Raw genomic sequence first — 100,000 nt, 5'->3', positions numbered from 1 at the left:
GTTACCAGAGAAGTCGTTCGCTTCTAGAGACTTAGAACCAGACCACATAGTTAGGTTAGAAGGCGCTAGGTCAGCAGAGCCGCCCATGAATTCTGGAAGCATTTGACCAAACGCTTCTAGTGCGTTTTGAGATGCTTTACGTGATGCGATGTTCGCTGGGTTTGCTTGAAGGTCAGCAATGATTTGGTTTGCTTTTTCTTCCCATTCCGCCGGTAGATCACCGTTTACGCGGCGTTTGAATTCAGCTGCCAGCTCAGGGTGCGCTGCTTCATAAGCTGCAAATTTCTCGTCCCACGCTGCTTCCTTAGCTGCGCCTGCTTCTTTCGCTGACCATTCTGCGTAGACTTCCTGCGGAATTTCAAAAGGACCGTGCTCCCAACCTAGTTCTTTACGTGTTGCTGCAATTTCTTCAGCACCTAGTGGCGCACCGTGACAGTCGTGTGAACCAGATTTGTTTGGAGAACCAAAACCGATGATAGTCTTAGTACAAATAAGAGTAGGGCGTGGGTCAGCTTTTGCAGCGATGATTGCTGCGTTGATTGCTTCAGCATCGTGACCGTCTACTGCTGGAATTACGTGCCAGCCGTAAGATTCAAAACGCTTAGGCGTGTCGTCAGAGAACCAGCCTTCAACGTGACCGTCGATTGAGATGCCGTTGTCATCCCAGAATGCGATCAGTTTGCCTAGACCTAGTGTACCAGCAAGAGAACATGCCTCGTGCGAAATACCTTCCATTAGACAGCCGTCGCCCATGAACACGTAAGTGAAGTGGTCTACGATGTCGTGGCCTTCTTTGTTGAACTGAGCTGCTAGTGCTTTCTCAGCCATTGCCATACCAACAGCGTTAGTAATACCTTGACCTAAAGGACCAGTCGTTGTTTCGATACCTGGTGCATAGCCGTACTCTGGGTGACCCGGAGTCTTAGAGTGAAGTTGACGGAAGTTCTTAAGATCGTCGATAGATAGCTCGTAGCCTGCTAGGTGCAGTAGAGAGTAGATCAGCATAGAGCCGTGACCGTTAGACAGTACGAAACGGTCGCGATCAGCCCACTCAGGGTTTGATGGGTTGTGGTTTAGGTGAGAACGCCAAAGAACTTCAGCGATGTCAGCCATACCCATAGGTGCACCTGGGTGACCAGAGTTAGCTTGTTGAACACCGTCCATGCTTAGTGCACGGATTGCATTAGCTAGATATTTACGATCCATAGTATTTACTTCTCGATATTTGATTTAAATAGAGGGAACTCGTCGAAACCAGTTCAAATAGAATTTTTTGAGTAAAACGCTGATGCTAAAAGCGAGTAGACTGGCTACTCGCTTTTGGTAAGCAATTAAAGCTTAGCTTCGATCATTGCTTCTAGTTTACCTTGGTCAACAGCGAAGTTACGGATACCTTCAGCTAGCTTCTCAACAGCCATTGCATCTTGGTTGTGTTCCCATAGGAACTCAGCGTGAGACATCGCTGTTGGACGCGCTTTAGCACCTTTAGAGTCAACCAGTTTCTCTACAACTTCGCCTTCCGCGGCTTCAAGCTCTGCAAGTAGAGCAGGAGCGATAGTCAGACGGTCACAACCTGCAAGTTCTAGGATCTCGCCGATGTTACGGAAGCTTGCGCCCATAACTACTGTGTTGTAGCCGTATTCTTTGTAGTAGTTGTAGATTGTTGTAACTGATACTACGCCTGGATCTTCTTGAGCTTCGAAGTCACGACCTTCTTTCGCTTTGTACCAGTCCATGATACGACCAACGAATGGAGAAATTAGGAATACGCCAGCTTCAGCACAAGCACGAGCCTGAGCGAATGAGAATAGAAGCGTTAGGTTACAGTTGATGCCTTCTTTTTCTAGGATCTCAGCTGCGCGGATACCTTCCCAAGTCGAAGCTAGTTTGATAAGGATGCGGTCGTTAGTGATGCCTGCATCGTTGTACATCTTCACTAGTTGGCGTGCTTTCGCTACGCTGCCTTCCATGTCGTAAGATAGACGAGCGTCTACTTCTGTAGAGATACGGCCTGGAATAGTTTTTAGGATTTCTTTACCGATATTCACTGCAAGCATGTCACAAGTGTCTTGAACTTGCTGTGCTTTATCTGAGCTTTGTGCTTTTGCGTATTCAATAGAAGCGTCGATTAGAGGTGCATACTCTTCGATTTGAGCTGCTTTAAGGATAAGAGATGGGTTCGTTGTTGCGTCTTCTGGTTGGTATTTCTTGATAGCATCAATTTCGCCAGTGTCTGCTACTACAGTTGTTAGTTTACGAAGTTGCTCTAACTTGTTGCTCATAATCGATCATCCTATATAAATGGGCTTAAGTGTGGTTTTTAGAACCACAACTTGTGCATTTGCAAGCGTGTCGGCTAATCGTCTCATCATAATTAACGAGACATCTTCCCAGCCAACTACGGAAAATTTCGGCACCGAACATTTGTCATGAACATTTGATCGGTAGCTGAGTAAATGATGTGTCCATATTTATCTTATCTAGGTGGAATGTCAATCGTAGAAACTGACTTTAAGTGAGCTCCATCAACGTTTTTTTACTGTTCGCTCAGTCTGCAATCCAAATAAACGTTTGCCCTTATTGCTCAAGGCTTGAGCGCTCACAAAAAACATCAAAACATAGTGTGAGAAAATGTCATTGCGCTGAGCAAATGTAGCAGTTAAATTGAAAAGGAACATATGCTAAGTCAATGAGCGGATGCTCACTAATGCATACAATGTCGATCCTCTAAAAGGGCGAGAAAAACCATGAGCAGTTCAAACCAAGATATTTCTATTGAAAGCACGGACTTATTAACGGAGATTTCCGTTGCCTACTATCAAGACGGTGCTACACAGGAAGAGATATCTAGAAAGTTTTCCATATCACGTGCCAAAGTTGGGCGAATGCTTAAACAAGCTCGTGATGAAGGCATTGTTGAAATTACCGTAAAATATCACCCGGTATTCAGTGCCAAGATCGAGCAACGTCTCATTGAGCGCTTTGGTGTGAAACGTGCGCTGGTGGCATTAGATCAACCCAACGAGGAAGCACAACGCTTACAAGTTTCTGGGTTGGTTTCTAACTACCTCACTAGCACCCTAAAAAACGGCATGGTGGTAACGGTTGGACAAGGGCGTAACGTATCTTCTGTGGCTCACCACATTGGTGTTATTACGCCGCGCGATTGTAAGTTTGTATGCGGTATCGGCGGGATTCACCCTCGTGGCGGTATGTTCAACGCGGATCACATTTGCCGACAATTCGCCAAGAAATACGGCGGCACATCAGAAACCCTATACGCGCCTGCCTATGCTGAAAACCGAGAGCAGAAGGTCGCCTTTATGCAAAACGCTACCGTTAAGCAAACTCTGGACTTGGCGCGCAAAGCGGATGTCGCTCTTGTTGGTATCGGTGATATGAGTGAAAACAGCTATATGGTCGACCTAGGGTGGTTCACGCCAGATGAAGTTGTGCAATCTAGATTGATGCAAGGTGTCGTAGGGGACTTTGCTGGCTATGACTTCTTCGATATTCACGGTAACGTAGCCAACACGGTGATGAGTGACCGAGTGATTGGCCTAGGTATTGAAGAGTTTCGTCCGATTGCCGAGGTGATTGCGATTGCAGCGGAAAATAGCAAACCGTTGGCGCTGCTTGGTGCATTAAGAACTGGTGCAATAGATGTGATCGCGACTAGCGTTAGTAATGCGCTTACGGTTCTTAACTTGGATGAACAGATGCACGGCAACAGTACATCAGAGCTTTAGCACAAATAATATGCAACTAATGTAATCTGGCTGCGCGGATTTATAAATGACTCGCAGCCTGATTTCGTTTCCAAGTTAAAAATATTCCTCAGGAGTAATTTGTAGTTAATTACTCTGGAGGAAATTATGAAAAAGACACTTCTCGCAGCTGCATTGTTTACGGGGTTAACGGGCATGGCACAAGCCGAGCAAAAAGTCGTAGCAGGCTATTTTGCTGATTGGCAGTACGCAAACGCAGACAATCCTTATACGGTAAAAGATATTCCCGCTGATAACCTGACTCATGTTATCTACGCGTTTTTGAGCATGTGTGGTCCTCATTCTGGCGCATCTGAGACGGTTCAAAAGTTAGTTGCTAAGCAATGTGAAGGTAAAGAACCGTATACCGCGATTCTGGTTGATACCGAGGCTGCACTTGAGAAAGACTTTGGTCCTGTTTCTGTTGATGTGCCATATAAAGGACACTTCGCTCAACTCGCCGAGCTTAAGAAGCAACATCCTGATCTAAAAATTCTCCCTTCTTTTGGTGGCTGGACCATGTCAGAGCCTTTCCACGCGATGGCTAAAAACCAGCAAGCAATGGATCAGTTCTCTAAAACGGCTGTCGAGTTGATTGCAAAGTACGATTTCTTTGATGGTATAGATTTGGATTGGGAATACCCAGGTGGCGGCGGCTTAACGACTTCGCCTTGGAATCCAGATACCAAGCTTACGGATGAGCAGAAAGCTATAGAGCGCGACGCTTTCACTTATCTCGTTAAAACCATGCGTGGTGATCTAGATGCTCTAGCGAAAAAGACCAAGCGCGAGTATGAGCTTTCAACAGCGGTGGGTGTCGGTCCAAAAGCCGCGGGCATTGACTGGAAAGCTGCCCAGCCTTACTTAACCAATATGTTTGCCATGACGTATGACTTCCTTGGCGGCTGGGGACAACAAACAGGGCACACAACAAACTTGCATGCCACTGACCGCAGTTGGTGGGGCATGGGCGCTGACGTGTTCATTAATCAAATGATTGAGCTGGGTATTCCGAGCGAAAAATTGGTGATTGGCGCTGCGTTTTATGGTCGCGGTTGGCAAGGAACTAAAGACTTCTCTGGCGACCTACCAACGCAAGACCTAGTTTCTGAACAAGGCGCGCAGTTTGGTACTGGTGAAAATGGCTACTTCATGTTCTGGGACCTTATGAAGAACTACAGCGAAAAACAAGGTTACCAATATAAGTACGATGAACAGTCTCAAGCCCCTTACTTATGGAACCCAGACAAGAAAGTGTTCATCTCATTTGAAGATAAACGTTCTATCAAAGCCAAAGCAGATTGGGCGAAGCAAACTAATCTTGGCGGTATCTTTACGTGGGAGTTATCAGGTGACCCGAAAGGCGAGCTTGTTGAAGTAATGTATAAGGAAATGCAAAACTAGAACAGTACTTCAAGCCGAGCAGAAGCTGCCTATATGGCGGCTTCTTTTGTTTTTTGGTTTTGCATTACATAGCTCTCTAACTCATCAATTGGTATTGGTTTTGAAAAAAGATACCCTTGATACAAATCGCACCCACATTGGGTTAGTTTTTCTTGCTGTTTTAAGGTTTCGACACCTTCGGCGAGTACTGTCATACCAAAGTTTTTGCCAATATCGATGATGTTTTTTGCCATGTTGAGCGCTTTCTCATCAGTTTCAATGTTGTCGATGAAGCTTTTGTCAATTTTCAGCTCATCAATTGGCAAGGCTTTAAGCATACTCAAAGAAGAGTAACCGGTACCAAAGTCGTCAAGCGATATTTGGAAACCCATCAAGTGTAATTGCTGACAGATGGGTGAAAACTTATCTAGATCTTCAATAAATAAGTTTTCTGTAATCTCAAGTGTTATAACGTGACTAGACACATTGTGAGTATTAAGTGTTGATACTAGGTGTTCAATGAAGTCTCTTTGTAGAAATTGTTTGACCGATATATTTACCGATATGCGAATTGGTTGCTCTACATTTGTGTATAAGCTGGCGATATCTTCGATGCTTTTTTCTAGAATCAGTCTGCCTAATCTAACCATTAACCCAGAGCTTTCTGCAACAGGAATAAATTCATTTGGTGGCACAAAACCAAGTTCATCATCAATCCAGCGTACCAATGCTTCTGCACCATATACTTTACCTTGCTTACACAGTTGAGGTTGATACACCATAAATATATCTCGATGCTCTACGGCAACCCGAAGTCGTTGCTCAATCCTCATTTTTCTTAGGTGTTGTGCCTGCATTTCTTCATTGAATAGGCAATAAGCATTTCTTTCTTGCTTTGCCTTGTACATCGCGATATCAGCAGACAGTAGTAGAGCATCTAAGTCTTGACCATGAGCTGGGTAGCGGGCAATCCCTATACTACTACTCAATAAGAATTGATTGTCTGCAACGGCATAGGGTTGCGACAAAGTCATAATCAATTCGCGAGCAAATCGTCTCAATTGCTCATCATCGATTGCTTTAGTCAGAATAATGAACTCATCACTGGCCTCCCGAACAATCAGGCGACCATGAGAACCGAAGTGTTTGAGTCGTATAGCAATTTGTTTCAAAATAAGATCACCAAACTCATGGCCATGAGTGTCATTGACTGATTTGAAATTATCCATATCAACAAAGAGGAGAGCGAAAGGCTCGGCTTTGTCATCGGTCCATTTATGAATATTATTTCTCAGGTATTCTCTATTAGGCAGCGCTGTCAGTGTGTCATGCGTTGCCTGGAAATATAGTTGTTGTCTAGTAGCTAACTCGTTGTTTGCAATTGATTTAACAAGAGCATAGAAGCCCGCTTGAATTAAGATGAAGACCAAAAAATATAGCGTAAACTGCTCTAAAAAAGTACTTTGAATATAGCTAAGGCTAGTGGAAGAAATCGCCCATAAAGAGTAGTCCGGTAGATATTTTAGAGTGATGAGCTTGTCTACTTTTGGATCGGAGCTAACGATATTGTATGTCTTATCTGATGTTCTTACTTGCTCCGGGGTTAAGCCTAGCTCTTTTTCAAATAAAGATTTTAGAATTTTTTGGTTCGAGGTCGTTACTGGTTGTTGATAATTTCTGTAAGAAGCTCCCGCTGAAGAAGTGAACATGAGGTAGCCGTCCTCACGTATTAAGCTTACTTGATTATGCTGATGGGCATGAACATCACTTCGAAAAACCAGTGTGGAGTTCATTTTTAATCCTGCCGTCATGACGGCAAGTGTATTACCTCTGCTATCTCGAATGGCTTTTCTTATTGGAATAACCAGAGAGTCAAGTGCAGGCATAAAATAGGTTCTGCCAAGAATCATTCTTTTTGAACTCACTGCTTCCATGAACGTACTTTGTGTGAGAGGGTCTTTTTTAAGGTTTTGGAGCTTTGATAAATTGAGGTTTGAGCTGACTGCTAAATAGTCGCCATTCGGGTTGGTTAATCCGAACGCTGCAATTACCGGGTGGATTTTAAGTAAGTTGTCTAATATTGGGCGAATTTGAAGCGCAGCGGTTCGAGTAAAATCATTTTGGTGAACAAGCTGATGACCTACGACCTCAAGTAATGATTCTTGCCCTTTTAAAAGCGACTCGACGGAGTTGGAGAACAGTTCCAGCTGGAGTAGCTGTTTGTCTTTGTACTTGTTTAAGTTTGATTGGTAATGATAATGGCCAAATAAGAGAAATAAGCCGACACTAGCCGCTAACAGTATTAGGTAAAGAGTCCAAATGTTTTTCTTTATTCCAGCCATACATTACTTCTTATTTATTTTATTCGCATTTTATTGGCAGAGAGGTATCTGCGCCCCATTCTGTCCAAGAGCCATCATATATGGAGAGTCTACCAAGCCCTATTTCATGAGCTGCAAGCAATAGAATGCATGCCGTTACGCCAGAACCACAACTGAACACCAATGGCTTGCTAGTATCTAAATCTAGCTCTACAAATGTTTCTCTCAGCTCTTCAAGCGGTTTAAAAGCTCCATTATTGAGAAGGCGACCAAACGGCAAATTTATTGAATGTGGTATGTGACCACTGCGTAAACCTTCTCTTGGTTCAGGCACTTCCCCATAAAAACGAGCTTGGGATCGCGCGTCTAGAATATTGGCAGATTGCTCTGTTGAAAATTTGAGTACTTCTGCCGCGGAGATAAATGCAGATGCGTTGTTTTTGGCCAGAAAACTGCCACCGCCTTGCGGTTCATTAAGTTGCTTAACTGTTTCAAATCCTGCTTCAATCCAAGCAGGTAATCCTCCATTTAACACTAATACATTTGTTGCCCCCATCGCGGACAACATCCACCATGCTCGAGGTGATGCGAGTGTTCCGGAGTTGTCATAAACAACGATACAATCGCTGTTATTTAGTCCTAGCGCTCGAGCTTTTTGTTGAAATAGCGTTGCGCTGGGCATCATATGAGGTAGGTCTGAATTGAGTGCACAAAAGTCATGGTCGTAATCAAATCGTATCGATCCTGCTATCCATTGTTCAGTTATTTTTGGTGCTTCTGAAGGTATCTGGAAAGTGATGCTAGCATCTAGGATTTTTACCGATCTGGTTTCTATTAACTCTTTAAGTTGGATTGCTGAAATCAGATTACTCATTTTGTAAACCTATCTTTTTAAAGGGGCAGTGAGATTATATGAATGTATTCGTAACTATTCGTATCGGCAGCTTAGAAACTTGAAATGCGTAGCAGAAAACAACCTAGACGTTACCTCGAAAGAGGCGTTTGTCCCTACCGGGCAATCTGAAGATGGTGGTACTGATATTCTTTGCTGACCATATTGCTCGGAATATACCACTAAGTATCGCCTATGGCCGTCCAGAGATTGCGTTAATGTGTTACTCACTACCTTCATCGCCACTGCCTTTTGCTGGTTTTCAGTTTCGCTAAATAGCAAAATCACTAGCAATGCGAAGGTTAACGCCAGAAACGAATAAATGTATATTTTTGCGTTATCCATTTATGCCCTTGCTTTTTACATCACCTCTTTGTTTTACAACAAAAAAAGCGCACTATCAAAGTGATAATGCGCTTTAGATCACCATTTGAGCAATTTAAAGCACCCAGTTGGTGTCTTCGTTAATAATGACTTTTTGCAGTGGTTGAGTCTGATCGAGCAACCAAATTTCTACTAATAACGGCCCTTGGCTATCTGATGTTGAATATCGAAGGTTGGCGGTGCCTTGCTCGAGTGAAACGGATGCTATAACACTGTTGTAGTCTGCTATATAGCGGTCAGTGCCGTCACTCTCAAAATTTGTATAGACAGTCAAGTGCGCTCTATTAGTTGAGTAGTTGCTTATATCTACGCTTAACGTCCCGTTAACCACAGGGTTATAATCAAACCCGTCCGGTACCTCAAGCGCTTGCATTGTTGGGGCTGTAACAGGAGTCGGTGCAGGTGGTGGTGTAGAACTACCGCCACTATCACCGCCGCCGCATGCAGAAAGTAATAGCATGGTGATTAGAGTAAAATAGTGTTTCATATCACGGTCTCCTATGGCGTATAACACTTATCGGCTAGAGGCGATTGATGCCAACTTGTTGATTGACTACCACCTGATTCTGCATAACCTGCAAATGAGGGGTAAGCTTCAACGAGATCGACGGTTTCTAGAGGCCATTGCCAGTTTTCGACAATGAGCAGTGCCCAGGGAAGGTTGTTTGCTGTTTTGAAGTAGGTGCCTGTTGAAGGGTTACTGGCATCTACGCCAACGCCGAACAAGTTGGCGCCATCAAACTTCTCTGTAGGGCTTTGATCTGCTAGGTGTACTTCCCACTTACGTCCCGGCTGAAAAGTAATTCCCTCACCGTGATAGGTGTTTGGAGTCGCGAATATAAACGGATCATATGGCATAGCCTGTAGGCTGCTTGTATCCACGCTGTCATGTAGGTAGATATCTAAAGTGAACGAGAATGTTGTGCTATCGTTACATCCTTCTTGAGTTCGGAAGAACTTACAGCTCGATGAAGCATATTCACTTAGGTTTTCATGAATAATAAAAATCGCATCACTAGCGTCATTCTCTAGTCCGTTACTGGTTTGCACAATGTCGTTGTACGATAAAGTGGTGATGGCCGAATTAATATCACTTCTCGATATCCCTGGTAGGCGAAATGCAAAGCCGTTGCTATAGCTCGCTCCATATGCAGCCAGATCCCCAACGATTTTAATGTTTTTTACCTCACCGCTTAAACTGGTCTCCTTGACATTAAACCTCATCACAAGATCGTTCATATCGTAGTCGGCGGTATAGGGCCAGTTATCTTCATAAGCAACGGTCGCGTAGCCACTTGCACTAGGAAAGTGCTGGATTGAGTAACCGTTATTGGTAATCGTAATGGGATGATCTTCTACCTCGCCAGATGTAGAACCTCCATCGTAGTTGAGCCCAGTTTGTTGACTAAAGCGGAAACGGCTCCAACTGTTACCAGCAGTGGCGGTCATGGATACAGTAAATGGCAAGACATTGTTGCCGGGTGCTAGAAGCTGGTCAGTGAATACATGCTCGTTTTCATCATCAAAATCACCATCACGATTCCAATCGAACCAAGCGTTCAAATAACCGGAAGTTGACGCGTTCACTGTCACAACAGATCCGACACCTGGATCAAGAGCGAAAACAAAACCCACACCATCTTCATCTGCAATCCCGACCTTGTTATCGCCTGATGGGGCAACCTGACCATCAGCGTCGCCGTCTGGCGCTAAAGGGCCCAACCAAGTTATGCCGTCTACTTCGTGGCGAGGGCCGTTAGATGCGAGTGTTGTATTGTAACTATCTGGAGCATCGCCAAAATCAATTGGATCGTCTTCATCAATAACTGGGGCATTAGCACAACGTGCACCATCGTTTTGGCTTGAGCTTGGACCGTTAGAGACAAACTCAACAGCGGGGACATTTCCCGCAGCGATGTTGGCTGCGTTGTCTGAAGATAAGTTGATACGGTAGATCTTACCGTCTTGGTTACGTGATACGTAATAGTTACCGTTGACATCGAAGTAGCCAGCGCCAAATGTACCGGTTTCACCAGTATCACCAATGGCGGTTGCACTACCATTACTAGGGTTGAATTGGTAAAGGACACCTGAATTATTATCGATACCGTAAAGCGAGCCATCGCCTGGATGGAAAGCAAAGTCCGTCAGGCTAATGCTAGCAGTTGAGGTAATTCTTACGATGCTTAATGTCGCGTAGGGATCCGAGTCTAGTGGAGATAGGTCGATAGAAAACAAGCCTTTCCCTTTGCGATACAAGTAGTAGACGTGATTGTGGACGTCACCTACGAAGAAGGTATGGTCAGTAGGTAAACCTGACACGCTCAGGGTCTCGGCTTGAAAGTCTTTACCTAGCCGAACAATTTTCTTATTTGTTGTGTCGTAGCCGTAAATATAACGGTCACTGAAATCAAAACCTACGGCGTTAATACCTGAAGCCAAACCCGTGTCGTCCTCTAAAAGAGTCGTTGAGCCAGTAACCAAATTGACGCCATAGATTTGAACCGGGGTTGATTGGAATAGATACGCTTTGCTTGGACAAGTATCGAATGGTGCTGCTTGAGCGTAAGCACTTGCCATTAGAGTCCCAAGTAACAGTGATGTCCTTTTCATGATTTACCCTCTCATTGGTTCGTAATATATGCAATGAAAGGAATGTGCCAGGTCTAACTGATTGTTTTTGCGGAAAGTGGGGGCTTTGAATGTGATGTTTTGAATTATGATTATCAAAATGAGAAAAAGCCCAACACGCGGCTGGGCTTTTTAGGAATGATTGGTTATAGCACTAACCACAAACCGGGCAGGTTGGCATTTTCATCAGATTCATTTCTCGCCAAGACATGCTGAGCGCATCAAGAATAAGAATTTTACCTTTCTTTGGTTCCCCGTAGTTAGCAATCACTTTAATCGCTTCCATCGCTTGGACTGCACCGACAATACCGACAACAGGTGCCATTACTCCGGCTTCAACACAGCTGAGCGCGCCGTTGCCAAATAGAGCGCTTAAGCACTGGTAGCATGGTTGTGCTGGGTCATCGTAAGTAAACACACTCACTTGGCCTTCCATACGAATGGCCGCACCTGAAATTAGCGGTGTTTTGGTCTCAAAACACAAGCGGTTAAGTTGATTACGTGTGTCTACATTATCTGATGCATCGACAACGATAGTGTGCAGTTCGATGAGCGCTTTGAGCTCTGCATCATCAAGACGCTTTGCGATGGTATGTACAATGATGTGCGGGTTAAGTTCGCGTAGTGCATCTGCCGCTGAGTCTATCTTCTTACGACCAATATCCGCATCGTGGTGCAGCACTTGGCGCTGAAGGTTAGACAACTCGACGATATCATCATCAATCAGTGTGATTTTACCGACACCAGCAGTCGCCAAATATTGGCTTGATGCGCAGCCTAAACCGCCAGCTCCAAGCATCAATACCGATGCTTGTTTGAGTGCTTCTTGCCCATCAAAGTCAAACTGACGAAGAATGATTTGGCGGTTGTAACGCAGCATTTCCTGATCGGAAAGAATATCCACAACGACTTCCTAGTAAAGGGTTGAGTTGAATAGTTGAATCTGAACCGTTTCGCCCACTTCAACTCGGCCGCGTTCGCGTTCCAATACAACAAAACAGTTCGCTAGGCTCATTGAGCGGAATGCGCCAGAGCTTTGGTTTCCGGTTGTTTCGACCACAAACTTGCCATCTTCTAATGTGTAGATACCACGTTGGTAATCGGTACGACCTGGCGCTTTCTTAAAAGCGGTTTTGGTTGTTGCTGGAATAGACTCAGGTGCTTTCCATTCTGTATGGCCTGCAAGTTTTGCCAGCATTGGTTGAACAAGCACGTACATGGTTAGCACGGCAGAAACCGGGTTACCCGGCAGCCCGCAGAACCAAGCAGTACTTAGCTTACCAAATGCGAAAGGTTTACCCGGCTTGATTGCGAGTTTCCAGAAGCCAATTTCACCAAGCTCTTCAAGAATGTCTTTGGTGTAATCCGCTTCGCCGACGCTGACGCCGCCAGAGGTAACAACGACATCAGCCAACGTTTGCGCTTGTTCAAAGGTCGCTTTCAGAGTCTCTGGGCAATCTGGAATGATGCCAAGATCAATCGCCTCACAACCGAAGTTCTCGATAAGCGGTTTAATGCCGTAACGGTTGCTGTCGTAGATTTGACCTTCTTCTAGCGGTTCGCCCAATGGTTTAAGTTCATCACCTGTAGAGAAGAAAGCAACTTTGGGTTTACGTACTACAGTCACATGGCTAACGCCAAGAGACGCAATCATCGGAATATCGCGAGGTGTTAAACGCGCACCTTTTGCCAGTACGATGTCGCCTTGCTTGATGTCGTCACCTGTTGGGCGGATGTTGTTTTGTGGCTTCACGTCAGTTTGGTTGAACTGAATGCCAGCATCCGTCACTTCTGTGTTTTCTTGCATGATAACGGCATCACAACCCTCAGGGATTTTTGCGCCAGTCATGATGCGAACACAGGTACTTTGAGGCCATTCACCTTCAAAAGGTTGTCCTGCAAATGATTTACCTGCCAGAGGCAAAACAGAAGATGACTCAAGATCTTGAATGCGAATAGCGTAGCCATCCATTGCTGAGTTATCGAATGGCGGTACGTGAATAGGAGACAGGATGTCTTCTGCCAGTACAAAACCGAGTGCTTCAGCAAGTGGAAGAGAAAGCGTAGTTTGGATAGGTTTGATTCGCGATAGCATTTTGTCCATCGCTTCTTCAATTGGCATCAAGCCAGGTGCGTCGCAGCAGCCCATTGAGAAAATCCTGTGTTCTTTTGTTTTGTGGCAACTTTACCATAAAAAGGGGACTGAGTAGGGTCTGTTAATCTTTCATAGTTAAATTTTGTTCGAGATAAAATCGTTTTAGGCGAGGCAAGGAGTGTGTAGCCTAGTCATTCTAAGTAAATACTCCTTAACAAAGCATAAAACGATTTTAGACGAACCCTTTGGGCAGCGTTTGTTGGTCATTTCTACTTCGTTATCGACTTCTCATGTAGGGTAACTACACATCAAAGTCTCTGCCTAGCATAAATGCCCAACAATTCGCTGCAAAAATCAACTCGAAAGATCAACAGACCCTAAGAATGTCCACCTATAAAATATGGGTGTAATTATTCAAAAATCCGAGTATCCTTGTCAGCCATCCGAAAGGGGTAAAAAACCTGCGGAGCTCAAGAAAATCAGCTCAGTACCTACATTTGATGTGACTTGGTGTAAAGACACAAACTGAGCAGCTCAAAGCGAAAAGTATGAATGCAATTTTGGTTGGATTTGTGCAATCGGCTGAAGTAACAAAAGAGGAAGTGGAATGTCAGGTCTTAGCGAGTCAGCGAAGTTAGTAAAAGAAGCGCTAGAGCAACGTGGTTTGGAAACGCCAATGCGCCCAAACAACGTAAGCCGTGAAGAGAAGAAAGAGAAGATCGAGCACCATATGCGTGAGATCTTAGGTCTGCTTCAACTTGACCTTACTGACGATAGTCTAGAGGAAACTCCGCACCGTATCGCTAAGATGTACGTGGATGAAATCTTCTCTGGTTTGGATTACTCCAATTTCCCGAAAATCACTGTGATTGAAAATAAGATGAATGTGAGTGAGATGGTTCGTGTGAAAGACATCACAGTGACCAGTACTTGTGAACACCACCTTGTTACGATCGATGGCAAAGCAGCGGTTGCTTACATCCCACGTGGCAAAATCATTGGTCTATCTAAGATCAACCGTATCGTTCGCTTCTTTGCCCAGCGTCCACAAGTTCAAGAGCGTATGACTCAGCAAATTCTTGTCGCACTTCAAACGCTGCTTGAATCCGATGATGTAGCGGTGACGATTGACGCAACCCACTACTGCGTGAAATCTCGCGGTGTGATGGATGCAACTAGTGAAACAACAACGACAGCATTGGGTGGTATTTTCAAAAGCAATCCCGCGACACGTGCTGAGTTTCTCCACGGTTTACGCTAAGTAACCAAACACCTTTCTAGAGGATGGCAAACGCCATCCTTTTTTACGGCTGTTTTGAAGGCGTTCTGATAAGTTCTGGCCAATACATCTTAAAGTAGCCAGCAGATACCCAAACGACTAGTACAGTCGCAATGCTCAATTCGAGAAAGCCAAAGTCATGTAACCAATGCCAGTTTGGATGAGATTCAGCAAAGAAGGTTGTGAGACGATGCATTGCAATCGCACTGATCACAGAAGGGAAGGTGACTGCAGCAATAGACGGCTGGAACTTTAAGCGCATTAACCGGAAGTAACACAGGTAAATTAATAAGGTCATGGTAATCGCAATACCCGCCAGTGCGCCGGTTAGAATCGGGTCGGGTTGCGCAAAGTTGACTAGGTAAGCTGCCAGAGAAAGGTTCACAGGAGCCGCCATGATCGCCAATGTTGGGCGAGCGCGACGCGGCAGGGAGCCGAAGAATACTAAGCGATATAACACTAATGGCAGCATGAAGAAGTAAATGCCGATGCACATCATCGCTAAGGTTTCTGAAAATACGTTGTGTCCAAATTGAGATCCTGCAAGAGAAGAGCTGATTAAACCCACAGGGTACAAAAACCAGCTTGGCACGATGTTCGACATCTTGAAGTTCATGATCTGAAACCCAAAGAACAACACCATCATAGTGAAGTGCAGTAACACCGCGATAAACCACAACGGGTATGCGATGATTGGTGTAACCACCGCAAGATAGTCACACAGCATGAGTAAAGCCATGCTCATTGGAGCCATTAAGCTACCGCTCAGTGGGTGTTTGATGTCCGCCAAAAACAAACGAGGACTGGTTGCGTATTTAAGTAGTACTGGAGTAAGAAGTAGCGCACCAAGGGCGGCAAGAAATGGTCTTATCGGTTCGCCAATCTCTGGAATGTATAAAGCCCAAGCTTGTCCAAGCCCAATCATGCCTAGTGCCAATGCCGCTTGCGATGGTGGCACACTATAAAACTGCACAAGTCTTTTCCAGTTCAAAATGACTCCAGAAATGGGTGAATTACTCTAATTTGAGGCGCGAATACTAACAAGTTTAACGTGTTGTTGCCCTTAATAATGATAGGTAAATTTCGGAGAGTGGGAATTTTGTGAGTTTGGTAGGAGATTTATGTAGAAAGTTGCAAAACTACAGAATTACTGGCTCCAAACATATCTTCAAGATGAAAGATAATTTGGAGCCGATATTAACTTAAGCTTGGTTTTCAGGTAGATCTTGCTGACGTAGCTTGTCATTTTTAAGCGTACGATGTAGCAACTGGCTGTAAATCGGTTGCCCACCAAGTAACTGAGCTACAATTACTGCTCCTAAGCTGGTGATAATGAGTGGCAGGATAAGGTAGTAGTTATTGGTCATCTCAATAACGAGCAAGATACCAGTGATTGGAGCCCGCACCGTTGCAGCAAATAGAGCGCCCATACCTGCTATCGCAAAAACACCCGGTTCGATAGTCAATGACGGCAACAGCATATCTGCGCTTGCTCCAAATGCATAACCAAATAATGTACCCAGAGCTAGCATTGGTGCGAAGATACCACCTGGGGCACCAGAGCCGAAACAAAGTAGGGTGGTGATCACACGACCAACAAACAGCATGACGAGAATTGAAACAGAGTAGTTACCGTTGGTAATGTCTGGAATAAGTCCAATACCACCACCGGTTAACTGAGGTACGTAAAGAAGAAGCAAGCCAAATACACCACCCAAAATTGTCCCTGTGATTAAGTAGCGTTTACGGTCGTTTTTATGTAACGCGACAAAGCTATCTTGGGCGATGGTGATTAGCTTATTGAAGAGCACGCCAAATACACCGAATAAAGAACCTAGTAGCAAGAACAACCATAGTGATTGTAATTCTGGCGATTGGTATTGCGGCATGGTGATAACAGCTTCTTGGCCATTGATGGCGCGAAATACAATGTTTGCCATGATAGCCGAGATGATTACCGCTCGAATGGAAATTAATGAGTAGCGAAATTGAGGGCGCATCTCCTCAACCACGAACATAATGCCTGCTAACGGTGCGTTAAACGCAGCAGCCAAACCACCAGCTGCACCGGATGCGAGTAGAGAGTGGCGAGTATCGTCGTCTTTAACTCGGAAGATATCGGTAACCATGCGACCAACCGCACCACCCATTTGTACTGTCGGACCTTCACGACCCAAAACCATACCCGAGCCAAGTGCACCCATACCGCCAAAGAACTTCACTGGAATAACTCGCCACCAACGAACTGGGCGAATGTTATCCATCGCCCCTTCGATCTCAGGAATGCCTGAACCCGATGCTTCTGGTGCGAAACGGTGAACTAGGTAGTAGCCAATGAATGCTAATGCAGCACTGATCAGAATAGCCGCGAGCCACAAAGGCAGTACACTGCCGATCTCACTTTTTAGCCATTCAGTACGGGTTTCAGAGACAAAGTGAACAGCAATCTCAAAGTAAGTGCCGACAAGACCTGCTAACGTACCAACAATTGCAGCCATAAAAAGGACAGAAAAAGAGGTTGGCGTTGACCCTCGAGAGACAAACTGGTTAATCGCATCTTTAGGCACGTGCGCTAACACAGATTTCACAATTCTCTCGCGTTTGGTCATTAACAGATTCTCCTGAAAGTATGATTTGAAGGAACGAAAGAAATTATACGCTGACGAGAGTCTAGACCTAATCAGTAAAGATGCAATTTAGCTTTCCACTATTGAGCTGTTCTAGTGTCTCTTATAAAAGTATTGGCAAATACTGTGCTATTGGTCCCATATATTTCGACATTAATTCATTGAGAAACTTGTTTTCTGAGAAAAATGAACCATGCTTTAAGTGTAAAGCAACATGACTGCTTAATAAGGAGGGATGTGAGGTTTTACACACAATTTGGATGGATTCAAACCCTACAGAAATTCCTCGTATAATGGTCGGGATGCATCAGTAGACTTCCCAACTCGCATACTCACGATTGAGTCACGAGGCAGAGGCGCACGCAGAAGTGCGCCTTTTTAATGTTATGTCGCAACAGCCTTAAAAAACTGAACGAAGTGTGAATGATTCAAAGCCCGTAATGTCCGCAGTTGTGTCGCGGTTCTTACGTGATAGATTACCAATTTACGGCTTGATACAAAAATAAGCGGGTTAGGCGGTCCGCTTTTTTGTTGTAAAAATCGACCTTTATCCTTGCATCTTGACTCTCTTACACTAACTATAAGACTTTCAAGTCTCGCTCAAGAACAATAATGCTACGTGTTTTGCTTTTTACACTTCTCTCTTTTAGTCCTCTTTCCAAAACCGCATACGCCCAAGAGCAGTGGTGGCATACCATCCTATCTGATGCCCCAATTTCTAAAGTTAAGCAAGCTATAGAGGATGGCGGTATCTGGTATGACTGTGAAGTGCACCAGCAAGATGTGGCGCTCTGTTTGGATGATTTTCACTATTACCACCAACGTCTCTATGGTGAGTCGATTTTAAAATTAGAAGAAATTCGCTTTTCCTTTTTGACTGACTATCAGGCACAGAATTTAAATGAATTGATTCTCAATTTAAGAAAAGATGGGCTGGTACTTACGCGAGTTGAAATTCAAGGCGAGCTATATGATGTCGAAGAGAGTTTGAAAGGCAATTTATCTCGCACGGTAGACAAAGAGCTTGTTCTCTTCATCAACAGTTATTCGCAGAAAGCGCCACGCAGCATGAGTTGGGTTTTAGCTGAAGATTTTGATGCGCCAAAGCCAAGATTAACAGTTACATTAAACAGCGATGGCGAGATGATTGAGCTAAAGGTTATTCGTTTCTAAACCGAAGAAACTTCAGCTTTGTTTTCGTGGTGTAGAGCGAGAAACGTAGCCATTGCAGATTCATCCAAAAAACCATCTGACTTTTTATGCGTGCGAAGATACTGATAACCCGCAACCAATTTGCGGTGTTGTGCTTCTTCTGCCTCAGAAATCATTCCATTCATCACATGTTGGTAGGCGAGTTTGTAAGCCTCCATATCTACGACTTCTGCTTGGCGATATAAGTAACCACAGCCAGTCGCTAGCCACTCTAGTGAACAGTTTGCTCGCATCGCGATTTGGTTAGCTTTGGTTAGGCTTGGTTCACTTCCTTTAAGGTATTTTCGGATTAAAGCTTCGGATACATCGACGCGTCGAGCGAAACCGCTGACACTTTCTTCACCAATCAAGGTGGCGAGTCGTTGGGCAAAAGACATATTTCGTACTCCAGTTCGAATTGCGAAAGTTTACCCGTTGAGCGAACGGTAAAACAAGACTAGGATGGAAGCAGATTAAGAAAAGGAGAGAAACCCATGGTTGCAAAAGTAGTGACTGCACCAAACGGTCCAGAGTTTTCTGAACTGGTTCAAGGATATTGGCGTGCAGTAGATTGGGGTATGACGGCGCAAGAACGTTTGTCATTCCTAAAGCAACACATTGAGTTAGGTATTACGACGGTCGATCATGCGGACATCTACGGTAACTATGAATGTGAAGCGCTGTTTGGTGAAGCATTAGCACTGGATAAAAGCGTTCGTGAGCAAATTCAGATCGTGACCAAATGCGACATCAACTTGTGTGGCGAGAAAACGCCAGAGCGTAAGATAAACCATTACGACACCAGTGCAGCGCACATCTACCAATCAATAAATAACTCGCTTGAGCGTTTGAATGTTGATGAAATTGATGTGCTCTTGATTCACCGCCCTGACGTTCTAATGGATGCGGATGAGGTCGCCGAAGCATTTTCAGAGTTACATAAAGTCGGTAAGGTGAAACACTTTGGTGTCTCTAACTTTACACCTCGTCAATTTGAACTTTTGCAATCACGTTTGGGTAAGCCACTTGTAACTAATCAAGTGGAAATCAACCCTCTAAACTTCGAAGTTGCGCATGACGGCACACTAGACCAGATGCAAACTTTACGAGTGCGCCCGATGGCTTGGTCATGCTTAGGTGGTGGTTCAATCTTTACGGGGGACACAGAGCAAGCCGTTCGTGTTCGTAATGAGTTAGAAGCTATTCGTGAAGAAGTCGGTGCGAATAGTATTGATGAAGTAATTTACGCGTGGGTACGCCGATTACCTTCGAAGCCTATGCCTATTATAGGTTCTGGTAAGATTGAACGAGTTCACTCGGCAGTCAATGCGCTCAATATCGAATTAACGCGTGAACAGTGGTACCGCGTTTGGGTCGCTTCAAAAGGACATGGCGTGCCATAGGGCTTATCAATATCAAAAAGCCAGCGTTATGCTGGCTTTTTAATGTCACTTACTCATCCGGGCGAATAGAATATAAGTCGCTATTGTGCTTCCCGCAATCCAAATAGTATTCATGCGCAGCTTTTTTGTTGTCCGCTACCACCCTCATACTATATATCTTTCCTTGTTCGAAGTAACGAATCTCATACTCAACACTGGTATCCAGTTGCTCAGCAGCAGCCATGGTACTCCTCCATAAACTAATCTGATGTAATTTAAGCAAATTATATGCCAGATAGGCGCATTGTTTTTGAATGTATTCAGAGTGAATCTTGTACGTATATTTTAACTTGTTCGTATAAACGTGAACGAAACGTTAAAAAATGACGCTATATTATTATTAAGTGGCAAGTCAATTTGCCGTATTGCCATCTATTTGCCACTTTGGGAAAAGTATAGGACCTAAAATGCAAAAAAGAGAACATGGATTGTTTATCAGAGCCTTAAAGAGAAGAAAGACTTGGTCTCACGTTATATTTGTCACTGTTTTGTCTACGCTGTTATTTGGTTGTGTTAAAACGTTCTTTTATAGCAATATAGATTGGTTCGTTATTGATTATATTGATGACTATGTAACTCTAGACAGAGAACAGGAGGCAATACTTGAGGATAGGATCAGCCGCTTAGCAGCGTGGCACAAAAGTGAAGAGTTGCCCCAGTATATATCTCAGCTTAAAGAGTTAGAGACATGGAATAGCCGCCTATCTCAGCAAGAAATCGAGAGTAATCGCGACGCTTTGAGATCTCATTATATGCGACTGCTTCACAAAGCCGCCCCAGATATGTTTTCTCTAAGTTTGCTACTCTCTGAAAGTCAGCAGCAAGAATTTCTCACGAATATTAAGCAGAGATATCGCAAAAAAGATGCAAAATATTTAAATAAATCAGAGCAAGAAGTGAGAGAGGTAATCTACGAATCTGCAATCGAATGGTTAGAGCAGTGGATTGGAAAACCAACGAAAGAGCAGCGTGTGAGGGTGAGGCTTTTGGCGCGAGACCTAGAGTTGAACACTGCAGAATGGCGAGAGTATCGAGGCGTTGTATACAATGAACTAGAGTCTCTTTTTCAAAGCCAAGAAGATAGGTCACGATATCAGCAAATATTCATGAGCTTAGTATTTCAGCCGGAAAACTATTATGGTCATGGAATGGATCAGAAAATCGAGCGAAATATAGAAAAGACGGATATGTTTGTTCTTGATATTGCTAAATCGATGTCTGATAAACAATGGCAACATTTTTATCGAGAAATCAGGGAGTGGCGTGAACTAGCTGAGGACTTGATGGAATGAAATAGGTGATTCTTTCACTTCAAGACTAACCTAAGATAATTAAGGAAAAACTGATTCAAAGCAATTTCTTATTGTGGCAGGAGCGTAACATGGCTCATCTAACTATGTTGGACAGAATTCGCACACAACCTAACGTCAATAGTGCGATATTCTTTGCCTAGAACAATGAGAATAATTATGAAGCATTTAGTTGAAAGATTTCTTCGCTACGTCACGTTCGATACCCAATCCAACCCCTACGAAGCCGCGTGTCCAAGTTCGAATGGACAGTTAATTTTTGCTCAGCAACTTAAAAAAGAAATGGTTGAGCTTGGCTTAAGCAATGTGACGCTCAGTGACAACGGTTACCTAATGGCAACGCTCCCTTCTAACGTCGATTACGAAGTGCCGGCTATCGGTTTTATTGCGCACATGGATACCGCTCCAGATGCTTCTGGTAAAAACGTGAACCCTCAATTTATCGAAGATTACCAAGGTGGTGATATCGCGCTTGGTTTGGGTGATGAAGTGCTTTCTCCAGTACAGTACCCAGATTTGCACGAGCTTCATGGTCACAACCTAATAACAACAGATGGCACAACACTGCTTGGCGCGGATAACAAAGCTGGCATTGCTGAGATCCTGTCTGCAGTTGCTGTGTTGATTGAGAACCCAGAAATTCCTCATGGTGATATCTGTATCGGCTTCACGCCTGACGAGGAAATCGGTCGTGGTGCAGACTTGTTTGATGTTGAGAAATTCGGTGCTAAATGGGCTTACACCATCGATGGTGGTCCCCAAGGTGAGTTAGAATACGAAAACTTCAATGCAACCAGTGCGGATGTTGTTTTTCATGGCGTAAGCGTGCACCCAGGCACAGCGAAAGGCAAATTGGTTAACGCGATGAACTTGGCGGCTAAATTCCAAGTACAAATGCCAGAAGATCAAACGCCAGAAACCACAGAAGGCTACGAAGGTTTCTTCCACCTAAAATCTGGTGAACTTGGTGTGGCTCGCAGTGAGCTAGGCTACATCATTCGTGACTTTGACCGCGAAGGTCTTGAAAATCGTAAAGCCTTCATGCAGAAGTTAGTCGATGATATGAATGCCGAGCTGAAGCATGGTTCAGTTGAGCTGAAGCTAACCGACAGCTACTACAACATGCGCGAAATGGTTGAGCCATACCCACATATCATCGACTTGGCGAAACAAGCGATGGAAGAATGTGATGTAGAGCCTCTGATTAAACCAATCCGTGGTGGTACTGATGGTGCTCGTTTGTCGTTTATGGGCCTACCTTGTCCGAACATCTTTACTGGCGGTTACAATTTCCACGGTATTCATGAGTTTATCTCTGTCGAAATGATGGAGAAATCGGTGCAAGTGATCGTTAAAATAGCGGAACTCACAGCGAAGAAGCACGGCTAGTTCTGAGTTAGATGAACAAAAGCCCAGACGTTATGTCTGGGCTTATTTATTTGGTTTGGCGGAATCTAGCAAACCTGACTAAGAAATTTATCAACTCCAAAAACGGATTAACGAACGCTTTTTTCTTCGATTTCATTGATAGGCAGCCAGTTCACTTCTACACCTGCTTGGTTGAACATGTCTTGGCTCACTTGAATCTTGTCGCCCCAGCGAGATAAGAAATCTTCCGATTGCTCAGGGCAGCTTACGCGAGAAATACCAGTTTGAATGATCTTTGCGGCACAGTTTGGACAAGGGAAGTGCGTTACCCAAATCTCACAACCATCCAAATCACGTTTTGAGAATAAAATAGCATTTTCTTCCGCATGGAGTGTTTTCAGATATTTTAATTCTCTCTCATCTGTATCCACACTGTCAGAAACACCATGTGGATAGCCATTAAAGCCAACAGATACAATGCGGTTCTGCTTCGTAATTACCGCGCCAACTTGCGTAGATGGATCTTTACTCCAAGATGCCACTAACTCAGCCATTTGGTAAAAACGTTTCTCCCATTTAGAAATCATGCTTGTCCTCTTAGGTAGCAGGCGTTGAATTACTCGCATAATAACGCATTCATTCAAAAAAAATAGTCAAAACGCTAATACGAAGGTTTGCTAAGTAAAGGCTTAGTAAAAATGCTGGAAAATTAACCATATAGTCTGAGTTCCTCTGTTGTTGCTGAAAATAGATTAACACTCACACGGTTGTAACATTTGTAGGGCTATTATCACTCTGATTGCGAGTCGTTTCATACGCTTACACTTTGCAACACTTTAGATTTTTCTTCTTAAAGTTTTCGGACAAAGTCACCTGTAAGGTTAAGGTATTTTCAAATGAATCCTGTTCTATAGAGACGGTATATACATGCAAAAGAAACCACTCGTCGCACTAATGGCGGCAACAGCTATCCTCGCAGGATGCGGCGAAGCGAATAATGCCCAGCGAGGGGCACAAGCTCCTCTAGTTGTGACTCAGGATGTCACGATTATCGACTACCAACCAAGCAAGTCGTACATTGGTCGTATTGGTGCTGTAGAAGATACGAATATCACGGCACAAGTTTCAGGTTACTTAGAAGCTCGTCACTTTGCTGAAGGCCAAATGGTTGAGAAGGGGCAGTTGTTATACTCTATTGAGCCTTTTTCCTTTGAAGCGCAAGTTGCGAGTGCGAAAGCGGCACTAGCCCAAGCCAAAGCTGCGTTGAAGAAAGCAGAACTTGACCACGAGCGAGGTAAGAACCTACTCCCACGTGGCAGTATTTCACAATCTGAATTCGATGCTTTGACTGCGACGTTGTTAGGCGCTCGCGCTCAACTGGAAGCGGCGAATGCTCAGCTCAAGCTTGCAGAGGTTAACCTTTCTTATACGCAAATTCGTGCTCCTTTTAGCGGTCGAATCAGTGACAGTAAGGTGAGTACTGGTGATCTACTTTCGCCATCATCCGGCATATTGACCACATTAGTGAGCTTAGACCCTGTGCATACTTCATTCAGTGTCAGCGAGCGTGAACGTTTATCACTTGGTATGGATCGTATTAAAGGCGACGGTAGTGCTGATTCAAGTGGCGTGGAAGTTCAACTTGAGCTGGAAAATGGTGAGTTTTTTGAGCATCTAGGTCAATTGGACTTCTTAGGCAACCGAATCAATACGCAAACGGGCACGATCGCAATGCGTGCAATAGTGCCTAATCCCGAACACAAACTGCTTCCTGGTCAGCACATTAAAGTAAACCTACGTGATAAAAATGCGAAAGATGTCATCGTGATCCCTCGTCGTGCGGTACAAACTGACCTTGAGGGAGATTTTGTTATGGTGATGGCCGAAGGGAATGTAGCAGAGCGCCGCAATGTAAAGCTGGGTCCGCAGGTTGAGCAAGGCATCATTATCAGTGAAGGCCTGAAACAGAGCGATACAGTGATTACTCAAGGCCTACAACGTGTACGTAACGGTGTAGAAGTTCGCATTCAATCACCTGCTGAAAACAAACAGTAGGAGTCGCTATGCTAAGTCGTTTCTTTATTCAAAGACCGAAATTCGCACTGGTTATTTCGATCATATTGACGTTGGCAGGTGCCATCTCTCTAGCGATCTTACCTGTTGCTGAATATCCAAAAATCAGTCCGCCATCGGTGAGCGTGACGGCATTTTACACAGGTGCAAGTGCTGAGGTAGTGGAGCAGGCTATCGCAGACCCCATAGAAACCTCGGTGAATGGCGTTGAAAACATGATTTACATGTCTTCAAAGAGTGCTAACGATGGTTCATATAGCCTGAACGTTACCTTTGACGTGGGTACCGATCCAGATATGGCGCAAGTCAACGTCCAGAACCGCGTATCACAGATTGAGTCAAAGTTGCCTCAAGAAGTGCGCATGGTCGGTGTGACGGTTAAAAAACGTTCTCCTGACTTGTTAATGGTTCTGAACTTTTACTCTCCGGATGGTAAGTACGATGATCAGTTCTTGATCAACTACATCAACCTGAACGTGAAGGACCAGTTAGCGCGTGTCAAAGGTATCAGTGAAGTTAACGTAATCGGCGGTGGTGAATACGCAATGCGTGTTTGGTTAGACCCTGAGAAAATGGCTAACTTGAACATGACCACTACTGATGTTTACTCGGCGTTGGCAGAGCAAAACGTTCAAGTGGCAGCTGGTCGTATTGGTGCGGCTCCGTACAACAACCCTCAAGAAGTTCAGTTCAACTTGGTGACCAAAGGTCGTCTTGAAAGTGTGAACGAATTTGAGAATGTCGTACTGCGTGCAAACCAAGATGGCTCTACTGTCTACTTGAAAGACGTTGCACGTGTGGAACTTGGTAAGAAGTTTTACGACGGTAATGGTAAGTTCCGCGGTCAAGATGCCTCGATCGTTGCATTGTCGCTTCAATCCGATGCGAACGCATTAGAAAGTGGCCAAGCAGTAATGGACTTACTTGAGCGTCTAAGTACTAACTTCCCAGAGGGCATGGCTTACGAAACCAGTTACGATACCACCGTGTTCGTTGCTGAGTCGATTAAGGGTGTAGTTAAGACGCTAATTGAAGCCATCTTGCTGGTTATTGCGGTAACTTACCTGTTCCTAGGTAGCGCGCGAGCAACCCTAATTCCTGTTGTTGCGATTCCAGTATCGCTTATCGGTACATTTGCGATTATGCAGGCCACGGGCTTTACCATTAACACGGTAACCCTATTCGGTTTGATCCTCGCTATCGGTATCGTAGTAGATGATGCGATTCTTGTTATTGAAAACGTCGATACCACGATGGCGAACGACCCAACTATTTCACCGCGTAAAGCGACTTTGCTGGCGATGAAAGAAGTAACGGGCCCAATCATTACCTCGACCTTGGTTCTATTGGCGGTATTCCTTCCAGTTGCCATGCTTCCAGGTATTACCGGCATCATGTACCGTCAGTTCGCACTTACGATCTGTATTTCGGTTGTGATCTCGTCGATTAACGCACTGACGTTATCTCCAGCTCTGTGTTCTCTGGTACTGAAACAAGGTGGTGGTAACACAGCAAACTGGTTCCAAGCATTCAACCGTGGTCTAGAACGTGTAACCACACGCTATGGCCAAATCGCAGGCTTCCTAGTGAAGAAGTCAATGTTGCTGATTGCCTTCTTCTTTGTGGCAGTGGCGGCAGTGACTTTCTTCGCGAAGACAACATCTACGGCATTCGTACCTCAAGAAGATAAAGGTATCTTATTGGTTAACGTCCAGCTTCCAGATTCAGCGTCATTGTCTCGCACAGAAGAAGTGACCAATGAGTTGATGAAGATGGTCGGCCAAGAGCCGGGCGTAGATGGTGTAACGGTTGCGAATGGCTATTCATTTATGACTGGTGCTGCGGCGTCAAACGGTGCGTCTCTTTTCATCAAGTTGCATGACTGGGATACTCGTAACTCGTTAGATGGTGAGCATGCAGCAAATGCCATTGCTAACCGTATTAATGGCCGTGCCGCGATGGAACTGCCTCAAGCGGTTGTCTTTGCAATGGGGCCTCCGGCAGTACCGGGTATGGGCGCAGCATCGGGCTTTGAGTTCGTGCTAGAAGATACGCTTGGTCGTAGTCGTACTGATTTGTCGATGGTAATGGGTGAGATGATTCAGGCTGCTAACCAAGCGCCAGAAATCGCGTACACTTTCAGTACCTTCCGTGCAAACGTACCGCACTACTATGTCGACATCGATCGCGAGAAAGCGCAGCAGTTGGGCGTTCCACTGTCGTCAATCTTCCAGACACTTCAAGGCAACCTAGGCTCGCTATACGTGAATGACTTCACCATGTTTGGTAAGAACTTCCGTGTAACCATGCAAGCTGATAGCGAGCACCGAAGCAGCATGGAAGATCTAGAGCGCTTCCACGTTCGTTCTTCGAGTGGTGATATGGTTCCTTTGAGCACACTAGTCAGCTACGAGCAAGTGTTTGAGCCAGATGTTGCATGGCGTTACAACATGTACCGTAGTGCGATTATCCAAGGTCAGCCTGCGCCGGGTTACTCAAGTGGTGACGCGATTGCAGCAATGGAACGTGTTGCGGCTGAAGTTCTACCACAAGGCTACACGTACGAATGGACGGGTATGGCTTACCAAGAAGTGCTGGCAGGTAACCAAGCAATCTACGCGTTTGCATTGGCACTGATCTTTATTTACCTATTTATGGTTGCACAGTATGAGAGCTGGAGCATTCCTTTGGCGATTATTCTTGTGGTACCAGTAGCGACGTTGGGTTCCTTCCTCGCATTGAACTTAACCGGAACACCACTCAACCTGTACGCACAGATAGGTCTCGTCCTACTCATAGCCCTCGCGGCGAAGAACGCAATTCTAATTGTGGAATTTGCTAAGCAGGAGCGTGAAGAGAAAGACGTCGATATTAATAGTGCAGCAGTACAGGGTGGTAAGCTTCGTTTCCGTGCAGTGAACATGACGTCATGGTCGTTCATCTTGGGTATTTTCCCATTGATCTTCGCCGCAGGCGCTGGTCACGTGAGTCAGAACTCGTTGGGTATCTCTCTGATTGGCGGCCTACTATGTGTGCTGTTAGCTGGTACTTTCTTGATTCCGGGCTTCTATGCTCTCGTACAGAGACAGCGTGAGAAAATCCACGGAGGTAACACCAAGCTTGTTCCTTTAGATGATGAGTAAGCGCTGAGTTATCTCAGATAGAAAAAAGCCCGAAGCATTTGAGTGCTTCGGGCTTTTTGTTTTGCTTAAGATTAATTCAATATTGGAAAGGCTGAATTAAGCATTGCGAGTTTTAAACTCAGCTACCGCGGCATCCATGTCATGCGCTTGTGCAGAAACGCTATCTACTTCTTGTAAGCACTCTTGGGCTGAACGCATATTATTGTCAGAGATAACGTTCAGTTCAGTGATTGACTCACTCACTTGATTCATCACAATTCCTTGCTCCTCAATAGCAGAAGCGATGCGTTCTGAGTTGGCTTGGATAGAATGCATGTCGGTGATGATTTGCTGTAAGCTTGAGTCCAGTTGCTCTGAGGCATGCAGCGTTTGTTGCCCTTGGTCATTACATTGATCTATGTCTGCAACCACTGTCGACATCTGAGACTGAATATCAGAAACCACTCTTGTGATTTCTTCAGTCGATTGGTGTGTACGACTTGCAAGGGCGCGTACTTCATCAGCTACGACAGCGAACCCACGTCCTTGTTCACCAGCACGGGCTGCCTCGATAGCAGCGTTTAGAGCAAGTAGGTTAGTTTGTTCTGCAATTTCTTGAATGATATTTACTGCGCCACCAATTTTATCAACATGACTATTTAGAGATGCAATTGATTGTTGGCTGTTCGATAGGATTCCAGTTAGCTGGCCAACGTTTGTTACAGTTGACTCCACAACTTCACGTCCACTTTCTGCATTGTTAGAAGCTTGGTGAACGCCCTCTACAGCAACGGATGTACTCTGAGAGATTTCACCGATCGTCGCGACCATTTGTTGTACAGCTGTTGCCATTGAAGATGTATGGTCAGCTTGATTGTGGAACTGTTCAATAACGCCTTCAAGCTCGCGATGCATGTTATCCGTACTGGATGAAAGAACGCCTGACTTTTCTTGTGTACCTTTAATCAAAAGTTCTAACTTATCGAGTAGATCATTAAGATGATGACTGATTGATACCAGCTCGTCTTTCCCTTCTAAGGTAGAACGAATCCCCATGTCGTTAGTTTCACTGATAGACTTGATGGTAGTAAGTAAGGTTGCAACACGAGAGTTAATGGAGCGAGAAATTTGCAGTATGATCAACGCAATCATCGCTAAGATGACAACGCTTGTGCCTTGTTTTATTAGCGTCATCTTAGCTTCACGCTCTGAATAAGCCTTGGTTAAAGCACTAGAGAAATTCTTGAATTGCTCTTCAACTGCGTGAGAGGCTGAGCGAGTTTCACCAAGCAAGCCCTTGTTGTATGAAACCCCAATCAGTTGTCTTTGACTAGCAACGGCTTGAGCGGAACTAAGAAGCTCTGCATTATCGATGCTCGATACTAATGATGCATCGACCTCCCCAGATTGAACCAGTTGGTCAAACTTAAGAAGAGATAAAAGCTGCTCACTGGTTGCGTATTTCTCTGCATTTTCAAGGGCATGTGAATAGGAAGCCAATAAGCCTTGCTCGTTGTTGAGGCCAAGCTTCTTGAAAGCAGATACTAAGATTTGAAAATCTTTCTGATAGGTGAGTAAGTCTTGTTTAAATTGTTGGCTAGAAGGAAGTTGATGAGATTGTAAGATATGAGCGAGCTCATTTTCCACAATGACAAACTGCTCAACGTTTTTATCAAACTTGCCAAGATATTTGGCATTACTTCTTAATAGAAAGTCCTTTTCATTTCGACGTAAGTTTAAGAGTCTGATTTCCAAGTCGCCAACGAGTTTAATGGCGTGGTTTAGTTCTCTGCTTTGCTCAGCAAAATGTGACGAGGTACCTAAGAGGGTAATGATACCTAAAATAGCGATGATGCCCAGTGAATAGAGCTTTTGCTTAATAGTCATAACGTTAATCCTGAATAATTGACTAAAAATCGAGACCTATGCTGGTCTTTAAATGTAATGGCTCTAGCTTTTGACGTTTTAGAATGACACCTTTTTTCGGTGTTCTTTTTTGACCGCATGTTTGGTTTTATTATCTAAGCGGCGTCGTTGTGAAGCTCTTGTTGGTTTGGTTGAAATTCGCTTCTTTTGTTGATGACTCGCAGATTGAATCAGGGCAGCTAACCTATTTAGCGCGTCTTCTCGATTCTGCTCTTGTGTCCGGTACGTTTGCGCTTTAATTACCACCACGCCTTCCTTTGATATTCTACTGTCAGATATAGCGAGTAAGCGATCTTTGTAGAATTGGGGAAGTGTGGAATGATGTACGTCAAAGCGTAAATGTATCGCGGACGATACCTTATTAACGTTTTGACCGCCAGAACCTTGAGCTCTTATGGAAGTAAGTTGAATTTCCCAGTCTTGAATTGTGACGGAGTTCGAAATTTTGAGCATATTTGATAAATGCCAATAGGGGTTACTGCGATGACTGATAAATTACCATATTGAAATGTAAAAGTAGAAGAATAGAGATGAACACGATTGATTTAAGCCCCTACAAAGGCCTGATTTTTGATATGGACGGCACCTTAATTGATACCATGCCGGCGCATTTAGCGGCTTGGCAAGCAACGGCAGATCGTTTTAACTTTCCATTCCACCAAGATTGGCTTCACAGTTTAGGGGGAATGCCAAGTTTCAAAATTGTCGGTGAAGTGAACCGCCAGCATGGTTTATCTCTCGATCCTAAAGTTGTGTCGCGTTTTAAAATGGACACGTTTGCTGAAATGGAACAACACGGTGAAATCATTTCATGCACGAATATCGTTTTGGATACGCATCTTGGCAATAAGAAAATTGCAGTAGGTACAGGTAGCCAGCGTGAAAGTGCACTACGTCTATTAGCTAAAGCAGGCATCTTGAAGAAGCTTAACGCCGTGGTAACCGCGACAGATGTAGAAAACCATAAGCCGTTCCCAGATACGTTTCTAATGGCAGCAGAGCAACTCGGCCTCGGTGCAGAAGAGTGTGTTGTGTTTGAAGATACCGAACTAGGTAAAAAAGCAGCTCACGCCGCTGGAATGGATTGTGTGATGGTAGAAGGGGAAAGGCTAAAGTTCTATCCTAAGCCTTAATCCTTATTATTCGAGATATAAAAACAGCGGCAATATAGCCGCTGTTTTTTTAATTTAAGTACGTTCCGCTAAATAGGCATCGTAGTCAGGAACTTCCACTTCTACTTCTTCATTAAGGAGTGGGGATTCAAACAAGAACTTTGCAGTAGCTCGGTTGGTTGCAACAGGAATATTCCAAACACTGGCAATACGCAGCAGTGCTTTTACGTCTGGGTCGTGCGGTACAGCATTTAATGGGTCCCAGAAGAAAATTAGCATGTCAATCTTCCCTTCTGAAATAAGCGCGCCAAGTTGTTGATCACCACCCATAGGGCCACTGATCATGCTTTTAATTGCAAGACCAGTTTCTTTGCTTAGCATATGACCGGTTGTGCCAGTCGCATAGAGAAAGTGTCCCTGTAATTTTTCTTTATTCTGTTTCACCCAGCGCAAAAGTTCAGGTTTGTAGTTGTCATGAGCAACCAATGCGATGTGTTTATGAGTAGGCATGGTGCGAATTGTTTTTTGCATCAAGTTATTTCCGTTATCGATTTTATTCTGTGTAATTTGCTGTTACTTATAGAACACGTTTTTCAATTCTCATTCAACTGCTTTAACGCTGAATGTCGGCCTATACTCTGACGGAGATAACGATTCTTCAATTGTTTCGTTATGAAGTGTCTTTGGGGTTAGTGCTTTTATCTCTGGGCTAGCTTGTTTTTCATACGATTGGTTTCGCAAATAGCTTGCAGCTTGAATCAAAGACAAGCGGCCTTGCTCTACCATCTTGTCGGTAGGTGCGAACAGTACTTTATCTCGAAGTAGCCCTCGATAGACGCCATGACTCAGGTAAACAGACACTAAGCCAATTTCATCTGTTTTTTGTGCACTACGTAGCTCACTAATTGCAGCCTCAATAGCCACGGCACTTCCAACAATGTAATCAATATCACCCATGTCAATAACACGTTGAACGATGTTTCGCTGTAGTTCTTTATCGTTGTCAGCCCAGAAGCTATCAACAACATGGATGTCGCTATCTTTAATGGCGTCATAGAAACCTTCGGTAACAGGCTTTGTTCCTCCGCGCGTCTTCGGCCCCAATAACAAGGCGATATTGGTTTGGCCGCTACCTTTAGGGTGGCGTTGCGCCAAGAATTTTCCTGATTTGTAACCCATCCAATACCAATCAACCCCAACAATGCCTTTTAGAAGCTTGCTTTGCTCTTTATCTAACTTGAGCTCATTGACCGTTGCAAATACTGGCGTGTTGCCTACCCATGATTTTAGGTTGTGCTCGTAGGCTTGCGGATCGACCGTGCCCAGAATAATAGCGTCTGCTCCCCACTGGGTACATAAAGCCAGTTGTTGCTCTTGACGAGTTTTATTTGGATAACCGCCGGCTTCAAGTACACGTAAGTCGACACCGAGTTTTTCCGCTTCGGAAACCATTCCATAGTTTACTGATAGCCAGTATGAGTCCTTTAAGTGTGGATAAATGGCACATATTTTTTCGGCTGCGAACGCTGGCACTGAAGCGAAAATTGACAGTGTTAAGGCAGAATGTCCGAAAATTGTGCGAATTGAGCGCTGATTTATAACCATGAAATGAAGTTCGTTGGCATAGATTAAGTAAACACTGCAAAATATAACGTAAACTAACGCCGAACACGAACATTAAGGTAAGGAAAATATGTTGCTAGCAACAGCGAGCATTGGTCGCAAACTGCTTTTGTCTTTTATTGCGATGGCGATGTTGGTGATGGCATCTGCGTTAATAGGGGTGTCTGGTTTTTCTCTGGTGGCCAAAACTGAGCGGAATGTTGTAGATGCTGCTATTCCCGCGATGATTGAGGCTCGCCAAGTTTCTGAGTTGAGCACACGTATCATTTCTTCTGTTCAAATGCTTTCGAATGCACAAAATGAAAAAGAACGAAAAGAAGCAGGTAAGGTACTTTTTGAGCAACTTGAATCATTACTTTCACATATTAAAGAGCTGGGGGGGGAATCTTTCGATCCTAGTCTTTTACAAAAGCTGGAAGCAAATGTTGAAAATGTCATCAATAACTTGGCTGAGCTTGGTGTCTCGGTAGAACGCAAGCTTTGGTTGGCTAAGGAAATCGAAACACGTGTTGAGGAAATGCGTTTGCTAAGTGAGGAGTTAGAACAGCTAACTCGTACTCAAGTGCAAAATACAAGCACTATTGCAGTAGCGAATGTCACGCATATTTACGATTTACTTGAGGCAAATAAAAAGCAACAGGTTTATCAAGCGTTAGATGCCTTGGTCGAAGTGGATCTAGACCTATCAGAGCGTTTACACGAGTTACATTTGTTGGCATTCAAAATGCTCAACCAGATTGAAGAAGCACGCACACTCACCAATATGGATCGTATCCAGCAAGTTCAGCACGCGTTTGAAGATAATTTAAAGATAATGAAGCGCCGTGTGCTTGCAGTTGAAGATCCGACGCGTTCGAAGCAAATGGCACAGCTGCTTACTGAGCTGGGTAAGCGTCAGGTTGTATTCACCATCTTAATGCAACAGTATGAAAATAATGAACAATCTCAACAACTAATGCACAAAACGTTAGAGTTGTTCTCAGAGCTAAACAGCACCGTAAACCAATTGGTGGATGACTCAAATCAAACAACCACTGTTGCTGTCGACCAGTTAACCAGCACATTGAAGTTTGCACAGTGGTCGCTTACCGTGATTTCTATCGTTGGTCTTATCATTGTAGTGCTTATTCTATGGCGTGTTGTTTACGTTTCAGTCGTAAAACGTTTGGCGGAATACTCCGCAGCACTGTTGTCTGTTGCTCAAGGTAACCTAGCAGTAGAGTTAGAGGTTAAAGGTAAGGATGAGCTAGCTCATATGGGGCAGGCAATTATCACCGCGAGAAACACGGCACAAGCTTTAAAAGTTGTTGCAGAAGGTGAAGCGAAAGCAAAACGCGATTTAGAGGAACATAAAGAGCATCTTGAGGAGCTGGTAGAAGATCGTACTTCTCAGCTGAAGCAAGCGAACCGCCGCTTGAATGAAGAAGTACTAAATCATGCAGAAGCTCGCAAACAAGCGGAGCAGGCGAGTCGTGCTAAATCGGCATTCTTAGCAACAATGAGTCATGAAATCCGAACTCCTATGAACGGTGTTTTAGGGACGGCTCGTTTACTGATCGATTCAGGTCTGAATCCTATTCAAAAGCGTTATGCAGAAATCATTAATCGCAGTGGCAAAACATTATTGGCGATTCTAAATGACGTACTTGATTACTCTAAAATTGAAGCCGGGCATTTGGAAATTCGTAGTCAAGGCTTTGATTTACATCAAATGATAGAAGACACATTTCAGCTCATGAATGGTAAGGCGCAAGAGAAGAAACTGCTTTTCTCTTACCATATTGAAAGTGATGTTGGCCGTTACTGGAAGGGAGATGTAACCCGAATTAACCAAGTTCTAAGTAATTTGGTCGGAAATGCGATTAAGTTTACGGAAGAAGGGGAGATTGATATTTACGTTAGTCTAAACCCTGAAGATGAATCCCAAGTTCTGTTTGAAGTCTCTGATACAGGAATTGGTATCGCGAAGAAAGATCAAAAGACACTGTTTGATGCTTTTACTCAAGCAGAAGGTGGTTTGAATCAAACTGGTGGGACAGGTTTAGGTTTGGCGATCAGTCGTCGGATTATTCAAGCGATGGGTGGCAGCTTGGATGTAGACTCGGATGAAGGTCAAGGTAGTAGGTTCTGGTTCTCTATCCCATTAGAAGAAAGTGAACCTGTAGAAACGGTTTCTATCGCAAGTGCGCGTTGTAAAGTCCGCGCGAAAGTACTCGTTGTGGAAGATAATCCGGTCAATCGTGTCGTTGCCGAAGGGTTCTTAGAGAGCATGGGGCACGAAGTTATGATGGCAGAGACTGGCTTAGACGCGGAGCAGATCATTGATAAGCATGATTTTGACATTGCATTAGTCGACATCAACTTGCCAGATTGCAACGGTGCTGATTTAATCCACCGCCTTAAACGCATTGAGAGAAATAAACCAGCAGACAGAGCATTGGTATCAACTCCAATGGTGGCAGTTTCTGCTCATGTTTTTGCTGAAGAAGTAGAAAGCTATTTGGCCGCAGGTTTTGATGGCTACTTACCTAAACCGATGGAAAAAGAAGTACTTGCGGCATTGATTCAAGATATGTTGGAAGGTAGACAACTCTTACTTCCTCAAAACTGCATTGCTCAACAAGAGCAGAACACAACGCCAAAAAATAATGAAAAAACGGTCTTTGAAGACCCAATAGCAGAGGAGCCAGCAATGGTTATCATTAACCCTAACGTGATTCAGTCTGATATGAAGATTTTGGGTAGAGAGAAAATGCTGCACATCATCGATCTATTTAGACAAACGAGCGCGGATATACTGAGCCAACTTGAGGCCTCTGATGAGAATGGTGACAGCCGAGCGATAAAAGATCTTGCTCACAAGCTAAAAGGCAGTGCAGGCAGCTTAGGTTTAACGGCGTTAATGAATACTTGTCAAATCATCGAGATTGCGCCAGAGCCGTTAGAAGCGTACGCAATGGCTAATGACACGTTGAAGAAGCAAGTTAATGAATCAGTCATAGCTCTTGATGAACTTATGATGGAATAACTACGGCGCTCCTAGCGCCATAGAGAAAGAACAACAGTACTTAACTGGTACATAAACAAAAACCTCCGGCTTAGTCCGGAGGTTTTTTCTATTTGGTCAAATTATCATCCCACTCAAACCGAGTGTCTATGGCATATGGGTCATCGTCCAACGGATGCTCCACTCTACCACGTAAGTATTCGAGTTGGTGCTCAAGCATATTGACCGTATCGTAGTCTCCCTCGGAGCAGGCAACGTAAATTTGTTGCTCGAGAGCGGCAATGTTATCTCGGATACTCATGAGAGCCCCCTTAGATCATCATCGATTCTCAAAACGATTATAGTCAAGTAAACCAAATTCGATCGGTTGTTTTGCACGATACCAATCATGCAAGCGATCGCTAAATGGCCAGAATTTGTCAGAGCTACGGCGAATCGCAAACTTATCCAACAACTTAACGTAATCATCCTCTGATCTAAGGTTGCTAAAATTATCGACAAATTCTTTTACCTGATCTTCTCGTAGAGAGAAAAATACGGCTGGGTAGCTACCAACCACACCACGAACAATGGTCATATCGTCGTTCGCGAAATCGCGGTTGCTCTCCTCATTGAATAGACTAGAGATATTGATGTGAGCATTGTTGTGCAACAGAGTAAACAGCTCATCTTCTCCTGTTTCACTTTTCACCATCAGCATCATTATTTGTGGAACCGTTTTTAGCCCTTCACCATGAACTTGATTGATGCTTGCCAAATGCTGTTCGTTTTCCACTGTTAGTGCTGTATCGATGATTTTGTAGCGCGGTAACAAGATTGGAGATACCTGTTTACGTAAAATATCTAATAGCTCCGACTTGGGGTCATCGGTGTGGTAGACCACACTGGTTGGCTGACTAAATGGCGCGACGTTTCGTTGCAAGAAGTCGCTTAACTGCCGTGGCTGATCTTGATACCAACTCGAATGTTCTTTATGACGCATATCTGCAGGAAGGAGGGCAATGAAGTTGCTTTCCCCTTCAAGTCGCAAAAAGTCCATAAACATACGTGTAATTAGCTGGTGGCCAAAATTACCGTAAACATCAAAACCAGCGACTAAAAGGTAGTGAATACGCTCAAGCAGAGCGTAGTCTAACACCCATGCCGTCTTTGGTTGCTCGCCTACTAAGCCTTGCACCACTGACGCACTGTCAAAGTGACGAAATACCGTAAGTGCCGCATTCGGGTTAGTGCCGTTACCATCCCAAATCACGTCAGTGGATAAGTGCTCACCGTTCTTGAACCATTGGTTGATGAAGTTTGATTTCGCCTCTAGGTAACGGGCTTGCTGACGAGAGTACTTAACCCAATTTGTTACTGGTACAGTATTGCTTTCGAGCTCACTCGGCAGTTTTAGGTTTTCAGCTTGTGAACGATAGAACTCGTTTACTTCAGGGATATCAGCTTTGTCGGGATCTAAGAAAAACACCCAAAAGCGGTCGTTAATGACGTTCAATGCGAGTTGTCCGCGGCATACTGGACCTTTGATATAAGCCATGATCGTGTTTTGCGCATTATCTAACATGAACTTAAAGCGAGCTTTCACTGGTAAATCAATGAAGGCGGTCATAGGGTTTGCCGCGACTTCTGGTGCGTAGCTTGGGAGCTGCACTACTTGATAATCGGCATCAATGAACCACTTCTTCCAGTTTTCAATCCGTTGTTTGTTTAGTGCAAATGGCATGTGGGTTTTATCCACAATCGTGCCTTGCTCCGGAATGAGGCGATAGTATACGCGTTCAACCAGCGGGTCGTCGTACGGGCGGCGGGTGGTAATGCGTTTAACAGGTTCACCTGGAGGCGTTGCAGAGCGGACGAGAGTGAAAAAGCGAGGCTGTTCGTCGCTCAATTCGGAGAAGAACAAATGAGACAGAAACAGGTGCTCGTAGATGTAGCGGGCTGCTAGTTGGTTTTTCCGCGAGCTTTTGTTCAGTAATGTTTCGTACTTATCTACTTCCGCTTGCTGTTGCTCAGTGAGAGGCTCATGCGCGTTCATCATTGCGCCATTTTCTAACCACAGCATTAGGGTCTGATATTCATTTGCCGTTAGATTCGGCATGCCAAACGGCATTCCCCAAGTAGGGTTGTCTTGTTCGTATTGAGCATACTCTTCGATAGTTGGGCACGTTTGCTCTCGGTCGATAGAGAAGTCGAACCCTTCTAATTGTACTTGGTCAGGTAAAGGGTGGCGTTCTTTTTGTTGTAATAAGCGCGCTATCAGTCCCGCGTCTAAATTTGCTGCGGAACTTTGCTCGCGTTCATTTAGGACCGGATGAAAGCCTGCATCTCGCCATTCTTGAGTGGTCTGTGCGTCTTCAAACAAGCGAGTTGGAGCAGCAGCAGTGAGACGAGTGCCTTCATATACCAGTGCTTTACTTGCACCGCGGTCGATACCCTCAACAGAAGAGAGTTTAAGCTGACAAGGTGCGTCATAACAGGCATGGCAGACGACACAGCGATTATCAATAATAGGCTTAACTTCGCGTTGGAAGAAGTCGGCTTGAGGTGTACTAATCTCAGCCGTCCGTTCTTGAACTTGTTCAGGCCCAAACAGAGTATCGAAGTTAAATCCAGCGTAGGCTGCACAACCGGCAAATAGAGTCACAAAGCTCAATATCAAAAAGTGTTTATATTTCATCGAAGCCTAAAGGTTTTGATTATTGTATGTTTATTATACCTAAGTACCTCAAATATGCAGAGTTGATTCCAGTTGCGCGCTTGATCATATCAGTTATATGTGCAACTACGTGCGGTAGCTTTTTTATAAATACTTAATTTACCGTTAATAAAAAGCTCAGAAATGTGATTTATACATGCCTTTGTGGAGGATTTTGAATTTCTTTTTGTTATACAATGCCTTGATAGGTTTGGGGATTTGAAGTGCAAATTTTAACCACTCCTCGGTTTCTCTATAAAGCTCAAAAATAAAAATAGAGATAAGTTGTCTATTGGGTAAATTGCCATTACCCCGGCGTAAAGTTTGATGCCGCGTTACATTAGCAGGGAATTATGAAAACACGTTCAGTTTCAGCGCTTACTATTGCGCTAGCTTGCTCTTTGGGTTCGACTTACGTATTAGCCCAAGACGGTGAACAGCCAGATCTTGTTGCTGCTGTTGACCAAAAAATCGAAATTAAGCATCAAGAGATCCAAGATCTAGATGCAAAGTATGACGAGCAAAAGTCAGCACTGCGCCAATTACAGAATGATAAAGTGCGTTTGATATCATCGGGTGAAGAGTTAGAGGCAAAAAGAAACCGTGCTAAGTCAGCGCTTGATAAACAGTACTCGCGCCTACTAGAAGACCCTGAAACAGACCTTGTATCATTCCAAAAGCAGTATCAAGAGAGTTGGGCTGCAGTAAAAGATAATCAAACAGACCAGCTTAAGCTAACTCAGTCTATTGAAGAATCTGAATCTCGCCTTTCACAGCTTAAGCACAAGTTAGCTAGATTGAACAGTGAATACACAAATCTCCAAGAGTCTCGTTTCGATGCTCGTGTAAAACGCTTGGAAACTGAGCTAAGAGAGAGCGCTGTTTTAGAAACTCGTTATACTACAAATTGTTCGCCTTCTATGACGTTGGGTGAGTGTAGTGGCCAAGGACAATACTTAACAAAACAAAAAGCAGTGAATACCTTCAAAGGTAAGTTGATTAATAATTTAACTGAATCAGAACTTGTGCGTCAGAATTTGCAAGGGGTTCAGCTGAACATCTACGTACAGGAAAGCCAAGTTATTGAAAGTGGTTTTTCGGGCAACGGTGATTACGCGACTCATATCCAAGCGCAACTTCAAGCAAGACCAGAAGCAACGGCTGCGTGTAAGCTTCTTGGACTGTCAACGCGTTACTGTTTAAATGGCCAAGCAACAGCAGAAACATCAAGTAAAAAACAGCCTCCTAAAAGCTGGGTTAACTTGACCGTTCGCTCTGATCAGTATGGTGATGCGGTAACAATTAACGGCGTAAGCTATGGCAGTACACCCGTTGAGTTGATGCTGCCAAAAGGTAAGCACCAGGTTACGGTGTCCAAGCAAGGCTATGAAACTTATAATCGCGAGATTTATCTTAACAACCGAGATACGGTTTGGGTGAAGCTTGCTGAAAACAGCAGAGGTTAAGAGCATTCAAAGCTTTTAAATCATCGCCACTTTACCATATCTATGGTGAAGTGGCGTTTTGCGTCATAACTAGAAATATTAAGTAGGAACAATGCGATACGGTTTATCTGTTCTTGTGTTGGCGATGGTCCCTTCACTTGCATCACTGCCCACTTTTGCTCAAATTGAGTCTAGTAAGACTCCAACGACAATCCAGAGTACGCTATTTGAGAAAAACTCAGAGCTACAGGATGCAAAGCAAACGGTTTCTGAAATTAAAACTCGATTTGATAATCAATCTGCTCAGAGTTCTAGGTTGTCGGAACAAATTAACGGCTTGGAAGTAAAGCTAGCAAAAGCTAAAGCACAGTTATCGGCTGATTATGCAAAGATGATTGATGATCCTGATCTCGACATTGTTCCTAGCCAACAACACTACCAAAGTGCTTGGAACGATCTTAAACACGCACAATCAGAATTGCTGGCCTCCCAACAGAAAAAAGAGGAGATCAATAATGAACTCTCTGAAGCGCAAGCAATTCAGCATCAATTAGAGCTGACAATCCAAGAACTCGGTGAGAAGAAAAAGCGTGCTCGAGTGGCTTTGCTTCGAGAAGAAATCCAAAAAGCAGGCACAGAGACGGTTAGTTATGTAAACACTTGTGCAAGTGATATGACGCTGGACGCGTGTAAGAAACAAACATTAAATTTGGCGATCCAGAAAGCAGTCGGGCAGTTTAAATCAAGTGTTATATCCAACACCTCCGAATCACAAATAGTGATGCAAAATCAAGCTTCTGCTTCTTTGAATATCCATGTATCCGAGTACTCTGAGGGTTCATCTCGTTTCTTTGATCAGAACAGATACAAAACCACCTTGAAGGTCGGCTTGACGTCAAAACCTGCCGACAATGCTGCGTGTAAGTTGCTAGATCTTGATTCGAAGTATTGTTTTGCGCCATCACTTGGGGAGGAGCAATCGCAAAGTGTCGAGGTCGCTTGGCATACGGTGATAATTCGTTCTAGTCAGTTTGATGATCGGGTGACAATTGATGGTGTGCGCTACGGCTCTACGCCTATAGAGGTGATGTTGTCAGGTGGCACGCACCAAATCACTATCGAGAAAGAAGGCTACAAGCCATTTAGCCGCCAATTTACCATTGGGCAGGACCAAACAATCCGTGCCAACTTGGTGGCTAAATCGAATGCACCAAAGGCTGGGGAAACTTTTGCCGACTACATCAATAAAAACACCAATGCACCAGAAATGTCTGTGGTTACCGCTGGTACTTTTTTAGTCGGTGAAAATGCAGCTAAGCAGATTACCTTACCTAAAGGGTTTGCATTAGGGACTGCCCCTGTGACAGTCGAAGAATTCAGCACATTTGTGACAGCAACGGGTTACAAAACGGACGCTGAGCTGACTCATATTTGTACAGCCATTGATGAAGCGACTATTGTGCCAGTGGCAGGAAACAATTGGCAGTCACCTGGTTACAAGCAAAACACAGATTATCCAGTGGTTTGTGTGAGTAAAAATGATGCGAATGCCTATGCTAATTGGTTATCTAAGCAGACCGGCTATAAGTACCGTCTACCTTCTGAGGATGAGTGGGAAATCGCCAGTCGAGCTGGCTCTACAGATGCATACTGGTGGGGCAGTGATTTCGGTGTAGGAAGAGCAAATACAGGTTGGGGTGGTACACCATGGTCGAACCAAAGTGCTTCTCCTGTTAAGTCATTCGCGGCCAACCATTTGGGTATGTACGATATGGTAGGTAACGTCTGGGAATGGACAGCTGACCCGAAAGGCATATTAAAAGGTGGGGCATGGAGCTTCTCTGCGGATAAAGCGAAGGCGGAAGCTCAACTGTTTATCTCACCGTCATCTGCTGCGAATTTTGCCGGATTCAGGGTTTTAAGAGAGTTATAGAAAAGGAGAGGGAAACCTCTCCTTTTTGTTTGTCGTTAGAGATGCCCTCAGTTATAACGCGCTGACATATGCCTTAAGAGCTATCTACAGCGCGATTGCGTTGATCGAACTGACACTCCTATTTAATAGAGGACGGGCTTACTTAACATTTCTCTATGATGTTCGCTTAAGAGCCAAAGCAGCATGAACTGAATTAGCATGAGTTCAAAAGGGGTATCTCATAGTGGTAGTGGTAGTGGTAGTGGAGTGAGTGTGTTTGCTAACAAGAAGCTTTCCGTCGCAGAGCTTGATGCAGAACAAAAAGAAAACCCACCAAGGCTGGTGGGTTTTTTCGGTAGTAGCAAAAGAAACTATTTCATTTTCTTAACTTCTTGTTGAAGTTGTTCTAGCTGTTTCATTTTCCCTTGTAGGCCAAGAGATTGGTAGCTAATTGATGCAGGGTTCATCATTTGACCTTGCTGCATTGGGTAATCCGGCAACGTCTGGAAGAACTCGCCTAGCACGTCTTGGATAGGTACGAACAACCACATATTGTCTGCCATCCAACGTAGGTACATGCCAGATTCGTGTGGCGCTTTCTCGAATGGGTCAGCACGTAGGTGGATGATCTTCGGCCAGTTTGGCGCGAAACGAACCGCATCCGTGATGTTACCTTCTAGTGTAGCGAAGTGCAGTTTCCAATCGTTCCATCGAACTGCGTTTAGTTCACCGTTTGCTGTGAAGTACAGTAGTGATTCACGCGGACCTTTCTCTTCTTTACCTTGGAAGTACGGCATGAAGTTGTAGCCATCAATGTGTACGCGCCAGTCTTTGCCATTTGCTTTGTAGCCTTTAGCCAGCTTCTCTTTCACGTCAGGAACGCCTGCTGCTGCCATCAGTGTTGGTAACCAGTCTTGGTGCGCCATCATTTCGTTGATCTTAGTACCCGGTTTGATTACGCCAGGCCAACGCACTAGCTGAGGAACACGCATACCGCCTTCCCAAGTGGTACCTTTTTCACCGTGGAAAGGTGTCGCGCCACCATCAGGCCAAGATACGGTCTCTGCACCGTTATCGGTTGAGTAGATCACGATAGTGTTGTCAGCGACACCTAGCTCATCAAGCTTGTCCAATAGAACACCCACTTGATCATCATGCTCGAGCATGCCGTCAGCGTAGATACTGATGCCAGATTTACCTTGGTATTTCTCTTGTAGACGAGTCCAAACGTGCATACGGGTGGTGTTGTGCCAGATGAAGAAAGGCTTGTCTGCTTTTACGGCTTTTTCCATAAACGCCAATGACGTTTCTAGAAACTCTTCATCCGCATGTTCCATACGCTTACGCGTCATAGGGCCAGTATCTTCAATCTTACCGTCAGCAAATGACTTGATTACACCGCGAGGACCGTAGTTTTTACGAAATTCAGGGTCTTTCGGGTAGTAGTATGTTTCTGGTTCTTCTTCAGCGTTTAGGTGGTAAAGGTTACCAAAGAACTCGTCGAAACCATGATTAGTTGGTAAATGTTGGTCTTGGTCACCCAAGTGGTTCTTACCGAACTGAGCCGTCATGTAGCCTTGCCCTTTTAGAAGGTCGGCAATGGTTGGTGCCCAGTCAGGGATACCATGAGTTGAGCCTGGCATACCGATTGTAAGCAAGCCAGTACGGAACGGTTCTTGGCCTGTGATGAATGATGCACGGCCAGCAGTACAAGATTGCTGACCGTAGTGATCAGTAAAAAGTGCACCTTCGTTTGCGATACGGTCGATATTCGGGGTTTCGTAACCCATCATACCTTGGTTGTATGCACTGATGTTCCAGTAACCAACATCATCACCAAAAATCGCTAGGATATTCGGTTTGTCTGCCGCCACTGCAGCGCTTGAGGTTGCCAGTACGCCGAGACCGACAGCCAGCTTACTCATTTGGTTAGCCATAAAAACTCCAAATTGGTTGAAAGTTGGAAGAGAAGCACAGGTACCGCCTGCGCTTCGTTGGCTATTAAGTTAATGATGCAATTGAAGAATGTCGCTTTATAGTGTTTATAACCATAAGTTATGCAGGCAAGTAACTCTTTGTTTTATAGGTTTAATATTCAAACCCTGCTCTTTGTATGGAAAACTGAAGCGAGACTTGGGTCACGTTAATCTTATTGGCAATGAGTGTCTATCGACCTTAGTTTTAGCCCAAGTTTATTTATGCTATTGGATTCGCAATAGTCTATTTTGTGAACTATATGTTTGTGTGCAGGATGTACTTTTCTAATACGGATAGAGGTTTATATGACAGCGAATTATGGCGTGAAGCGCCGATTAGCGATTCTTGCCGCAGCATTTGTTGGCGCGACAAGTAGCAGTATCGCGGCAGAGAAACCGAATATTCTTGTCATCTGGGGTGATGACATTGGCCAATCCAACTTGAGTGCGTATACCTTTGGTTTAATGGGATATAAAACACCTAACATCGATAGCATTGCGAAAGAAGGCATGATGTTTACTGACTATTATGGTGAACAATCGTGTACTGCTGGGCGTTCAACCTTTATTACCGGACAAACGGTGTTACGTACAGGTTTGAGTAAAGTCGGTTTACCTGGCGCGGATTTAGGTTTGCAAGCAGAGGACGTCACCATTGCTGAGTTGCTCAAACCTATGGGCTATATGACTGGTCAGTTTGGTAAGAATCACTTAGGTGATAAAGATGAACATCTTCCGACGAATCATGGCTTTGACGAATTTTTTGGCAACCTTTATCACTTGAACGCCGAGGAAGAACCAGAGAATGTGGATTACCCGAAAGATCCTGAATTCCGTAAGAAGTTTGGTCCTCGCGGCGTCATCAAATCTTATGCCGATGGCAAAATTGAAGATACGGGACCATTAACACGAAAACGAATGGAAACGGTTGATGCAGAAACGTTAGATGCGGCGCTTGATTTTATGGATCGTGCGGTGAAAGCAGACAAACCGTTCTTCGTGTGGTGGAACGCAACACGTATGCATTTCCGTACCCACGTGAAAGAAGAAAACTTGGGTAAGACAGGGATCAGTTATTATGCAGATGCTATGGTTGAGCATGACAACCAAGTTGGCGAGCTACTCAAGAAAGTTGATGACCTAGGTATTAAGGACAACACAATAGTCTTTTATTCCACCGACAATGGCCCTCACATGAACACTTGGCCAGATGCAGGCTTAACGCCATTCCGTGGTGAGAAGAACACCAATTGGGAGGGGGCATACCGCGTCCCAGCGATGGTGCGTTGGCCGGGTAAAATTGAAGCTGGTTCAGTCTCTAACGATATTATGCATCATATGGACTGGATGCCGACTCTAGTTGCTGCAGCTGGTGATAGTGATGTTAAAGGTAAACTGTTGAAAGGGTATTCTGTTGACGGAACGAATTACAAAGTCCACCTAGATGGCTACAACTTCTTGCCGTACTTGATGGGTAAAGAGGAAAAGGGCCCGCGTGAGGAAGTATTCTATTTTTCTGATGACGGCGATCTAACAGCATTACGCTATAACAACTGGAAGATTGTGTTCATGGAACAGCGAGCGAAAGGGACGCTAAGAATATGGGCAGAACCTTTTACTGAGCTTCGCGTACCAAAAATTTTCAATTTGCGTATGGACCCGTATGAAGTGGCAGATGTTACATCAAATACCTACTATGACTGGATGTTAGACCGTGCTTATATGCTAGTACCTGCGCAAGCTTATGTTGGGAAGTTCCTAGAAACATTCAAAGATTATCCTCCAAGGCAGAAAGCTGCGAGTTTTTCTCTTGAGCAAGTAATGGAAAAATTACAAGAGAATCCAAATAAGTAACTGGAATTGAATTGATTGCAACTGGGGCTCTTCGGAGCCTCTTTTTTTGCGCCTTGTTTCAGTTTTCCTTAAAACCGATGCAATTGCTTGTCTAAAAAGAAAAAACACTTCTATCTTTGAACAGAGAATAAAAGGAATCACACAAGGACATTTATGACTCAGTGGGCAAGTTGGAAGCAGATGTTAATTGGTCTTGCATCGCTCGTCAGTCTTTTTCTGTTTGCACAGGAAACGTTTTCTTCACAAGAACCTCTTGTTGAGCAGCAAGTAGGGACGGACACACCTAAATCAATCGATTCCTCAACGCTTACTTACGTTGGTAGTGAAGCGTGTATTGATTGCCACAAGAAAGAAACCGAAGCGTGGCAAGGTTCTCATCACGATATGGCGATGCGTCACGCTGATGCAGAATCTGTTCTCGGTGACTTTGAAGACCACACATTCACCTTTGAAGGGAAGCCAAATCGCTTCTATCGAAAAGGGGAAGAGTATTGGGTCAATATCCAAGGGCCTGATGGTGAGTGGCATGATTACAAAATCAGCTACACCTTTGCGTGGGAGCCGCTTCAACAATACATGGTGGAATTCGACGACGGACGTGTGCAGCTAATTCCTTTCGTTTGGGATTCGAGAACCAAGCAAGAGGGCGGACAGCGCTGGTTCCATCTCTATCCCGACACCACAACAAAAGATGAGTTTTACTGGACCAATACGGGCCAGAATTGGAACTTCATGTGTGCCGATTGCCATTCAACCAATCTAGAAAAGAACTACGACGCCAAAACCAATACGTATTCAACCACGTGGTCTGAGATCAATGTGGGTTGTGAAGCGTGCCATGGTCCAGCCAGCGAACATGTAGAGCTTGCCAAACAAGCGGAAAAATCTGGAAATACCATCGCCCCAGCGAATCACTATGGTTTTGACCGAGATTTAGGTAAAGCAGTAAAAGAGTGGGTCTACGAAGAAGGGCAAAGTACGCTCCAGCCAAAAGAAATAGCGATGACGCACCAAGTTCAAACGTGCGCGCAGTGCCATAGTCGTCGTACGCAGCTCAACGAAACTGAAGATCATGTAAAAGGTTCGTTCCTAGATAAATATCGTCTTAGCTTAATCACACCAGAGCTCTATTATCACGATGGTCAGATTTATGACGAAGATTACGTCTACGGTTCATTTTTGCAATCCGCTATGGCAGAGAAAGGTATAACCTGTACCAACTGCCATGACCCCCATACCGCAGAGTTAAAAATTCCTGAAGAAGCCGTTTGCGCGCAGTGCCATATTGCGTCTGACTACATGCCGGAAAATCACACTTTCCATGAGGCAAATACCGAGGCATCCCAATGCACGACTTGTCACATGCCGGAAACGACTTATATGCAAGTTGACCCACGTCGTGACCACAGTTGGCATGTGCCGCGTCCCGATCTGAGTCAGCACATCAATACGCCAAACGTCTGTACATCATGCCATGAAGACGAAACCAACCAGTGGGCAGATAAGAAAATAGGCGAATGGTTCCCGAATTCGAAATACCGCAATCAACAACACGTTGCGGTCGCATTTTACGCCGACTCTATTGGTCACCGCGGTGCACCCGATGCATTAGCCTATTCGGCTCAAGACGCATCGTTAAGCGATATTATTCGTGCCTCAGCTTTGGAACGAATGGGGGGTAATACCGGGAAGAACACTTTGGTTTCCTTAGCGAGAGCAGTAAAGCATGACAGCGATATGATCCGTTTAGGTGCCATCGTCGGTTCTTCAGGTTATGAATTTAGCGACCGGTGGCAAATTCTTGAACCATTACTAAATGACTCAGTGTTGTCCGTTCGCGCTGAAGCAGCGGGTGCTTTGGTTCGTTATTTTTCAGAAATGAATCCGCTGCAACGCGACAAGATCAGACAACCACTGGAAGACTATATGGAAATCCAGCGTTTTAATGCGGATCGAGGCTTTGGGCGAACCAACCTCGCGAATGTCTATCGAGATCTTGGTGAAACAGACAAAGCCATTGCGTCCTACCAAAAAGCCATTGAAATAGAGCCTTACTTTGAGAACAGCTACGCCAACTTAGCGGATGTATACCGAGCACAAGGTAACGACAAAAAAACACTAGAAACTCTGATGGCCGGGATGGAAGCGCAACCTAAGTCGAGTGCATTGCCTTACAGCGCAGGCTTGGCATGGCTTCGTGTTGGAGATGGCGCTAAGGCAAACCAATATTTGAAACAAGCGGCTGAAACGGCAGAACACAACCCGCAGTATTGGTATGTGTATGGGCTCGCTCTGGAGAAATCAGACGTGCTTGCGGCCAGTAAAGCGTTGAACACCGCTTACCAAGTGGGTGGAAATCCGCAGCATTTGTACGCCGAGTGTGAAGTGTTAGCGCGCAACTATAAACAAGGGACCGTAGCTTTTGCTTTTGAGCAATGTGTTAAGCAGCTTGCGGAAGTGGTACCAGCGGAGGTTGTTCAACGCTTGAGAACCTCTATAAATCAATAGGTGCTGGATAAGTAGACTCTAACTGATGCTTAATTTGTTCCCTTAAGCGTTGATGAGCAGGGTTGTGCTCGTCGCGCTTATGGTAGACAAATTTATAAGGAATACGCTCTATCTCTATCGGACAATCAAGCACTTGTAATTTAAGTGCTTTGCTCCATTTCATCGCAAATGAGCGTGATACCACACCGAGGCAATCACGTTGCGCTACATACATTGCCATACCTGCTAATGATGACGTCACGATCTCGACATTTCGCTCCTGAATTGGCTCTTTTGCCAACTGTTCAAAACCTGATGTGTTATTCCACTTGCCTGAAAACATGCAGTGATTCTCATGATAGAAGGCTTCTTTGCTGAGCGAACCTTGAATCCTAGGGTGGCTTTGGCGACATATCACCATAGCGGCTTCGTCGTAAGCCGTTTCTATCACGAAAGCTGAGTCTTTGGTGATGATGGTATCAATCACCAAGTCCATTTTTTGTTGACGAATCTGTTCAAAAAGTAAGTATTTTTCCGGTGGAGATTCGTGGAACACCACGTTCTCAATCGGATTTAAGCTGTGGAGTAAGGTTTCTGAGCAACAAACTTGAAAAGAGGTGCGTTCAGAAATGGCATTGTCGACAATACTTACTGCTTGGCGAAACTGTGGCATCAATTGATAGGCAGTTGAGGTTGGTGCAATGCCTCTACCTTGTTTCACAAACAGCTGCTTGCCTACCACTTGCTCTAGTCGCTTTATTGAGGCGCTAACAGCAGGCTGTGTAACACCTAAATGGTCTGCTGCTTTGGTGTATGATTGGTACTCTGCAACCACCAAAAAAGTTTGAATCAAGTTTAAGTCCATCTTCTTATCCATAAACTGAATTTATGCATTAACGTATCTGAACTCTATTTATCCGTCAAATGACAAGTTTTATCTTAATCAAATCTTGGTGTCTGATTCCTCCCCAAGATTAGCAGCAACGGATTTATGGAGCTCTTTTATGGCAAACCACGATAAAAAACGCGGCAAGAAGTTAGTATTAAACGCCTGCACCCTTGCGATTGGAGCGGCATCAGCGACCGCTTATTCAGCAGAACAGCCCAACATTCTCGTTATCTTTGGTGACGATGTCGGTTACTGGAACCTAAGTGCTTACAACGACGGTATGTTGGCTTACAGCACGCCAAACATTGATAGTATTGCGAGAGACGGTGCTAAGTTTACCAACTTCTACGCTCAGCAAAGCTCAACAGCAGGTCGTTCGGCTTTCATTACGGGACAAATGCCAAAGCGTACTGGCTTGTCTAAAGTCGGTTTGCCGGGAGCGAAAGAGGGGATTTCTGAGAAAGATCCAACTATCGCAACATTGTTACGTGACCTCGGTTATGCAACGGGTCAATTTGGTAAAAACCACCTTGGTGACCGTGATGAACACTTGCCGACCAACCACGGTTTCGACGAATTCTTCGGTAACCTTTATCACTTAAATGCGGAAGAAGAGCCGGAGAACGTAGACTACCCACAAGATCCTGAATTTAAGAAGAAGTTCGGCCCTCGTGGTGTGATCCACTCTTATGCGGATGGCAAGATTGAAGACACAGGTCCATTGACCCGCAAACGCATGGAAACGGTTGATGATGAGTTCCTAGATGAGGCTGAGACGTTTATCGAGAAACAAGTCAAAGCCGACAAACCGTTCTTTACGTGGTTTAACACCACGCGCATGCACAACTTCACGCACGTTCCAGACGAATACAAAGGTAAAACTGGCGCTGGCTTCTACGCCGATGGTGTGAAGCAACATGACGACCAGATTGGTCACTTGCTCAATAAGATTAAAGAGCTTGGTGTTGATGACAACACCATCATTGTCTACACCACAGATAATGGCCCAATGATCAACTTATGGCCGGACGCGGGTATGACGCCATTCCGCAGTGAGAAAAACACGGGTTGGGAAGGTGGCTTCCGCGTTCCTGCAGTGATCAAGTGGCCGGGTCATATCCAAGCGGGTACGACGCTTAACGGCATTGTGTCTCTGGAAGATTTCTTACCAACCTTGGTGGCAGCTGCGGGCAACAGCAACGTCAAAGAAGAGCTACTCAAAGGCAAGAAAGTGGGCGATATGAACTACAAGGTTCACTTAGACGGTTACAACCAACTGCCATACCTAACGGGTAAAACGGACAAGTCTGCTCGTAACGAATTTGTTTACTGGAGTGACGACGGTGATTTGCTGGCTTTACGCTACGGAAAATACAAATATCACTTCTTGATTCAAGAAAACGAAACTGGTTTGGATATCTGGAAGAAACCATTTACCAAGCTACGTGTTCCACAAATCTATGATTTGAGTATCGACCCATTTGAGCGTGGCGATACTGGTATGGGGTACGACCGTTGGATGTACGAACGTTCATTCTTGATGATGCCTGCGGTTGAAAAAGTAAAAAAGGTCATGGAAACGTTCAAAGAGTACCCGCCGCGCATGGCTCCGGGCTCGTTTGTTCCGAAATAACGTTTTGTCCTTAGGTCGATAGGCCCTAGTTATTGTCCTTAAATACAGCGCCCAACTCGGGCGCTGACTTTCTTCTGCTTTCGAGAGCGTTCTTTATGAAAAAACAAACTCACATTCATACTACTCAAATGGCATTAACTCCTCTCAAAACGGCGTTTGCATCTAATAGTGATAAAGTCGAACGACGTTTTCACGTGATGGCGAAACCGGGCGGGGCGAAATGCAACATCGATTGTCAGTACTGTTTTTATCTACACAAAGATGAATTACTCAATCAAGGTACTCAGCCAAAAATGGATGATGCAACACTTGAGGCATTCATAAAGAGCTATATCGAAAGCCAAGATGGTGACGAGGTTGTGTTTTCTTGGCAGGGTGGTGAGCCAACACTGTTGGGATTGGATTACTTCAAAAAGATTGTTGAACTGCAGAACAAATACGCTAAGCCGGGCGTTCGCATCGAAAACGACCTTCAAACGAACGGCTTGTTGTTAAACGAGGCTTGGTGTCAGTTTCTGCATGACCATGGATTTTTGGTTGGTCTATCGATAGATGGTCCTGAATTTATCCACGACAAATTCCGTCGAACCCGAAGTGGCAAACCGACGTTTCAACGCGTGATGCAAGCTGTTGAACTGATGAAGCGTCATAAGGTGTCATTCAATGCTCTGGTGACAGTAAACCGCTTTAACGCCAAATATCCGCTCGAAGTGTACCGTTTTCTCACTCAAGAAATCGGTGTCACTTACATCCAATTTACACCTTGTGTTGAACCTCGATCTTTTACTCAAACTGCTCCACATTTCTGGAAAGAAAATATGTCGCCAAAACTCGGCAGTGGATTAGCGAAGCCGGGACATTTGATGTCGGTTGTCACGGAGTGGTCAGTCGATGCAGAAGAGTGGGGCAAGTTCCTGATTGCCGTATTTGAAGAGTGGGTGAATAACGATTTGGGCAGAGTTTTAGTCAACCTTTTCGAAACTGCTGTCGCACAAGTGATGGGAATGCCTTCGCAATTATGTGTTAGCGCAGAGTTCTGCGGTAAAGGGCTGGCGATTGAACATAATGGTGATGTGTTTAGCTGTGACCATTACGTTTATCCAGAATACCAACTGGCTAACATTCATGACCGCTCTCTGAATGAGATTGCAATCTCAACTCGTCAATACAGTTTCGGCATGGCGAAAAAATCGTCTTTACCTCAATACTGTGTTGAATGCCCATATTTGCAATATTGCTGGGGAGAATGCCCTAAAAATCGGCTACTTACCACGCCGAATGGTGAGGCTGGTCTAAACTACTTATGTTCTGGAATCAAAATGTTCTTTGACCATTCGCTGCCAATTTTGGTTGGTATATCTACGTTAATAAAGTCTTACAACTCAGGTGAATATAGCGAATATAACCTTTAGTTATTACTTTCAGTCTTATACTCAACTTTCAACGCTCAGGCTCCCGAAAACATAATAGGTAGACTATGAACCACGCACAACAAGCCATTAATGAATTAATCGAACAGACAGAAAAAAGCGTCATTGGACAAAGCCATGTGGTTCAGGCTTTGGTGATAGGGTTACTGACCAATGGTCACGTACTTTTAGAAGGTTTACCGGGGACGGCAAAAACGCGCTCGGTGAAGTCGCTTGCGAACCTACTTAACACCAGCTTTGGTCGTATTCAGTTTACCCCCGACTTATTACCTTCTGACGTTACGGGTACCGAAGTGTACCAAGAGTTGGATGGTAAGCCTCAGCTCCATTTTCAACCTGGTCCAATCTTCAACAGTATTGTGTTGGCGGACGAGGTAAACCGTGCGCCAGCAAAAGTACAAGCTGCACTGTTAGAAGCGATGGCAGAAGGTACGATCACAGTGGGTGATAAGACGCACGTCTTGCCAGAGTTGTTCATGGTGCTTGCAACGCAAAACCCAGTTGAACAAGAGGGTACTTACCCTTTGCCAGAAGCGCAGATGGACCGCTTTATCATGAAAGTGACCGTCGACTACCCAGAAGATGAAGCTGAACGTGACATTATTCGTTTGGTGCGCAGCGAAGAGTTGGGTTCAGAAACCAGTAGTGAATTAGTGACACCAAAACACATTGAGCCAGAGCTTGTGATTGAAGCGCGACGCCAGTTACCAAGCATCACTGTCTCTGATTTGGTCGAGAACTACATCGTGGCACTTGTCATGGCGACGCGTAAACCGGAGCGCTACGCGGATTCCCAACTACAAAAATGGATCGAAATCGGCTCAAGTCCTCGTGCATCCATTTCGTTGGACAAATGTGCCCGTGCTTACGCGTGGCTACAAGGGCGTGACTATGTAACGCCTGATGACGTACGTGCGATGGTGCCATCGGTACTTGGACACCGATTCTCACTTTCTTATGATGCACTTGCCGATGGTGTCGATCACCAGCGAGTGGTGCAAGAGTTGCTTGATTGTGTAGAAATCGGATAAACAGGAGGGACTATGGCAAAGCCAACGCTTGCTCCTCAATCCCAAGGGCTAGACCCTCGCTTGTATTGCGATTACTCACGCTTAGTACGTTTACAAGCGCAAGCTGAATCCTTCAGCTTACTGCCTCACTTAAAAGCGGGCAGTGTGCTTTCTGGTCGTCATAACTCATTATTTCGCGGACGTGGTTTGAATTTTGAAGAACTGCGTCACTACCAGCTAGGGGACGACATCCGAAACCTAGATTGGAAAGTCACTATGCGCACGGGCAAGCCTCATGTGCGCAGTTACACCGAAGAAAAAGACCGCAATGTGATTGTCTGTGTAGACCAGCGCAGTGCGATGTTTTTTGCCTCAACCGAGGTCATGAAATCAGTGGTCGCTGCTGAAGTCGCGGCTATGTGTGGTTGGCGAGTATTGAAAGACGGTGACCGAGTCGGGTTGGTTATCGCCTCTGACTCTGTTCTATATCACAGCAAAGCTCAGCGCTCGCAAAACGATTTACTCGCTCAACTGAAACGACTCTCTAAAGCCAACCAGCGCTTAAATGTGGATTCGTTGGATTCAGACAAAGTGACGTTCAGTAAATGGATTGAGCTCATTAAACGGATGAAGCTAAAACAATCCACATTGATTTTTATTAGTGATTGGCGTGATTGCGAAGAGCACCACCTAGATCACCTTAAGCAGCTTCAACAACACAACGATGTTCTCGCGGTGATGGTGAGCGACCCTTTAGAGCAGTCGCTTCCTCAAGATTTGGCAAAAGTAAAATGGGTGATTGGTGATGGTCGTTACCAGCTCAACTTAGACAGCAAAGCCAAAGTCGATGCCGCCAGTGCCAGTTTGGTTGAGAAAGCTCAGTTACAACGTCAATCACTGGCACAACTCATGGCAATCAAAAAGCTGCCTCATATCGAAATCGATACAACAGGTGACCACATTACTCAATTCCAAAAACTCGTTGGAGGCCGATAAATGATTGACTTACACACGCCTCCAAGCACGTATATTCTGCGTGATCTGCATGACGTCGCGGTGCCAGAAAGCGTAAGCTGGGTACCACAAACCATTGGTTGGAAGATCCTTGCCGTCGTTGGTGCGATTGTACTTATGTATTTGGGCTACCGACTGGCACACCATTGGTGGGATAATCGCTATCGTAAAGAAGCCATTGAAGCCATTTCTCGCTTGAATCCAGGTGACGCGAGCATGCCTAAGGCACTGTTCTCGATTCTGAAAATTGTATTGATTCATCTTGATAGCTCTTATGCTCGCTTGTTTGATAGCGCGTTCCTGCGCAAGTTAGATGAGCTTAACCCCAAGCATAAAATGTTTGATGACGAAGCCTCGAAGCGATGGCTGCAAAGTATCGTTGACCCAAGTATTGAACTGGAAAAAACAGAGCGTTTACAACTTCTTGAACGCGCAACTGAGTGGGTGAAAGAGCACGACGAGAACGCTCACAACATTGAAAATCGCACGCTTGCCTACAAAGCGCGGGCATTAAAAGGAGGTCGCCATGGGTGATCTTCTTGCCTCATGGCTTGGCATGAGCAGTTTTGAATTTGAGCATCCGCTTTGGTTCATCATCTTGCCGCTGCCTTTGGTGGTGTATTTTCTCGTCCCTGCTTACCGCACCAAACAAATGGCCATCAAAGTGCCGTTCTTTAGTCAGCTTGTGGACGCGATTGGTGAAACCCCATCAGAAGGCGCAAGCCAACTTACTCCTAGCTGGTGGCAGCGCGCGACGCTTATCATTTCTTGGCTTTTGGTCGTGACCGCAATGGCAAAGCCGACAGTGCTTGGCGAGCCACAGGTGCGTGAAAGCTTAGGGCGCGATGTTATGGTCGTCGTCGATTTGTCAGGCTCAATGGCAGAGCAAGACTTCACATCTAAAACCGGTGAAAAGATCTCTCGTCTCGATGCAGCCAAAGAAGTATTGAGTGACTTTGCCAAAACGCGCAAAGGTGACCGCTTAGGTTTGATCTTGTTCGGCGATGCGGCATTTGTGCAAACGCCATTCACGCCCGATCAAAAAGTGTGGCTAGAGCTGCTTAACCAAACGGATGTGGCGATGGCAGGGCAAAGCACTCACTTAGGTGATGCGATTGGTTTGGCGATTAAGGTATTTGAGCAAAGTGAAAAGTCGCGTACCGACGTAGAAGAGAGCAAAGAGAAAGTCGCCATTGTTCTGACAGATGGTAATGATACCGGAAGCTTCGTTGAGCCGATTGATGCAGCGAAAGTAGCAAAAGCCAAAGATGTGCGTATTCACGTGATTGCTATGGGTGACCCACAAACCGTGGGTGAAACTGCGCTAGATATGAATACGATCAAACGTATTGCCAAAGAATCCGGTGGTGAGGCGTTTGAAGCGCTCAACCGTGACGAACTTGCTAAAGCCTATGATGAGATTGGTAAGTTAGAGCCACAGCTTTATGAAAGTACCACTTACCGCCCTAAGCAAAGCTTGCATCATTACTTAATGGCTTTGGTGGTTGCGATGTACCTAACCGCGTTCTCGTTGGCAACATTTAAGCGTCGTCGACTATCAGTGAGCAGTGAAGGTTCTGCACAAACAGACAACGTAGAAGGAGAGCGCCATGTTTGATTCTCCTTTCTCTAGCATGGGGCTAGAACAGTTTGTCACACAGTTCCATTTCATTCGTCCAATGTGGCTATTGGCGTTCATCCCAATGTTTCTTTTGCTTTGGTTAAGGTGGCGAGAAGAAGCCAAACCAAGTTGGAAAGACATTCTTCCTGAGCATTTACGTAAAGCCTTAACGATTGGCGATTATGGTTGGCGAAAGCAACTGCCGCTCAAGCTACTTATGGTGATAGTGGCAATTGCCATCGTCATCTGTGCTGGACCTTCGTGGGAGCGCAAAGCTTCTCCATTTGGCGAGGATAAAGCCACCATGCTGGTGGTGTTGGATAACAACGATTCAATGTTGCAAAAAGACCTTCCGCCAAGCCGTTTGGAACGCTCTAAGCAAAAGATCCGTGACCTCTTGGCTGCACGAAAAGGTGGCAGCACTGGGTTGGTTGTCTATGCGGGTTCTGCTCATGTCGCGATGCCTGTGACGCAGGACAGCAAAGTATTCGAACCGTTTCTAGCGGCGATAACACCAGAAATCATGCCAGTTGAAGGTAAACTTGCTGAAACGGCGTTGCCTTTGATTGACCAACAATTACAAGGCCAACCGGGTTCTACGGTTCTGTTGGTTACGGATGGCGTGAACCCCGCAACCATTACCGCTTACAAAAACTACTTTGCAGACAAGCCTTATCAATTGCTTATCTTGGCAGCGGGTAACTCGGACATTGTTTCTAACAACCCGGTCGACTTGGACTCGTTAAATAATCTTGCCAGCGCGACGGGTGGACGCCTTGTGGAAGTGACGGTAGACAATGGTGACATAGAGAAGCTGAATCGTTTTGTTGAGCGAAACATGCAACTCAATGGTGAATCATCCATGCCTTGGAAAGATATGGGCTATCAACTGCTGTTCCCAATTGCGCTCATTATGATGCTTTGGTTTCGCAAAGGCTGGCTAGTGCAATGGTGTGTGGTGGCTATGGTATCAACGTCTTTGTTTATGACGCCAAAAGCCATGGCGGAAACCGTCTCGCTCAAAGCGGATAAGCCTGAAGTGGTGCAAGAGGTAACCGTCTGGGATAAAGCGTCTCAATGGTGGTGGGATTTATGGCTCACCCCAAATCAACAAGGGCAACGTTTTTTCAACAAAAACGAATACCTTGAGGCAGCAAAGCACTTTACGGATCCGTTGCGTAAAGGGACAGCTTATTATTACGCAGGCGAATACAAACTGGCTCATACCGCTTTCTTGGAGATGCAAAACGATCCATCAGATGCGGTAAAAGACTATGGCTTGTACAACGCTGCGAGTGCGTTGGCGCGTCAACGTGAGTACTTGGCCGCGCGTAATTTGTTGCAAATACTGGCAGACAAAGACACCTTGAGTGAGCAATTGCGACCAGACGTCGAGTACAACCTAAAAGTCATTGGTGGCATTGTCGAAGAGATTAACCGCACCAGTGAAAGTCAGGCTGGGACAACAGATGGACCCGAAGAGTCGTTTGAACTGGGTGACAACCCGCAAACGGCAGATGGGGCAGACGAAAAAACCGCTGCTGAATTAATGCTGAAAGAGAAACTCAATGCGAACGAAATCCTTGGCAGCCAAGAACTGGCGGATAAGTGGTTAAAACGCGTAGAGGCCGATCCAAAGTACTTTTTACGTGCTAAGTTCCAAATTCAACTGCGTGAACCTGTGAAAACGGAGCCGAAGACACAGCCGCAACTACAACAAGAAGAGGAGCAAGCACAATGATGAATGCATTCAAACTTGGCGCTGACTCTATGATTGGGCGTCTGAGCACTCTCTTGATGGTGTTCGCTTTGTTTTTTACTGGTTTGGCGAACGCACAAGATATTCAAGACTTGCAGCGCAGCGATAATATTGAATTGTTAGCATGGGTTGGCAAGCAGGGGACAGATACGAAAGAAGCACCTAAGTTCAGTGTGAATGAGCAGGTGATCTTGTATATCGAAGTCGCAACGCCTCGTTGGTTCACTGGTGGTACACGTATTGGCAGCGTAGAAATCCCTAACGTGATTGCGAAGCAGCGTAACCAATTAGCAACCAACTATACCGAGCGAAAAGGAGGACAAACGTGGTCTCGTCAGCGTTGGGAAATAACTTTGTATCCGCAAGTCTCGGGGCCATTTGTAATTCCACCGGTCGCCATTGGTGTGCAAGTCTCTGCGCCTGATGGCTCGAAAGTGGCTGGTACACTTTATACGCAGCCAATTAAGTTCGACGCGTCTATGCCTTCTGGGTTGCTAAGTGATGACTCTGCATGGTTTACCGCGACTAAGGTGAGTGTGGATCAGAAATGGACAACGTCTAACGATGAGCTGAAAGTCGGCGATGCGATCACTCGCACCATAACGATCAATGCACAAGACAGTTTGTCAGTGTTGCTTCCAGACTTGTTATCCAATGATTCTACTGCCAGCTATCAAGCGTATCCTCAACCAAACCGCTTAGACGATAAGCAAACACGTGGCGATTACCAATCAAGTCGTATAGAAGAAAGCGTGTATGTGATCCAACAGGGCGGTGAGTTCACCTTACCTGAACACAAGTTCCAATGGTGGAATAGCAAGAGTAAAAAGCTGGAAACGGTAGTGATTGAGGGTAAGACCTTCAAAGCCAAGCATACATTCAAATCGTTTGTTAGAGCTTACTCTGGCTGGTTGATTGGCAGCGCAGTGACGCTATTTGTTCTCGTTATCGCCGCCTTGAGCATTCACCGTTATTATCGTTCTCGTCCTACGCCGCCATGGTTAGTGTTCAAACGAATGGTGAAAACGAATCGATGGGGCGCTGCTAGGGCAAGCTTGTATAAGCAGCTGAGAAGCAACACGGGTGGCCTTGAAATGAGTAAAGCCAGTAACACTGACGTTTGGCAGAAGCGTTCACAGCGCCTACAAGAGGGGCAGGAGGACGCAAGCTTGATGAATGCGCTTTGGAAAGGGATTCAAGCGCTGAAGCCAAAACGCTTTAAGTGGGCCATACCTAAGGCTTTGCCGCAACTTGATGAGCTACGGAGCAGGAACATGCGAAAAAGATAGCCTCTAAAAGCTAAAATCAGTGGCTGGGTACTCGTTGCTAATATTGTGGGTCTTGTATATTTTGTTGCCGATAGTTGATGTAGATCCACTAGAGCTTTAAATCTGCGTGCGCCAACAAATCAAGTCATTGTCAAAGAGCGAAGCACCTTAAGGTTACTTATGTATAGATTTTTATGGAAGAGATAATATGCCAGCGATAAAATCGACCACCTAAGTACAGACTCTCGAGAATCATATCAAATGAATCAAAAATTTATGCTCCGTGCCTTGGAAGTATCACGGAACGCACTCCCTGCTTGCCAGCCAAATCCACCTGTTGGTTGTGTGTTAGTGAAAGATGGTCAAATCGTATCGGAAGGGCACACACAAGCGATTGGTGGTAATCATGCAGAAGTGGAAGCCCTAAACGCATACAACGGTGATCTAAGTGACGTCACCGCGTACGTAACACTAGAGCCATGTTCATTTGTTGGTCGCACGCCAGCTTGCGCTAAAACCTTAGTGACTTGCGGCATCAAAAAAGTGGTGGTTGCTATGCTCGATCCTGACCCTCGTAACGCCGGTCTTGGTATCGAAATCCTAAAAGAAGGTGGCGTTGAAGTAGAAGTCGGCTTGTGCGGTGAAGAGGCGAGTGCATTCTTGAGCCCTTACCTAGGAAAATCCTGAGCGATTTTCAGAATGTTCTTCGTCAATGCGAGGTTAAAACTCGCGAAAACATGCATAGACGCTCAAATCTGGTGTTCTGAGTCGTTAACTATCATACTGTTAGCTAAAATAAGGTCATGTCCTGTTTTATGTTTGCAAAATGAAGAGCACCGACTTAAACCTTATCCCCATTTTCGTGGCGATTTATGAAGAGCAGAACCTGTCTAGGGCTGCTGCTCGTCTTGATATCAGCCAACCTGCGGTGAGCAAAGCACTCGCTCGTTTGCGTGATATCTATGACGAACCACTGTTTCACCGCAGCACATCGGGCGTAGAGCCAACCAGTTTTGCAATAGATATCTATCCGGCAATGGTCGCAGCGCTGAAAAACTTTACGTCTACTTTATCCGCATCTAGTAGCTTCGATCCTAAAGTGTCTAATCGTATATTTTCGATTGCTTGTGTCTCGGTGGCCAGCTATGAGTTGATGCCTCAACTGCTACGTCAAATCCGCAAGAGCGCACCAAATATCGGGTTGGAAGTGCATCCCTTATTTACTGAAGATTATGAAAGCGATCTTCGTTTGCAAAGGTACGACTTAATCATTGATATGCCACCACGAGGACGCACCGTTCTCAAGATGGAACCAGTATTTTCTGAGCGTTTGATGGTGGTGTGCAGTGCAGACCATCCTCGCATTCATGACACCTGTTCTGTCGAGCAATTCTTGGCAGAGGAGCATGTTGTGGTCTCGCGTTGGCATGCACGCAAGAGCCTGATGAGTGAAGAAGATATCGAAGACCTAGCTAAGCGCAACATCGTATATCGTGCGTCTGGCGCGATGGAGATGCTACCTGTTATTGATGGCTCTGAATATATTGGGATGTTACCGCTGTCAACGATAAAGCACTTCTCTAAAACTTATAACATTAAGGCGGTACCACTTCCTTTTAGTGACAAAATTCACGATTTATGTGCGATTTGGCACTCGAGCCGCAACAATGAAAGTGCTCATCAATGGTTGAGAACTCAGCTCAAAAAAGCTGGTAAGGTAATCGAATACTAGGTAGGGAAGAGTATGAAAGCAATACGCGCAATTCTAAACGGTAAGAAGGCCGGAACACCGGAGCTTCGCAGTGAGATCATGCGAATGCGAGAGCAAGGTGTGGATCTGCAAGTTCGGGTCACTTGGGAATCTGCGGATATGGAACGCTTAGTTAAAGAAGCGGTTAATGAAGGCATTAAACGTATTGTTGTCGCAGGTGGCGATGGCACTGTCAACGAAGCGGTAACAGCGCTAAACCAAATTGAAGTAAATGTTCGACCAGAATTGGCCATTATCCCAATGGGAACGGCAAATGATTTTGCTACTGCTACGAAAATCCCAACTACCATTCGAGAAGCTATCGAACTTGCTGTCAATGGTGACGCCGTTGCGGTTGACAGTGTTCAAGCTAATGATCGTTACTTCATGAATATTGCAGCAGCAGGTTTTGGTGCAGAAATTACCGCAGAAACTCCCGTTGAGCTAAAGAACTTTCTTGGTGGTGGTGCATATACATTAACAGGACTGGTGAAAGCGCTAGGGTTTAAACCTTACGATGGTTCGCTCACCATTGCGCAAGGTAGCTACCAAGGGGAAATCTTGGTAGGAGCATTTTGTAATTGCCGCCTAGCTGGTGGAGGACAAGAGCTGGCACCAAATGCGTTGATTGATGATGGATTAATGGACATTACCTTGGTACATCCTTTTCTACCCCATGAGTTGCCTCAGGTTATTGAAGAAATTCAGAAGCCAACCGAGACAGGGGAGTTTGTAAAACATACGCAAGCAAGTTGGTTGGAAATCGATTTTCCGAAAACGCTGCCTTTAAACCTTGATGGTGAGCCTTATCGCTCCAAGAAGATCCGTTTTGAGGTTCAACCCCAAAGTATACGTTTGGTGCTCCCGCCTCACTGCCCATGCTTAGTAGAGCATTAAATCCACAAAATGAAAGCCACTAGCGTGGTGGCTTTCAGCTTATTGACAGTAAAGTTAGAGCTTTTGAATGGTATCAACGTCAATTTGTGTTGTTGTCCAGTCGGAGTCTACTTCGCCACGAATCGCAACGCGGTCTTGCGGTGATACGTCTTGCCCCATCCAATCTTCATTATCGATTTCAACTTGAATTTGGCCTGTATTATCTTTAAACAGATAAGTTTCATTCCCAAGTGATTGAACGATGCTACCTGTTAACAGTACATAACTATCGTCAGATGCTTTCTGAGCTTCTTTTACTGTATTGATTGCTGCCGTTTCAGGACCGTTGAAGGCAGCCAATGCAGAGCCAGAAATTAGAGCTAATGTTGTCGTAATAATCAGTTTTTTCATGCTTATGGCTTCCTAATTTAGAAGTAGTATGTAGAGCTTACGTTGATTGATGCTGTGTTTGCGTAGCTATCAAGTTGGTATTTTGCGTTAGCACCGATGGTCAACTGAGGGAAGATCTTGTATTCAGCACCAACAGAGAATACGGCACCCAACTCGTTATTCTTTTCTGTGTTGTGGAAAAGTGTTTTGCTCATTTCCACATCGTCATTTGAAACCAGTTCGTGCTCTTCATACTTACCTGCTTTAGATTCGTATTGTGTGTAGCTCAGGCCTGCTTTCACTTTGGTGGTCCATTTGTCGTTTAATGCGTAGCTAAACACAGGAGCAAGAGTGATTTGTTTTGCCTTGATGGATGAATCCCATTCCATTTCACGGTGGTAGTCTTTACCATCAACGTTCTCGATGCCTAAGTTTTTTGAACGACTATCGTCCAGTTCAAATTGGCTGTAACCCAGTTCTACTGCCCAAGAGTCGTTGATCGAGTAGCCAACAAAGCCACCATAAATACCGTCTTCCAATTCAGGGTTTAGATTCACACCGTCAGCTTCAAAAGATGTTTCAAAATCGTGGTCGGTGGTGCCGAATCCATACTCTAAACCCACATAAGGTGCTGCTGCTACCGAAAATGAGCTTGCTGCTAGAGTCGTCAGGACTGCTTTTTTCATTCTGTTTTTACCTCTTCGTTTTGATGAGAGGCATTGTGTGTGAAGAGTCGTGAAGTGTTCGTGAAGAAAAGACTAACGTTTGAAAATGAATAAAAAAACTCCCCGAGAAGGGGAGCTTTAAAGAAGTGGTAATGGTGTTAGTAGACGGTGCACCATTCGTTTTTCATGTCAATAAGATGCCAATTATCGCGTTGATTGGCTTCATCCATTGCTTTATCTAAGTGACCGACGCTGGATTTTCGGTCGTATTTCCACTCGCGGTCTTCATCGGTGTGATGAACGATCATCGCCATCGAGTTTGGTTGACTGGTTGCCCACTGCATCATCGCGTGGTCACCGTCTGAGTTACCAATCGCGAGAACAGGTTTCTTACCGATGATGTGTTGAATGTTTTCCACTTTCCCGGCTTTGTCATCGATCGTAAGGATTTCACCTAACTTAGTCACGGTTGGTTTACCGTCGTTGTAATCGTACTTGTATTTTAGTGCGCTACCAATGATTTGCTCTGCAGGAATGCCGTAGACCTCTGGTGCCCAAACTCGCATGAAGTCCACGCCGCCACCAGATACTATGTAAGTCTTAAAACCATGCTCTTGCAGGTAGGTCACCATTTCGCGCATTGGTTTGTATGTAAGTTCGGTATAAGCTTTGCCAAAGCGTGGATCTTTCGCGACTTTCAGCCAATCGGCGACTTTTTGCTGATATTCCTCTACCGTCATACCACTATGAGTGACCTTGACGATCTCTAGTAGCGCTTTTTCACCGCCTTTGAAGACGCCTTCAATATCGTCATTCAGTACAGATTTAAACGGTTCTTGTGTCTTCCACTCTGGGTGGACTTTTGCCATCAGTTTCACTTCGTCTAGCGCATACGCCAGTTGGAAGTAAAACGGTTTTTCTGACCATAACGTACCGTCATTGTCGAACACCGCGATGCGGTCTTGTTCTGCAATGAAGGTTTTTTTCGAAGCATCAGTAGATTGATCAACATAGTTAACAATCGCAGATTTACTTGCGCCATCTTTCCAAGAAGGTAGTAAGTTTGGATCGCAATCTAAAGCCATCGCTGAGAATGATAAACCAGATAAGACTGCAAGGGCACAGATGTGTTTCTTCATATTATTATTTACCTAAGTTTGAATGTATTGTTTGTATACATTTGAGGTTAAATGAGAACAACGTGGATCTAGCCTCTTTCCCTAACCATTTCCCTAACCAAGAGACGTGTTAATTGGTAAGAATGCGTAAAGGGGCAGTAACGTCGCTTCTCATGCGTAATCGTGCTTAATCAGCATCTTTAGCAAGGCGAAGTCCCATGTCCGACATAATTATAGACTGGCTAGCGAAGTCTCGACGGAAATTCTCTGATTCATCAGAATCATAGGCAAAGCTGCCGCCTCGTACGGACTTGTGTGCTAGGCCTGCTTTTTCGTCTTTAGCGTTGTTCGGATTCTCGGTTGGGCCAAATCGGTAGAAGGTGTCGTCATAAGCATCAATAACGAACTCACCAACGTTGCCTGTCATGTCATACAGACCAAGCTCATTGGGTTGCTTTTGACCAACTGGGTGAGCTTGGTTTTTAGAGTTATCGACGTACCACGCCACATCAGCAATGTTGTTTGAGCCTGCGTAAGTGAAACCTTGGCTCTTGTTACCACCTTTTGCGGCAAACTCCCATTCCGCTTCTGTCGGTAAGCGGTAGTTTTCACCAGTCAGTTCGTTCAACTTCTCGATGAAGTAATTCGCCTGCTGCCAGCTCAAGTTGTTAACTGGGATGTTTGCACCTTGGAAGTAGCTCATTGAAGAACCCATGACAGATTCGAATAATTCTTGAGTGACCTCGAATTTGGAAATGTAGAAGCCGTCTACCTTTACTTCGCGTGCTGGGGTTTCTGCCTTCTTGGCGGAGTCGCTGTCCGATCCCATGACAAATGAACCGCCTTCAACTAACACCATGTCTTGATCAATGTTGAGCGCGATAGGGTGCGGTGATTGAGTCGCACAACCACTCATTAATACGCTGAATGATAGAATGGAAAGTGCGGTTAACGATTTGCTTTTAAATGATTTCATCAATAGTTTCTCGCCAAAAAAGTCACGATAAATATTAGCAATAAACGCTATGAAAAAAGGTTATAAACGGTATAACAAGCCTCTTGTATTAATGGGATTTATGATTAGGTCATCAAGGTGAGAATGGCAGGCTTATGAGCGTTCTCAGCTGCATTTCATAACGAAAAAGGTGACGTATGCACATTACTCAAGGTCCTCAGTTCAACGGTAAAGCCTCTAAGCGTTTGCATGTCATGGCAAAGCCTATTGGGGCAGCTTGTAACATTGATTGCACTTACTGCTATTACCTCAGCAAACAGGACTTACTTGAGTACAAAAAAGGCTGCACGCCTGTGATGGATGAAGAGACGTTAGAAACCTATATTCGTCAGTACATTGAAGGACAGAACACGCCGGAAATCATCTTCTCTTGGCAGGGTGGTGAACCAACGATGTTGGGCTTGGATTACTTTAAAAAGATTGTTGAGTTTCAATCTAAGTACAAGCCTGAAGGCGTGGTCATTTCAAACGATTTGCAAACCAACGGTACGTTGCTCAACGATGATTGGTGTGCATTTTTAAAAGCAAATAACTTCTTGGTCGGTTTGAGTATCGACGGGCCAGAAATGATGCACAACGCTTACCGAACCAACCGCGCAGGTCGTGGTACCTTTAACCAAGTGATGAAGGCTGTTGAACTGTTGCACAAACACGAAGTGAAGTTCGCCACGCTGACTTGTGTCAACAACCTAACTAGCCGCAATCCTCTTGAGGTATACCGATTCCTGCGTGATGAAGTCCGTTCTCCGCAAATGCAGTTTATTCCCATCGTAGAACAGAAAACCTTCCGTACTACCGCACCTCAAACATGGGAGCCGCAAGAACAGCTGAAACAAGGCGACAAGCGTCTTATTCCTGGTCACAAAGACTCTGTGGTTGAGCCATGGTGTGTGGCAGATGAGGCGTGGGGTAACTTCCTTATCGCAATTTTTGATGAGTGGATTCAACACGACATTGGAAAGGTGTTTGTCCAGTACTTCGAAGCAAGTGTAGAGACTTGGATGGGACGTAAAAACCCACTTTGTACACTGGGCGAGATTTGCGGCAAAGGCTTGGCAATGGAGCCAAACGGTGATGTTTTTGCTTGTGACCACTACGTTTATCCAGAATACAAGATTGGCAACATCCACCACGAAAAATTAGACACCTTGGCGTATGGTCCTGAGCAGCAAAAGTTTGGCTTTGCCAAGACTCGCTCGCTAACCAAGCAGTGCCAACAGTGTGATTACCAATTCGCTTGCTACGGCGAGTGTCCGAAAAACCGTTTCATTCGCACCAAAGATGGTGAACCAGGGTTGAACTACCTGTGTGCAGGTTGGAAAAAGTTCTTCTCTCATGCTGATAAGGCTATGGCATACATTCTTCGCGCTACGGGTAACCCTGTGGCACATGGCAAATTCAGTGATGCGGTGTTACGCCAACAAGCGGCGAAGCGTCCTGTATTCGAAACCAAATTTTAAGGGGATAGATATGACATTCTCAAAAACGTTATTAGCTGTCGCTCTAGGTGTCACAGTAAGCCAGTCTGTTGCAGCGCAGGATGAAACCTTGCTGGCACCGGACCAAGTTTCTTCTACCAGCGTGACAAGCGTTCAAAAAGCAAACTCAGCGCAGATGTCGCCACAGCAAATGGTTGCGGAGTTGTCTTATCAAGCGCAGGACATCAAACAGCCAGTTGAAAAGCGCATTGAAGCACTGCATGAGTTGGCGAATTACCCAAGCCAAAACGCGCTGGTAGCGGTTGCACGCAGCCTTCAAGACCAAGACCCTGCGGTTCGTGAAGCTGCTATTGTCGGAGCAGAACCTTACACGATTGAACATCGTTGGCGCATGATTGAGCCACTGTTGAGTGATCCAGAGGCCATGGTTCGTATTACTGCAGCGACCAACTTAGTGCGTGACTTTTCTAATGTGAGCAGTGAGCAACAGCAAATGCTTGAAGCCCCGGTTGCTGAACTGATCAGCTACTTAGAGCACAAGAAAGACGACGGCTCTAAACTGCTGTTAGCAGATGTCTATCGTTGGCACCATGAATGGGATAAAGCAGATAAAATCTATCAAGCTTTGGTGACCAATCAGCCGGAGAATCCACAAATCTGGTTAAGCTTGGCGGACAACTACCGAGCTCAGCAACGCGATGCCGATGCAGTAAAGACGCTGGATTCTGCAATTAAGCTTCATCCTGATAATGCTTCTTTGCATTACTCGAAAGCGCTGACATTAGTGCGTCTGGATGAGAAGAAGAATGCAGCGACAGAAATCGAAAAAGCGGCCAAGATGGCGAAAGATAACAGCTACTATTGGTACCTTAATGGTGTACTGCAAGAGGACTACAACCTAGACAAATCGGTGAAGTCTTTTGAGCAAGCGTATTTGATTTCTGGCGCGCCGGAGCAGCTTTATGCGGTTTGTGACATTTATGTTCGCTACGACAACCCGAAAACAGACGAGTGCTTGGGCGAACTAGAGAAAGTCGCACCAAGCTACGTGATTGATCAATTGAAAGAGAAGAAAGGGCAGAAGAACGCCAAAGTAAGTAGCTAAGACCATTCTGGCTCTTTTCTAAGCTTGTGCTGTTACATAACAGACTGAGAACGGTACATTGAGGCGATTGAACTCCTTGATCCAACGCCATTGGTTATCTTGGAGTTTATCGCCTGGACCTTTCACCTCTATCCATTCAAATTTCCCTTCTTTAAATGCAATCAAATCCGGCATGCCGTTTCGATAGAGTTTCAGATCACTTAACTGCACGTTAAACAGTTCGACCAACAGGTCATTAGGGATGTGTTCAAGAGCTAGGGATATCAGCTCTTCGTTCACGTATGCCCAACTGACGAAGGGATTACTGATCCCAACTTTATCCCGGTATGTATCAAACAACGCCTGCGTCTTCCCTTGTTGAACTTGCTCAAGCGCATTGTCGATAAGTTGCTTTCTTTTGTCGGCAAAATCGGCGTGATACAGATCCAATGGTCGATGTTGATATGCGTTAATGAATGTACCTTCTATTGGTGCAAAAATCGCATCCCACAAGGTCAATCCTAACAAGCTGTTGAGTAGGGTATTCTCGGAATAGAAAACGGTCCAACCTAAACTTTCGAAATGTGCTTTGGTTGCCAGTTCCACACGTTGTTGGGAGAGATCCAATTCGATGTGGTATTCGCTGCATTTTGGCTTGGTGGCTCTCGGGAATTTCAATCCTTGTTTACGTTTAACGCGTTGTTCAAGCTTTTGTGCCACCTCAAACTCGGAGACATCAATTGGATGAGCGAGCATTTCAGTGACAATGTCACTAAACAAATCGTTTTGTTCCAGCTTGTCGTAGATGCGAGCACGACGTTCTCGGCTTGGGGTGAGTGCGGTTGTCTCAAACAAGGCAATTGCAATCTCAAGTTCGTTTATGCGTTCGTAATCACGCGCAATGTCATTAATCATGTGCTCACGTTTACGGTCGACGTAGCGATGTTCAACCCGTTCTGGCATTGCTTCGATAAGAATATCGAGGTTCGCTTTTTGTTTTCTGTCGCATTGCCAATAAAGGTTGGAGAGCTGGCTGAGCTCAATAAGACGGTCGATTTGCTCTCTGCTCTCGAAAAATCGACGTGCTTTACTTAACTGGTATTGTTCGAATTGGTGTAAGCCTAAATCATCGAGCACGAACTGGCTGAGGTCTTGATGGGTATTAGCAAAAAACAGCGTCAGCAAAACATCAATCATGTGTGCGGAGTTAAGCTTAATCACTGTGAAATCCAGAGCCTCAAATAGCTCGAAACGCTCTTCACTCAGGCATGCCATTAATGCCTCTTTCTTGAGGGATTTGGGATGCTCAGGGTAGAGCGTGACGATCTCAGGCTTGGTCAGTAGATTTGCTGCTAACTCTTGCGTTGTTAGTTCAGGGGAGAGCGAGACAAAGTCATGAGCTGCCAATTCATCCAAAGCCGACTGGATGTTCTCGATTTCTTGATAGTTGAGTTTGTCGCTGCGAAACCAGCAACCTTTACGGCTGTATAGGCGAACAAGAAGACACTGTGCGGGTTTGTTCAAGCTCTCAAACGCGGATAGCCATTGGTGCTCATCTGAGCAAAGTAAGTCGCTGTACCATTCGGTAGCGTGCTGAGCGAGTTTAAAAAAGTTATCGAGATAGTAATCTGGCGCGAGTTCGACGGTGTTTTCCATAACCAACTAACAATAAAAAAGGCTTAACCCATAGGTTAAGCCTTTTTCGAATCAATTTCTGCAGATCTATTAGATAAATAGAACTGGACTGGCGATTAAGCGTTTTTCAGTTGCGCTACTTTCGCTTCAGTCAGTGGCTTAGTGATGAACGCTAGTACGATACATACCGCCATCATTGCCGCTGAGATAGTGTAAGCAAGCCCGTAACCGTCACCGTTAGTCATTGAGAAACCAACAACAGCAGCACCAATTGCACCACCGATACCCCATGCCGTGTATAACACACCGTAGTTAGTACCGTAGTTCTTCAGACCGTAGAATTCAGCCGTTAGAGTAGGGAATACTGCTAGAAGCGTACCGTAACCTACTGCTGCAATTGCTGTACCGATGATCAGCGTGAACTCAGTCTTGAACGTTGCGAACAGAACCATGTTGATGCCCTGTAGAACGAACGCTAGAAGAAGAGTACGAACGCCACCGATCTTGTCTGCAAGCATACCTGCTGCTACACGGCCGCCTGAGTTAAACACCGCAAGGATAGACGCTAGGTAAACCGCGTTTGGTAGGTTAGCTTGAACGCTTGCGATAGTTGTGATGTTACCGATGATCATAAGACCAACAGAAGCTGCGAACGCGTACATGATCCATAGAGAGTAGAACTGTGGCGTTTTAAGCATTGCTTTCCAAGTTAGGTCGTCAGACTTCTTCACAACCTTAGGCGCTTGACCTTCTTTTACTTTAGGTTCAGCTGGCGTGTAATCCGCTGGTGGGTTGTTGATTGTTGCTGCTAGAGGAACAGCGATAGCAAGGATACCAACACCAAGAACTAGGAAGCTTGTTTGGATGCCCATACTGTCGATCAGCGCAGAAGTCACAGGAGCTAGGTAGATAGCTGCTAGACCGAAACCTGCTGCGATGATGCCGTTAACCATACCTTTCTTAGATGCGTGGAACCACTTCATTGCTGAAGGAGAAAGACACGCGTAACCAAAACCGATACCTGCACCAGTGATCACACCGAAAGTTATGTTCAGCATTAATGGTGAGCTAACAAAACCAGACGCGATCATGCCTAGACCTGTAAGAACAGTACCTAGGATAAGAATCAAACGTGGACCCATACGGTCTTGAAGAATACCTGCAACAAGAAGACAGATAGAGAAAGTAATAGTTGCAGTCGCGTAAGGTGCAGATGCTTCTGCTGCGCTCCAGCCTGACTCAGTCACTAGTGCTTTGTTGAATACACTCCAAGCATACAGGATGCCAAGACAAAGGTTGATACAGAATCCCGCTAACAGGATGCGCATAGCTTTATCAATCTTGCTCATTTTTGTTCTCAGTAATACCTCTTGGCGGATAGCAAAGAGGGGTCGGTTTAAAGATAAGGTTTACTCAAAATAAGTTTGCGTTTTTCAACGTATAACGTAATGAGCGCGGATTATAACCAATAAATGTGTGATTGGAATCTCTTTTTAGCCTTGCTACTAAAAATAATTTGAAACATTAAAAATGTTTGTAATGGGGTGGTTTTATATATGGCAAAAATGTTGATCCAACGTAAAGAATCGTTGGTTTGGTGGTGAGATCCTAAGTGAAACAAGGTGGATAGCACGACGCTGAGTGTTTAGCTCACAGTTTACGCAAAAAGTTGCAAAATATTTTAGTGTTAATGTTTCGTAACAAAAGTGGGCAAAATGGAAGCTGTTTTCTGTAAGTGCAGGATCCACAGGGTTTATAAAACGCGGGATGTTAAATGATTGTAACGAGTGGATTTAATGAGGGAGGTTGTACGCAAAGTGAGCAAAAAATGTGCTTGTATTTGCTGGCTAGATAAGCAAAATAGGGCGCAAAATGAGTTTTCATTAATGAAAGGATGCTTTTCTCTACTTGTAGTGAGGTGACTTATGAAATTGTTCCTATTACTTATGGCTTCTGTTTCTGCAGGTGTCGCATCAGCAGATCACATTCATTCTTTCATGCTTGGTCTTTCTATTGCATCGCTTGCGGTAGGTAGCTGCTACTTCTTCGCATTCCGTAGTTCGCGTTTCCCACAGCTTGCTTTGTTCTTACTGATCTGTGGCATGTTGTCTAAGTTAACGATTACTGTCGTTGGTGTGATGTGGGGGATGTCAGCAGAGTTGATTACTTCTCCAATCGTGTTTGCGTTGTCATACTTGTTCTTCTCAATAGCGGTAACTTACTTATGGTTTAGCTACCGTGAAAGCATTATTAAGATTCCAGAGCACTTCAAAGCCGCTTAAGCAATAGCCGAATACAAAAACGCCAGCGATTATCGCTGGCGTTTTACTTTGTATAGTTAAAGCGTCACGGTAAGTGGTGGTTCTGGTACTTCTAAGAAACACGCTATTACTCGGTACAATTCTCCCTCAGCGACGGTGATTTCTCCATCAGATTCAATCGCTAAACGGCACGCTTTGACGAACAAAATACGTTGTTTAGGGTTGAGTTGCACTAAAAGCTCTAACGCTGCTCGGCTTAGCCTCCAGTCGTGGCTAGCGTCTAGCAATTGAGCTTCGGGTAAGCCTAAAGAGACCAACGCAGTGTTAAAAGCACATTGTGCCTGGCCTTTCTCTGAATGGCTTACCCATGCTAATTCTCTTAGAAGCCAATGAACGCTTTCCATCAGTTGAGCTAATGACTTACTTTGGCGAGTAGATGCAAACGAGGTAAGCAACTGCTTTTCAAGTAGGTTTATCACACACCATTCACGCAATGAGTAATGATTGTCAGTTTGGGATAACTCACGTAGTACCTCACACAGTCGATTCTTTTGTCCTTCACTCAGCTCTTTAAGAGCTGGAATAGTCAGCTCTAACAGTGGAAGACGCAAGTGCAGTGGCAATTCGTAATCTAACCACGGTAATAGATCTGCGTGCGAAACCATTGGAATATGGCCTTTGATCATCTCCCGCTGCACATCACTGCCATCAAAGATCAATAGTAAGGCAATAAAGCGAGAACTGTAGGGTTCGCGTGCTATGTTAACTAACTCGTCCGGTAACTGGCTGATTAGCTGCTTACCTATTTCACTCAAGTCGGAGGAGGTCGGTGTGGCAACTTGCGGTTTAAAATCTTGAGTCTCAAAATCGGCATCAGAAGCAAACCCACTTACTTGTTCATTGCCGAAGACTGAGCTTTGGTTCTGACTCCTGCGAGAAAAGCTCCCATCCCAATTTGGTTCGATACGGCGAATCCGTTCTTCGAGAGGAGGGTGAGTCGCGAAGAACCCACTAAAACCTGACAGGCTGCTCTGGCCAAACATCATGTGACTCATCTGATTACTAGCTTTTGCGTTTAGGCTAGAGCCAGAGCTGTGTCCGCCAATCTTCTTAAGTGCGCCTGAAATTCCTTGGTCATTGCGAGTAAACTGAACGGCGCTCGCATCCGCTAAGAATTCACGTTGACGAGAGATCGCAGCTTTGATCATGGAACCAAATAAGGTGCCAACCCAACCGAGTATTAAGCAAACAATGGCAATCAGTATGATCACCATAAAGCCTTTATCGGAGTCGGAAGAGCTTCTTGATGCACGGCTCGTATGATGTGTATTGTCGAGAACCAAGTGCCCTAAATGTGCAATACAAGTAATGCCGAACAAGACGCCAATTAAACGTGTGTTCAAGCGCATATCGCCATTTAAGACATGGCTAAACTCATGAGCAATGACACCCTGCAGTTCATCGCGGGTGAAGCTGTCTAGTGCCCCTTGCGTTACACCTATGACCGCATCATCAATACTCATACCTGCGGCGAAGGCATTAATTCCCCGCTCTTCTTGCATGATATAGACGGGAGGAACGGGGATGCCAGAAGCGATGGCCATCTCCTCAACCACATTGAGCAACTGGCGATGTTTTGCGTCTGTTGTATTAGAGGAAATCAGCTTGCCTCCAATGCTTTCTGCTACACCTCGACCACCATTGGAAGAGAGATCAGACAATCGAAACATAGAGCTTACAGCAACAATTAGCGCAACACCGGCAAAGCAGAGCAGGGCATAGGTAATCGCAGTCTGTTGATCAAATGATTCGCCAGTAACCCCATAATAAATACCAATCGACAATACGCTAACCAAACCAGTGATGATTAATACTGCTAAGGAAAACAGAAACACCAAAAGCCCGGTGCGTTGACGCGCGGTATCTTGATGATCGAAAAAATTCATTAGAACTCAACCTTTGGTGCTTCTTGGATTGCTTCACTGTCTGCAAATTCCAGTAGCTTGCCGTCTTGGAAACCAAACATATTTGCAAACAAGACTGGTGGGAAAGTCTGCTTGTAAGTGTTGTAGCTGGTGACTGCATCATTAAATGCTTGGCGAGCGAAGGCGACTTTATTCTCTGTGCTAGTTAGCTCTTCTTGCAGTTGGGTCATGGTTTCGTTGGCTTTCAGCTCTGGGTAAGCCTCAACGACAACGTTTAACTTACCTAGTGCATTTTGTAGCATGCCTTCTGCTTGTGCCAGTTGGCTAATCGCCGCATCGCTGTCTGGCGCATCGCTTGCTGCTTTCAAGCCAGAAATTGCTTGGTTACGTGCTTGGATGACACGCTCGAAGGTTTCTTTTTCATGCTCCATGTAGCCTTTTGCTGTGCTGACAAGGTTTGGGATCAAGTCGTAACGACGTTTTAGCTGAACCTCAATTTGAGCAAAGCTGTTTTTAAAGCGGTTGCGTAGCGTCACTAGCTTGTTGTAAATGCTGACCGCGAACACCGCAATAAGCAAAATGATGACGATAAAAACAATCAGTGAAGTCATAGTTAATTCCATTTTGTGAATGTATTGGGACTTTATATAAGTAGTTGAGATATTAAGCAAATTAGACTTACTTATAATGTGCAGTATTTTGTAAATATGGAATGTTTTGCGTATCTACTATGAGAGGGTAAGAGAGAAGAAAAGGTGAAAGGTTTGAGCATATAAAAAAGGCTCGGCGAGAACGCCGAGCCTTTATTAACCAAATGGTATTATTAGCGGTTATGCTGACATAGGTACAAGCACCATAGTACCGATGATTACCGTAATCAAACCTGCCAGTACTGGTACAGATGTACGTTTAACCACCTCAAACGGGCTGATGTTTGCCATACCAGAAGTCGCTACGATTACACCTGATACTGGTGAGATAGTACGACCTAGGTTAGATGCTTGTAGCATAGGGATAATTAGGAACGCAGGGCTCAGACCCATCTTTGCTGCCAATGCAGGCGCAAGTTCTACGAATGCGTAGAATGGTGCGTTACCTGAACCCGTTGCGATCGCCGCTGCAACAGTAAGACCTGTTAGAAGCAACATGAGAGCAACACCGCCTGCACCCGCGTTATCTGCTAGGTGAAGTAGGTTGTCGATTGCACCGATAGACATCAGACCTTGCGCGAATACGCCAGCCGCTACCAATAGCATTACTACGCCTTTGAACGCATCAGCCATACCAGCGTAACATGAATCTAGATCTTCAAGAGACTTCTTGCCGTCGAACTTGTTCACGATATAGTGGATAACAGCACCCAAGAAAATTGAGCCAACTACGATGGTGTAGATATCTAGGCTTAGGCCAGGAATAGTACGGCCGTTGAATAGGAATACACCGATGATTGGTAGGAAAGGTAGCACTGCGTAAAATGCTGGAGCATCTGCTTTAATTTCAGATACGTCGATTCGCTCCATTGGCGTGTTTTCTTTCTTGTCTAGGTATTTGTTCCAGAAGAAAGCTGCTGCTGCCATCACGATGATTGCGCAAATAGAAACAGGAAGTACCGTTTGAACTGCGAACACGTCCAATGCTAGGCCTGATTTTTCTGCTGCGATAACCACATCACCAGATGTTGGAGAAAGGATGATTGCTGCTGGTGATGCACACACAGCAACCGCTGCTGGGCGAGAGATACCCATCGCTGTCATCATTGGGAATAAAGTTGCCATCAATAGCACGCCTAGACCGGTTGCTGAGCTCACCGCAAGAGACATCAAACATGCCACGATGTAAGCCGCTACCAAAAGGACGTATGGAGACTTGATAACAGAAAGCGGTTTAGAGAACTGTTTTACAACAACATTGTTTGCGCCGATGTGTGTCATGTAAGACGCGAAGCCACAAAGTAGCATGATTTGCATACCAAGACCGCCGCCACGGTATTGAAGCATGTATTTTACGTACTCTAGTGCGTCCGTCACCATATTACCCGTTGAGGTTACTTTTGATGGCAGAACGTCATGGCCAAGAATGCCAGTCATAAGAAGCAAACTAATACCTGCGGTTAATAACACGCCAGCAGCTTTGTAGCCTTTGACAATGAAATAACCCACAGCAATGGTCACTGCTAAGCCAATTAAGAGCTCTAACATAGGGTTGTCTCCAAATATTATGAACAAAAGAAAGAAACTGTTTCAGTTTATGTCTGGGAATTTACAGAATTCTTTCCTGTGGCACGAGACTAAATTAGAGCTAGCATGATCTAAAACAAATAATAGATTAATAAATAATTGCACTGGATTATATTGTTTAAATTACGTTTTCTAGGTGTTATGTGCTGGTTTTCTTGATTTTAAAGAAACGAAAATATGAACAATTTATTGAATGAAATTCATACGAAATGATTAAAAAGTGGAAAAATAGAGAGTTCGAGCTAGATCACGTTAAATAGGAATTGTTGAACAAAAAAACTCCGATTTTCGGAGTTTTTGTTTTGACGTCGTTATATTGAAGCGCGAGTTACACGTTACGCGTAGCGACGCATTAGGAGATTCCAACTGCGTTGTTGACGTTCAAATTCTTCCTTAATTTGCTCATACTTCAATTTAGACACCGACTGTTCGTACTTTTTCACTACGGTTGCTTTTTTCTCACCTAGTACCTCTTTGCGAGCTTCATAGTACTCCTGCATATGATGAACTAATGCGTCAAACTCTTGCTGAAGCTGGTCACGAATAGATTGGCTATTTGGCTTGCTCTCTAGCTTATCTTTGGCTTTTTTCAACAATTGGGTAGCTCGTGCTTTCTCAATGCGAAATGTCGAAGTAGTGCGAAGCTTCGTTGTTAGACCTAACCAAGAGCAGGATTTGATCAGCCATTTGGTTGGGTCGTAGTGCCACCAGTAAACGCCATTGCGATAATCGTTCTCAAAGATATGGTGGAAATTGTGGTAACCCTCGCCAAAGGTCAAGAATGCCAAAATACCATTATCACGAGCGGTATTTTTGTCGGTAAAGGTCTGCTTGCCCCAAACGTGTGCTAAAGAGTTAATAAAAAACGTGGTGTGATGGCTTAAGAACAGGCGAGCTGCGCCAACGATCAAAAACATCCCCCAGATATCACCATAAATTAGCCCAAGAGCTAATGGGAATCCGATATTAGTCGCAATAGCTAAAGGGACGTAGTACTTGTGCTGCCATGCTACGATTTTGTCACGCTTCAAATCGCGACAATTGGTGTATTCGCTTTCGCTTGATTGGTTGTAGTCACGAAGCATCCACCCGATATGGGAATACCAGAAACCACGCTTTGCGGAATAGGGGTCTTTGTCGTTGTCGTCGACATGTTTGTGATGGACACGATGATCAGATGACCAATGCATTGCACTGTTTTGAAGAGAGAATGCGCCACCAATAGCAAAGATGAATCGTAAAACTGGGTGAGCTTCGTAAGTTTTGTGGCTCCAAAGACGATGATAACCCGCGGTAATAGAGAGATTTGTGAAGCTAAAGGCAATGATGCCCCAGATCAGATGTTCCCAACCCAAACCATAGTGGTATGCATACCAAGGCAATACAACAACAGTGAGAATGAAACTGGATGAAAATATCAATATATTCAACCAGATGAGTGGCGGTTTATTATGCATCACAATGTATCCCTAACTTTGAGCTAACAACTGTACGCTAGAATATCAGCGTACACGTGTAAGTCAAACTAAAGTTAGGTGACTTTGTTTCGAGTTGTGACAATTCTATCTGTAAGCGAAAACTCGCAATAAATGGTTTTCGTTGGTGGGATATTTTGCTTTTAAATGAATAATGAGTAGTATTAATCAATGAGCTGTGGCTATAGGTTTGTAAAATCTGCCAATAATATGTAGTTAATGAGGTGGAAAATGCCAAAGCTCACCGGAGAAGCAACACAAGAACATAGGAATACGTAATGGAATTACGAGTAGCGGAATATAAGGATTATGAACGCATTGCGCAGTTACATGCGGACAGTTGGAAGCGTCACTATCGCGGAGTGTTAAGTGACAGCTATTTAGATAGTGAAGCCATCGATGACAAATTATTGATCTGGCAAACACGCTTAACGAATCCACCATTTAACCAACATATCGTTTTAGCAGAAGAAGGCGGCCTTCTTCTTGGCTTTGTTTGTGTATTTGGTAATCACGATTTTGAGCGTGGTAGTTTCATTGAAGCCTTACATGTTGATGATGGCTATCGAGGGCGTGGAATAGGTAAGCAGCTTTTACTAGCTGTTGCTGAGTGGCATCAACAATACTTTAAAGACAGCGGCCTTTACTTGGAGGTCGTGTCTCAAAATACGCAAGCAGTTGAGTTCTATCGACATCTTGGTGGTCAGGAATGTAAAGAACGAAACTGGCGAGCGCCGGGCGGCAGTGAAGTATTAGAAAAAGTGTTTCGATGGACGAATGCTCAGTCATTAGTATCTGGGATAGAAGAGCACGTCGTTTACTCCTGATTCTGAAGAGTAATGCCCCAACAATAAAGCAGCCAAGAGCTGCTTTTTTTGTTTCTCTCGTCTATTATTTACTGCTTAAAAAGCACTCGTCTAAACAATAGGTCTTAAATAGAAAACACGTGTCACAAACAAAAGAAAGATCGCTGCGCTGCATCACTATATTAACTGATATATAATTAGTTCTAGAGTTGTTATGTCTATAATTTCAATGAAATAGGTTTACATGGGTCGTTGGCACGATAGTATGGATGCATTGCGTAAGGTATATCAGTATGCAGAGCCGAATCTAACGTTAGTTGGTTGGATGGGGTTTGTTGGCTTTCCGACGTACTTTATTGTATGGGAGTACTTGTTCCCACAGCCATATGAAAACCTACCGCTGCGCTTGTTTTGCTCACTTCTATTTCTCGGGATTATCGTTAGAAACAAATTAAGCTCTCGCCTAAAAGCAAACATGCATTGGTACTATCAGTTTGCTATAACCCTTTGCCTACCATTCTTCTTTTTCTATATGTTGCTGATGAATGATTGGTCCAATGTTTGGGTTATGTCATTTATGTCGGCGATTTTTTTGCATATCCTTTTGGTCCATATCACTCGAGTGATGTTTATCCAAACGTTTGTTGGGGTTTTTCTGGCGACGTTTTTTGCTTGGGCATCAAAAGGGCTCCATCTGAACATAACCATGGATTGGACGCATGTTCCAATTTTCTTGTTTATCTACCTGTTTGGTAATCTGTTTTATTTTAGAAACCAAGTTGAACATGAAGCAAAAGTATCAATAGCTAAGTCATTTGGTGCAGGGATTGCTCATGAAATGCGTAATCCGTTAAGCGGGCTTTGCTCTTCCATTGATGTGATGCAGTCAATTATTCCAGATCCAAAGCAAGAGAAAAAAGACACTTATCAACTGTCTATAGAAGATATTGAGTTATTGCGCGAAATTAGCGATGACGCAATGAAAATGATTCAGTCAGGTAATGAGACTATCGACTTGTTGCTGACATCGATAGATGAGAATCGAGTTTCTCGTGCTACCTTTAAAAAGCATAATGTCCAACAAGTGATTGAAAATGCGATTGAAAGTTTCAGTTATAAGCGAGCGTCAGATAGGGCAGCAATATCAATCGATATTCGGAATGACTTTGACTTTTTAGGTAGTGACACTTTGTTAAAGTACGTAGTTTACAACCTATTTAAAAATGCATTTCATCATCGCAGTTCAGAAGACTTCCATATTCATGTGACCGTAGAGTCGAACGATAACGTCAACCGTGTTGTTGTTACTGATAATGGGGCAGGGATTTCGGTTGAGGCACTTGAAAACATTTTTAGAGACTTCTATACAACCGGTAAATCTGGAAATTATGGGCTAGGCTTGCCATTTTGTAAGAAGGTCATGCGCTCTTTCGGTGGTGATATTAAGTGTATCTCTGAGCTGGGAGAGTGGTCTCAATTTACGCTGACATTTCCTCTTCTTAATTCGCCAGTAGTAGAAGAAATAAAGGATGAGTTAATTAAGTTGAAATCAGTACTGTTGATATCTAACCAAAAGATCCTGGTGAGTAAGGCGACAGACTTAAGTCGCCATATGGGATTTCAATTCGATGTTATTAATACGTTGGATGTCTTCAATAAGAAAGAGTACGAGTTCGAGTATGATGTGATTTTTGTCGACCTTGAAAGTATTGATATCCGAGGTACACAGCTGGATAGAATTGAATCACTTCTATCATTTACGGAAGGGCGAATCGTTTACTTATTCCAGCAGCATTCTCCATCTCGTCCAATTCAGGCTGGTTTTTTCCCTATCTGGATGGAAACTCAAGCTTGGTTGTTAAACACCAGTGCGACTATTGAACGGTTGTTGTTTGATGTTGACTATGAATCCACCGCTGCTCCTATTCCAGAAATAGAGCACGATAACAAGCGGACGATCATGGTCGTTGATGATAACGAGTCGCTACGGAAGTTCACCGCGCTGTTGTTAGAAAAGCAAGGCTTTGATGTGATTCAGAAAGAGGATGGTGAACAAGCATTACAAGCTCTGAATTCTGAAAGTATCGATTTAATTTTGATGGATATCGAAATGCCAGTTATGGATGGTATTGAAACCTCGCGCAAGATTCGCAGTTCGGAATGTCCTTACTCAACGATTCCAATTATTGCACATACTGGTGATAGCTCTCCGGTGACGCTTGAGAAGATAGAATCATCAGGCATGTCAGACTTTATCGTAAAACCCGCTGACAAAACGAGGCTGTTCGATAAAATTGCCCATTGGATATAGAGCTCAGCGAACTGAGCTCTGAGTTTGTTTGTACTAAAACAGTTTATTTAGACAAATTCTAGGTTGGGGTTATTGAAAGCCTTTTCACACACCGCTAATACATGTTCGATTTGAGCCGTTGTGATTTCAGCATTGATTGAAAAACGAATAATATTTTTGTTTTTTCCCGTGGCAGGCCGACAAAAAACAGCGCCAAATACATCGTGATCCTCTAAAAAGTCTCTCACTTTCTCTGTGTTTTCTTCACTACCACACTCCAGTGCAATGATCTGTGATTCACTGCGAATCTGAAACCCAATCTGCTTTAGTCCAGTTCTTAATGCTGATGAGCGTGCAAACAAAGCTTGTCGTTTGTCATCTGCATTTTTAATAACGTTCAGCGTAGATTCCAAGCGGACCACTTCTTGAGGAAGAATTGTTGAGCTAAAAATAGCTGGATACGCAACAAACGGGAGTGATTGAGATAGCTTTTTTGGGCCTAAGATTGCGCCTGCTCGATAAGCAAATGTCTTGGCTAAGCTAACCGTAATAAAATCTACTTTGTCATTTAAACCGAGGGCTTTTACGAGTCCGGAACCTGCTGGGCCGTGTGTACCCAACGAATGTGACTCATCGACGATGAGAGCGCAGTTTGACTCAGAAGCAATTTCGTAGATTGTTTCGAGTGGCGCAATGGTACCAATAGTGCTGTAAATAGAATCAACGATAATAATGCCTTCACCGTGTCGCTGGATTTGCTTTTGAAGGTGGGTCATGTTGTTGTGCATGAAGGGGTGAATATTCGCCCCTGCGATACGAGCTCCCTCCCACAATGACATATGGGCGAAGAAGTCGATATAGACCGGGGTCTGTGATGCACATATCGTTTGTAACAAGCCAACATTTGCAGCCCAACCCGATTGCGACAATAAACAACTTTCCATTCCTGTAAAATCAGCAAGTTGTTGTTCAAACTTAGGCTTAGATTGTTCATCTTGTAAGAAAATTGCCGACATTACGACGTTGTCATCATCTTCTGAAATGGCTTTTTGGTGGTCAGATTGAATTTCGCGGTTGCTCGACAAAGATAGATAGTCGTTGCTTTGCATGACAATCGAACTATTAGTCGGGCGTTTTCCTAACACAAGGTGTTTTTTGTTTTGGTTTTTTGTAATTAAATCATGAATATAAAAGTCCAAGCGCTCCTCAACAAAGGAAGGAAGTGGTTTTATTTTTGCTTTGTCACTCATAATGTACTCTCTTCGTTATACAGAAAACGCCAGCGCTGACACTGTGTATGATCCGCATTGTGAGAGAAGTGTCATTACCCAAGTTGCATAAGTTTGAGTGCCCATGCAAACTCAATATTTAAGGCTTTAACTGTGGTTAACGGCACCTAGACTTGTGGGGATACATTGCTTTTAAAAAGTGGGCTAGGTTGATGATTTATAGGCTGAAGGGCTAGCCAGATAGCGTGGATTTTTTTGCTTTCTAGTTATAAAAAAAGCGCGATGACTCGCGCTTTTCGGTTATTGAGACTGGCGTTATCGTTTGTTGCGAAGGTAACGCTTACGACGTTCTTCTTTCCGTTTCGCTTTCTCTTCTTCTTTGCGAGCCGTTTCAATTTCAACTTCAATCAACTCTTGGGTTATCATTTCTGGTAGCTCAAGAGTAATTTGACCAAGTGTGCCTTGACGAAGCTCGTGAAGAAGAATTTCTGATACTTTATGAAGATCGACACGACCGCCAGCACGCAGTGCACCACGGCGACGCCCAATCTCTTCCATGATCTCAATATCCGATTCTGGAAGCTCATCAATTTGATAGCGCTCTTTCAACTTCTCAGGGTAGTGCGCTGCTAAGTATTCAACTGTGTAGAAGGCTACTTCATCGTATTCCATTGCCGTATCTTTAACTGCACCAGTCGCAGCTAAGCGGAAACCACTGTGCGGGTTTTCTACTTTTGGCCACAAAATCCCAGGAGTGTCAGATAGTACTATTCCGTTTTGAAGGTTAATACGTTGCTGACGACGAGTTACCGCTGGTTGGTTACCTGTGACAGCAATCGTGCGGCCAGCCAAGGTATTGATAATAGTTGATTTACCAACGTTTGGGATGCCCATGATCATGGTGCGGATGTTTTTGCCGATTTCTTCGCGATGCGGAGCAAGCTTACGTACCAACTCCATAATTTTTTGGACTTCGGGCTGTTGAGAGGTAGTAATTGCAATCGCTTTTACGTTGTGCTCTTTCTCGAAGTGGTCAATCCAAACTTGAGTCAACTCCGGATCCGCAAGATCACGTTTGTTAAGCACTTTTACTACTGGCTTATCTCCCTTGAGCTCCGCGATCATAGGGTTTTCACTACTAAAAGGGATACGAGCATCAAGCACTTCAATAATGACATCAATTTGAGGGATCGCTTCTGCAATCTCTTTTTGGGCTTTATGCATGTGGCCCGGAAACCACTGGATAGAGTTATTAACCATTTGAACAAATTACCTTAAGTGTCTCTTTTTGGTTATTACTACCTGGTAAAAGGTCCGTTTTAATCAATCGGAACTTTATTCGTTTAGTAATCTAGAGTGCAAGTTTTCAGCTCGTGATTCTAACACGGAACCAAAATAAAATGTGTTGGAATTCTCGTATCGGCTATTGGTTGTATTTTTATCAGTATTACTAGGCTGCCCGAACTTAGTGTACGAATTCTATTATTGCGCAGAGTGTAATCGAATTGGCTCGTGTGAATGATGGGATACGCTGCGCAAATATGTTGTAGTCTAAGGTGGATAATCTTGTCAGAATGTCCGGACAAGAATGGATTTAATTATTTTAAAACAATGAGATAGGGATATTTCAAATAATCTAGAAGTTTGACATTTATAATGGGAAAACTAGTCTGACGTTCCAAGTTGTGGAAGTCGTTATGTTTAGTATTATAAGAAAAATAGCTCTATTTATTGTCGCATTTCTAAGCGCTATATCTCCGTCATATTCTATTGCTAGCGAAGAGCTTAGTGAAACAGTGCTCGTGGGTGTGATTGCATTGCAAACTGAAGATTCGGAAATCGCCAGTAGCATCGGCACCTATTACGGGATAAATCTTGATTATCTGACGAATATTGCAAAAGTGCTTAACCTGAAACTCGAGTTACGTTCATACAGCAACATACCTGAACTGTTGAATGACATTGAAAACGGCCTCATAGACGGCGCTGTTGGCTTCAGTAAGTCCCCTGAGAGAGAATCTCGTTTTATTTTCTCGGACACTTTTTTTTCTAGCACAATAGCAGTCTGGTATAGAGAAGACAGTTATTCCCTGCGTGACCCTCGTGAGCTTCAATGGGTATGCATGCTTGGTACTGTGTATTGCGAGTATCTGATTGATATGGGAGCGACGGACGTACGCGAAGTCGAAAGCAGATTGATTGCTTTTGAAGAGGTAAGAAGTGGTCGTTCGAATGCATTGATTTCCAGTTACGTGGCTATTAATCAATATCTTGATGAAAACGATGTAGTTAACGGTTCCGTTGATATTCCTAATTGGCTAAATGAGGAGGACTCAAGATTTATTGCATCTAAGTCTAATCAATCACTAATTGATCGTATTAACAAAGTCCTAAGTTGGGAGCGCAATGGAAAGAATGTACGTTCTGTTGCGTCGAAAAACCCTTACCACGTAAGCGATAAGCTGCTAGTGGAATATCGTCGTGATATCAGCAATAAGCAGACGATCACTTACAGCAGCAGTGAAGAAGCCTTTCCCTTTCTATTTAGAAACCCCAACACTGGCGCACTCGATGGGTTCTTACCGGATTTTATCGATTTGATTCAGTCCCGTACGGGGCTAAAGTTCGATTATCAAAAGCCTAGCAGTAGTTTAAATAGTGGATTGACGGCATTTAACGCAGATTTAGTGCCTGTAGCTTATGTCGAGAACACTCCGTCCTCAGATTGGTTGATTACAAAACCGTTTATGCACAGTAACTTTGTCGCCATTGAGGCTCTAGAACCTAAAGAGTCTCCTTTGAATGATGCTCGTTCTGGCATTTTAATGAGTTTGAAAAAGCAAGGTTTAATCAATCTCGATTCATGGAAGGAAGAGCGATTTACTCGCTATCAAGACCTTAAACAGCTGCTGAGTGACCTTAAGTTAGGCAAGATTGGAATGGCTTACATTCCTGACGACATCGTGCACAGTATGATTGTGCAGGACAATATAGAAGGATTACTTATCAACGAGAAGGATCCTTTGACTTTATCAATTGCGTTTGCGGTAGCTGAACATAACAACAAGTTAAAGAAAATCCTTGATAGCATCATCGATACCATTGATGCGAAAGAGGTTGAAAAGCTCAACAGAACTTACCGAAACTTCAATCTTGTTTACGGCTATGATGAAGAACATATTCTTACTATTGTCTTGTTCGCAGCAGCGGTATTTGTGATTTTGCTGGCGATCGCTTATTTCGTACTTGCTCACCTTAAGTTAAAGGTGAATCTAGCTGAGCTAAATGCCACTAATGAAGAAAAAGAAAAGCAATGGTTGATGGAAATTATCCAAGAAATCAACAGTATTGTGTTTATTCATGGTGAAGATAATCAGATCCAAATAAGCAATTGCTCTTTGTACCGCAATAATAGTTGTAAAGGGTGTTCGATACAAAACCGAGAAAGCGGCAAGCCATTGGTCGATGACATACTCGAATTGCGTCAAGTTATCACAGGGAAACGAATCTCTGATACTGCTGCTTCAAATAACTGTAAGTTAGGTATTCAACACGTTTACCGTGAACGAAAGTCGATCCTATCACCAAGCAGTAAGAAAAAGTTTGTTCTAACCGTTCTCCAAGATATTACAGAGCACAAACAGCGCGAGCTAGCGTTAATTGACGCTCAAGAAAAAGCGCAGACAGCAGTGCGAGCTCGCGAAAACTTCTTAGCAACCATGAGTCATGAATTAAGAACGCCACTATCTGCGGCACATGGTTTATTGGATTTACTTGCTCGACAAACAGAGCATGAATCTAGTAGAGAGCTTATTACTCAAGCAATGCGTTCTCTGAGTCATCTAAATTTGCTCGTGGATGAAGTACTTGATTATTCCAAGTTAGAAGCAGGGGAGTTAAAGGTGACTCCGGTTAGAACAGATGTAATGACCACATTGTGCGATATTGTTCGTAGTTTTGAGCCGAAAGCGACAAGTAAAGGCTTAGATTATCGTGTGACTTTCAAAGCGTTTTCCAACCCTTGGTTGAACATTGATGCTGTCAGGTTGGTACAGATCGTAACTAATCTACTGTCAAATGCAGTCAAATTTACGGCAGATGGTGAAATCAACGTAAGTGTTGCAGTGAACGAAAAGCTACTGATCATTAAGGTTTCGGACACAGGAATCGGGATGACGGATGGCCAACTCGCAGGAGTCTTACAACCATTTGTTCAAGCCGATGACACTATTACTCGTAAGTATGGCGGCACAGGGTTAGGTCTGAGTATTGTTGACCGCCTTGTCGAGTGCATGGGTGGAGATTTGTGTATTGATTCCCAATTTGGCTTGGGAACGACCATGGTGGTGAAGCTTCCTGTTATTTCTTGTAAAGCCGCTCCTAACCATCTGATTCCATATACATTCTCACCAAAACTTCCGGCTAATGTGCGAGATTGGTGCTTGACGTGGGGTATGACGTCAACTGAGGTGGATCCAAGTCTTACAGGTAAGTTTTCGCCTCAAGGCAAATATGAAGGGCTTAGTTTAGCTTGTAGCTCGGGCTCTCACCGTGAGTTAAGCCTTATTGAAGCGAAATACCCAGATACTCTATTAACGCTTCTTAGCCACGAGTGTTCACAAAAAACCGAAAACCCACAGTCTATTGGTAATGTGTTTTGGAAACATGGCACGGTCTTGGTGGCTGAAGACAACCCAATCAATCAAAGCGTTATTACTATGCAGCTGCGAGAGCTAGGTATTGATCCTGTCATCGTAAGCAATGGCCTAGAGGCGTGGCAATACGTTAATCAAGATGATCAAGTTACGTTAATCCTAACCGATTTCCATATGCCGGAGATGGATGGGTTTGAGCTGATTAAAAAGTTGAAAGCATCACCAGTGTTAGCGTCGATCCCTGTTATTGGCGTAACGGCTGAAGACTCACGGTTAGCGAATGAACGAGCTAAGAATATTGGCGTAGATGACATCCTTTATAAGCCTTATGACTTAGAAAAACTGAAGTCAAAGCTCTTACCTCACCTTAGCGAAGAGAACGAGGCAAGATGGCCTGATTGGATTGAGAAGTTTAGAAAACAAGATGCGTACGAGATAGCAAATGTATTCAAAGGCTCAATGATGCAAGACGTATTCAACTTAAAAGAGGCGAAAAGTAAAGGAGAGAAGAAACGTATTATCCACGGAATTAAGGGGGCGCTTGGTGCGATTGGCGTAACTGTCTTGGCGGATTTGTGTATCGAAGCAGAACAAGCGAGTGATACTGAATTTGATTCGCATGTTGCTGAACTCATCGACCAAATCGAAAAAGAAGTCAGTCTCACAGAACATTGGATTGAAGCTCATGAAAAAAACACTTAATGCGATGGTGATTGATGACCATCCACTTCAAATCACACTGTTGAAACAAATGCTGTTGCGTAATGACGTTGAAGTTGCTTCATTCGATAGCGTAGATAACGCTATTACTCATGCAACAGCGGAGGATGTCGATATCATCTTTTGTGATCTACAGATGCCGGATAAAGATGGTATCGACATGATGGTTATGCTGAACCAAGTTGGCTACAGCGGAAAGGTCGTACTCGTGAGCGCTATGGAACTAACGATTGTGGCCGCGGTTAGAGCGATGTGTGAGACCTTCAGCTTTGAAGTTTTAGGTAAATTGCTTAAACCATACAATGAAAATCAAGTCATTGAGATGTTGAGAAGAGCAGGAGTGGAATCAAATAAAACCAGAAACTTTCATCAAGATATCAGTGTCCAGGATCAAGAGTTTCTGTTTGCGTTGGCGGAAGGTCGAGTGAAAAATTACTACCAACCTTTAGCTGATGTTAATACCGGTGAAATCATTGGTTATGAGGCATTAGCGCGTTGGTTTCATCCAATCTATGGTGTTCTCACTCCGTATAATTTTCTCCCTATCGTAGAGCGTTGTCATTTATCGGCGGAGCTATTTGATGCGGTGTTTAGTAATGCGTTATACGACATGAAAAGTCGTGGACTTCAGCAACATATCTCCTTGAACGTAGATCATGACAATTTAGAAGAGCCTGAGTTTGCTAATCAGTTTATTGAACGTTGTCATGAATATGGAGTCTGTCCTGACCGCTTTACGATTGAAATAACGGAGCGGGATACGTTTAAAGCTAGTGCTGCGCTGTATAGGAATTTACTTAAATTTCGTATGAGTGGGGTGACGATCAGTATTGATGATTTTGGTACGGGATCATCTTCGTTGGAAAAGTTGGCTCAACTGCCTTTCAATGAATTGAAAATCGATCGTTCTTTTGTACAAGGATTAGTTAATGACCCGAAAAAGAAAAATATCGTGTTAGCAATATGTGCGCTAGCAAAAAGTTTAAATATAAGTGTCGTCGCAGAGGGAGTTGAAGACGAGGTGACGCTTGATGCAATGCGTCATTACGCCGTTGATGTATGCCAAGGCTTTTTCATCGACAAACCAATGCCATTAGAAGCAATAACGATACTGAAATAAAGAATGATGAATAAATTAAACTGTTTGATTTTTGATGATCACCCTCTTGTTTGTATTGCTATCAAATCCTTAGCTGAAAGCCTAGAGAATACAAATGAAGTGATGACGGCGACAAGTTCGAAAGACGCATTGAGAACGCTTAAAGAAGCGGATATTGGTTTACTTATTTTGGACGTAAACCTTGCTGATTGTGATGGATATGACTTTTACAAACGTATTAGATCTCATGGTTTCAAAGGCAAAGTGATCTTCTTTTCTGCGGAAACAAGCAATATGTATAGCCAGATGGCTTTTCGATCTGGTGCGGATGGCTATGTATGTAAATCAGAAAATTATGAAACCCTAAAAGACGCGATAGAAGCAGTGGCAAAGGGATACTCTTTCTTCAAGTTTAAACAAGCAGCAGAGGGCAGTCGTGATATGCCAACACTATCTAGCAGAGAAAGTACTGTTATGAAGTTGCTGCTCCAAGGGAAAAGTAATCGTGATATTGCTGAAGTACTTTCAATCAGTGACAAGACGGTTAGTACCTATAAGCGGCGAGTACTTGATAAGTTCAATGTCAAAAACATCGTTGAACTGACAAAACTTGTGAGTGCTTAAAGGAGAAATGATGAATCTAAAAAATATCTATTTGTCATTAGTCTTTACCACGCTGTTGTTTATTACCACGATAACGATGATTGGCGCCATGTTGATTTCTCACGAGGTTAAGCAATTTAAGATCTATACTCATGAAATTTCAAAAACCAAGCAAAAAGTGACCTTGCTGGGCCTATTGCTGGAATCTGAATTGGAACGCTATGAAGAGACTACCTTAAAAGACATTCGTGATACGACGGAATTGAGTTTCCAAGACGCGGTTTACGCGCTTGAGCCAGGAAGTGAGCTCGACTATGTGGAGGCCGTTGCGCGTAAAGTTTTGCACGATGCGGAAGGCTATTTATCACATGTCTATGAGCGACAGGATGTGGTTCTTTATTTTCGTTCGTATACTGCCAACAAGTTCATTCTCGAGAATCCAATTGAGGGGTTGAGCAGCTTGGTTGAGTTGTTTGATATTGAGTGGTGCAAAGAAACAAACTCATGCGTTTTGGCAGCGTGGAAAGATCAATTGGTTGATCGCATTTTAATTTCACAGCCTTTTAAAGCAACATATTTAGATAGTGGGGCATTCAGTATTATTAGCCCTGTATATTATAAAGGCGAGCTTGTGGGGGAGTTTGGTGAACTGCTACTCCTTGCCCCTCTGAGAGCTGAGGGGAAAGAGCTGATTGTCGATATAAATAACGGTAATAAACATGTTGTTGTCTATTTCCCTCATTACCCATGGCCAGATTTTGCTTACATACAAACCTATGTCGCGGATAACAATAACCTCATTGTATATAAGTATCCGTTCAGTAAGATACTGATTGATTTTGGTTTCTTATACCTCATTATGTTTATAATGATCTTTGGTTATTACTCTAAAGCACAGGAATCGAAAGAAAGCAAAAGACAATTGGCAAACGCCATCAGTGATGCGACTAAAGATGAGCTGACAGGATTATTTAATCGAAAAGTGTTTAAAGAACAGGCGTTCAAGAACAAGATCAAAAGGGCTCCTTTCACTGTTATTGCAATTGATGGTGATCGAGTGAAACGCATCAATGATAAGTACGGTCATCATGTTGGGGATGAAGTGATCTCGATTATTGCGGATGCGATGAAAAAAGTTTTCCGAGAAACGGATTATCTGATTCGCACAGGAGGGGATGAGTTTATTGCAATATTACCTGGTTGTAGCGAGAGTAAATCGCTTATGTTGGCTAAAAAACTGCATGCAGTGGTAAAAGAGAACCGACTAAAGAGCTTAGACATTGATGTTAGTGTGAGTACAGGTGTTGCGATGAGCTCTGAACATGAGGCGTTGAACGACGTCATAATGCGGGCTGATGAGGAATTGTATGAATGTAAGCGTAAGCGCTGCTGATTTGTGACGGTTATTAATGTCAAAATCATTTAGACACTAGCTAGTAGTAATATAAGAGATTGACAAACTTGACCTACACGTGACTTTGGTTTTCTATAGTAAAGCAGTCCATATAAAGGCTGCTTTCTTTGAACTTGGCTGAAGGCAATTATAAAGCACAACTTTAACCTTCAATCCTATTAGGTAATCACGCAGTGAACAAAGATCTAGACCTAAACCTCTTAAAAATTTTGGTGTTGCTCGAGCGTCATCGACAGCTCAAACCTGTCGCAAAGGCGCTTGGCAAAAGCGAAGCCTCTATCAGCAAATACTTAACACGATTGCGAACGCAACTAGAAGATGAGTTGTTTATTCGTCATGCTCATCACTTTGAACCAACTGTTTACCTAAAGCGAAAACTACCTGAGATCGAAGAAGCATTAGATAAAATTGAGTCTTGCTTTATTCGTCATGACTTCGACCCATTCACGTATGATAAAAGCATCACTATTTGTCTTCCCCAGTCTGCACAATACTCTTTTGGGCACTTGCTTTTAAATGACTTGATGAAGTTATTTCCCAATGCTCTTATCGAGATATCCAGCAGCACCGACCATACGACAAAAGACATCCTCGAAGACAAAGTAGATATGCAACTTCATTACTTTAATGAGGAGCATCCAAAATCAATTCACCAACAGTTTATTGGTTATGCACAACCGGTGATCGTAGTACCTGAAGAATTAGGGATAAAGGAGCTAGAGGCAGCTTGTAGCTTGCCCTTTATTTTATTGGAGCTTACTGGGTGGAAAGATAAAGAACTGGTAACAAAGCGAGCCTTAGAGCAAGGTGGGCTTCGCATTAATCGTGTCGCAACGTTAGGTAACATTACTAGCTTGCTTAATGCGATTAAGTTAAGACGTGCAGCAACGATTTTGCTTGAGTATCATAAACCAGTAGAAGGGTATAACTTTATTCCTGTACCAGACAGCTTCTACCCAGAGGGACTCCCGAAAGTGGTCATTCAGATGAAGCAAACGCATCGCTACAATTCGATGCATCAGCTAGTTGCTGATGCAATCTCGAAATACATGCGAAGTTAGCAGCAAAATGAACCACACTCTTCTGGAGGAAGGGTATTAAGCAGCTCGACAACAGACTCTGCGTGATATTTCTTCAAGATACGAGTTTTGTAAGTACTGATGGTTTTGGCGCTTAATGACAATTGCTCTGATATTTTTTTATTGGAGTAACCTTGTGCAAGGTAATGAAATACCATAGCTTCTCGGTTAGATAAGGCTACATTCCCCGATGATTGGTTATGTGCTGCTTTGAACATCGAGTACCCACGTGTGACGCTGACGATAGCATCCAAAATGGTTGCTTTGTCTTCATTCTTATTCAAAAAACCGTGAGCACCCATTTCAAACGCGGCTTTAGATAAACTCGAATAGTCACGAGAAGAAATAAACAAAATCTTTCCTTGGTAGCCTGTCGCTAATATGTTCTTCGCTAAGCGCATACCATCTCTATCGCCTATAACAACGTCTAATATGACTAAGTCGATGTGTTGTTTTCGTATAAGTTCCATGATCTGAGCACTGTCTGTTGATTCCACAATGTTGACCGTTTGGAAAGCCTGTTGAACTAGAGAAGTTAGCGCTTCACTATATAGCGGTTGGTCATCGATAATAAGAGCATTATTCATTGTTGTACCTCACCTTATCTTTCTATTTGTCAGCCGCCTCCTTTCAGCTTGTTTGTTGAGAGGTAGGATTGTAGGAAAAATCCGCGTGAAGTGTATGAAAATGACAATTTCAACTTTTGAAATAGGGTGTCTCATAGTTGAAACCAAGGCCCATCAAAGATATTCAAATTAATGTGAGAAGGGGCTTGAATACCCTAATGTTGTTTAGTGATCTATACATGTGGTTTGTTAGTGAACGTTCGCACATTATCTTTTGCAAGTTTGTACATCTGGTTGTAATTGAGTCGCCTTTCATCATCACTGGTCAGTAAACTTTTTAATACTTTATTGCATGCGTCTAGTTTGCGATAGAAATTATACTTACCTGTGTATTCAAAACTTCGCAATGACGCTAGCCTCATAATAGCTAAACAGATTTTTTTTGAGTTTGGCAAGAGGTCATGAAGTTGGAAATAGTAATCAAAATGACCACTGAACTCAGATGTCTGAATCGATTTCTGAGTAGAGATAGCATTCCTAATCACTTGTATCTTTGATTGTGATTCTTGTAACCGTAACTCCAAGCTTTTAAGCATATGTACTTGGCTACGAAAAATACTGGGATTTTGAGATTCTGATATTGCAAGTCTTACCTTGGGTAAAATTGTTTTAACTTCACTTAGAAATGAGCAACGTTCGAGAAGAATACAGAGGTGATAAAGATCGTAAAAATGTTCAAGACAGTCGCTAGCAAGTATCTTCCTTACTTCGCTTATAGCTGTTTTTAGCTCTCCTCTGATCAATGCGATATGTGCGTTGATTAGTGATGCATGGGCTTGAAACTTGGAATGTTTCTCTATTTCAGTAATTAAAGGTTTTAATCCATGGATTAAATTTTCAAAAGAACTTAAAGAGTTTGAATTGAAAGCCCGGTAAAGATAGCAACGGACATAATTTAGTTTGGTGAATATTCCCCCTCGAAAAGTATTTTCGTTTTTTTCATAGTAACGTTTTATATACGTAACAGCATCACCATACTCTTCCGTTGCCAAAGATAGATTGGTTATGACTAAGTCTCTTTCTGCTCCCGCGTCCAAGAGTAATGCTGATTGCTTTAGATGCTCAATCGCTTTTGGTAAGTCATCATTCATGACCGCCATGTTGGACATTTCGTCGTGGTAATATGGATTTTCTTCTTTGGTTGAAACAGTGCTGAGAACTTCATGTGCTTTGTCCAGTTCATTGGTTTCAATTAATGTGTTTGCTAAAGCTGTTTTCAACCAATCAAAATTATCTTCCTTAAGAAGCTTTTCATATTCTCTTCTTGCTCCTTCATATTGTTTATTCTGGACAAGGGCATGTGCACGATACCGACGTATCAGTTTGGAATATTCGGGGTTAAAAGGAAGTAACTCGTCACAAGCTTGTATTGTCTTCTCAAAATCTAAATTTTGCCGAGCTTCAAAAATAGGCAAAAGCGCTTCTTTGCGCTTATTAAAGGAAGAGATTAATCGATTGATGAAAAAGGTTCGGCTATAGGGCTTGAGTATATAGTCATCGGGTTCACTATCAACGATAGACCTAACAATTTTAAGGTCATTTTCCCCGGTTAAAAATATGAAAACAGTGGTTGGTTGCACTAGCTTTGAGTAGTGTAATTCTTCAAGTATTTGGAAACCATTAAGTTGTGTTTGGAAATTATAGTCGCATATAATCAAATCAAAATGATTCTGTTTACATTGGTGAATGACCTCAAAAGGCTTATAGGCGTATCTTATTTCCTCAATGTTTAGTTGTCTGAGTATGGCCGTGACACTACTGGTCACCAAACGAGAATCATCAGCAACTAACACAGTTTTATTTTTTAGGTTGACGGTCATCATTATCCTATCACGATAGATTCTACTTTATCGTTATTCGTTGGCTAAAAACTGATTCAACAATCATGTAGGTGAGGGGGAAAGGACGTTTTATGAAGGCTTCTCCAATGTTTTACATGCTCAATACTAGCCTGAATAGTTAAAATTAATTTCTTCAACGCAATGGGATATGTGTTAGAGGATACTTTCCCTAAACGCTCTACGTTTTCAGCTTCGATCGAAATGGATGACAATCCAATTTGCGCACAGCCACCTTTGATCTTGTGGACCAAAGGCATTGTACGGGTAGGGTTATGAAAGTGAATGCGAAGTTGATAGATGTCTTCATTCATGGTTTCAATATAAATATCAGATACTTCCAATTGCATATCGGTGGGGAACTTGCTTATCCAAGCAGTAGAACAAGAGAAATGGCTTGTCATGAAGAAACTCAACAACGCAGTTACTAGATAAGAGGTATGTTTACCTATGTTACTGAGAGGGTCAAATTGCATATAGGAGCATGTTTTTTTATCTATATGAATATTAAAGATAAAATCGTGAAGGTCAGATTGTGCCTACATGGATATCTGAATTGGAGTACAAGTTATTTTCGTACATTTTTTGAGGACAAACAGGTTTCACTTGAATAGAGCGCTGTTTTTGCGTCATGATCGGCCTTTAGCCATCTTTTGAGTCCACTATGAGTCAGCCTTCTTTTGAATCTATTGTTCATTCTCGTCGTTCAGTTCGAAAGTACGACGCGAATGCTGAGTTTAACCATGATGACGTAGCCGAAGCGCTTGAACTAACGGCTTTGAGCCCAAATAGCAGTAATATGCAGATGTGGGAGTTTCATCGTGTGATCTCTGAAGATAAGCGGATGAAACTAGCTGAGTACTGTATGGGGCAAAATGCTGCGAAGACAGCGAACGAGCTAGTGGTATTTATCGCAACAACCCACAATTGGAAAGAGCGCGCAACGCGCAACGCAGAGACTGTGCGTCAAGCTTTTGAAGGCCGTGACGACGTTGCAGCCAAGCGCGCTCTAAAATACTACGAAAAATTAATCCCTTTGGTTTACAACAACGATACGATTGGTTTTCGTGGCGTTGCTCGTAAGATTTACAGCTGGTGGTTAGGGCGCAGTAAACCAATGGTGCGTGAAGTCAGTAAATCAGATGTACGTGTATGTCTACACAAAAGTGTGTCTCTTGCAGCGATGACGTTCATGTACGCAATGCGGGATAAAGGATACGACACTTGTCCAATGGAAGGCTTCGACTCTAAGCGAGTAAAGGAGCTATTAAGCTTACGAAGCAGCGATCAGATTACCATGGTGATTAGCTGTGGAGTGAGAGCGCCTGAGGGTATTTATGGAGACCGTCACCGAGTTGCAGTTGAGTCGGTGGTTAAAACGCATTAATACTTAAAGCTTTATAACGCTATGCCGATAAATACATAGAGCTTAATCTCTGCTAGTCAAACTAGGTAGAATTTGTCTAAAATGAGACTAAATTTCAATGCGATGCAGAGAAGTGTGCAGTAAGTATCCTTTTATTTATTTACAAAACCTATTGTAACGACTAAAAAAGGAAACTTGGAAATATTGCTTCCAGATGTTTGTGGAAGACATCGTTCATCTTGATCGATTTACAGCTTGGATAAAGTGGTTTTATGAGTAACGTAACCAGCACAATTTTGACAGAAAGTGGTACTAATGAACTTGAAATTATTGAGTTTCATTTAGAGAAAAAATTACCCGATGGCACAACGAAAACATGCTATTACGGCATTAACGTAGCTAAGGTTCGTGAGGTTATTCGAGTACCAGAAACTACGGATTATCCAAATGCTCAGCCACACATGATTGGAGTATTCTCATCTCGTGAGGTCTTAACTCCCTTAGTTGATCTTGCAGGCTGGTTAGGTGTTCAAACTCGTCAAGATATTGAGCGTAAGTTCGTTATCGTGACAGACTTCAATAAGATGACGAATGGCTTTTTGATCGACAGCATCTCACGTATTCATCGAATTTCATGGAATGATGTTGAGTCACCAAGTCAGTTTCTTGAAGCTGGTGAGCAGGATTGCGTTGTTGCCGTGGTGCGCAAAGATGGCAACTTGATCATGATTCTCGACTTCGAAAAAATCATTGCTGATATCAACCCTGAACTGAGTATGGAAAAATACGATGTTACAGGGGATAAGTCGGTCGACCTTAACCAAAGAATGGTTGGCAAGCGCAATAGTAAGACCGTTATGGTCGTGGATGACTCTGCGTTTATTCGCTCGTTAATTCAAGATACATTAGCTTCGGCAGGATACAACGTTATTACCTGTAAAGATGGTGGTGAAGCTCATGAAAAACTAATGAGCTTGATCGAAGTAGCCAAAGAAGAAAACTTACCAGTGAAAGAGTTACTTGATGCTGTTGTTACTGACGTAGAGATGCCGAGAATGGATGGTATGCACTTAGTTAAGCGTCTGCGTGAGACTGAAGCGTTCAAGGAAATGCCAATTGTTATGTTCTCGTCTTTGATGAGTGAAGATAACCGTGCAAAAGCACTGGCTCTTGGGGCAAATGACACCATCACTAAACCAGAGATTGGTCGAATGGTGAATATGATGGATAAGTACGTGTTTAACTTCGCGTAAGACCCGCTGCTAAGAAATACAGTAATCTTTGATAAGAATGCCGTTTACCTATGTAAACGGCATTTTCATTATGGGGTGAATTGTCCTAATTATGCTCAGTTAAAACATGTAAGGTGCTAAGCAGTGACTCGGTAGTAATCGAGCTTACGTCACTTACACTATTCACATTGAGCGTATCCCAACCAATCCCTTCTAACGTAATATTCGTTACCGTACCATTAGTATCCTCTATAGTAATCGTTGTAGATGAACTTGCTGAACTATCTGGAAGTGTAGGATCGTCATTGACGGTGACTTGAATTAAGTTTGCGTCGAGTAAATCACTCACACTGGTGTTAGCAGGGAGTAGATCGGTTAGATCGATTTCATCACCGCTTGGGTCATAATCTGTAATGGTATTAGTGCTACCAGAGTTCTCTTGTAGGAATACAAAACTGTCGATGCCTGCTCCTGAAGTCAATATATCATTTCCTGAGGTTCCACTAAGGGTGTCATTGCCCTCATGGCCAAAGGTCTTAGAAACAACGAGTTGACCTGTCTCAACGAGAGAACTAACGCGCTCTTGATTAGAGAGGTTATCAACATTTTGACCGTACAAGTTAGATAAGCTCACACCATCAAGCGTAATGGATTGAAGCAACTGACTATCTGTTTGTGTGATTTGCAGTACTGCGTTCCCGTTGATTTCGGTAATGGTTAATTCATTGCTTAGAGTGGTTGAGTCCCATACGTCGGTCAAATTGAATACTTGCTCCAAGTCGATGACATCAGCGTTGACATCGAAGTCTTTGATGATGTCATCCCCAGGTGTTGTGCTGTTACCCAGTACATTGTCGCTCCATAGGAAGGTATCTGAGGTGCCAATATCAGAACCATCAGTAGGACCTCCCCATAAGATCTCATCATAACTGGATGCGACGAGGATATCGGAGCCCAATGAACCTATATGTGCAGTACCAAGAACAGTCACTGTGACCTGTTTAGGCGTGATGGTTGTTCCATCACTAACGTTTATTGTGAACAGTTCATCAAATGTTTGCCCAGCAGATAATGTATCGGTAGCCCCTGGAGTGAGTGTGTACGTCCACGTTAAGGTTGAATCATCAAACGAGAGGGCGCCGTAGCTACCGCTGGTATCATCAACGGACCATATTAAGTTACTTGCGTCGGTATCCACGTCATCAACAGTCAGTAATCCCGAAGCTTGGTCGACAAAGCCCGCTTTGACCTGTCCTGTGGCAACGCCATCAACGGTCGCAGGATCATTGTTACCATTTAGCGTGATGGTAATGAGTTGGTTGGTTTCATTTGCCGAACCATCTTTAACCACGACAGTGAAGATTTCTTCAGTTATACCGCCAGGTAAGGCCTGAGATAGCACAGGGTCTAATATGTATGTCCATTCTCCGTTCGGCTGTAGAATAAAGCTACCATAAGGCGAAGCAGGGGAGTTGAGCTCAAACGTCACAGCGCCGCCTTCAGGGTCCGATGCTTCAACTTTTCCTGATGCTTGTTGCTCTAACGCGGTGCCATTTTCAGTTACACTACCCGATATTACGCTTGTATTTTCGATGATTGGAGAATCGTCGTTTCCGTTTAAGGTGATAGTGATAGTTTGATTCACTGATTTACCTTCGGTGTCCTCAATCAAGACAACAAACTGTTCAGTAGTTATGCCTGCAGGTAATGCTTGAGATTTAACTGGGTCAAGTACGTAGTCCCATTCTCCATCATTGTTGACAGAGAAAGTACCATACTGGGATTGGTTTGAAGTTAGGCTAAAGGTTAAATCTTGGTTTTCTGCATCATCAGCAGTGATTGTGCCAGTCGCAGATTGCTCCGAAGTTGTACCATCTTCAGTAACCTCCCCTGAAGTATCAGTTTGGTTGTCAACCACGAATGGTGCATCATTATCACCAAATACTTGAATAACGACGTCTTGAGTTATCACTCCACCATTTTCATCATCAATAGTGACCGTAAAGGTGTCAAAGATGTTTTGGTCTGTATCAGTCAACGACTCCACTAGTGCTGGCGTCATGATATAGGTCCAAGCACCAGTGTTCTTATCAATCGTAAGCTCACCATATTGACCTTGCTTAGTCTGAGAGCCTGCATTGTTGTCAAAAGTGAATAGGTGGTTGTCTGATGTATCGACATCATCGATATCGATATTACCGGTTGCAGTTCCTGAACCTTGGCTAGGATCTTCAAATACTTGTCCGGTTGTTACCGAGTTTTGAGTAACCTCGGGTAGATCATTGGTACCGGTTATCTCAAACGTTACTATTTGAGTGTCTTCTAAGCCATGTTCATCTTTGGCTTTGATTTCATATTGCAAGGTCAATGACTCACCCACCGCAAGAGCTTGTACTTCTGGTAGGTTATTGTCGTAAGTAAACTTCCAATCACCACTAGGTGAGTCAATCGTTAGTGTGCCTCTAGAATCAGAGTCGATTACGGTCCAAGCGATAACATCACCAATATCAGGGTCACCACTGTCGAACGTTCCTGTAAGTGGACTTGTATCGTCTTCGGCTACGGTTTGGGTAGCAATGCTCGCTATCTCAGGGGCATCATTGGTACCATTGATGGTGATTGTAATATCAAGAGGAACAGAGTTTCCGTTTCCATCGGTGGCAATTACTGAAATAGTGTCAGTCGTCGTACCTCCTTTCGGAAGCGCATTAATGTCTGGGTGAGCACTATTGAGTTCATATTTCCATGTATTTCCATCTATGGTTACGTTTGAACCAAAGGCACCTGAATTGACGACTTGATAGCTAAGCACATCACCAAAGTCGACGTCGTTCGCACCAAGGTTACCAGTTGCAAGGGTCGGGCTATCTTCAGTTACCGTTCCTGTAGTTGTACCTTGAATAGTTGGAAGATCATTGTTGCCGAGAATGGTTACGGTGACTTCTTGAGTTACCTCAGCCCCAAAGCTATCGGTTGCAGTTACGAAGAAGCTTTCAGTTACAATGGCACCTTCAGGCAATGCCTGAACATGTGGGTCATTGTATAGCGTGTAGCTCCATTTCCCATCGGGTCCGAGAACAAACTGGCCATATGTACCTGAGAGGTCTTTTGGTGCGAAAGTTACCGAATCAGCATTATCAACATCATTCGAAGTTAATTGCAGTTCTCCAGTGGTGACTTTAATGTCTTCCTGAACTTCACCTGTCACATCACCAGTAATTTCAGGAGATTGGTTTGTGCCTTTAATCGTGATGACAACGTTGGTTGAGTCATTTGCATTTGCACTATCTGTCACTGAAACAGGGAAGAACTCCGTCAGTGTTTCATTCGGATTTAATGCAATGATATCAGGATGGTTTTCGTTGAGATCGTAGGTCCACTTACCGTTTGAATTAAGCGTAAATGTACCGTACTGACCATTGACTGTGGTTAATGGATTCCACGTCGCTGTATCGCCAGTATCGACGTCACCACTTGCAAGTTGACCAGTGATGTTACTGGTGCTATCGGCACTGACTGAGCCCGTTGTAGCTCCACTAATCACAGGGGCGTCGTTTGTGCCAGTTACCTCGACTTCGATTTTTAGTGGAATCGGGTTGCCATTCTCATCGACAACCGTTTTACCATATTGATCAGTGACGAATACGGTAAATGTATCCGTCACTGTTTCACCTTCCTTGAGTGACTGAACGGCTGAACTGTTGTTATCTAATGTGTACTCATAACTACCATCAGGATTGATAGTAATGCTTCCATAGGTGCCTGAGCCATCTACAAGCTGCCAAGTAGGATCGCTACCAAGTTCACTTGGAGGTGTTAGGTTGCCACTCTGGATAAAGGTGTTGTTTTGGTCTTCTGTCGCATCGAGCTCTAAAATAACATCTGGATCCACGGTGATATCATCCGCAGAACCATTTACTTTAATCTTGATTTCTTGCGTATCAGAGTCACCTTTTTCGTCGGTCACTTTTACGGTGAAGGTATCGTATTCAACGTCACCAGCATTCAATGGTTGAACGGCGTTGTTGTCGATATTGTATTCCCACTCTCCTGTATCAGGGTTTAGGGTTAGTGTGCCGTAGTCACCTTGCAGTTGGGTTACTTCGCTGTTGCCATTACTTGTATCGACAATTACCCAATCTTGGGAGTCGTTGAAGTCAGGGTCGTTATCTTCTAGCACTCCTGAGCTAGATAGAGTGACATCTTCGGTAACCTCGCCAATGACATCGGGTTCAGATATCGAGATTGGTTGGTAAGAAATTTGCGGAGCATCATTGACACCTTTGATGGTGACTTCAACTGTGAAGGTGACGCCATTGTTTGAAATGTGCCAAACCTCAGTGACTGTTTCACCTTCTTGTAAGCCATCTACTAATGGATTGTTATTGTCGATAACATAGAACCATTTATTGGCGCTGTCATCGTAGACTAATTCACCATATGCACCGCCTGAATGAGGTGTTGCTGTCGCTGAATTATTTAAACCACCACCAACAGGGATCTCTACCGACTCTGTTGGGCCAGCAGTTTCATCGCCTTCGGTAATGTCTACAATTCGGTCGGGTGGGTTACCACCACCACCGCCCGCAGCATCGTCATCCCAACCATGGACAAATACGGTTACTTT

The 100,000-nt window shown here is 44.0% G+C and carries 74 protein-coding genes (1 of these 74 running past the window's edge); 38 read left to right on the top strand and 36 right to left on the bottom strand.

The features are described from left to right. Positions 1 to 1,206: transketolase family protein (locus ACTS60_RS06670; protein WP_440887601.1), on the bottom strand; the 1,206-nt coding region annotated here is incomplete at its 3' end. A 125-nt stretch (positions 1,207 to 1,331) separates the two neighbouring features. Then, complete coding sequence (gene tal / locus ACTS60_RS06665; RefSeq protein WP_440887600.1) at positions 1,332 to 2,282, bottom strand: transaldolase; 951 nt, start codon at positions 2,280 to 2,282, stop codon at positions 1,332 to 1,334. Positions 2,283 to 2,747: 465 nt separating this feature from the next. Here tal and ACTS60_RS06660 point away from each other — a divergent pair, with 465 nt between their 5' ends. Together ACTS60_RS06660 and ACTS60_RS06655 are read left to right on the top strand one after the other, a co-directional pair. Next, entirely contained in the window at positions 2,748 to 3,749 is a 1,002-nt protein-coding gene (locus ACTS60_RS06660) for a sugar-binding transcriptional regulator (RefSeq protein WP_440887599.1), read from the top strand. A gap of 126 nt (positions 3,750 to 3,875) precedes the next feature. Further along, on the top strand, positions 3,876 to 5,171 hold the full coding sequence (locus tag ACTS60_RS06655; protein ID WP_440887598.1) for a glycoside hydrolase family 18 protein: 1,296 nt from the start codon (positions 3,876 to 3,878) through the stop codon (positions 5,169 to 5,171). A gap of 29 nt (positions 5,172 to 5,200) precedes the next feature. Here the strand turns inward: ACTS60_RS06655 and ACTS60_RS06650 are convergent, their stop codons facing one another. The 6 genes from ACTS60_RS06650 to moeA form a co-directional block, all read right to left on the bottom strand. Next, complete coding sequence (locus ACTS60_RS06650) at positions 5,201 to 7,492, bottom strand: bifunctional diguanylate cyclase/phosphodiesterase (protein ID WP_440887597.1); 2,292 nt, start codon at positions 7,490 to 7,492, stop codon at positions 5,201 to 5,203. A gap of 19 nt (positions 7,493 to 7,511) precedes the next feature. After that, entirely contained in the window at positions 7,512 to 8,345 is an 834-nt protein-coding gene (locus tag ACTS60_RS06645) for a sulfurtransferase (protein WP_440887596.1), read from the bottom strand. 457 nt (positions 8,346 to 8,802) lie between these two features. Next, the gene (locus tag ACTS60_RS06640) at positions 8,803 to 9,234 is read right to left on the bottom strand and encodes a hypothetical protein (RefSeq protein WP_440887595.1); all 432 of its coding nucleotides are present in this window, start codon (positions 9,232 to 9,234) and stop codon (positions 8,803 to 8,805) included. A gap of 11 nt (positions 9,235 to 9,245) precedes the next feature. After that, positions 9,246 to 11,360, bottom strand: a complete 2,115-nt coding sequence (locus ACTS60_RS06635; protein ID WP_440887594.1) for an LruC domain-containing protein — start codon at positions 11,358 to 11,360, stop codon at positions 9,246 to 9,248. A 172-nt stretch (positions 11,361 to 11,532) separates the two neighbouring features. Then, positions 11,533 to 12,282 (bottom strand): molybdopterin-synthase adenylyltransferase MoeB, encoded by a 750-nt coding sequence (gene moeB, locus ACTS60_RS06630; RefSeq protein ID WP_440887593.1) that lies wholly within the window; start codon positions 12,280 to 12,282, stop codon positions 11,533 to 11,535. Between the two features lie 9 nt (positions 12,283 to 12,291). Continuing rightward, positions 12,292 to 13,527, bottom strand: a complete 1,236-nt coding sequence (gene moeA, locus ACTS60_RS06625; RefSeq protein ID WP_440887592.1) for a molybdopterin molybdotransferase MoeA — start codon at positions 13,525 to 13,527, stop codon at positions 12,292 to 12,294. A gap of 553 nt (positions 13,528 to 14,080) precedes the next feature. Here moeA and folE point away from each other — a divergent pair. Then, positions 14,081 to 14,734 carry a GTP cyclohydrolase I FolE gene (folE, locus tag ACTS60_RS06620; RefSeq protein WP_005373478.1) on the top strand — a complete coding sequence of 218 codons (654 nt, stop codon included), beginning with the start codon at positions 14,081 to 14,083 and terminating at the stop codon, positions 14,732 to 14,734. A gap of 43 nt (positions 14,735 to 14,777) precedes the next feature. Here the strand turns inward: folE and ACTS60_RS06615 are convergent, their stop codons facing one another. Both ACTS60_RS06615 and clcA read right to left on the bottom strand, forming a co-directional pair. Next, positions 14,778 to 15,725: a TDT family transporter gene (locus ACTS60_RS06615; protein WP_440887591.1), complete on the bottom strand. Its 948-nt coding sequence runs from the start codon at positions 15,723 to 15,725 to the stop codon at positions 14,778 to 14,780. A gap of 229 nt (positions 15,726 to 15,954) precedes the next feature. After that, positions 15,955 to 17,361, bottom strand: coding sequence for a H(+)/Cl(-) exchange transporter ClcA (clcA, locus tag ACTS60_RS06610; RefSeq protein ID WP_440887590.1), 1,407 nt, complete (start codon positions 17,359 to 17,361; stop codon positions 15,955 to 15,957). A 630-nt stretch (positions 17,362 to 17,991) separates the two neighbouring features. On the opposite strand from clcA, the gene ACTS60_RS06605 reads away from it, so the two are divergent. After that, positions 17,992 to 18,552, top strand: coding sequence for a hypothetical protein (locus tag ACTS60_RS06605; protein WP_440887589.1), 561 nt, complete (start codon positions 17,992 to 17,994; stop codon positions 18,550 to 18,552). Here the strand turns inward: ACTS60_RS06605 and ACTS60_RS06600 are convergent. Next, positions 18,549 to 18,968: a helix-turn-helix domain-containing protein gene (locus ACTS60_RS06600; RefSeq protein WP_440887588.1), complete on the bottom strand. Its 420-nt coding sequence runs from the start codon at positions 18,966 to 18,968 to the stop codon at positions 18,549 to 18,551. The two genes, ACTS60_RS06605 and ACTS60_RS06600, sit on opposite strands and share 4 nt — an antisense overlap. Before the next feature lie 96 nt (positions 18,969 to 19,064). On the opposite strand from ACTS60_RS06600, the gene ACTS60_RS06595 reads away from it, so the two are divergent. Further along, the gene (locus ACTS60_RS06595; RefSeq protein WP_440887587.1) at positions 19,065 to 19,973 is read left to right on the top strand and encodes an aldo/keto reductase; all 909 of its coding nucleotides are present in this window, start codon (positions 19,065 to 19,067) and stop codon (positions 19,971 to 19,973) included. A 49-nt stretch (positions 19,974 to 20,022) separates the two neighbouring features. Here ACTS60_RS06595 and ACTS60_RS06590 read toward each other — a convergent pair whose 3' ends face one another. Then, entirely contained in the window at positions 20,023 to 20,196 is a 174-nt protein-coding gene (locus tag ACTS60_RS06590) for an RNA helicase (RefSeq protein ID WP_440887586.1), read from the bottom strand. 223 nt (positions 20,197 to 20,419) lie between these two features. On the opposite strand from ACTS60_RS06590, the gene ACTS60_RS06585 reads away from it, so the two are divergent. Further along, positions 20,420 to 21,304 (top strand): DUF6279 family lipoprotein, encoded by an 885-nt coding sequence (locus ACTS60_RS06585; RefSeq protein WP_440887585.1) that lies wholly within the window; start codon positions 20,420 to 20,422, stop codon positions 21,302 to 21,304. A gap of 177 nt (positions 21,305 to 21,481) precedes the next feature. After that, positions 21,482 to 22,711 (top strand): peptidase T, encoded by a 1,230-nt coding sequence (gene pepT / locus ACTS60_RS06580; protein ID WP_440887584.1) that lies wholly within the window; start codon positions 21,482 to 21,484, stop codon positions 22,709 to 22,711. A gap of 107 nt (positions 22,712 to 22,818) precedes the next feature. Here pepT and ACTS60_RS06575 read toward each other — a convergent pair whose 3' ends face one another. Next, the gene (locus ACTS60_RS06575; RefSeq protein ID WP_010452507.1) at positions 22,819 to 23,277 is read right to left on the bottom strand and encodes a dCMP deaminase family protein; all 459 of its coding nucleotides are present in this window, start codon (positions 23,275 to 23,277) and stop codon (positions 22,819 to 22,821) included. Between the two features lie 340 nt (positions 23,278 to 23,617). On the opposite strand from ACTS60_RS06575, the gene vmeY reads away from it, so the two are divergent. Both vmeY and vmeZ read left to right on the top strand, forming a co-directional pair. Next, positions 23,618 to 24,745 (top strand): multidrug efflux RND transporter periplasmic adaptor subunit VmeY, encoded by a 1,128-nt coding sequence (vmeY, locus tag ACTS60_RS06570; protein ID WP_440887583.1) that lies wholly within the window; start codon positions 23,618 to 23,620, stop codon positions 24,743 to 24,745. An 8-nt stretch (positions 24,746 to 24,753) separates the two neighbouring features. After that, positions 24,754 to 27,906, top strand: coding sequence for a multidrug efflux RND transporter permease subunit VmeZ (vmeZ, locus tag ACTS60_RS06565; RefSeq protein ID WP_440887582.1), 3,153 nt, complete (start codon positions 24,754 to 24,756; stop codon positions 27,904 to 27,906). Between the two features lie 96 nt (positions 27,907 to 28,002). Here the strand turns inward: vmeZ and ACTS60_RS06560 are convergent, their stop codons facing one another. Further along, positions 28,003 to 29,772, bottom strand: coding sequence for a methyl-accepting chemotaxis protein (locus tag ACTS60_RS06560; protein ID WP_440887581.1), 1,770 nt, complete (start codon positions 29,770 to 29,772; stop codon positions 28,003 to 28,005). 78 nt (positions 29,773 to 29,850) lie between these two features. Next, positions 29,851 to 30,264, bottom strand: a complete 414-nt coding sequence (gene arfB, locus ACTS60_RS06555; protein WP_440887580.1) for an alternative ribosome rescue aminoacyl-tRNA hydrolase ArfB — start codon at positions 30,262 to 30,264, stop codon at positions 29,851 to 29,853. Positions 30,265 to 30,341: 77 nt separating this feature from the next. Between arfB and ACTS60_RS06550 the strand changes: the two genes are divergently transcribed. After that, entirely contained in the window at positions 30,342 to 30,944 is a 603-nt protein-coding gene (locus tag ACTS60_RS06550; RefSeq protein WP_440887579.1) for a beta-phosphoglucomutase family hydrolase, read from the top strand. A 54-nt stretch (positions 30,945 to 30,998) separates the two neighbouring features. Here the strand turns inward: ACTS60_RS06550 and ACTS60_RS06545 are convergent, their stop codons facing one another. Both ACTS60_RS06545 and torT read right to left on the bottom strand, forming a co-directional pair. Continuing rightward, the gene (locus tag ACTS60_RS06545) at positions 30,999 to 31,454 is read right to left on the bottom strand and encodes a methylglyoxal synthase (protein ID WP_440887578.1); all 456 of its coding nucleotides are present in this window, start codon (positions 31,452 to 31,454) and stop codon (positions 30,999 to 31,001) included. Between the two features lie 69 nt (positions 31,455 to 31,523). Continuing rightward, positions 31,524 to 32,552, bottom strand: coding sequence for a TMAO reductase system periplasmic protein TorT (torT, locus tag ACTS60_RS06540; RefSeq protein ID WP_440887604.1), 1,029 nt, complete (start codon positions 32,550 to 32,552; stop codon positions 31,524 to 31,526). A 64-nt stretch (positions 32,553 to 32,616) separates the two neighbouring features. Between torT and torS the strand changes: the two genes are divergently transcribed. Beyond that, positions 32,617 to 35,574 carry a TMAO reductase system sensor histidine kinase/response regulator TorS gene (torS, locus tag ACTS60_RS06535; protein ID WP_440887577.1) on the top strand — a complete coding sequence of 986 codons (2,958 nt, stop codon included), beginning with the start codon at positions 32,617 to 32,619 and terminating at the stop codon, positions 35,572 to 35,574. Positions 35,575 to 35,662: 88 nt separating this feature from the next. On the opposite strand, the gene ACTS60_RS06530 is transcribed toward torS, so the two are convergent. Next, positions 35,663 to 35,854, bottom strand: coding sequence for a hypothetical protein (locus tag ACTS60_RS06530; RefSeq protein ID WP_038886761.1), 192 nt, complete (start codon positions 35,852 to 35,854; stop codon positions 35,663 to 35,665). A gap of 18 nt (positions 35,855 to 35,872) precedes the next feature. Continuing rightward, positions 35,873 to 38,230, bottom strand: coding sequence for a fatty acid cis/trans isomerase (locus ACTS60_RS06525; protein WP_440887576.1), 2,358 nt, complete (start codon positions 38,228 to 38,230; stop codon positions 35,873 to 35,875). A gap of 371 nt (positions 38,231 to 38,601) precedes the next feature. Between ACTS60_RS06525 and ACTS60_RS06520 the strand changes: the two genes are divergently transcribed. Further along, positions 38,602 to 39,714, top strand: coding sequence for a PEGA domain-containing protein (locus ACTS60_RS06520; protein WP_440887575.1), 1,113 nt, complete (start codon positions 38,602 to 38,604; stop codon positions 39,712 to 39,714). A 91-nt stretch (positions 39,715 to 39,805) separates the two neighbouring features. Continuing rightward, on the top strand, positions 39,806 to 41,626 hold the full coding sequence (locus ACTS60_RS06515; RefSeq protein ID WP_440887574.1) for an SUMF1/EgtB/PvdO family nonheme iron enzyme: 1,821 nt from the start codon (positions 39,806 to 39,808) through the stop codon (positions 41,624 to 41,626). Positions 41,627 to 41,976: 350 nt separating this feature from the next. Here the strand turns inward: ACTS60_RS06515 and ACTS60_RS06510 are convergent, their stop codons facing one another. Then, entirely contained in the window at positions 41,977 to 43,542 is a 1,566-nt protein-coding gene (locus ACTS60_RS06510; RefSeq protein ID WP_440887573.1) for an arylsulfatase, read from the bottom strand. 345 nt (positions 43,543 to 43,887) lie between these two features. Here ACTS60_RS06510 and ACTS60_RS06505 point away from each other — a divergent pair, with 345 nt between their 5' ends. Together ACTS60_RS06505 and ACTS60_RS06500 are read left to right on the top strand one after the other, a co-directional pair. After that, positions 43,888 to 45,435, top strand: coding sequence for an arylsulfatase (locus ACTS60_RS06505; protein WP_440887572.1), 1,548 nt, complete (start codon positions 43,888 to 43,890; stop codon positions 45,433 to 45,435). Between the two features lie 153 nt (positions 45,436 to 45,588). Continuing rightward, entirely contained in the window at positions 45,589 to 47,943 is a 2,355-nt protein-coding gene (locus tag ACTS60_RS06500) for a multiheme c-type cytochrome (protein ID WP_440887571.1), read from the top strand. On the opposite strand, the gene ACTS60_RS06495 is transcribed toward ACTS60_RS06500, so the two are convergent. Beyond that, on the bottom strand, positions 47,930 to 48,799 hold the full coding sequence (locus ACTS60_RS06495) for a LysR family transcriptional regulator (protein ID WP_440887570.1): 870 nt from the start codon (positions 48,797 to 48,799) through the stop codon (positions 47,930 to 47,932). The genes ACTS60_RS06500 and ACTS60_RS06495 overlap by 14 nt on opposite strands. A gap of 127 nt (positions 48,800 to 48,926) precedes the next feature. Here ACTS60_RS06495 and ACTS60_RS06490 point away from each other — a divergent pair, with 127 nt between their 5' ends. The 11 genes from ACTS60_RS06490 to yegS all read left to right on the top strand — a co-directional run bounded on the left by ACTS60_RS06490 (position 48,927) and on the right by yegS (position 61,193). Next, complete coding sequence (locus tag ACTS60_RS06490; protein ID WP_440887569.1) at positions 48,927 to 50,444, top strand: arylsulfatase; 1,518 nt, start codon at positions 48,927 to 48,929, stop codon at positions 50,442 to 50,444. A gap of 95 nt (positions 50,445 to 50,539) precedes the next feature. Further along, complete coding sequence (locus tag ACTS60_RS06485; protein WP_440887568.1) at positions 50,540 to 51,856, top strand: anaerobic sulfatase maturase; 1,317 nt, start codon at positions 50,540 to 50,542, stop codon at positions 51,854 to 51,856. Positions 51,857 to 51,921: 65 nt separating this feature from the next. Then, positions 51,922 to 52,905, top strand: a complete 984-nt coding sequence (locus ACTS60_RS06480) for an AAA family ATPase (protein WP_440887567.1) — start codon at positions 51,922 to 51,924, stop codon at positions 52,903 to 52,905. A 12-nt stretch (positions 52,906 to 52,917) separates the two neighbouring features. Next, positions 52,918 to 53,880 carry a DUF58 domain-containing protein gene (locus tag ACTS60_RS06475; RefSeq protein WP_440887566.1) on the top strand — a complete coding sequence of 321 codons (963 nt, stop codon included), beginning with the start codon at positions 52,918 to 52,920 and terminating at the stop codon, positions 53,878 to 53,880. Further along, entirely contained in the window at positions 53,881 to 54,432 is a 552-nt protein-coding gene (locus tag ACTS60_RS06470; protein WP_440887565.1) for a DUF4381 domain-containing protein, read from the top strand. Continuing rightward, the gene (locus ACTS60_RS06465; RefSeq protein ID WP_440887564.1) at positions 54,425 to 55,516 is read left to right on the top strand and encodes a vWA domain-containing protein; all 1,092 of its coding nucleotides are present in this window, start codon (positions 54,425 to 54,427) and stop codon (positions 55,514 to 55,516) included. Before ACTS60_RS06470 ends, ACTS60_RS06465 begins: the two co-directional genes overlap by 8 nt. Then, positions 55,509 to 57,260, top strand: coding sequence for a vWA domain-containing protein (locus tag ACTS60_RS06460; RefSeq protein WP_440887563.1), 1,752 nt, complete (start codon positions 55,509 to 55,511; stop codon positions 57,258 to 57,260). The genes ACTS60_RS06465 and ACTS60_RS06460 overlap by 8 nt, the downstream gene beginning before the upstream one ends. Continuing rightward, a complete protein-coding gene (locus tag ACTS60_RS06455; protein ID WP_440887562.1) occupies positions 57,257 to 58,567 on the top strand; it encodes a BatD family protein in 1,311 nt (436 codons plus the stop codon). Before ACTS60_RS06460 ends, ACTS60_RS06455 begins: the two co-directional genes overlap by 4 nt. 240 nt (positions 58,568 to 58,807) lie before the next feature. Further along, complete coding sequence (locus ACTS60_RS06450) at positions 58,808 to 59,233, top strand: bifunctional diaminohydroxyphosphoribosylaminopyrimidine deaminase/5-amino-6-(5-phosphoribosylamino)uracil reductase RibD (RefSeq protein WP_010452201.1); 426 nt, start codon at positions 58,808 to 58,810, stop codon at positions 59,231 to 59,233. A gap of 139 nt (positions 59,234 to 59,372) precedes the next feature. Continuing rightward, positions 59,373 to 60,278 (top strand): LysR family transcriptional regulator, encoded by a 906-nt coding sequence (locus tag ACTS60_RS06445; RefSeq protein ID WP_088880025.1) that lies wholly within the window; start codon positions 59,373 to 59,375, stop codon positions 60,276 to 60,278. A gap of 12 nt (positions 60,279 to 60,290) precedes the next feature. Beyond that, complete coding sequence (gene yegS, locus ACTS60_RS06440; RefSeq protein ID WP_440887561.1) at positions 60,291 to 61,193, top strand: lipid kinase YegS; 903 nt, start codon at positions 60,291 to 60,293, stop codon at positions 61,191 to 61,193. A 54-nt stretch (positions 61,194 to 61,247) separates the two neighbouring features. Here yegS and ACTS60_RS06435 read toward each other — a convergent pair whose 3' ends face one another. The 4 genes from ACTS60_RS06435 to ACTS60_RS06420 all read right to left on the bottom strand — a co-directional run bounded on the left by ACTS60_RS06435 (position 61,248) and on the right by ACTS60_RS06420 (position 64,321). Beyond that, positions 61,248 to 61,583, bottom strand: coding sequence for a YgiW/YdeI family stress tolerance OB fold protein (locus tag ACTS60_RS06435; RefSeq protein ID WP_282066275.1), 336 nt, complete (start codon positions 61,581 to 61,583; stop codon positions 61,248 to 61,250). A 17-nt stretch (positions 61,584 to 61,600) separates the two neighbouring features. Beyond that, positions 61,601 to 62,248: an AcfA family outer membrane beta-barrel protein gene (locus ACTS60_RS06430; RefSeq protein ID WP_440887560.1), complete on the bottom strand. Its 648-nt coding sequence runs from the start codon at positions 62,246 to 62,248 to the stop codon at positions 61,601 to 61,603. 137 nt (positions 62,249 to 62,385) lie between these two features. After that, positions 62,386 to 63,366 carry an HAD family hydrolase gene (locus ACTS60_RS06425; protein ID WP_440887559.1) on the bottom strand — a complete coding sequence of 327 codons (981 nt, stop codon included), beginning with the start codon at positions 63,364 to 63,366 and terminating at the stop codon, positions 62,386 to 62,388. 166 nt (positions 63,367 to 63,532) lie between these two features. Beyond that, the gene (locus ACTS60_RS06420) at positions 63,533 to 64,321 is read right to left on the bottom strand and encodes a formylglycine-generating enzyme family protein (RefSeq protein WP_005431742.1); all 789 of its coding nucleotides are present in this window, start codon (positions 64,319 to 64,321) and stop codon (positions 63,533 to 63,535) included. 176 nt (positions 64,322 to 64,497) lie between these two features. Here ACTS60_RS06420 and ACTS60_RS06415 point away from each other — a divergent pair, with 176 nt between their 5' ends. Beyond that, positions 64,498 to 65,820: an anaerobic sulfatase maturase gene (locus tag ACTS60_RS06415; protein WP_038886387.1), complete on the top strand. Its 1,323-nt coding sequence runs from the start codon at positions 64,498 to 64,500 to the stop codon at positions 65,818 to 65,820. Between the two features lie 10 nt (positions 65,821 to 65,830). Beyond that, a complete protein-coding gene (locus tag ACTS60_RS06410; RefSeq protein WP_440887558.1) occupies positions 65,831 to 66,904 on the top strand; it encodes a tetratricopeptide repeat protein in 1,074 nt (357 codons plus the stop codon). An 18-nt stretch (positions 66,905 to 66,922) separates the two neighbouring features. On the opposite strand, the gene ACTS60_RS06405 is transcribed toward ACTS60_RS06410, so the two are convergent. After that, the gene (locus ACTS60_RS06405; protein ID WP_440887557.1) at positions 66,923 to 68,539 is read right to left on the bottom strand and encodes a VRR-NUC domain-containing protein; all 1,617 of its coding nucleotides are present in this window, start codon (positions 68,537 to 68,539) and stop codon (positions 66,923 to 66,925) included. Positions 68,540 to 68,634: 95 nt separating this feature from the next. After that, complete coding sequence (locus tag ACTS60_RS06400) at positions 68,635 to 69,867, bottom strand: L-lactate MFS transporter (protein WP_440887556.1); 1,233 nt, start codon at positions 69,865 to 69,867, stop codon at positions 68,635 to 68,637. Between the two features lie 576 nt (positions 69,868 to 70,443). Between ACTS60_RS06400 and ACTS60_RS06395 the strand changes: the two genes are divergently transcribed. Then, positions 70,444 to 70,800, top strand: coding sequence for an NADH:ubiquinone oxidoreductase (locus ACTS60_RS06395; protein ID WP_440887555.1), 357 nt, complete (start codon positions 70,444 to 70,446; stop codon positions 70,798 to 70,800). A 56-nt stretch (positions 70,801 to 70,856) separates the two neighbouring features. On the opposite strand, the gene ACTS60_RS06390 is transcribed toward ACTS60_RS06395, so the two are convergent. From ACTS60_RS06390 to ACTS60_RS06375, 4 genes are all read right to left on the bottom strand, one after another. Then, on the bottom strand, positions 70,857 to 72,725 hold the full coding sequence (locus tag ACTS60_RS06390) for a M48 family metallopeptidase (protein ID WP_440887554.1): 1,869 nt from the start codon (positions 72,723 to 72,725) through the stop codon (positions 70,857 to 70,859). Continuing rightward, on the bottom strand, positions 72,725 to 73,315 hold the full coding sequence (locus ACTS60_RS06385) for a LemA family protein (protein WP_005447146.1): 591 nt from the start codon (positions 73,313 to 73,315) through the stop codon (positions 72,725 to 72,727). The genes ACTS60_RS06390 and ACTS60_RS06385 overlap by 1 nt, the downstream gene beginning before the upstream one ends. Before the next feature lie 219 nt (positions 73,316 to 73,534). After that, positions 73,535 to 74,902, bottom strand: coding sequence for an anaerobic C4-dicarboxylate transporter DcuC (gene dcuC / locus ACTS60_RS06380; protein WP_440887553.1), 1,368 nt, complete (start codon positions 74,900 to 74,902; stop codon positions 73,535 to 73,537). A gap of 374 nt (positions 74,903 to 75,276) precedes the next feature. Further along, the gene (locus ACTS60_RS06375; protein ID WP_440887552.1) at positions 75,277 to 76,401 is read right to left on the bottom strand and encodes an acyl-CoA desaturase; all 1,125 of its coding nucleotides are present in this window, start codon (positions 76,399 to 76,401) and stop codon (positions 75,277 to 75,279) included. A gap of 293 nt (positions 76,402 to 76,694) precedes the next feature. Here ACTS60_RS06375 and ACTS60_RS06370 point away from each other — a divergent pair, with 293 nt between their 5' ends. Both ACTS60_RS06370 and ACTS60_RS06365 read left to right on the top strand, forming a co-directional pair. Continuing rightward, positions 76,695 to 77,243 carry a GNAT family N-acetyltransferase gene (locus ACTS60_RS06370; RefSeq protein ID WP_010452170.1) on the top strand — a complete coding sequence of 183 codons (549 nt, stop codon included), beginning with the start codon at positions 76,695 to 76,697 and terminating at the stop codon, positions 77,241 to 77,243. Positions 77,244 to 77,487: 244 nt separating this feature from the next. After that, on the top strand, positions 77,488 to 79,533 hold the full coding sequence (locus ACTS60_RS06365) for a hybrid sensor histidine kinase/response regulator (RefSeq protein ID WP_440887603.1): 2,046 nt from the start codon (positions 77,488 to 77,490) through the stop codon (positions 79,531 to 79,533). Positions 79,534 to 79,580: 47 nt separating this feature from the next. Here the strand turns inward: ACTS60_RS06365 and cqsA are convergent, their stop codons facing one another. Both cqsA and ylqF read right to left on the bottom strand, forming a co-directional pair. Beyond that, complete coding sequence (gene cqsA, locus ACTS60_RS06360; RefSeq protein ID WP_440887551.1) at positions 79,581 to 80,762, bottom strand: alpha-hydroxyketone-type quorum-sensing autoinducer synthase; 1,182 nt, start codon at positions 80,760 to 80,762, stop codon at positions 79,581 to 79,583. 294 nt (positions 80,763 to 81,056) lie between these two features. After that, positions 81,057 to 82,001, bottom strand: a complete 945-nt coding sequence (gene ylqF / locus ACTS60_RS06355) for a ribosome biogenesis GTPase YlqF (protein WP_440887550.1) — start codon at positions 81,999 to 82,001, stop codon at positions 81,057 to 81,059. Between the two features lie 437 nt (positions 82,002 to 82,438). On the opposite strand from ylqF, the gene ACTS60_RS06350 reads away from it, so the two are divergent. The 5 genes from ACTS60_RS06350 (at position 82,439) to ACTS60_RS06330 (ending at position 90,293) form a co-directional block, all read left to right on the top strand. Beyond that, positions 82,439 to 86,098 carry an ATP-binding protein gene (locus ACTS60_RS06350; RefSeq protein WP_440887549.1) on the top strand — a complete coding sequence of 1,220 codons (3,660 nt, stop codon included), beginning with the start codon at positions 82,439 to 82,441 and terminating at the stop codon, positions 86,096 to 86,098. After that, on the top strand, positions 86,082 to 87,236 hold the full coding sequence (locus ACTS60_RS06345; RefSeq protein WP_440887548.1) for an EAL domain-containing protein: 1,155 nt from the start codon (positions 86,082 to 86,084) through the stop codon (positions 87,234 to 87,236). Before ACTS60_RS06350 ends, ACTS60_RS06345 begins: the two co-directional genes overlap by 17 nt. A gap of 3 nt (positions 87,237 to 87,239) precedes the next feature. Then, positions 87,240 to 87,839 carry a response regulator gene (locus ACTS60_RS06340; RefSeq protein ID WP_440887547.1) on the top strand — a complete coding sequence of 200 codons (600 nt, stop codon included), beginning with the start codon at positions 87,240 to 87,242 and terminating at the stop codon, positions 87,837 to 87,839. 10 nt (positions 87,840 to 87,849) lie between these two features. Continuing rightward, positions 87,850 to 89,211 carry a GGDEF domain-containing protein gene (locus tag ACTS60_RS06335; RefSeq protein ID WP_440887546.1) on the top strand — a complete coding sequence of 454 codons (1,362 nt, stop codon included), beginning with the start codon at positions 87,850 to 87,852 and terminating at the stop codon, positions 89,209 to 89,211. Positions 89,212 to 89,405: 194 nt separating this feature from the next. Beyond that, positions 89,406 to 90,293: a LysR family transcriptional regulator gene (locus tag ACTS60_RS06330; protein WP_440887545.1), complete on the top strand. Its 888-nt coding sequence runs from the start codon at positions 89,406 to 89,408 to the stop codon at positions 90,291 to 90,293. Here the strand turns inward: ACTS60_RS06330 and ACTS60_RS06325 are convergent. Then, positions 90,290 to 90,898 carry a response regulator gene (locus ACTS60_RS06325; protein WP_440887544.1) on the bottom strand — a complete coding sequence of 203 codons (609 nt, stop codon included), beginning with the start codon at positions 90,896 to 90,898 and terminating at the stop codon, positions 90,290 to 90,292. The two genes, ACTS60_RS06330 and ACTS60_RS06325, sit on opposite strands and share 4 nt — an antisense overlap. Positions 90,899 to 91,110: 212 nt before the next feature. Beyond that, positions 91,111 to 92,757 (bottom strand): response regulator, encoded by a 1,647-nt coding sequence (locus tag ACTS60_RS06320; protein ID WP_440887543.1) that lies wholly within the window; start codon positions 92,755 to 92,757, stop codon positions 91,111 to 91,113. A 682-nt stretch (positions 92,758 to 93,439) separates the two neighbouring features. On the opposite strand from ACTS60_RS06320, the gene ACTS60_RS06315 reads away from it, so the two are divergent. Together ACTS60_RS06315 and ACTS60_RS06310 are read left to right on the top strand one after the other, a co-directional pair. Further along, a complete protein-coding gene (locus ACTS60_RS06315; protein ID WP_440887542.1) occupies positions 93,440 to 94,162 on the top strand; it encodes a nitroreductase family protein in 723 nt (240 codons plus the stop codon). A gap of 251 nt (positions 94,163 to 94,413) precedes the next feature. Beyond that, positions 94,414 to 95,394: a chemotaxis protein gene (locus ACTS60_RS06310; protein ID WP_440887541.1), complete on the top strand. Its 981-nt coding sequence runs from the start codon at positions 94,414 to 94,416 to the stop codon at positions 95,392 to 95,394. Positions 95,395 to 95,479: 85 nt separating this feature from the next. Here ACTS60_RS06310 and ACTS60_RS06305 read toward each other — a convergent pair whose 3' ends face one another. Next, positions 95,480 to 100,000: the final stretch of a VCBS domain-containing protein gene (locus ACTS60_RS06305; RefSeq protein ID WP_440887540.1), read on the bottom strand. 8,211 nt of this gene lie beyond the right edge of the window; the window shows 4,521 of its 12,732 coding nt (coding positions 8,212-12,732); the start codon falls outside the window, past its right edge — the gene reads right to left on this strand; it ends in the stop codon at positions 95,480 to 95,482.

It is taken from the genome of Vibrio sp. WZ-1, from assembly GCF_052037695.1.
In the GTDB taxonomy this organism is placed as follows: Bacteria; Pseudomonadota; Gammaproteobacteria; order Enterobacterales; family Vibrionaceae; genus Vibrio.
Note: the sequence above shows the minus strand (reverse complement) of the source record. Positions and strands in the feature narration are given on the sequence as shown.

What these genes read in the sequence shown, in the direction of transcription:
- tal (WP_440887600.1), bottom strand. Translation starts at nt 2,282, where the DNA reads ATGAGCAACAAGTTAGAGCAACTTCGTAAACTAACAACTGTAGTAGCA.
- ACTS60_RS06660 (WP_440887599.1), top strand. Translation starts at nt 2,748, where the DNA reads ATGAGCAGTTCAAACCAAGATATTTCTATTGAAAGCACGGACTTATTA.
- ACTS60_RS06655 (WP_440887598.1), top strand. Translation starts at nt 3,876, where the DNA reads ATGAAAAAGACACTTCTCGCAGCTGCATTGTTTACGGGGTTAACGGGC.
- ACTS60_RS06650 (WP_440887597.1), bottom strand. Translation starts at nt 7,492, where the DNA reads ATGGCTGGAATAAAGAAAAACATTTGGACTCTTTACCTAATACTGTTA.
- ACTS60_RS06645 (WP_440887596.1), bottom strand. Translation starts at nt 8,345, where the DNA reads ATGAGTAATCTGATTTCAGCAATCCAACTTAAAGAGTTAATAGAAACC.
- ACTS60_RS06640 (WP_440887595.1), bottom strand. Translation starts at nt 9,234, where the DNA reads ATGAAACACTATTTTACTCTAATCACCATGCTATTACTTTCTGCATGC.
- ACTS60_RS06635 (WP_440887594.1), bottom strand. Translation starts at nt 11,360, where the DNA reads ATGAAAAGGACATCACTGTTACTTGGGACTCTAATGGCAAGTGCTTAC.
- moeA (WP_440887592.1), bottom strand. Translation starts at nt 13,527, where the DNA reads ATGGGCTGCTGCGACGCACCTGGCTTGATGCCAATTGAAGAAGCGATG.
- folE (WP_005373478.1), top strand. Translation starts at nt 14,081, where the DNA reads ATGTCAGGTCTTAGCGAGTCAGCGAAGTTAGTAAAAGAAGCGCTAGAG.
- clcA (WP_440887590.1), bottom strand. Translation starts at nt 17,361, where the DNA reads ATGACCAAACGCGAGAGAATTGTGAAATCTGTGTTAGCGCACGTGCCT.
- ACTS60_RS06605 (WP_440887589.1), top strand. Translation starts at nt 17,992, where the DNA reads ATGCTACGTGTTTTGCTTTTTACACTTCTCTCTTTTAGTCCTCTTTCC.
- ACTS60_RS06600 (WP_440887588.1), bottom strand. Translation starts at nt 18,968, where the DNA reads ATGTCTTTTGCCCAACGACTCGCCACCTTGATTGGTGAAGAAAGTGTC.
- ACTS60_RS06595 (WP_440887587.1), top strand. Translation starts at nt 19,065, where the DNA reads ATGGTTGCAAAAGTAGTGACTGCACCAAACGGTCCAGAGTTTTCTGAA.
- ACTS60_RS06590 (WP_440887586.1), bottom strand. Translation starts at nt 20,196, where the DNA reads ATGGCTGCTGCTGAGCAACTGGATACCAGTGTTGAGTATGAGATTCGT.
- ACTS60_RS06585 (WP_440887585.1), top strand. Translation starts at nt 20,420, where the DNA reads ATGCAAAAAAGAGAACATGGATTGTTTATCAGAGCCTTAAAGAGAAGA.
- pepT (WP_440887584.1), top strand. Translation starts at nt 21,482, where the DNA reads ATGAAGCATTTAGTTGAAAGATTTCTTCGCTACGTCACGTTCGATACC.
- ACTS60_RS06575 (WP_010452507.1), bottom strand. Translation starts at nt 23,277, where the DNA reads ATGATTTCTAAATGGGAGAAACGTTTTTACCAAATGGCTGAGTTAGTG.
- vmeY (WP_440887583.1), top strand. Translation starts at nt 23,618, where the DNA reads ATGCAAAAGAAACCACTCGTCGCACTAATGGCGGCAACAGCTATCCTC.
- vmeZ (WP_440887582.1), top strand. Translation starts at nt 24,754, where the DNA reads ATGCTAAGTCGTTTCTTTATTCAAAGACCGAAATTCGCACTGGTTATT.
- ACTS60_RS06560 (WP_440887581.1), bottom strand. Translation starts at nt 29,772, where the DNA reads ATGACTATTAAGCAAAAGCTCTATTCACTGGGCATCATCGCTATTTTA.
- arfB (WP_440887580.1), bottom strand. Translation starts at nt 30,264, where the DNA reads ATGCTCAAAATTTCGAACTCCGTCACAATTCAAGACTGGGAAATTCAA.
- ACTS60_RS06550 (WP_440887579.1), top strand. Translation starts at nt 30,342, where the DNA reads ATGAACACGATTGATTTAAGCCCCTACAAAGGCCTGATTTTTGATATG.
- ACTS60_RS06545 (WP_440887578.1), bottom strand. Translation starts at nt 31,454, where the DNA reads ATGCAAAAAACAATTCGCACCATGCCTACTCATAAACACATCGCATTG.
- torS (WP_440887577.1), top strand. Translation starts at nt 32,617, where the DNA reads ATGTTGCTAGCAACAGCGAGCATTGGTCGCAAACTGCTTTTGTCTTTT.
- ACTS60_RS06530 (WP_038886761.1), bottom strand. Translation starts at nt 35,854, where the DNA reads ATGAGTATCCGAGATAACATTGCCGCTCTCGAGCAACAAATTTACGTT.
- ACTS60_RS06525 (WP_440887576.1), bottom strand. Translation starts at nt 38,230, where the DNA reads ATGAAATATAAACACTTTTTGATATTGAGCTTTGTGACTCTATTTGCC.
- ACTS60_RS06520 (WP_440887575.1), top strand. Translation starts at nt 38,602, where the DNA reads ATGAAAACACGTTCAGTTTCAGCGCTTACTATTGCGCTAGCTTGCTCT.
- ACTS60_RS06515 (WP_440887574.1), top strand. Translation starts at nt 39,806, where the DNA reads ATGCGATACGGTTTATCTGTTCTTGTGTTGGCGATGGTCCCTTCACTT.
- ACTS60_RS06510 (WP_440887573.1), bottom strand. Translation starts at nt 43,542, where the DNA reads ATGGCTAACCAAATGAGTAAGCTGGCTGTCGGTCTCGGCGTACTGGCA.
- ACTS60_RS06505 (WP_440887572.1), top strand. Translation starts at nt 43,888, where the DNA reads ATGACAGCGAATTATGGCGTGAAGCGCCGATTAGCGATTCTTGCCGCA.
- ACTS60_RS06500 (WP_440887571.1), top strand. Translation starts at nt 45,589, where the DNA reads ATGACTCAGTGGGCAAGTTGGAAGCAGATGTTAATTGGTCTTGCATCG.
- ACTS60_RS06495 (WP_440887570.1), bottom strand. Translation starts at nt 48,799, where the DNA reads ATGGATAAGAAGATGGACTTAAACTTGATTCAAACTTTTTTGGTGGTT.
- ACTS60_RS06490 (WP_440887569.1), top strand. Translation starts at nt 48,927, where the DNA reads ATGGCAAACCACGATAAAAAACGCGGCAAGAAGTTAGTATTAAACGCC.
- ACTS60_RS06485 (WP_440887568.1), top strand. Translation starts at nt 50,540, where the DNA reads ATGAAAAAACAAACTCACATTCATACTACTCAAATGGCATTAACTCCT.
- ACTS60_RS06480 (WP_440887567.1), top strand. Translation starts at nt 51,922, where the DNA reads ATGAACCACGCACAACAAGCCATTAATGAATTAATCGAACAGACAGAA.
- ACTS60_RS06475 (WP_440887566.1), top strand. Translation starts at nt 52,918, where the DNA reads ATGGCAAAGCCAACGCTTGCTCCTCAATCCCAAGGGCTAGACCCTCGC.
- ACTS60_RS06470 (WP_440887565.1), top strand. Translation starts at nt 53,881, where the DNA reads ATGATTGACTTACACACGCCTCCAAGCACGTATATTCTGCGTGATCTG.
- ACTS60_RS06465 (WP_440887564.1), top strand. Translation starts at nt 54,425, where the DNA reads ATGGGTGATCTTCTTGCCTCATGGCTTGGCATGAGCAGTTTTGAATTT.
- ACTS60_RS06460 (WP_440887563.1), top strand. Translation starts at nt 55,509, where the DNA reads ATGTTTGATTCTCCTTTCTCTAGCATGGGGCTAGAACAGTTTGTCACA.
- ACTS60_RS06455 (WP_440887562.1), top strand. Translation starts at nt 57,257, where the DNA reads ATGATGAATGCATTCAAACTTGGCGCTGACTCTATGATTGGGCGTCTG.
- ACTS60_RS06450 (WP_010452201.1), top strand. Translation starts at nt 58,808, where the DNA reads ATGAATCAAAAATTTATGCTCCGTGCCTTGGAAGTATCACGGAACGCA.
- ACTS60_RS06445 (WP_088880025.1), top strand. Translation starts at nt 59,373, where the DNA reads ATGAAGAGCACCGACTTAAACCTTATCCCCATTTTCGTGGCGATTTAT.
- yegS (WP_440887561.1), top strand. Translation starts at nt 60,291, where the DNA reads ATGAAAGCAATACGCGCAATTCTAAACGGTAAGAAGGCCGGAACACCG.
- ACTS60_RS06435 (WP_282066275.1), bottom strand. Translation starts at nt 61,583, where the DNA reads ATGAAAAAACTGATTATTACGACAACATTAGCTCTAATTTCTGGCTCT.
- ACTS60_RS06430 (WP_440887560.1), bottom strand. Translation starts at nt 62,248, where the DNA reads ATGAAAAAAGCAGTCCTGACGACTCTAGCAGCAAGCTCATTTTCGGTA.
- ACTS60_RS06425 (WP_440887559.1), bottom strand. Translation starts at nt 63,366, where the DNA reads ATGAAGAAACACATCTGTGCCCTTGCAGTCTTATCTGGTTTATCATTC.
- ACTS60_RS06420 (WP_005431742.1), bottom strand. Translation starts at nt 64,321, where the DNA reads ATGAAATCATTTAAAAGCAAATCGTTAACCGCACTTTCCATTCTATCA.
- ACTS60_RS06415 (WP_038886387.1), top strand. Translation starts at nt 64,498, where the DNA reads ATGCACATTACTCAAGGTCCTCAGTTCAACGGTAAAGCCTCTAAGCGT.
- ACTS60_RS06410 (WP_440887558.1), top strand. Translation starts at nt 65,831, where the DNA reads ATGACATTCTCAAAAACGTTATTAGCTGTCGCTCTAGGTGTCACAGTA.
- ACTS60_RS06405 (WP_440887557.1), bottom strand. Translation starts at nt 68,539, where the DNA reads ATGGAAAACACCGTCGAACTCGCGCCAGATTACTATCTCGATAACTTT.
- ACTS60_RS06400 (WP_440887556.1), bottom strand. Translation starts at nt 69,867, where the DNA reads ATGAGCAAGATTGATAAAGCTATGCGCATCCTGTTAGCGGGATTCTGT.
- ACTS60_RS06395 (WP_440887555.1), top strand. Translation starts at nt 70,444, where the DNA reads ATGAAATTGTTCCTATTACTTATGGCTTCTGTTTCTGCAGGTGTCGCA.
- ACTS60_RS06390 (WP_440887554.1), bottom strand. Translation starts at nt 72,725, where the DNA reads ATGAATTTTTTCGATCATCAAGATACCGCGCGTCAACGCACCGGGCTT.
- ACTS60_RS06385 (WP_005447146.1), bottom strand. Translation starts at nt 73,315, where the DNA reads ATGACTTCACTGATTGTTTTTATCGTCATCATTTTGCTTATTGCGGTG.
- dcuC (WP_440887553.1), bottom strand. Translation starts at nt 74,902, where the DNA reads ATGTTAGAGCTCTTAATTGGCTTAGCAGTGACCATTGCTGTGGGTTAT.
- ACTS60_RS06370 (WP_010452170.1), top strand. Translation starts at nt 76,695, where the DNA reads ATGGAATTACGAGTAGCGGAATATAAGGATTATGAACGCATTGCGCAG.
- ACTS60_RS06365 (WP_440887603.1), top strand. Translation starts at nt 77,488, where the DNA reads ATGGATGCATTGCGTAAGGTATATCAGTATGCAGAGCCGAATCTAACG.
- cqsA (WP_440887551.1), bottom strand. Translation starts at nt 80,762, where the DNA reads ATGAGTGACAAAGCAAAAATAAAACCACTTCCTTCCTTTGTTGAGGAG.
- ylqF (WP_440887550.1), bottom strand. Translation starts at nt 82,001, where the DNA reads ATGGTTAATAACTCTATCCAGTGGTTTCCGGGCCACATGCATAAAGCC.
- ACTS60_RS06350 (WP_440887549.1), top strand. Translation starts at nt 82,439, where the DNA reads ATGTTTAGTATTATAAGAAAAATAGCTCTATTTATTGTCGCATTTCTA.
- ACTS60_RS06345 (WP_440887548.1), top strand. Translation starts at nt 86,082, where the DNA reads ATGAAAAAAACACTTAATGCGATGGTGATTGATGACCATCCACTTCAA.
- ACTS60_RS06340 (WP_440887547.1), top strand. Translation starts at nt 87,240, where the DNA reads ATGATGAATAAATTAAACTGTTTGATTTTTGATGATCACCCTCTTGTT.
- ACTS60_RS06335 (WP_440887546.1), top strand. Translation starts at nt 87,850, where the DNA reads ATGAATCTAAAAAATATCTATTTGTCATTAGTCTTTACCACGCTGTTG.
- ACTS60_RS06325 (WP_440887544.1), bottom strand. Translation starts at nt 90,898, where the DNA reads ATGAATAATGCTCTTATTATCGATGACCAACCGCTATATAGTGAAGCG.
- ACTS60_RS06320 (WP_440887543.1), bottom strand. Translation starts at nt 92,757, where the DNA reads ATGACCGTCAACCTAAAAAATAAAACTGTGTTAGTTGCTGATGATTCT.
- ACTS60_RS06315 (WP_440887542.1), top strand. Translation starts at nt 93,440, where the DNA reads ATGAGTCAGCCTTCTTTTGAATCTATTGTTCATTCTCGTCGTTCAGTT.
- ACTS60_RS06310 (WP_440887541.1), top strand. Translation starts at nt 94,414, where the DNA reads ATGAGTAACGTAACCAGCACAATTTTGACAGAAAGTGGTACTAATGAA.